At 44.1% G+C, this 115,343-nt stretch carries 99 protein-coding genes, 2 tRNA genes and 1 riboswitch (2 of these 102 cut by a window edge); of the genes, 62 read left to right on the forward strand and 39 right to left on the reverse strand.

Annotated elements, in window-relative coordinates; genetic code table 11:
• Both pflB and R7P67_RS07150 read right to left on the reverse strand, forming a co-directional pair.
• Positions 1-1,060, reverse strand: partial view of a formate C-acetyltransferase gene (pflB, locus tag R7P67_RS07145; protein ID WP_005378442.1) — the start only. Its footprint begins 1,217 nt before the window's first position; only the first 1,060 of its 2,277 coding nucleotides appear in the window; the start codon lies at positions 1,058-1,060; its stop codon lies off the left edge, out of view.
• A 303-nt stretch (positions 1,061-1,363) separates the two neighbouring features.
• Positions 1,364-2,911, reverse strand: coding sequence for a DUF3360 family protein (locus R7P67_RS07150; RefSeq protein WP_005378441.1), 1,548 nt, complete (start codon positions 2,909-2,911; stop codon positions 1,364-1,366).
• Between the two features lie 453 nt (positions 2,912-3,364).
• Here R7P67_RS07150 and R7P67_RS07155 point away from each other — a divergent pair, with 453 nt between their 5' ends.
• The 6 genes from R7P67_RS07155 to R7P67_RS07180 all read left to right on the forward strand — a co-directional run bounded on the left by R7P67_RS07155 (position 3,365) and on the right by R7P67_RS07180 (position 11,110).
• Positions 3,365-4,840, forward strand: a complete 1,476-nt coding sequence (locus R7P67_RS07155; protein ID WP_213912178.1) for a 54K polar flagellar sheath protein A — start codon at positions 3,365-3,367, stop codon at positions 4,838-4,840.
• Between the two features lie 264 nt (positions 4,841-5,104).
• On the forward strand, positions 5,105-5,875 hold the full coding sequence (locus R7P67_RS07160) for an ABC transporter ATP-binding protein (protein WP_005378438.1): 771 nt from the start codon (positions 5,105-5,107) through the stop codon (positions 5,873-5,875).
• Positions 5,876-5,958: 83 nt separating this feature from the next.
• Positions 5,959-6,729, forward strand: coding sequence for an ABC transporter substrate-binding protein (locus R7P67_RS07165; protein ID WP_005378437.1), 771 nt, complete (start codon positions 5,959-5,961; stop codon positions 6,727-6,729).
• Between the two features lie 81 nt (positions 6,730-6,810).
• Positions 6,811-7,551, forward strand: a complete 741-nt coding sequence (locus R7P67_RS07170; protein WP_005378436.1) for an ABC transporter permease — start codon at positions 6,811-6,813, stop codon at positions 7,549-7,551.
• Between the two features lie 3 nt (positions 7,552-7,554).
• Positions 7,555-8,232 carry an ABC transporter permease gene (locus tag R7P67_RS07175; RefSeq protein ID WP_053303243.1) on the forward strand — a complete coding sequence of 226 codons (678 nt, stop codon included), beginning with the start codon at positions 7,555-7,557 and terminating at the stop codon, positions 8,230-8,232.
• A 154-nt stretch (positions 8,233-8,386) separates the two neighbouring features.
• The gene (locus R7P67_RS07180; protein WP_262652528.1) at positions 8,387-11,110 is read left to right on the forward strand and encodes an ImpA family metalloprotease; all 2,724 of its coding nucleotides are present in this window, start codon (positions 8,387-8,389) and stop codon (positions 11,108-11,110) included.
• Between the two features lie 92 nt (positions 11,111-11,202).
• Here the strand turns inward: R7P67_RS07180 and xthA are convergent, their stop codons facing one another.
• From xthA to dinG, 5 genes are all read right to left on the reverse strand, one after another.
• Positions 11,203-12,009: an exodeoxyribonuclease III gene (xthA, locus tag R7P67_RS07185; RefSeq protein ID WP_005378433.1), complete on the reverse strand. Its 807-nt coding sequence runs from the start codon at positions 12,007-12,009 to the stop codon at positions 11,203-11,205.
• 95 nt (positions 12,010-12,104) lie between these two features.
• A complete protein-coding gene (gene rsmS / locus R7P67_RS07190; protein WP_005378432.1) occupies positions 12,105-12,269 on the reverse strand; it encodes a pleiotropic regulatory protein RsmS in 165 nt (54 codons plus the stop codon).
• Entirely contained in the window at positions 12,269-12,814 is a 546-nt protein-coding gene (locus tag R7P67_RS07195) for a primosomal replication protein (RefSeq protein WP_005378431.1), read from the reverse strand. Before R7P67_RS07195 ends, rsmS begins: the two co-directional genes overlap by 1 nt.
• The gene (locus R7P67_RS07200) at positions 12,811-13,596 is read right to left on the reverse strand and encodes a sulfite exporter TauE/SafE family protein (RefSeq protein ID WP_005387866.1); all 786 of its coding nucleotides are present in this window, start codon (positions 13,594-13,596) and stop codon (positions 12,811-12,813) included. The genes R7P67_RS07195 and R7P67_RS07200 overlap by 4 nt, the downstream gene beginning before the upstream one ends.
• A gap of 14 nt (positions 13,597-13,610) precedes the next feature.
• Positions 13,611-15,686: an ATP-dependent DNA helicase DinG gene (gene dinG / locus R7P67_RS07205; RefSeq protein ID WP_053303240.1), complete on the reverse strand. Its 2,076-nt coding sequence runs from the start codon at positions 15,684-15,686 to the stop codon at positions 13,611-13,613.
• 515 nt (positions 15,687-16,201) lie between these two features.
• Between dinG and R7P67_RS07210 the strand changes: the two genes are divergently transcribed.
• Both R7P67_RS07210 and R7P67_RS07215 read left to right on the forward strand, forming a co-directional pair.
• Positions 16,202-17,281 carry a porin gene (locus tag R7P67_RS07210; protein ID WP_005378424.1) on the forward strand — a complete coding sequence of 360 codons (1,080 nt, stop codon included), beginning with the start codon at positions 16,202-16,204 and terminating at the stop codon, positions 17,279-17,281.
• 76 nt (positions 17,282-17,357) lie between these two features.
• Positions 17,358-18,035 (forward strand): DUF2057 family protein, encoded by a 678-nt coding sequence (locus tag R7P67_RS07215; RefSeq protein WP_017634732.1) that lies wholly within the window; start codon positions 17,358-17,360, stop codon positions 18,033-18,035.
• 85 nt (positions 18,036-18,120) lie between these two features.
• Here the strand turns inward: R7P67_RS07215 and R7P67_RS07220 are convergent, their stop codons facing one another.
• Complete coding sequence (locus R7P67_RS07220) at positions 18,121-18,822, reverse strand: pseudouridine synthase (RefSeq protein ID WP_005387874.1); 702 nt, start codon at positions 18,820-18,822, stop codon at positions 18,121-18,123.
• A 311-nt stretch (positions 18,823-19,133) separates the two neighbouring features.
• On the opposite strand from R7P67_RS07220, the gene R7P67_RS07225 reads away from it, so the two are divergent.
• Entirely contained in the window at positions 19,134-21,359 is a 2,226-nt protein-coding gene (locus tag R7P67_RS07225; RefSeq protein WP_170890547.1) for an NADP-dependent isocitrate dehydrogenase, read from the forward strand.
• Positions 21,360-21,544: 185 nt separating this feature from the next.
• Here the strand turns inward: R7P67_RS07225 and cspD are convergent, their stop codons facing one another.
• Positions 21,545-21,763 carry a cold shock domain-containing protein CspD gene (gene cspD / locus R7P67_RS07230; RefSeq protein WP_005378407.1) on the reverse strand — a complete coding sequence of 73 codons (219 nt, stop codon included), beginning with the start codon at positions 21,761-21,763 and terminating at the stop codon, positions 21,545-21,547.
• A gap of 704 nt (positions 21,764-22,467) precedes the next feature.
• Between cspD and clpS the strand changes: the two genes are divergently transcribed.
• Together clpS and clpA are read left to right on the forward strand one after the other, a co-directional pair.
• Positions 22,468-22,788, forward strand: a complete 321-nt coding sequence (clpS, locus tag R7P67_RS07235) for an ATP-dependent Clp protease adapter ClpS (protein ID WP_005378419.1) — start codon at positions 22,468-22,470, stop codon at positions 22,786-22,788.
• Positions 22,789-22,838: 50 nt separating this feature from the next.
• Positions 22,839-25,106: an ATP-dependent Clp protease ATP-binding subunit ClpA gene (gene clpA / locus R7P67_RS07240; protein ID WP_005387879.1), complete on the forward strand. Its 2,268-nt coding sequence runs from the start codon at positions 22,839-22,841 to the stop codon at positions 25,104-25,106.
• Between the two features lie 127 nt (positions 25,107-25,233).
• Here the strand turns inward: clpA and infA are convergent, their stop codons facing one another.
• From infA to aat, 3 genes are all read right to left on the reverse strand, one after another.
• Positions 25,234-25,452 (reverse strand): translation initiation factor IF-1, encoded by a 219-nt coding sequence (gene infA, locus R7P67_RS07245; protein WP_001040192.1) that lies wholly within the window; start codon positions 25,450-25,452, stop codon positions 25,234-25,236.
• Positions 25,453-25,533: 81 nt separating this feature from the next.
• The gene (locus R7P67_RS07250) at positions 25,534-26,235 is read right to left on the reverse strand and encodes an arginyltransferase (protein ID WP_005378346.1); all 702 of its coding nucleotides are present in this window, start codon (positions 26,233-26,235) and stop codon (positions 25,534-25,536) included.
• Complete coding sequence (aat, locus tag R7P67_RS07255) at positions 26,232-26,939, reverse strand: leucyl/phenylalanyl-tRNA--protein transferase (protein WP_005387881.1); 708 nt, start codon at positions 26,937-26,939, stop codon at positions 26,232-26,234. The genes R7P67_RS07250 and aat overlap by 4 nt, the downstream gene beginning before the upstream one ends.
• A gap of 39 nt (positions 26,940-26,978) precedes the next feature.
• On the opposite strand from aat, the gene R7P67_RS07260 reads away from it, so the two are divergent.
• Together R7P67_RS07260 and aroA are read left to right on the forward strand one after the other, a co-directional pair.
• Entirely contained in the window at positions 26,979-27,455 is a 477-nt protein-coding gene (locus R7P67_RS07260) for a glycine zipper 2TM domain-containing protein (RefSeq protein WP_005378348.1), read from the forward strand.
• 290 nt (positions 27,456-27,745) lie between these two features.
• Positions 27,746-29,026 (forward strand): 3-phosphoshikimate 1-carboxyvinyltransferase, encoded by a 1,281-nt coding sequence (gene aroA, locus R7P67_RS07265; protein ID WP_005387883.1) that lies wholly within the window; start codon positions 27,746-27,748, stop codon positions 29,024-29,026.
• A 63-nt stretch (positions 29,027-29,089) separates the two neighbouring features.
• Here aroA and R7P67_RS07270 read toward each other — a convergent pair whose 3' ends face one another.
• Positions 29,090-29,338: a YciN family protein gene (locus tag R7P67_RS07270; protein WP_005387884.1), complete on the reverse strand. Its 249-nt coding sequence runs from the start codon at positions 29,336-29,338 to the stop codon at positions 29,090-29,092.
• Positions 29,339-29,772: 434 nt separating this feature from the next.
• On the opposite strand from R7P67_RS07270, the gene topA reads away from it, so the two are divergent.
• From topA to R7P67_RS07290, 4 genes are all read left to right on the forward strand, one after another.
• Positions 29,773-32,403, forward strand: coding sequence for a type I DNA topoisomerase (gene topA, locus R7P67_RS07275; protein ID WP_225473790.1), 2,631 nt, complete (start codon positions 29,773-29,775; stop codon positions 32,401-32,403).
• Positions 32,404-33,011: 608 nt separating this feature from the next.
• Complete coding sequence (glgC, locus tag R7P67_RS07280) at positions 33,012-34,229, forward strand: glucose-1-phosphate adenylyltransferase (RefSeq protein WP_017634726.1); 1,218 nt, start codon at positions 33,012-33,014, stop codon at positions 34,227-34,229.
• Positions 34,219-35,676 carry a glycogen synthase GlgA gene (gene glgA, locus R7P67_RS07285; protein WP_017820031.1) on the forward strand — a complete coding sequence of 486 codons (1,458 nt, stop codon included), beginning with the start codon at positions 34,219-34,221 and terminating at the stop codon, positions 35,674-35,676. Before glgC ends, glgA begins: the two co-directional genes overlap by 11 nt.
• A gap of 109 nt (positions 35,677-35,785) precedes the next feature.
• The gene (locus tag R7P67_RS07290; RefSeq protein ID WP_005387891.1) at positions 35,786-36,589 is read left to right on the forward strand and encodes an alpha/beta fold hydrolase; all 804 of its coding nucleotides are present in this window, start codon (positions 35,786-35,788) and stop codon (positions 36,587-36,589) included.
• Between the two features lie 31 nt (positions 36,590-36,620).
• Here R7P67_RS07290 and R7P67_RS07295 read toward each other — a convergent pair whose 3' ends face one another.
• From R7P67_RS07295 to torD, 5 genes are all read right to left on the reverse strand, one after another.
• On the reverse strand, positions 36,621-36,941 hold the full coding sequence (locus R7P67_RS07295; protein WP_017820033.1) for a DUF2007 domain-containing protein: 321 nt from the start codon (positions 36,939-36,941) through the stop codon (positions 36,621-36,623).
• A gap of 20 nt (positions 36,942-36,961) precedes the next feature.
• Positions 36,962-37,648 carry a TVP38/TMEM64 family protein gene (locus R7P67_RS07300; RefSeq protein ID WP_005378366.1) on the reverse strand — a complete coding sequence of 229 codons (687 nt, stop codon included), beginning with the start codon at positions 37,646-37,648 and terminating at the stop codon, positions 36,962-36,964.
• A gap of 114 nt (positions 37,649-37,762) precedes the next feature.
• Positions 37,763-38,353 (reverse strand): TfoX/Sxy family DNA transformation protein, encoded by a 591-nt coding sequence (locus R7P67_RS07305; RefSeq protein WP_005378367.1) that lies wholly within the window; start codon positions 38,351-38,353, stop codon positions 37,763-37,765.
• Positions 38,354-38,469: 116 nt separating this feature from the next.
• Positions 38,470-38,559, reverse strand: a riboswitch (cyclic di-GMP riboswitch).
• A gap of 287 nt (positions 38,560-38,846) precedes the next feature.
• Positions 38,847-39,851 (reverse strand): HTH-type transcriptional repressor PurR, encoded by a 1,005-nt coding sequence (purR, locus tag R7P67_RS07310; protein WP_005378368.1) that lies wholly within the window; start codon positions 39,849-39,851, stop codon positions 38,847-38,849.
• Between the two features lie 468 nt (positions 39,852-40,319).
• A complete protein-coding gene (gene torD, locus R7P67_RS07315) occupies positions 40,320-40,967 on the reverse strand; it encodes a molecular chaperone TorD (protein ID WP_005378369.1) in 648 nt (215 codons plus the stop codon).
• 266 nt (positions 40,968-41,233) lie between these two features.
• Between torD and torR the strand changes: the two genes are divergently transcribed.
• On the forward strand, positions 41,234-41,944 hold the full coding sequence (gene torR / locus R7P67_RS07320) for a two-component system response regulator TorR (RefSeq protein ID WP_005378370.1): 711 nt from the start codon (positions 41,234-41,236) through the stop codon (positions 41,942-41,944).
• 71 nt (positions 41,945-42,015) lie between these two features.
• Here torR and elyC read toward each other — a convergent pair whose 3' ends face one another.
• Positions 42,016-42,801: an envelope biogenesis factor ElyC gene (gene elyC / locus R7P67_RS07325; RefSeq protein ID WP_005387893.1), complete on the reverse strand. Its 786-nt coding sequence runs from the start codon at positions 42,799-42,801 to the stop codon at positions 42,016-42,018.
• Between the two features lie 114 nt (positions 42,802-42,915).
• On the opposite strand from elyC, the gene cmoM reads away from it, so the two are divergent.
• From cmoM to mukB, 4 genes are read left to right on the forward strand one after another with little or no spacing between them, the layout of a single operon-like run.
• Complete coding sequence (cmoM, locus tag R7P67_RS07330; protein WP_025998624.1) at positions 42,916-43,707, forward strand: tRNA uridine 5-oxyacetic acid(34) methyltransferase CmoM; 792 nt, start codon at positions 42,916-42,918, stop codon at positions 43,705-43,707.
• A 2-nt stretch (positions 43,708-43,709) separates the two neighbouring features.
• Positions 43,710-45,047 carry a chromosome partition protein MukF gene (gene mukF, locus R7P67_RS07335; RefSeq protein WP_017634722.1) on the forward strand — a complete coding sequence of 446 codons (1,338 nt, stop codon included), beginning with the start codon at positions 43,710-43,712 and terminating at the stop codon, positions 45,045-45,047.
• A complete protein-coding gene (gene mukE / locus R7P67_RS07340; protein WP_005378379.1) occupies positions 45,028-45,753 on the forward strand; it encodes a chromosome partition protein MukE in 726 nt (241 codons plus the stop codon). Before mukF ends, mukE begins: the two co-directional genes overlap by 20 nt.
• 2 nt (positions 45,754-45,755) lie before the next feature.
• Positions 45,756-50,219 (forward strand): chromosome partition protein MukB, encoded by a 4,464-nt coding sequence (mukB, locus tag R7P67_RS07345; protein WP_042522158.1) that lies wholly within the window; start codon positions 45,756-45,758, stop codon positions 50,217-50,219.
• Between the two features lie 143 nt (positions 50,220-50,362).
• On the opposite strand, the gene R7P67_RS07350 is transcribed toward mukB, so the two are convergent.
• From R7P67_RS07350 to R7P67_RS07380, 7 genes are all read right to left on the reverse strand, one after another.
• Positions 50,363-50,515, reverse strand: coding sequence for a hypothetical protein (locus tag R7P67_RS07350; protein WP_005378381.1), 153 nt, complete (start codon positions 50,513-50,515; stop codon positions 50,363-50,365).
• 227 nt (positions 50,516-50,742) lie between these two features.
• Entirely contained in the window at positions 50,743-51,711 is a 969-nt protein-coding gene (locus tag R7P67_RS07355; RefSeq protein WP_005378387.1) for an alpha-L-glutamate ligase-like protein, read from the reverse strand.
• Positions 51,712-51,714: 3 nt separating this feature from the next.
• Entirely contained in the window at positions 51,715-53,220 is a 1,506-nt protein-coding gene (locus R7P67_RS07360) for an inactive transglutaminase family protein (RefSeq protein WP_005378389.1), read from the reverse strand.
• A gap of 11 nt (positions 53,221-53,231) precedes the next feature.
• Positions 53,232-53,978 carry an ATP-dependent zinc protease gene (locus R7P67_RS07365; RefSeq protein WP_005378391.1) on the reverse strand — a complete coding sequence of 249 codons (747 nt, stop codon included), beginning with the start codon at positions 53,976-53,978 and terminating at the stop codon, positions 53,232-53,234.
• A 276-nt stretch (positions 53,979-54,254) separates the two neighbouring features.
• Positions 54,255-55,226 carry a tRNA 5-methoxyuridine(34)/uridine 5-oxyacetic acid(34) synthase CmoB gene (gene cmoB / locus R7P67_RS07370; protein WP_017820038.1) on the reverse strand — a complete coding sequence of 324 codons (972 nt, stop codon included), beginning with the start codon at positions 55,224-55,226 and terminating at the stop codon, positions 54,255-54,257.
• 81 nt (positions 55,227-55,307) lie between these two features.
• Positions 55,308-56,045, reverse strand: coding sequence for a carboxy-S-adenosyl-L-methionine synthase CmoA (gene cmoA / locus R7P67_RS07375; protein WP_017635063.1), 738 nt, complete (start codon positions 56,043-56,045; stop codon positions 55,308-55,310).
• 93 nt (positions 56,046-56,138) lie between these two features.
• On the reverse strand, positions 56,139-57,005 hold the full coding sequence (locus R7P67_RS07380; RefSeq protein WP_047100838.1) for a DUF72 domain-containing protein: 867 nt from the start codon (positions 57,003-57,005) through the stop codon (positions 56,139-56,141).
• A gap of 273 nt (positions 57,006-57,278) precedes the next feature.
• Between R7P67_RS07380 and aspS the strand changes: the two genes are divergently transcribed.
• From aspS to R7P67_RS07485, 21 genes are all read left to right on the forward strand, one after another.
• Positions 57,279-59,057: an aspartate--tRNA ligase gene (gene aspS, locus R7P67_RS07385; RefSeq protein WP_005378401.1), complete on the forward strand. Its 1,779-nt coding sequence runs from the start codon at positions 57,279-57,281 to the stop codon at positions 59,055-59,057.
• Between the two features lie 143 nt (positions 59,058-59,200).
• The gene (locus tag R7P67_RS07390) at positions 59,201-59,947 is read left to right on the forward strand and encodes a YebC/PmpR family DNA-binding transcriptional regulator (protein WP_005378402.1); all 747 of its coding nucleotides are present in this window, start codon (positions 59,201-59,203) and stop codon (positions 59,945-59,947) included.
• Positions 59,948-60,039: 92 nt separating this feature from the next.
• Positions 60,040-60,561, forward strand: coding sequence for a crossover junction endodeoxyribonuclease RuvC (ruvC, locus tag R7P67_RS07395; RefSeq protein ID WP_005387909.1), 522 nt, complete (start codon positions 60,040-60,042; stop codon positions 60,559-60,561).
• Positions 60,562-60,628: 67 nt separating this feature from the next.
• Positions 60,629-61,240 (forward strand): Holliday junction branch migration protein RuvA, encoded by a 612-nt coding sequence (ruvA, locus tag R7P67_RS07400; RefSeq protein WP_262652525.1) that lies wholly within the window; start codon positions 60,629-60,631, stop codon positions 61,238-61,240.
• Between the two features lie 286 nt (positions 61,241-61,526).
• The gene (gene ruvB, locus R7P67_RS07405; protein WP_005378312.1) at positions 61,527-62,531 is read left to right on the forward strand and encodes a Holliday junction branch migration DNA helicase RuvB; all 1,005 of its coding nucleotides are present in this window, start codon (positions 61,527-61,529) and stop codon (positions 62,529-62,531) included.
• Positions 62,532-62,992: 461 nt separating this feature from the next.
• The gene (gene cydA / locus R7P67_RS07410; RefSeq protein ID WP_005378311.1) at positions 62,993-64,579 is read left to right on the forward strand and encodes a cytochrome ubiquinol oxidase subunit I; all 1,587 of its coding nucleotides are present in this window, start codon (positions 62,993-62,995) and stop codon (positions 64,577-64,579) included.
• 17 nt (positions 64,580-64,596) lie between these two features.
• Positions 64,597-65,733, forward strand: a complete 1,137-nt coding sequence (gene cydB / locus R7P67_RS07415) for a cytochrome d ubiquinol oxidase subunit II (protein WP_005378310.1) — start codon at positions 64,597-64,599, stop codon at positions 65,731-65,733.
• A gap of 12 nt (positions 65,734-65,745) precedes the next feature.
• Entirely contained in the window at positions 65,746-65,853 is a 108-nt protein-coding gene (cydX, locus tag R7P67_RS07420) for a cytochrome bd-I oxidase subunit CydX (RefSeq protein WP_000270284.1), read from the forward strand.
• Positions 65,846-66,148 (forward strand): cyd operon protein YbgE, encoded by a 303-nt coding sequence (gene ybgE / locus R7P67_RS07425; protein WP_005378304.1) that lies wholly within the window; start codon positions 65,846-65,848, stop codon positions 66,146-66,148. The genes cydX and ybgE overlap by 8 nt, the downstream gene beginning before the upstream one ends.
• Positions 66,149-66,320: 172 nt before the next feature.
• Positions 66,321-66,740: a tol-pal system-associated acyl-CoA thioesterase gene (gene ybgC / locus R7P67_RS07430; RefSeq protein WP_017820044.1), complete on the forward strand. Its 420-nt coding sequence runs from the start codon at positions 66,321-66,323 to the stop codon at positions 66,738-66,740.
• Positions 66,730-67,428, forward strand: coding sequence for a protein TolQ (gene tolQ / locus R7P67_RS07435; protein WP_005378301.1), 699 nt, complete (start codon positions 66,730-66,732; stop codon positions 67,426-67,428). Before ybgC ends, tolQ begins: the two co-directional genes overlap by 11 nt.
• Before the next feature lie 3 nt (positions 67,429-67,431).
• Entirely contained in the window at positions 67,432-67,875 is a 444-nt protein-coding gene (locus tag R7P67_RS07440) for an ExbD/TolR family protein (RefSeq protein ID WP_005378298.1), read from the forward strand.
• A gap of 13 nt (positions 67,876-67,888) precedes the next feature.
• On the forward strand, positions 67,889-68,956 hold the full coding sequence (gene tolA, locus R7P67_RS07445; protein WP_042522108.1) for a cell envelope integrity protein TolA: 1,068 nt from the start codon (positions 67,889-67,891) through the stop codon (positions 68,954-68,956).
• Positions 68,957-68,968: 12 nt separating this feature from the next.
• Positions 68,969-70,321: a Tol-Pal system beta propeller repeat protein TolB gene (gene tolB / locus R7P67_RS07450; protein WP_005387925.1), complete on the forward strand. Its 1,353-nt coding sequence runs from the start codon at positions 68,969-68,971 to the stop codon at positions 70,319-70,321.
• 30 nt (positions 70,322-70,351) lie between these two features.
• Positions 70,352-70,876, forward strand: coding sequence for a peptidoglycan-associated lipoprotein Pal (gene pal, locus R7P67_RS07455; protein ID WP_005378293.1), 525 nt, complete (start codon positions 70,352-70,354; stop codon positions 70,874-70,876).
• A gap of 15 nt (positions 70,877-70,891) precedes the next feature.
• Complete coding sequence (gene ybgF / locus R7P67_RS07460) at positions 70,892-71,644, forward strand: tol-pal system protein YbgF (RefSeq protein WP_167415111.1); 753 nt, start codon at positions 70,892-70,894, stop codon at positions 71,642-71,644.
• A gap of 251 nt (positions 71,645-71,895) precedes the next feature.
• Positions 71,896-72,957, forward strand: a complete 1,062-nt coding sequence (gene nadA, locus R7P67_RS07465; protein ID WP_064367997.1) for a quinolinate synthase NadA — start codon at positions 71,896-71,898, stop codon at positions 72,955-72,957.
• 118 nt (positions 72,958-73,075) lie between these two features.
• Positions 73,076-74,119 (forward strand): potassium channel protein, encoded by a 1,044-nt coding sequence (locus R7P67_RS07470; RefSeq protein WP_017635053.1) that lies wholly within the window; start codon positions 73,076-73,078, stop codon positions 74,117-74,119.
• Positions 74,119-74,535 (forward strand): DUF350 domain-containing protein, encoded by a 417-nt coding sequence (locus R7P67_RS07475; RefSeq protein WP_005378281.1) that lies wholly within the window; start codon positions 74,119-74,121, stop codon positions 74,533-74,535. Before R7P67_RS07470 ends, R7P67_RS07475 begins: the two co-directional genes overlap by 1 nt.
• 8 nt (positions 74,536-74,543) lie before the next feature.
• Positions 74,544-75,113: a DUF1190 domain-containing protein gene (locus tag R7P67_RS07480; protein ID WP_025766906.1), complete on the forward strand. Its 570-nt coding sequence runs from the start codon at positions 74,544-74,546 to the stop codon at positions 75,111-75,113.
• Positions 75,114-75,121: 8 nt separating this feature from the next.
• Entirely contained in the window at positions 75,122-76,288 is a 1,167-nt protein-coding gene (locus R7P67_RS07485) for a glutathionylspermidine synthase family protein (RefSeq protein ID WP_005378279.1), read from the forward strand.
• 73 nt (positions 76,289-76,361) lie between these two features.
• Here the strand turns inward: R7P67_RS07485 and R7P67_RS07490 are convergent, their stop codons facing one another.
• On the reverse strand, positions 76,362-76,973 hold the full coding sequence (locus R7P67_RS07490; RefSeq protein WP_005378278.1) for a YecA family protein: 612 nt from the start codon (positions 76,971-76,973) through the stop codon (positions 76,362-76,364).
• Positions 76,974-77,024: 51 nt separating this feature from the next.
• On the opposite strand from R7P67_RS07490, the gene R7P67_RS07495 reads away from it, so the two are divergent.
• From R7P67_RS07495 to R7P67_RS07510, 4 genes are all read left to right on the forward strand, one after another.
• A complete protein-coding gene (locus R7P67_RS07495; protein WP_167415677.1) occupies positions 77,025-79,445 on the forward strand; it encodes a hybrid sensor histidine kinase/response regulator in 2,421 nt (806 codons plus the stop codon).
• Between the two features lie 502 nt (positions 79,446-79,947).
• Complete coding sequence (locus tag R7P67_RS07500; RefSeq protein WP_005378276.1) at positions 79,948-80,397, forward strand: L-alanine exporter AlaE; 450 nt, start codon at positions 79,948-79,950, stop codon at positions 80,395-80,397.
• Between the two features lie 144 nt (positions 80,398-80,541).
• Positions 80,542-80,629: transfer RNA gene (locus tag R7P67_RS07505), tRNA-Ser, on the forward strand.
• Between the two features lie 93 nt (positions 80,630-80,722).
• A complete protein-coding gene (locus R7P67_RS07510; RefSeq protein WP_025789108.1) occupies positions 80,723-82,426 on the forward strand; it encodes a site-specific integrase in 1,704 nt (567 codons plus the stop codon).
• Positions 82,427-82,553: 127 nt separating this feature from the next.
• Here the strand turns inward: R7P67_RS07510 and R7P67_RS07515 are convergent, their stop codons facing one another.
• Positions 82,554-83,492 carry a hypothetical protein gene (locus tag R7P67_RS07515; protein ID WP_224723833.1) on the reverse strand — a complete coding sequence of 313 codons (939 nt, stop codon included), beginning with the start codon at positions 83,490-83,492 and terminating at the stop codon, positions 82,554-82,556.
• A gap of 176 nt (positions 83,493-83,668) precedes the next feature.
• On the reverse strand, positions 83,669-84,229 hold the full coding sequence (locus tag R7P67_RS07520) for a recombinase family protein (RefSeq protein ID WP_025789109.1): 561 nt from the start codon (positions 84,227-84,229) through the stop codon (positions 83,669-83,671).
• Between the two features lie 597 nt (positions 84,230-84,826).
• Between R7P67_RS07520 and R7P67_RS07525 the strand changes: the two genes are divergently transcribed.
• Positions 84,827-84,899: transfer RNA gene (locus R7P67_RS07525), tRNA-OTHER, on the forward strand.
• Positions 84,900-85,172: 273 nt separating this feature from the next.
• Here R7P67_RS07525 and R7P67_RS07530 read toward each other — a convergent pair.
• The 3 genes from R7P67_RS07530 to R7P67_RS07540 all read right to left on the reverse strand — a co-directional run bounded on the left by R7P67_RS07530 (position 85,173) and on the right by R7P67_RS07540 (position 87,980).
• Positions 85,173-85,301 carry a hypothetical protein gene (locus tag R7P67_RS07530; RefSeq protein ID WP_257789285.1) on the reverse strand — a complete coding sequence of 43 codons (129 nt, stop codon included), beginning with the start codon at positions 85,299-85,301 and terminating at the stop codon, positions 85,173-85,175.
• Between the two features lie 352 nt (positions 85,302-85,653).
• Positions 85,654-86,646 (reverse strand): cytochrome d ubiquinol oxidase subunit II, encoded by a 993-nt coding sequence (locus R7P67_RS07535; RefSeq protein ID WP_005388401.1) that lies wholly within the window; start codon positions 86,644-86,646, stop codon positions 85,654-85,656.
• A 2-nt stretch (positions 86,647-86,648) separates the two neighbouring features.
• Entirely contained in the window at positions 86,649-87,980 is a 1,332-nt protein-coding gene (locus R7P67_RS07540; RefSeq protein WP_206969718.1) for a cytochrome ubiquinol oxidase subunit I, read from the reverse strand.
• Positions 87,981-88,796: 816 nt separating this feature from the next.
• On the opposite strand from R7P67_RS07540, the gene R7P67_RS07545 reads away from it, so the two are divergent.
• Positions 88,797-89,045, forward strand: coding sequence for a hypothetical protein (locus tag R7P67_RS07545; RefSeq protein ID WP_262652523.1), 249 nt, complete (start codon positions 88,797-88,799; stop codon positions 89,043-89,045).
• Between the two features lie 5 nt (positions 89,046-89,050).
• On the opposite strand, the gene R7P67_RS07550 is transcribed toward R7P67_RS07545, so the two are convergent.
• Positions 89,051-90,040: a Solitary outer membrane autotransporter beta-barrel domain gene (locus R7P67_RS07550; RefSeq protein WP_172563326.1), complete on the reverse strand. Its 990-nt coding sequence runs from the start codon at positions 90,038-90,040 to the stop codon at positions 89,051-89,053.
• Positions 90,041-90,813: 773 nt separating this feature from the next.
• Between R7P67_RS07550 and R7P67_RS07555 the strand changes: the two genes are divergently transcribed.
• The 4 genes from R7P67_RS07555 (at position 90,814) to R7P67_RS07570 (ending at position 97,864) form a co-directional block, all read left to right on the forward strand.
• Positions 90,814-92,451 (forward strand): methyl-accepting chemotaxis protein, encoded by a 1,638-nt coding sequence (locus R7P67_RS07555; protein WP_213969477.1) that lies wholly within the window; start codon positions 90,814-90,816, stop codon positions 92,449-92,451.
• 466 nt (positions 92,452-92,917) lie between these two features.
• A complete protein-coding gene (locus R7P67_RS07560) occupies positions 92,918-94,057 on the forward strand; it encodes an efflux RND transporter periplasmic adaptor subunit (protein ID WP_017635040.1) in 1,140 nt (379 codons plus the stop codon).
• A gap of 2 nt (positions 94,058-94,059) precedes the next feature.
• Complete coding sequence (locus R7P67_RS07565) at positions 94,060-97,221, forward strand: efflux RND transporter permease subunit (RefSeq protein ID WP_213874681.1); 3,162 nt, start codon at positions 94,060-94,062, stop codon at positions 97,219-97,221.
• Between the two features lie 187 nt (positions 97,222-97,408).
• The gene (locus tag R7P67_RS07570; RefSeq protein WP_017635039.1) at positions 97,409-97,864 is read left to right on the forward strand and encodes a MarR family winged helix-turn-helix transcriptional regulator; all 456 of its coding nucleotides are present in this window, start codon (positions 97,409-97,411) and stop codon (positions 97,862-97,864) included.
• 44 nt (positions 97,865-97,908) lie between these two features.
• Here R7P67_RS07570 and R7P67_RS07575 read toward each other — a convergent pair whose 3' ends face one another.
• Positions 97,909-98,865 carry an AEC family transporter gene (locus R7P67_RS07575; protein ID WP_005388415.1) on the reverse strand — a complete coding sequence of 319 codons (957 nt, stop codon included), beginning with the start codon at positions 98,863-98,865 and terminating at the stop codon, positions 97,909-97,911.
• A 601-nt stretch (positions 98,866-99,466) separates the two neighbouring features.
• Here R7P67_RS07575 and trpS point away from each other — a divergent pair.
• A complete protein-coding gene (trpS, locus tag R7P67_RS07580) occupies positions 99,467-100,489 on the forward strand; it encodes a tryptophan--tRNA ligase (RefSeq protein ID WP_262652521.1) in 1,023 nt (340 codons plus the stop codon).
• 84 nt (positions 100,490-100,573) lie between these two features.
• Here trpS and R7P67_RS07585 read toward each other — a convergent pair whose 3' ends face one another.
• Positions 100,574-101,530: an ATP-dependent dsDNA exonuclease gene (locus tag R7P67_RS07585; protein ID WP_262652519.1), complete on the reverse strand. Its 957-nt coding sequence runs from the start codon at positions 101,528-101,530 to the stop codon at positions 100,574-100,576.
• A complete protein-coding gene (locus tag R7P67_RS07590) occupies positions 101,527-102,855 on the reverse strand; it encodes a sphingomyelin phosphodiesterase (protein ID WP_262652518.1) in 1,329 nt (442 codons plus the stop codon). The genes R7P67_RS07585 and R7P67_RS07590 overlap by 4 nt, the downstream gene beginning before the upstream one ends.
• A gap of 291 nt (positions 102,856-103,146) precedes the next feature.
• Between R7P67_RS07590 and R7P67_RS07595 the strand changes: the two genes are divergently transcribed.
• Together R7P67_RS07595 and R7P67_RS07600 are read left to right on the forward strand one after the other, a co-directional pair.
• On the forward strand, positions 103,147-103,413 hold the full coding sequence (locus tag R7P67_RS07595) for a hypothetical protein (protein ID WP_017634954.1): 267 nt from the start codon (positions 103,147-103,149) through the stop codon (positions 103,411-103,413).
• Positions 103,414-103,568: 155 nt separating this feature from the next.
• Positions 103,569-105,197: a methyl-accepting chemotaxis protein gene (locus R7P67_RS07600; protein ID WP_033905071.1), complete on the forward strand. Its 1,629-nt coding sequence runs from the start codon at positions 103,569-103,571 to the stop codon at positions 105,195-105,197.
• A gap of 125 nt (positions 105,198-105,322) precedes the next feature.
• Here the strand turns inward: R7P67_RS07600 and miaE are convergent, their stop codons facing one another.
• Complete coding sequence (gene miaE, locus R7P67_RS07605) at positions 105,323-106,093, reverse strand: tRNA isopentenyl-2-thiomethyl-A-37 hydroxylase MiaE (RefSeq protein WP_017634952.1); 771 nt, start codon at positions 106,091-106,093, stop codon at positions 105,323-105,325.
• A gap of 97 nt (positions 106,094-106,190) precedes the next feature.
• The gene (locus R7P67_RS07610; RefSeq protein WP_005378247.1) at positions 106,191-106,955 is read right to left on the reverse strand and encodes a hypothetical protein; all 765 of its coding nucleotides are present in this window, start codon (positions 106,953-106,955) and stop codon (positions 106,191-106,193) included.
• A gap of 313 nt (positions 106,956-107,268) precedes the next feature.
• On the opposite strand from R7P67_RS07610, the gene cysB reads away from it, so the two are divergent.
• Both cysB and R7P67_RS07620 read left to right on the forward strand, forming a co-directional pair.
• On the forward strand, positions 107,269-108,243 hold the full coding sequence (gene cysB / locus R7P67_RS07615) for an HTH-type transcriptional regulator CysB (protein WP_005388967.1): 975 nt from the start codon (positions 107,269-107,271) through the stop codon (positions 108,241-108,243).
• Positions 108,244-108,297: 54 nt separating this feature from the next.
• Positions 108,298-109,494, forward strand: a complete 1,197-nt coding sequence (locus R7P67_RS07620) for a methyltransferase (RefSeq protein ID WP_262596507.1) — start codon at positions 108,298-108,300, stop codon at positions 109,492-109,494.
• 93 nt (positions 109,495-109,587) lie between these two features.
• Here the strand turns inward: R7P67_RS07620 and ald are convergent, their stop codons facing one another.
• On the reverse strand, positions 109,588-110,712 hold the full coding sequence (gene ald, locus R7P67_RS07625) for an alanine dehydrogenase (RefSeq protein ID WP_005378241.1): 1,125 nt from the start codon (positions 110,710-110,712) through the stop codon (positions 109,588-109,590).
• Between the two features lie 156 nt (positions 110,713-110,868).
• On the opposite strand from ald, the gene lrp reads away from it, so the two are divergent.
• The 4 genes from lrp to R7P67_RS07645 form a co-directional block, all read left to right on the forward strand.
• On the forward strand, positions 110,869-111,363 hold the full coding sequence (gene lrp / locus R7P67_RS07630; RefSeq protein WP_005378234.1) for a leucine-responsive transcriptional regulator Lrp: 495 nt from the start codon (positions 110,869-110,871) through the stop codon (positions 111,361-111,363).
• A 152-nt stretch (positions 111,364-111,515) separates the two neighbouring features.
• Positions 111,516-114,563 carry a DNA translocase FtsK 4TM domain-containing protein gene (locus R7P67_RS07635; RefSeq protein WP_262665539.1) on the forward strand — a complete coding sequence of 1,016 codons (3,048 nt, stop codon included), beginning with the start codon at positions 111,516-111,518 and terminating at the stop codon, positions 114,561-114,563.
• Between the two features lie 61 nt (positions 114,564-114,624).
• On the forward strand, positions 114,625-115,251 hold the full coding sequence (gene lolA, locus R7P67_RS07640) for an outer membrane lipoprotein chaperone LolA (protein WP_005388103.1): 627 nt from the start codon (positions 114,625-114,627) through the stop codon (positions 115,249-115,251).
• Positions 115,252-115,343: the 5' portion of a replication-associated recombination protein A gene (locus R7P67_RS07645; RefSeq protein ID WP_242542049.1), read on the forward strand. 1,264 nt of this gene lie beyond the right edge of the window; 92 of the gene's 1,356 nt are visible here — the first part of the coding sequence; its start codon is at positions 115,252-115,254; its stop codon lies beyond the right edge, outside the window.

Raw genomic sequence — 115,343 nt, forward strand, 5'->3', positions numbered from 1 at the left:
GGAAGTTTGTACGAGTAACTAGCGTACGACCGTCAAGACCCATACCACCCATAGACTCAGTTGCCCAGATAGGGTCGCCAGAGAATAGATCATCGTACTCAGGAGTACGTAGGAAACGAACCATACGTAGTTTCATTACGAAGTGGTCGATCATTTCCTGAGCTTGTTCTTCAGTTAGCTTACCAGCCGCGATATCACGTTCGATGAAGATGTCTAGGAACGTAGAAGTACGACCTAGAGACATAGCCGCACCGTTTTGAGATTTAACAGCAGCTAGGTAACCGAAGTAAGTCCACTGAATAGCTTCTTGCGCAGTTTCAGCAGGACGAGAAATATCACAACCGTATTTTGCAGCCATTTCTTTGATTTGACCTAGAGCACGGTGTTGCTCTGCGATCTCTTCACGAAGCTGCATTGTCATTTGTAGGTCTTCGCCGTTCTCAAAACGCTCTTGTAGAGAAGAGAACTGCGCGAATTTATCCTTCATTAGGAAGTCAATACCGTATAGAGCAACACGACGGTAGTCACCGATGATACGACCACGACCGTATGCATCTGGAAGACCAGTCAGTACGCCAGATTTACGACACGCCATGATTTGAGGAGTGTAGATATCGAAAACGCCTTGGTTGTGAGTTTTACGGTATTCTGTGTAGATTTTTTTAACTTGTGGGTCTAGCTCGCGGTCGTAGGCTTTGCATGAACCTTCAACCATGCGGATACCACCGTTAGGGATGATCGCACGTTTTAGAGGAGCGTCAGTTTGAAGACCTACGATAGTTTCTAGGTCTTTTTCGATGTAGCCTGCATCGTGAGCAGTGATGGTAGAGATAACTGAAGTATCAAAATCAACAGGAGCGTGAGTCGCGTTCTCTTGTTTGATGCCTTCCATTACCTTAGCCCAAAGCTTGTTAGTCGCTTCAGTACCTTCAGAAACTAGGAAAGATTCGTCGCCTTCGTACGGAGTGTAGTTCTTCTGAATGAAATCACGAACGTTTACTTCGTTTTGCCAGTCGCCTGCAGCAAAACCTTCCCAAGCTTTAGCAAATTGCTCTGCCATGACATACCTACCTTTTTAGTAGAAAAAAATACGTACTGCTTCGCCGTTGAGCCAGCTATCCCCAGATAAAAGAGGGGAACAGTACACTCTTATGAATAACAATATTTATAGTCTTAAATTTACGTATTCGATTTACAAAACTATAAATATTGTCACTAGTTTTAACGTTTCTCTTTTTAAGCAACAGTTAGAGGTTAAACTAAAATTTTTTTGCAAACCTTAAACTAAATCAATAAATCCTCAAAAATCTCGATAAAAATGGGGTAGCGACGAGCGCTACCCACAAATTTCTGGACTGCTAGCTTATAGCCAAGCTTGGATGCCATACTGGCCTTCAAGCATACCAACTGCAAGCATAGCAACTAAACAGATAACAAGTACGCTTACTGGGATCACAATCTTGTCTACAAATGATAGGCGAGACGCGCGCTCTTTATCTCCAATTAAACCGTTGTTATCTAAAAGCATAGTTAGTGCCCAAGCTAGAACTGGGTTAACAACGGCAGAACCAAAGATACAGATACCTGCTGCTTGTGAGTCTTTCGAGTCCTTCACCATCTGCATGCCAGCTTCAAGCAGTGGTAGAGATACACCAACGAGAAGAGCAACGCGCATAACTGGAGGCCATACTGCAACGTCCATAGGAAAACCAAGGATTGCAACAATAATACATAGAGAGCCTAGTAAGATGGCACCAGCAGGAATAGGGCGTTTCGCGATTGCAGCAGGGATCATGTAAGTCCCCCAAGATGATGTGATGTTACCACCACCCACTGCAGTACCGACCATTTGGCGAACGGAACACATTGTCATTGTGTCATCAACGTCCATCAGCACTTTCTCACTCTTACGTGGGTAGTTCATCTCTTGGAAGATACGGTGACCCAAGAAGTCAGGTGACCACATTGCTACCGCAAGAATGGCGAATGGTAGTGAAGCGATGAAGTGTTCCATATTAGGAAGACCAAGCATCCAACCTTCTTCTGTTGAACCCCACCAGTAGATTGGATTTAGGTTTGGAAGGCCTGTCTCGGTTACGAATTTAATATCGAAGCCTGCGCCAAGAGCAAGTGCGATTGCAAGTCCAGTGAAGGCACAAACAGGGATCGCTAGCCAGCGTTTGTTCACTTTAGCAAGGAACGCGTATAAGCCAATGGTAACCGCAAGAACAATTAGACCGATGTAACCCATGCTACCAGCGGCAACCGTATCGGATTGCAAACCAACAGCCCAAGCTTGAATAGAGTTAATTTGGCTCATGGTTCCGGTTAAACCTAAGAAAATAAGAAGGCCACCAGCCGTACCTTCAGAGGTGAGGTTAACCAGTTTTGACCCACCTTTTAAGAGGCTCAAAATCAAACCAAACACACCAATGAGAATTGCTAATGCAAGAGGGTGAGCACCAGCAAGAGCGATGGTACCAATAAGAGGGATCATGGGGCCGTGGTTGCCTGCTAGGTTGGCTTTAGGGTTAATAAAACCAGAGGCAAGTACACAGAAAAGAAGTGCAGGGATGAGCATTTCTACACGCGCAACTTCGATAGCAAAGTCCTTGCCTAAGTTTACGTGGTCCCATGCTGCAGTAAGACCTTCAGCCCAAGACATCATTACCGCAGAGTACATTGCGATAATACCGATAGTACCAGCAAGCGCTGGAACAAGGTCTTCAAGCTCAAAGCGGAAGTCACGACCTGGCAAGTTCAAGCCAAAACGACGTGGCTTCATGATTTGTAGTTCGTGGTCTAGGTAGTCTGAACGGCTTGCGAACTCAGATGCTGGACGATGAAGCTCACGGTAGCTCTTGGTCTCGATATCTGAATCAGAGTGCGTTTTGTTAACTGCGTCTGACATAGATTCCTCATATATTTAAAAGTTATGAATTCTTCATTCAATTGTGTTAATCCGCATCCTGCGGCACGCTTATGCTAGCTATTGTTAGATTTGTTACACGTCGACACTGTGCCTAAGCATAGCTAATAACTTATTGTGTTGAGGCGCAAAAAAAGCCTCATCTTTTGGCAGGAGTCTAGCAAGATAGCCATTTAGGGTGATTGATTTAGATCACTTTAAGAATGGTTGTGAAATAAAACTACAGAAAGTTTCTGGCATGCGAATGAGATGCGGAGATCTTGTGTAATTTCATTACACAAGTTGCATAAAATTAGAACTTTTTGTCCTTTTGCACGAGATGCAGATTAAATGTCAATATTCACGGTGATTATATAAAGCTGGCTTTATTCTTGCTTTGGACAGAGCAAAGACAATTTTTTGGCTAATCATTGCCGCTCAGTTTAGGAAAAAGACATGAAACAGCTTAAAGTACTGCCACTAGTGGCAATCATCTCAGGGTTAATGGTCGGTTGCGGCGGCGGTGGCGGCGGTGGCGGTGGTGCAGCGCCGAAAACTGCCTTTACTTTTGATTTTGCTATACCAGCAACAATGACTGAAAGTGAAGCAACTACGAAAGGTTGTACTGTATATGACCACAAAACTGAGCTGAACGGCGATAAAACGGTTTTAACCTATAGTGCAGCGTCAAAAGAGCAAGTGACCAACTATGTTATCGGTTACTACTCTGATGCCGATGGCAAAAGATCCGGAGACATTATCAAACCTACCACTGATAACTTTAAGTTTTATCTTGAAGATATCCCTGACGGCGGCTTTGTAACGTTTCAAGCAATAGAATTTAACGGCAAAGAAGCTCGCGTAAACACGTTTTCAAAAGAGTTCTTGGAAGATAAGAAACTACGTAATGCTACTTTTGCACTAAACCGAGACTCTTTGAACAAATGCTTTACTGGCGGTAACTTAGCAAGCAATAAGTTTACTAACTTAGATTACCGAAACGCTGAATCAGGTGGCGGAGATTACAACTTTGTCTCGCAAACCGATATTTTCACGTCTCCGAACCCTGATATGTTGCCTACTGATGAACTGATGGGGCTTAAAGGTGAACCAACGGCATTGTTTCAGTATGAATCAGGTTCAAGCGACAAAGCGCTTTACCAGTATGGTATTGGTTCGTGGGGAACTGGTGAGATAGCCTTAGTTAGAGCGGATAATACGTCAAACATTTATTCGTCTTCTGACTATACTTACGACTCGCTCAACATTGGCTTTGTTACTAACGGCTTTGCATATGACGCGTTGAAGCTGGATAAAACGGCCGTTGAATATAATCGCCCTAGTGCAACGAATAAAGAAACTTGGGTATACATGGCGTTCTCAGAGAATCAAGTTAATGGTTGGGAGTCTCTACTTAACGAAACGATCTCTGACGGATGGGATATTGACGTTGATCCGAGTGCTTACTTAAATATTGATAACCTGCCGAACACAAAACCAAGTGTATCAACGCAAGGAAGTGCAGAGTCCGTGATTGATCTGGACATGGGCTTAACATCGTCTACTGAAGGCTTTACTCGTGTCGCTTACTTTGCAACTTCAGGCGACTACAGAGTCACACATCGCATTTTCACAACAAGTGATAGTGATTCTGTTGTTGTTCCAGAATTGCATTACTACAACTTCCCAACATCGGCCGTTAACGGTTTGAAAGTTTCAGCTTCGGACGATTTTAATCGCACTGCTTTGGTAGTGAATGAAGATAGTAATATTGATTCTAAAGTTTTCATGAGCTTCTTTTCCAATGGTGAAGCGTCAGAGCCTGAACTAGATGAAGACCTAGATGGCATCATTACTTCTGAAAAAGAAGGCTTAGAAAATGAGGTAACATTACGTACTTCAAACTCGTTGGTAGTCAGTCGTTTTAATTAATTCATTGCGACCTCGAATAGGTTTCAATTAACACTTTTGTAAATTTATTAAGCCCCTTTGAAAGGGGCTTTTTTATATTTAATATTCAACTTTTGAAGAATATGTTGCTATATATTGCATATTAATTTGCCTATCGTATCTTTCTATTCGAATTATTTAGGTTAATAATTTGTTGCAAGTTTCAAGGGGCGGTGCTAATTTGTTCCGAATTAGAGAGGGCGGAGTCCCTTAATTGCAGTGACAAAAACACAGGGAGTAGGGCGCATGAATGATGTACCAGCGCTAGATATAAAAGACCTGCACAAAACATTTGGACAAAATGAAGTTTTAAAAGGCATTTCACTTGCCGCGCACAAAGGAGATGTTATCTCCATCATTGGCTCTTCCGGCTCAGGTAAGAGTACCTTTCTCAGATGTATCAACTTGCTAGAAACGCCTACCGCGGGCGAAATTTGGGTAAATGGTGAATTAATCCAAATGAAGAACAACAGAGCAGGTGAATCTGTTCCTGCTAATGAAAAGCAAGTCCAACGTATTCGCTCGCGCCTGGCAATGGTTTTCCAAGGTTTCAACCTCTGGTCTCACCTAACCGTACTAGAAAACGTGATTGAGGCGCCTGTTCATGTCTTAGGCGTGCCAAAAGCTCAAGCGATTGAAAATGCAGAAGTCTTGCTTAAGAAAGTAGGCTTGTATGAGCGTAAAGATTATTACCCTGGGCACTTATCTGGCGGCCAGCAGCAACGTGCAGCTATTGCCCGTGCGCTAGCAGTTGACCCAGAGGTGATGTTGTTTGACGAGCCAACTTCTGCGCTTGACCCAGAACTTGTAGGAGAAGTTTTGGGGGTAATGAGAGATTTGGCAGATGAAGGGCGAACTATGCTGGTGGTCACGCACGAAATGGCGTTTGCACGTGACGTATCAAACCATGTGATGTTTTTACATCAAGGCTTAGTGGAAGAACAGGGAAATCCAGCTAAGCTATTTACAAACCCGGATTCAGAACGATTACAGCAGTTTATCTCATCCATTTACTAATATTTGTTAGGCGGCAGACTATTGCCTCCTAAGCCAACACAACAAACAAAACGAAATAAAATAGCAATCACAGGAGTATGGAAATGAAAAAGTGGTTATTAGCAGCAACGATTGCTGCAACGGCAGTATCAGGTGTTGCTCAAGCGAAAGAATGGAAAACAGTTCGCTTTGGTATCGAAGGTGCTTACCCTCCGTTTAGCTGGACAGAAACTGATGGCTCAATAAAAGGCTTTGACGTAGACATGGCAAATGCACTCTGTGAAGAGATGCAAGTGAAGTGCAAAATCGTCGCTCAAGATTGGGATGGTATTATTCCTTCTCTGCTTGCACGTAAGTACGATGCCATCATCGCAGCAATGTCTATCACTGAAGAGCGCAAGAAAAAAGTCGATTTCACTGGCAAGTACGCACAAATTCCAAATAAATTTATCGCTAAGAAAGGTGCTGGTCTAGATTTTGATAATCTTAAAGATGTCAAAATTGGCGTGCAACGTGCGACGACACATGACAAGTACTTAACTGACAACTACGGCGATGATGTTGAAATTGTGCGTTATGGCTCTTTTGATGAAGCGTATCTTGATCTAGAAAATGGTCGAATTGCTGCCGTTTTAGGTGATGCGTCGGCTCTAGAAGAGGGTGTGATCAACAAAGCAGGTGGAGAAGCTTATGAGTTTGTTGGACCGTCGTTAACCGATCCAAAATGGTTTGGTGAAGGTATGGGGATCGCTGTTCGTAAACAAGACAAAGATCTGACGAAGAAACTCGACGCAGCAATTATTTCACTACGTGAGAAAGGTGTTTACCAAGAAATTGCTGGTAAATACTTTAACTACGATGTGTACGGTGAATAAACCGTAATTAAGCGACCGTTGGCTTGTTCCTAGAAGTAGTCAACGGTCGATTTTTTGAGTTTAGGGATTAGGAACTCACCTATGCTAGATTTACAAGGATACGAAGCTTCGATTTTGAAAGGAGCTTTAGTAACAATAGAAGTTGCAGTGCTTTCACTCATTCTCGCCATGGTCTTAGGCATGCTTGGCGCATTAGCTAAGTTAGCGCCTTACAAATGGGCAAGGGCGATTGCCACTCTTTACACCACCGTCATTCGCGGCATTCCAGATTTGGTTCTGATGATGCTAATTTTCTTTGGTGGACAAATACTTTTAAATAACAGCCTTTACTCCATCAACGAAACGCTCAACGAGTGGTTTGCCTCGAGTGATCCAAACCATGAATGGACGTCTTACTTACCTGATTATATTGATGTCAGCCCATTTATTGCTGGTGTACTCACGATTGGTTTTATCTTTGGCGCCTACATGGCGGAGACTTTTCGTGGAGCGATCATGGCGGTGGACAAAGGTGAGCTAGAAGCGGCGAAAGCTTATGGGATGAGTTCTGCTTTATCGTTTAGAAGAATCTTACTGCCTCAGATGATTCGTCATGCATTACCTGGATTTGGTAATAACTGGTTAGTGTTACTTAAGACCACTGCGTTAGTTTCCATTATTGGTCTGGATGACATGGTGAGAATGAGCTCATTGGCAGCAGGTACAACCAAAATGCCGTTCACCTTTTACATGGCTGTCGCGCTCATCTTTCTATTTTTTACCAGCGTTTCGACCGGGCTACTCAAGCTTGTTGAGCGTAAGTTCAGTATTCATGCGAGGTAAGTTATGGACTTTTCTTTGATTATTGAAAGCTTTCCAACTTATCTTCAGGGACTTTGGACAACAGTTTGGTTAGTGGGATTAGCGTTGGTTATTGGCTTGTGTGTCTCTATCCCATTAGCCGTGGCACGCAATAGTACCAATTACGCTCTAAGCTTACCTTCTTGGGGATTCATTTACTTTTTCCGTGGAACGCCGCTATTGGTTCAGCTGTATTTGATTTACTACGGCATGGATCAGTTTTTCCCTGTGAAAGATACCTTATGGGAGAACGCTTGGTTCTGTGCTTTGGTCGCTTTTATTCTTAATACATCGGCTTACACCGCAGAAATTATTCGTGGTGCGATTAATGGTTTGCCGAAAGGTGAGGTGGAAGCTGCGAAAGCGTATGGCATGAGTAAGTTTATGACATACAGACGTATTATCTTGCCGAGTGCATTGCGTCGAGCATTACCAGCTTATTCAAACGAGGTCATATTTATGCTGCACGGAAGTGCAGTCGCGGGCATCGTTACCATCATGGATTTAACTGGTGCTGCGCGTCTAGTTAACTCGCGCTACTATGCACCATTTGAGTCTTTCCTGACGGCGGGGCTGTTCTACATGGCACTGACGTTTATGATTTTGTGGTGTTTCAAAGTGGCAGAGAGGCGTTTCTTAGCTTATCTACGTCCTTTAAGCTAATTATCAATAGAGGCAATAGCACCGGAATGGGTGCTATTGCTTTTGATAATTTTGTTATCTTCATTCCTATTTTTCCAGCCGATATAAAAGACTCTTTCTTATTATTCATTAACTTACATTAACATTCAGTAAACTCATTGTTTAGTAAGTAAAAATGAAAAAAACAATTCTATCGTTGGGCATTGCCGCCTTAGCCACAGGATGTGGTGGGGGAGAGGGAGAATCACAACCTAATGCTCAAGTAAAACCAACGCCAGCTCCAGTTCAACAAGCTCTGGAAACTGGTAATGCACTGCTCGTTTCTGACCCGAGCGATTTCATTCGTAAAAGTCATCAGGTTGTGGAAGCTCACAAGATGCAGTCGAATACGATCAAATCTGCAATTGCGAAAAGCCTTTCAGGTCTTTATTGGGATCCAACCCATGATGCCGCGATCTTGGCACCTCAGTATGGCTTCAACGACACCATCTTGATGACCAATAAGGCCATGGCAAGCGGTTACAAAGATCAAGCTCTGTCAATTGGCGTTGCCGGGGAAAAGTCTAATGGTCAACGTTACGCACTATTAGGTAGTAACCCATTTAGAACGGCACAACGTTTTCCCGACTCTTCCAACGCAGCGATGACGAAATGGTTAAGTAACCTGGTCACTCGGTTGTCGGGCGGAGTTACTTCAAACGTCGTCATCGCGCAAATGGATCAGTCTTATTACTTTCCGGATGAGCAAGCGACTCGGAATTGGCTGAAAGACAATGTTTCACAAGAGCTGGCGTTTAACGAGGCCAACCTATGCGATGGTTCGAAGCTACTTAGCTGCTTGCAAACCAATACTCCAAACTTATTGATCTTGTCACAGCATCTGCAATCTGGAGATACCAACAAACCAGTACTCGAAGCTTTGGAATACGCTGAGCAAGCCCAAATTCCTGTTCTATACCTGCATTGGGATGGAGGACTAACTGATCTTGGCCAAGACATTTTGGAAAAATTCCATGTTGATTATGTGGGAGATAACTATTGGCGTAAGTTAGGCTTGGTCGACTGGGAACCTTCATCGTTGATGAACGTTGTGCCGGACTCTGTCATCACACAACAAGCGCTGTTGTCTCGTTTTGAATCTCAAAATTTCAACGTTGACTTGTCACAGTGTGATGACAAAACCTGCCCTGACACTGCGAATATGGACAGTCAATTTTATGCAGGGGCAAACAGCATTCGCCATTGGTTGCAAAAGCTTGATGAACAAAAAGTAGATTTGTTTAATCAAAACGGCTACCAATACGAAAAACTCATGGTATTGCTGGCTGATCATTATCGTCAAACGGTTGTCTTCCCGATGGACAAACAATCAACCCAAACGACCGAATTCCTAAAGTCGTACTTTGCCGATTACGTGCAATACAACAGCCGAAGCGTAAACCCAAAACAACCAAATATGGGGAACTTCAGCCGTAGTGAGTTTAGCCCTGACATAAAGAGAATCAGTGCAACGATTAATATGGAATCAAAGCGTAACTTCCGTTCGGCTGGTGTGTATGCGCTTCCTGGGGAAACCTTTACGGTTAAACGTAATGACAGCAATGATGTGGCGACTAAGATTGTCATCAACACTTTAAGAAGTGGTGCAACTCATGAGTTCAGCAAAGATGGATACACGCGACCAAAACTGCTGACTTCATTCGGCTATGAAGTGAAGCCGGGTGAAACCATCACGCTGACTTCTCCTTATGGTGGTCCAGTACAGGTTCACTTTGACAAAAATGATGTTCCGGTTGAACTGAAATTTAATCATGTGGCACAGCATCCAGTTTGGAGAAGTGAGAAGGACAACGACGCTTTTATTCAACAGTTAGAAGCCAATTTATTCGATTGGGCTGAGCTGATCACTCCTGGGTTTGAAGTACACTCAAAGCGCGACAAAATGTTGGAGTCGGTCAACGATGAAATGTGGTCTACCCCTTCGGAAATGGCGCTTGCAACAGAAGAATATGTTCACAACTACCCACATGTGCTGGCAGGTTTCCAAGGGCCGGGCATAGATGAAGTGCCTGAAATTATTCAATACGCCCAAAACCAAGGTTGGGAAATCGCCAATATTGATATAGTGAAGCACATGAACGCTGACCAAGCGACGTGTGGTTATGGTTGTTCGGGTAACCCTTACGATGCTTACTGGTCATTCAGCCCACTCGGTCACGGTGATTTACATGAGCTTGGTCATGGTTTAGAAAAAGGTCGATTCCGATTTTCAGGCTGGGAAGGGCATTCAACGACCAATTACTACTCGTATTACAGTAAGTCTCGTTTCTTCCAGAATACGGGAAAAGTTTCAACTTGCCAAAGCTTGGATTTCAAAGGCCAGTTTGAATTATTGCAAGCTAGCCGAACTCAAGCGGATCCAAACGCATACATGGCTGCGCAAAATCAAACCAGTTGGAGTTGGGGCGCTCGTATTTACATTCAAATGATGATGGCGGCGCAGCATGAAGGTGTGCTTAAAAATGGTTGGCATTTATTGGCGCGCTTGCACCTGATTGAACGTGAGTTTAACCGCTTAAAATCGGACGACGCGCTTTGGGATGAGAGACGATTGAGCATTGGTTTTGCCAACTACTCTCGGGAAGAAGCAAATAGCATCTCGAACAACGACTGGTTGCTTATTGCTCTGAGCTACATCTCTCAGCGAGATATGACTAACTATCTCGATATGTGGGGGTTCTCGTTCACAGAAAAAGCGAAACAGCAGGTTGTGGCGCTGAATCTACCGCCGATGCCGCTCACTTACTTTGCAAGTAGTAATACAGGCTACTGTCTGAACGAATTTGCTCAAACACCGATAACTATTGATGGTCAAACGGTTTGGCCGCTGAATCAGTGATTAACTGGTAATTTGTATGAAAAGGGAGACAGAGTCTCCCTTTTTATTGGACTAAGCTTAGCGTTGAGTCTCGCTTATAGCTTTGCAATATATTACTTAAATGTTGACCAGATTGGTGCGTGATCTGAAGGCTTCTCGATACCACGAAGCTCATAGTCGATACCAGATTCAATACACTTTTCCGCTAGAGAAGGGGTTGCCAAAATGACATCAATTCGTAGGCCACGGTTATCATCAAAACCGCGAGAACGGTAGTCAAACCACGAAAATTGATCGTTCACCTCTGGGTATAGCTTACGGAAGGTGTCCACAAAGCCCCAGTCTAGTAAGGTTTTCAACCATTCGCGCTCTTCAGGTTGGAATGAACATTTACCTGTTTTTAGCCAACGTTTACGGTTTGGTTCGCCGATACCGATATCTGCATCAATAGGGCTGATGTTGATGTCACCCATAACAATCAATTGCTCGTCGTTATTGTGATGATCGTTTAGGTAGGTCATCAGATCTTTATAGAATTGGCGCTTGTATGGGAATTTGGTTTCGTGGCTGATGTTATCCCCTTGAGGGAAATAGCCGTTTAGCACAGTGACCTTTTCGCCGTTTTCATTTAAAAACGTTGCCATGATCATGCGCTTTTGATGTTCCTCGTTATCCGTCGGGAACCCTTTTTGTACGTGTAGAGGCTCTTGCTTACAAAGCATTGCTACGCCGTAATGTGCTTTTTGACCATGGAAATACACTTTGTAGCCCATGGCTTCGACAGCTTCAATCGGGAATGCTTCATCGTGAACTTTAATTTCCTGAAGACCAATCACATCAGGTTGGTGTTTGTCGATTAGCGCTTGGAGTTGGTGCAGTCGCGCACGTAGTCCATTGATGTTAAAGCTGATTACTTTCATTATTTATCCTTTTGGGGGCGTACTTTTTTATGAATAGTATCATTGTGTAAGAGCACTGAAAATGAGTCTCGGTGAAAGGATTGAAACGCTCTGAGCTACTTTGCTTTTAATTTGTTTTCTAAGTCGTTTTGCACGATCTTTAAAGCGTTAAGCGCAACTTCTGGATCTATCTCATTGCTCTCAAGCAAATAGATTAAATCGACAGCCAGTTTGATCTCTTCAGGTGCGTCATCTAAAGGCGAGGTTGGTTGATCAGCCATTATTGATGTTTTTCCCTATGTGTAATTTGGTTCTCTAGCTTAAGAAGTGCTGCTTCACAACGCGCTAAACGTTGCTCGGTTGCTAGTAATACTTTTTGAGCGTCGGCACGCATAAAACTCGGAGCGCTTTCGACAGCACGTTCTTTTTCTAACACCATCTCGCGCAAGCGTCTTGCCCACTCTTGATGTTGAGCGAGCTCCTGATAAAGCACGTTGATAGGCTTACGGAAATGGCTGCTATGTTTGATTTCATTCTTACGAATTTTAGTGGTAGAAATCTCGCGTTGAATCGCACCGATTTGCGCCACTAACCGTTCAGTGAGGTACTCAGCACGCAAAGCGGTGAGCTTACCTTCATTTTGCTCACGCACAATCGCATCCAGCGTGGCTTTTGCTTCTTTTACGCAAGGAGTAAGTAAGCGAGAGCGGCAACCAAATAAACGCTCATCAAAAAGCGGAACATGATGTTCGCCTCTTTGACGGTCAAGAACAGCGGCTTGCTTCGCCATTTGTTCTAGATTTTCCTGGAGTTGAGAAATGTTCATGACAAACCTACAAACCATGCGTCATAAGCCAATTTAATAGCTAGTATGCTGACGACAGTAACAAATACAGGACGAATGAATTTAGAACCAAATCTAATAGCGGAGTGCGCGCCAACAAAAGCACCAGCCATTAAACATACTCCCATTGTTAAGCCTAGCACCCAGTTGATGTGTCCGAGGAATGCAAAAGTGATCAAAGAGGTAAAGTTACTGGTAAAGTTCATTGCTTTTGCTAAGCCAGAGGCGAGCAAGATATTCAGCCGGTACAGCGCCATTGAACTTACTGTCCAAAAAGCCCCAGTTCCAGGCCCTGCGAGTCCGTCGTAGAATCCTATGGATAAGCCTTGCATGTACTGTTTTTTATGAAGTTTTGGGCAAGGCTCGGGTATTGGACTTTGATGAGCAGAGTGGGGTGTTTTATGAAAAACGGTATACAACGCTGCCGCCAAAATAACAAGCGGCAATCCTTTTTCCAGCCAATCCGTACTAATCGCATCTACAAATAGCGTACCTAATGTCGCTCCGACGAGTGTTGCCACGAATGCACGCCTCCAGCATTGAGGTTTGAATAGACGTTTTTTGTAGTACGTAAATGCTGCAGTAGAAGAAGCAAAGGTAGCGGCAAGTTTATTGGTGCCTAGTGCAATATGAGGCGGCAAGCCTAGCGAAAGTAGAGCAGGTACGGTAAGCATGCCACCACCACCGGCAACTGCATCAATAAATCCAGCGACAAAAGCGACAAGCGCCAACACCAACAGCATGGTTGGCTCAATCATTTCCATAAATGGTGATTCTTCTAATATTCTATTTTACGTTTAAATGGAGGTAGTGAGTCGATTAAGGCTTGTCCGTATCGCTTAGTGACTAGGCGTCGATCAAGAATCGTTACTCTACCAGAATCTCTCTCTTTACGCAGTAAGCGACCTACGCTCTGGATCAGCTTTTTGCTTGCGTCTGGTACAGTTATTTGCATAAACGGGTTTCCTCCTTTTTTCTCAATGTATTCGGAATGAGCCTGCTCAACAGGGGAGGTTGGAACGCCAAATGGAATTTTTGTAATCACCAAGTTTTCAAGTAATTCGCCAGGTAAATCTAGCCCCTCAGAGAAACTGCCAGTACCAAATAAGATGCTGGTTTTATTTGATTCTATTAGCTTTTTATGTTTTTTTAGAATTTCTTGACGTGAGCTTTCACCTTGAACTTGCAACGCCCAGCCTTTTTTTATGAACTCCGAAGAGAGTGCCTTCGCGACTTGGTTCATCTGCCAATAGGATGAGAATAATACTAAGTTGGCTTTCTTGTCTTCCAAGTACTTAGGCAAGATCTCAATAAGATATTCAGTAAATTGAGGCGCTGGTGGTTCATATTTCATCGCAGGGATGAGTAATTCTGCCTGGTTTTGGTAATCGAATGGTGACGCAAGCGCTAAAAACTGAGTGCCTGATTCTGGTTTTCCATCAATACCAACCTGATGGCAAAAGTAATGGAAAGAGTTTAATGCACGCATCGTTGCGGAAACCAAAATGGCGCCAATACATCTGCTCCAAATCTGTTGGTCGAGTTGCCATCCAATTTCAAGTGGCGAAACACTCACAATGAAATCACCCTCGCGATCGGGGTGGGTTTCTAACCAGCGAGCTAAAGGCGCACCTTTTTCACGAGTTGGTTCAGCCATTAAATGCCATACTTGCGCTAGGTTTTCTAACCTTTGAATGTAGAAACCGAGCTCTGCAAGCGCTGGTTCAGCCAACCTTGTCGCAAGCTCCCCGTCTTTTACTCTTTCCGCAATAAGGTCGGCAATTTTTGCCACACTCTGATTTGCTTTTTTACTGAACTGTTTTAGTTCTTTGGATTGGTTCTCTAGCCACTCAGGTAGTTCACCGTGTTCGAAGCGGTAGATACCCTCTTCAAATTGAGCTGGGTCGAACTGTTTGGGCAATTGAGTCAGTGCCGGTATCAAGTTCTGAACCGCGTCTTGAAGGTCATTGCGAAATCGAGCTACGCGTTTCTCGTCTGCGAGTGATGAAAACTTACTAATCGACTGATTTAACTTCTCAAGCCATGCTGCCGCACCTTTTAAACTCGCAGATGCTGAAGCATGGTCACGAGCGACGTGAGGTAAGTGATGTGCCTCGTCGAAGACGTATATCGTGTTTTCTGGCTCAGGTAAAATCACGCCGCCACCTAAATCTGCGTCTGCCATGACGAGAGAGTGGTTAGCAATGATGACATCGTTTTTATCCAACTCTGAGCGCGCTTTTTGGAATGGGCAGCCGCGGTGGCCTGGTAAACTGTTATTGCAACTGTGTTTATCACTGACAATCAGTTGCCAAAGCTTATCGTCGATGGGTTTAGGCCAAGAATCACGGTCACCGTCCCATTTACCTTGCGCAAGAGAGCGATGCATTGTTTCTAACAGCTCTATATCTTTTTGCTTAGGTTTGGTTTCAAACATGGCTAACTGGCCACCATCAGCACCGCTAGCAGTGGCGAGCTTTTCTGCACAACAATAGCGTTGACGGCCTTTTGCCAAAATAAAAGAAAACTCTCGGTCGGTAATCCGACGAAAAAGAGGGAGGTCTTTATTTATGAGCTGCTCTTGCAGAGCGACGGTCGCCGTTGAGATAACCACTTTCCTATTGTTATGTACAGCCACGGGAATGGTCGCCATTAGATAAGAGAGCGATTTACCAATTCCAGTCCCTGCTTCTGCAACGAGTATTCGGTTAGATTTGTGATACTGACCGCACAGCGTTTTTGCAATCTCTGCAACAAGGTAGTTTTGTGCTCTTCTAGGCACAAAGTTATCAAGTTGATCTTGAAGGTTTTGATAGCTATTACGAATCGATTTTTGAATGTTACTGGTCAGCATACGGGCCTCAAATGCGTTGGAGGCGAATAGTAGCACACATCACTAGTTGTACAGTAGTTCACAAAACGGAATGCTTTTATAAGGAATGTAGATCTCCTTCACAAAAAAATATTGAACCTTATCTTAATGAAATTAATTTCATTATATGAAAAATATAAAACTCCAACTTGGTCTTATTTGTAGGTTTTTATTCTTTTTTTGTTTTTTTTAAATTTACTTATTGGATTAAAAAACCATTTGTTAATAATTTTGTAAATTACAAATAATAATGGAGATTGGTTAGATGTTCGTCGAATAAATAAAGGTAAGCTTATCAAGTTGTTGTTTTGTAATGGTATTTTGTTTTTTTTACATTGGTATTTAGAAAATTTGACAGCCAGAATAATCTTTTGCACTCTTAGCTCCAGATTTTGAGGAGGTGCTGTATAACGTTTTGTTAACGCTCTACCTCAAACATATAAAAAAAGGGAACCGGACAAGGATATCCCGAACTAAGAAAAGGCAGTGGATTAATTATGAAAAAAACTCTATTAGCACTAGCTGTAGTTGCGTCTGCAACTTCAGTGAACGCAGCTGAAGTATTCAAATCTGAAGAAGGTTCTGTAGATTTCTACGGTCAGCTACGTCCAACTCTTCTATTCACAGAAAAAACTGATCACACAGCAGAGCTAAACACTAGCTCTTCTCGTACTGGTGTGAACGCGGTTTACGTTGTTGACGAAAGCCTAAAAGTTCTGGGTGAAGTTGAAATCGGTGTTGCTCTAGGTGACAACTACGACGCAGGTGCTGATTCAAGCGAGCGTACAGATGACTCTGTATACGTACGTCGCCACATCATCGGTTTTGATATGGGTGATATGGGTACTCTTCGCTTCGGTAAAGAAGGTACTTGGGCTGATGACGTATACTTCGCAGATTACTCTTACTTCTTCGGTGGTAACGCAGCGGAAACTGCATACGGTCACGCTTGGAACAACGATTCTCAAATCAAATACGCTTACGAAAATGACGCATTCTGGCTAAAAGCTGGTTACGCGCTAGGCGAAAAAGATTCTAACGAAGAAGTACTAGAAGTATTCGTTGGTAAATCTTTCAACGACCTATCTCTACACGCTGGTGTACTTACTGCGAACAACGACATCAACGTAACTAAAGAGAAAAAACTAGTTCTTAATGGTGTAGAGCAAACAGTTTCTCACACAGAGCGTACTGATAACGAAAACCTATCTTTTGAAGTAACTGCTGAGTACGCACTAAACGAGCACACTCTAGGTGCTACGTACTACTACAACGAAAACGAAGATAAGCTAGGTAAATCAACAGTTGATTCACACTACATCGTTGTAGCTGGTATGTTCGCTGTTGCTCCTAAAACAACTCTATACTCTGGTTACGAGTACCTAGCTCAGTCTACTGACGAAGCAGGTAAAGTAGACGCAGACTCCTCTTGGTTCTACGCTGGTGTTGAATACAAGTTCTCTAAATGGGCACGTGTATTCGCAGAAGCGGGTTACACTTTCGAAGGTACTGACTTCGACAACAAAGACACAGACGACGCAACTAACTTCGGTGTTGGTGCTCGTTTCTACTGGTAATCAATACCCAGTTTGATATTGTAAGACCCAGCTATATGCTGGGTCTTTTACTATGAAGATAAGGATGAAAAATTCTATGCAGTTATCATTAAAAGTGGCAATGGCACTGTCTATTTTTGCCAGTACAAACCTCTACGCTGCAACGACTTTAGTGGTTCCAGAAGACGTGAAGTTATTGGCCGTCAACATGGAGAAGCCAGATCTAGAAGGTGGTCTTTTTTCTAGTGAGAAGACAATCGAACTACCTGACGGAACGAATCAAATTGTCTTCAAATATCAACCTACATTCGAAATTAACGAAAACCTTAAGACGGTTTACAGTGATGTAATCGTTGCTAAATTTGATGCTGAAAACGAAAAGCTAACGTTTGAACTGCCAGAGTTTAAAACTCTTCGCCAAGCGCAAAACAACATCTCGCCTCTAGATTGGCAATTACTGGATACCAAAGGCCAACCTATTGCTTTGGTCGAAGATGTATTAGAGTCAGATGGTGTTCAAATTGGTCGTAATTACCCTCAAGAATCTCGCAACTACAATATTGCTGGCGGTATCGCGAGTGTTGCCGTTAGTTATGTAACTGTGAATCAGCATCAACAATCAGTAAGTGATATCGAGCCTCGAGTTGAGACTAGTGATACCCGTTCAACAGCCGCATCGAACGACAGCCCAATGGTTGATGTATTAAAGACGATGTACCAGAAAGCGTCTCCGGCGGAAAAAGAGGCATTTAAAAACTGGCTTGCTGAGCAGTAATCCCTTAGTTCATTAGATAGGGCTTAACTGAAAAAGTACGAATCTAAAAAGCAGGCTTTAAGCCTGCTTTTATCTTTTCTGCTTATTAGAGAGAGATTTCTCTCCATTCACCAGGCATTAGGTCGTTAAGGACGATATCACCCATCGAATGACGAATGAGGCGCAAAGTAGGGAAGCCAATGTGCGCAGTCATGCGACGTACCTGACGATTTCTTCCTTCAATAATGGTAATGGCTAACCAAGTTGTAGGGATATTTGCTCGAAAACGGACCGGAGGGGTTCTGTCCCAGACTTGTGGTTCTGGAATTACTTCAACTTCGGCCGGTAGAGTCATACCATCTTTTAGCTCTACTCCCTTTCTCAATTTTTCAAGATCTTGCTCCTGAGGAGCGCCATCAACTTGAACCCAATAAGTCTTCGGCGATTTTGACTTTGGCTGCGTTAACTTCGCCTGCAAGATGCCATCGTTAGTGAGTACCATCAAACCTTCGCTGTCTCGGTCCAATCGGCCAGCCGCATAGACATTTTTGATTGGGATATAGTCCGCTAACGTTTTGCGACCATCGCCATCGGTAAATTGACTGAGCGTATCGTAAGGCTTATTGAAAATAATGACTTTACGATCTTTAGGGGCCACTTTTGGCTTTTGGCTTTTTGTTGGGCGATTAGGGCGGCGGTCTTGCTGAGTACGAGTCTTCGAGCCATTGCGAGCTCCTGAGTGTTTAAAATGGCCCGTTTTAGACTGGTTACGACTGCGACCTTTTTCCTGACCTGTACGAGATGACATGTTAACTACCCTGCAAAAATGTAAATGAACTGTGTTTGAAAGTTTTAAGTTTTCTCATGATCGGATATGATTTGCGCGCCTAAAACTAACAAACGCGCACAGAATGATAGACTAATTCGTGTTATTTGTTTAATTATATCAGTGCACTCATGGATTCAGAGCTTAGAGCTTCAAACTACAACAAAGAGTGCGAACCGCATGTGGCGTTAGTGAGGAGACATGTACTGCTAACGTGCAGCAATGCGTCAATTAAACCAACTCAGACGCTGAGTTGATCAGCCAACAAGTTGATTAAAAAATAGGGAAATTTCATGCCTACAGAAAAACCTACAATTATCTACACCATCACTGATGAAGCGCCGGCGCTAGCAACTTATTCATTACTACCAATCATTCAATCATTCACAGCATCGTCTGGCATCAATGTAGATACTCGTGATATTTCACTAGCAGGTCGAATTATCGCTAACTTCCCAGAGCATCTAAAAGAAGAACAGCGCATTGGCGATGCGTTGACTGAGCTTGGTGAACTAGCTCAAACTCCAGAAGCAAATATCATCAAGCTACCTAACATTTCAGCTTCAGTTCCTCAGCTTAAAGCGGCGATTAAAGAGCTTCAGGCGAAAGGTTACGATTTACCAAACTACCCAGAAGAGCCGAGCACGTACGAAGAGAAAGCGATTAAAGCGGCTTACGACAAAATCAAAGGTAGTGCGGTTAACCCAGTACTTCGTGAAGGTAACTCAGACCGTCGTGCTCCGACTTCGGTTAAGAACTACGCGAAGAAAAACCCACACTCAATGGGTGCATGGTCAGCAGAATCTAAGTCTCATGTTGCGAGCATGTCAGACAATGACTTCTTTGGTAGCGAAAAGTCTACAACTATCTCTGGTGCAACAGAGGTCAAAATCGAGTTTGTCGGTAATGATGGTACAGTTAAAGAGCTTAAGTCTGCGTTCCCATTACTAGATAAAGAAGTCATTGATACTTCAGTAATGAAGAAGAAGGCGTTGGTTGAATTTTTCGAGAAAGAGATTGCTGAAGCGAAAGCACAAGACGTGCTGCTGTCTCTTCATATGAAAGCGACGATGATGAAAGTTTCTGACCCTGTCATTTTCGGTCATGCAGTAAAAGTTTATTACAAAGACGTTTTCGATAAGTACGGTAAGCTGTTTGAAGAGCTAGGCGTTGATGTAAACAATGGCATCGGTGATGTTTACTCAAAAATTGAGTCTCTACCTGAAGCGCAAAAAGCAGAAATTGAAGCGGCCATTCAAGCGGTTTACCAAACTCAACCAGAACTTGCGATGGTTGACTCTGATCGTGGTATCACAAACTTACATGTACCAAGTGACATTATTGTAGATGCTTCTATGCCAGCAATGCTTCGCTCTTCGGGTCAAATGTGGGGACCAGATGGTAAACAAAAAGACACCAAAGCGATGATTCCAGATCGTAGCTACGCAGGTATTTACCAAGCGGTTATTGATTTCTGTAAAGAGCACGGCGCATTTGATCCAACCACTATGGGTAGCGTACCTAACGTTGGTCTAATGGCTCAGAAAGCTGAAGAGTATGGTTCTCACGACAAGACATTCATTCTAGACGCTGCGGGTACTGTTCGCGTTGTTGATGCTTCAGATAACGTACTGTTAGAGCAAGCGGTTGAAGAAGGTGATATCTTCCGTATGTGTCAGGTTAAAGACGCACCAATCCAAGATTGGGTTAAACTAGCAGTGACTCGCGCACGTGCAACAGGTGTTCCAGCTGTATTCTGGCTAGATGAAAACCGTGCGCACGATGCTGAGCTCATCAAGAAAGTAAACGCCTACCTACCAGATCACGATACTGACGGTCTAGAGATTAAGATCCTATCTCCTGTTGAAGCTTGTAAGTACTCACTAGAGCGTATGAAAGCGGGCCTAGATACTATCTCTGTTACAGGTAATGTTCTTCGTGACTACCTAACAGACTTGTTCCCAATTCTAGAGTTAGGTACGTCTGCTAAGATGCTATCTATTGTTCCATTGATGAATGGTGGTGGTCTATTTGAAACAGGCGCTGGTGGTTCTGCTCCTAAGCATGTTCAACAAGTAGAAAAAGAGAATCACCTTCGTTGGGATTCTTTGGGCGAGTTCCTAGCGCTTGCAGCGTCGTTAGAGCATTTAAGTGTAGCGACAAACAATCCTAAGGCTCAGGTTCTAGCAGATACACTAGATAAAGCGACCGGTGAGTTTTTAGACACCAACAAATCTCCGTCACGCAAAGTGGGTGAGCTAGATAACCGTGGAAGCCACTTCTATCTTGCACTTTACTGGGCGAAAGCGCTTTCAGAGCAAACGGATGATGCGGATCTTGCTGCTGAATTTGCACCAATTGCAAAAGCGCTGTCTGAGCAGGAAGAAACGATCGTTGCTGAGCTAAATAATGCGCAAGGCGTGAAAGGTGAGCTAGGAGGTTACTACTTACTAGACGATGCATTGGTTTCTAAATTGATGCGTCCAAGCGAAACCTTTAACGCAATCATTAACAAGTAAGTTAGTGTTAAAAAACACGTCGTTTTCGGCGTGTTTCCTATCCTGTAAGTGCGTTGTAAGTGTTCCTTTTGTAACACGTGCTCTAAATAGTAAGAAACCCGCTATCTTGGCGGGTTTATTTTTCTCTTCAAAACATCAACGTGGCGTTTCGAGAGCAATATTTTTATATTTCGACAGCGCTCTAATTATTTGGCTTGGCCTTCAAGAGGCACGACGCTACTCGCGTGACAGCCTTTGGGACCTTTTTCAATCTCGTAAGAGACTTGTTGGCCTGCTTTCAGTGTACGATAACCGTCCATCTGGATAGTTGAGTAGTGGGCAAAGATATCTCCCTCTTCTTCATCTGAACAAATAAACCCAAATCCTTTGGCATTGTTAAACCACTTTACTGTACCTGTAGCCATGCTTTACATCCCTCATGCATTTTTTACTGATGTTGTTACTGCAACCAAGTTATACCTTTAACTTGGTACTACCATTGTCAGCGAATGCCAACAAACGTCAAATCAATGATAAGTCACATTCATCAAACCACTTAAAGAAGAGAAGTTTCAAAATGATGATTTATGCATCGACACTTTCCACTGTAGTCAATGAATTTCGACAGTCAATAGCAGTGAGCAACAAACAGAAACATAATTGAAAACAAATCACTTTTGAGATTAACAAATTTGCAAACAGTTTTTCGTATATACGCAGAAGTTTAGTCAATTTGCCTATGAAGTGGCTCATACTGAAAAAGCCATACTGTCCGTGTTGCTTATGGGAGAAGAATCCTCTGACTGAATAAAAAATGAAGTTTTCGTGATAATTACCGTATTCTCAATGAGGAAGTGTGATCCAGATAGAAGATGATGGGGTGGTTTGCAATAGTCCGAGAGCAATAAATAGAAAGTTCTTTTATAAGAAAAAATGTGTAACTTATCGACAAGCATCTTTTATTTGCGCCGTATCAAGACGTGCATTAGTCTCTATATTAGGTAGCAACTTTTATCGATCAAAGATCGAATTCGGTGCCATAACTCACTACACCGCGCTGCATGCTTGTGGTAGATTGTTTTTATAGGTCGAAAACATCAACCCTTTGATACGATATCTTTAGATTGCCATGAGTAAAAATTTTGAATGGGTCACTCCGGACTCTGATCTTCTGGAGCGAGAAAGTACGAAAGTCCAGCCACCTAAGCTGTACAATGTCGTACTCAATAATGATGACTATACACCTATGGATTTCGTCATAGAGGTGCTTGAGCGATTTTTCTCACATGATATTGATAAAGCAACTCAAATCATGCTTCAGGTCCACTATGAAGGAAAGGCAATCTGCGGCACATACAGCGCAGAAATTGCCGAGACAAAAGTAGCGCAAGTTACGATGTACGCAAGGGAAAATGAACATCCGCTACTTTGCACTATGGAGCAAGCGTAAACAAAGAAGACTTGCTCGAACAACCCCAGTTGTTTTTTCGGGAGGTACTTATGCTAAATAAAGAACTAGAGTCAAGCCTTAACGGTGCATTTGCTCGGGCGCGAGATAAACGCCACGAGTTTATGACTGTCGAACACCTCCTACTTGCATTGTTGGAAAATGATGCAGCTAAGGAAGCCCTTCTAGCTTGTAAGGCGGATCTTGACGCTTTACGCAACGAACTCGATATTTTCATCGATCAAACTACGCCTCTTATCCCAGATAGTGATGAGACGCGTGAAACGCAGCCGACTTTGAGTTTTCAACGTGTACTACAACGCGCCGTCTTTCATGTACAGTCGTCTGGTCGTAATGAAGTAACAGGCGCCAACGTGCTTGTTGCTATCTTCAGTGAGCAAGAGTCGCATGCCGCTTACCTTCTGAAGAAAAATGACATCTCCCGATTAGATATTGTTAACTTCATCTCCCACGGTATTACTAAAGCATCAGGTGCAGGTGAGGATTCATCATCAGACTCGTTTAGCTCAGAAAGTGTTGAAGAGCCTAATTCTGAAGAACGCCTAGAAAGCTTTGCGACGAATCTTAATCAAGTCGCTAAAGATGGAAACATCGACCCACTCATTGGACGTGATAAAGAGTTAGAGCGCACTATTCAGGTACTTTGTCGACGCCGCAAGAATAATCCACTACTAGTGGGTGAGGCAGGGGTTGGTAAAACAGCTATTGCGGAAGGTCTTGCATGGAGAATTGTCGAAGGGCAGGTCCCTGAGGTCATTCAAAACAGCGTGATTTATTCACTAGATATTGGCTCTTTGCTCGCTGGTACCAAATATCGCGGTGATTTTGAAAAGCGCTTCAAGGCGATTTTGAAACAACTTGAAAAAGAAGAAGATGCCATTTTATTCATCGATGAAATACATACCATCATCGGTGCAGGCGCGGCATCTGGTGGTCAAGTCGATGCAGCAAATCTTATTAAGCCTCTTTTAAGTAGCGGTAAGTTGCGTTGTATTGGTTCGACGACATACCAAGAGTACAGCAACATTTTCGAGAAAGAGCGTGCGTTGTCTCGCCGTTTCCAAAAGATAGACGTTGTAGAGCCTTCATTGGATGATACAACTAAAATCTTGATGGGCTTGAAGCCGAAGTACGAAGCTCACCATGAAGTACGTTATACCAATAAAGCACTGCGTGCCGCGGTAGAACTGTCGGCTAAATACATTAATGAACGCCATCTACCAGATAAGGCCATTGATGTCATTGATGAAGCTGGTGCGCGTAGTCGTCTTGCTCCTGCAAGCCGTCGTAAAAAAACGGTCGGAGTGGCTGATATCGAATCAATGGTTGCCAAAATGGCGCGAATTCCAGAGAAGTCGGTTTCTTCTTCAGATAAAGACATTTTGAAAAACTTAGATAGCAAAATGAAGATGTTGGTATTTGGTCAAGATAATGCGATTGATGCATTGTCCGAGGCGATCAAGCTGACACGTGCAGGTTTAGGTGTAGACAACAAACCTGTTGGTTCATTCTTGTTTGCAGGCCCAACAGGGGTTGGTAAAACAGAGGTGACGGTGCAGTTATCTAAGCTTCTAGGTATCGAACTACTTCGTTTTGATATGTCTGAGTATGGTGAGCGTCACTCCGTAAGTCGCTTAATTGGTGCGCCTCCTGGTTATGTCGGTTATGACCAAGGTGGTTTGCTAACCGATGCTGTTATTAAGCACCCACACTCAGTCGTATTACTTGATGAGATTGAAAAAGCGCACCCTGATATCTTTAACCTGTTGTTGCAAGTCATGGATAACGGTACGCTAACGGACAACAATGGTCGCAAAGCAGACTTCCGTAATGTCATTCTTGTTATGACAACTAACGCAGGTGTGGCGGAAACCGAGAAGAAATCAATTGGTTTGATTCAACAAGACAACAGTCACGATGCAATGGCGGAAATTAAGAAGGTGTTTACTCCTGAGTTCCGTAACCGTCTTGATAACATCATCTGGTTTAACAGCCTTGATGAAAGCGTTATCCATCAAGTGGTTGATAAGTTCATTGTCGAACTGCAAGTGCAACTTGATGCGAGAGGCGTTTCAATGGAAGTATCGCAAGACGCTCGCCATTGGTTAGCACATAAAGGTTATGACAAAGCTATGGGGGCTCGCCCAATGGGGCGTGTTATCCAAGAACAGCTTAAGAAGCCTTTGGCTAACGAACTGTTGTTCGGATCTTTAGTTGACGGCGGTACAGTGAAAGTAACGCTGGTCAACGATACGCTTGAGTTTGAATACTTAAGTGAGAAAGAGACAGCGATGCATTAATCGTTAGTCGGTAACAAACGCGCACGAGAAGATCGTGCGCTTTTTTATCTGAACTAAATCGGAAAAAATTGTGCAATAAAAAACGGAGCAGCTTGCTCCGTTTTTTATTGCATCCGAAAATCAGAGATTAACGAGCGCGGAAGACGATGCGGCCTTTTGACAGGTCGTATGGAGTCATCTCTACAGTTACTTTGTCACCCGTTAGGATACGGATGTAGTTCTTACGCATCTTGCCAGAGATGTGAGCAGTCACAACGTGACCGTTTTCAAGTTCAACACGGAACATAGTGTTTGGTAGAGTGTCAAGGACTGTGCCTTGCATCTCGATTACGTCTTCTTTAGCCATTTAATCCTCTTTAGAAATTAGGCAATATTAGCGGGCTATATTCTGCCGCTAAATAGTAATTATGTAAAGTTGAGGCGTATTCTACCCTCGCCAACGCTGATTTACTAGCCTTTGGTGGCGTTGAAAGCGTGTTTTGTAGCTCATTGCTGGGCACTCATCAATCTGATATCCCAAATATAGCCACTGTTGTTTGTTTTCTTGGCAGTATTTAATTTGATAAAGCACTGCTAACGTGCCAAGAGATAACTCGTAGTCAGGGTCAAAGAAAGTATAAAAAGCACTCGAGCATTGTGGCATCAAATCTGTCACCGCAATGGCGAGCAATTGATCTGATTCATCGTAAATGTGTAAAAACGACGTTGTCAGCCAGCTAGTTTGAGCAAATCGAGCAAACTCATCACGCTTTGGTGGGTACATAGTGCCGTTTTTATGCCGTTTGCAGATGTACCGACTGTAAAGCTCAAACCATTCCTCATCCATTTCAGGTTTCATTTCCCAGCGTAAAGACTGTGCTTTATTAAGCAGCCTCTTCTGACTTTTTGATAATCTAACGTCTGGAATCGAGACTCGAATTGGCTGGCAAGCGGTGCAATGCTCGCAATGCGGTTTATATATGGTATCTCCGCTACGACGAAAACCGTTAGCCATGAGCAACTGGTAATTTTCTTCAGTATGCAGCCTTTCATCAAGCGCCACCGCAACCCGCTCTTGCCGTTCAGGCAAATAACTACAAGGGTGATTATTCGTCAACCCTATTCGAATATGTTGTATATCCGTACTCATACTGAATCCTGCAAAACTTGGGGCTGATAGGCATCAAATAGTGTTTGCTTTTCTCTTAAAGATAGTAGTTTTTGCATAAATTCGTCACGCTCAAGTTCAAATGCGCCAAGTGATGCCAAGTGAGAATTCATAACTTGGCAATCGATTAATTGACCTTGCTTTGACGCCAAATGGTTGCATAAGTACCACAATGCAATTTTGGATGCGTTATCTTTTAGACTAAACATCGACTCTCCGCAAAAAAGTTGGCCCACGCAAATGCCATATAGTCCGCCAATCAGGTTGTTGTCATGCCATACTTCTACAGAGTGACAGTGACCAAGTTTGGCTAACTCAATGTAGGAAGCTTGCATTTCCTCGTTGAGCCATGTTTCCTCTGCAGGGCGTGTTGAAGAACATAGTCTAATCACTTCTTCTGTCGCGAAATTGAGTGTTACTTTATAGTTATGTTTACGCTGAAATTTTTTGAGACTTTTAGATGGCTTAAACTGCAATGGGTCAAACACAGCGCGCGGAGAAGGGCTCCACCATAAAATAGGTTCACCAGGACCATACCAAGGGAAAATGCCTTGATAGTAACCATTGAGGATTCTCATGGGGTTTAAGTCACCACCAAAAGCCAGCAAACCATTGGGGTCGCTGAGTGCTTTATAGGGTGAGGGAAAGTTGAACGTTTCATCGAGTTCAGTTAAATAAATAGCCATAAGAAGTCGTTACCAACATTGGAGTCAGAGGAGTTTATGATGACCTGGTTAAGAAATATCGTAAAAGTATGGCTTGGGATCATACTGTTTTTACCACTTGTCGCCAACGCAGCCTATGAAAGAAATGTTGCCAAGCCAGTTAATGAAGTAGTTTACGGGAAGATTGACTCTGTCCGTTATATTACTCAACAAGAGGTTGTTCAATCGAAAAGTAACGGTTGGAAGACACTACTTGGTGCCACTATCGGTGGTTTAGTCGGTAATCAATTTGGTGGCGGTACGGGAAGAGAAGTCGCGACGGCAGTGGGTGCGCTTGCAGGTGCCGCAGTTGCTCAAAACCAAAGTAATTACCAATACACGGTTGAATATAAGTTAGTTGAGCTACTCATCAAAGTGAAGGGTGATAAGCTAATTAATGTCATCCAAGATGTTGATAAAAATATGTTATTTAGTCGAGGGGATGAAGTTCGTATTTTATATTTTGATGATGGAGTCAGGGTTGATATCACTTATTAACCCTAGGTTGTTTTAGCCTAACTAAGCCTAATCAGGCATGTACAGTCGGGCTGGCTTATTGTCAAATCAAGTCGAAATAGTTTGCTGTTTCGCCGTGCTTCTTTCGCTCTTATTTACATCGCTGGCAATGCCTTTAATTCTGTATCTTTAGGCTGCTTGAGGATATTCATAAATTAGCGCCGATTTACTCTGGTTTTGTCGTGTTTTTTTGGGTAGTCTGAATTCACGAAGAATTGTTTAGCCCTCATAAAAAATCGTATGTTGAGGGCACAAAGGATTATCAACTTTTAATGGAAAGCCTAACGTTACAACCTATCAATAAAATTCAAGGGGAAGTGAACCTTCCTGGCTCTAAAAGCGTTTCTAATCGAGCTCTTTTACTTGCTGCTCTTGCTAAAGGCAGAACTCGCCTTACTAATCTCCTCGACAGTGATGATATCCGTCATATGCTGAATGCGCTGACTAAACTAGGCGTTCAATACCAACTTTCCGAAGATAAAACAGAATGTCTCGTTGAAGGCCTTGGGCGTCCGTTTTCTGTCTCAGAGCCGGTAGAGTTATTTCTCGGCAATGCTGGCACTGCGATGCGACCATTAGCTGCGGCTCTTTGTCTTGGAGAAGGGGAGTATGTACTGACGGGCGAACCTCGTATGAAAGAGCGTCCAATTGGTCACCTTGTCACGGCACTGAAAGATGCTGGTGCGAACGTTGAGTACATGGAAAACGAGAACTTTCCGCCTCTCAAAATAATTGGTACTGGCCTAAAAGCAGGTACAGTTTCTATCGATGGGTCCATTTCAAGTCAGTTCTTGACCGCTTTCTTAATGTCTGCGCCATTGGCTGAAGGTGAAATTCGCATCAACATCGAAGGCGATTTGGTTTCTAAGCCTTATATCGATATCACCCTGCATATCATGAAGCAGTTTGGAGTCGATGTGATCAACAATGACTATCAAGAGTTTGTGATCCCAGCCGGTCAGCAATACATCGCTCCAGGTGATTTCTTGGTTGAAGGTGACGCGTCTTCTGCTTCTTACTTCTTGGCGGCGGCAGCCATCAAAGGCGGAGAAGTTAAAGTCACGGGTATCGGTAAAAACAGCATTCAAGGTGATATTCAATTTGCTGATGCGCTTGAAAAAATGGGTGCAGAAATTGAATGGGGTGATGACTACGTAATTTCACGTGTTGGTCAATTAAAAGGCATTGATATGGATTACAACCATATCCCTGATGCTGCAATGACCATCGCGACAACAGCGTTATTTGCCGAAGGCACTACCGCTATTCGTAACGTTTATAACTGGCGTGTAAAAGAAACAGACCGTTTGTCAGCTATGGCGACTGAGTTACGTAAAGTTGGTGCGGAAGTGGAAGAAGGGGAAGACTACATCATCGTCAAACCTGTCTCTCAGTTAAAGCATGCAGCGATTGATACTTACGATGATCATCGTATGGCGATGTGTTTTTCGCTGGTGGCACTTAGTGATACGCCTGTGACGATTAACGATCCAAAGTGTACGTCGAAAACGTTCCCTGACTACTTCGACAAACTTAAGGCTTTAAGTTGCTAAATATTCTGACCTAAAACAAAAAAGCCAGAGTGAATAACACTCTGGCTTTTTTGTTTCCCAATACTATTTAACCAGCGTAAATTCCTTAGAAAGGTGATGCGCTAAGTATTTGAACATATTGAATACTGCAGTCGTATTTGAAGTTGGTAAACCTTTGTCATCAAGGAAGTATTCACCTTTAAAAACTAAAACACCTTCTTTTTCTTCTACGCTTGTTGCTCGCATCCCCTCGATGTAATCATCGTGCTCTTGGATGATTTGGTTAGCGATCAAAAGAAGGTCGAACTCTTCGATAAACGTTCTATCAGACATATTCTTTCTACCATCCTATTCAGTTAAGAACGCTGAGTATACCTACAACTAAAATGGGTTTGCATGATTAATTCAGTCAATCGTTCAGTAAGACTAAACAGATCAATTTTTAGAGTATAAGCATGATGCGGAGGAAGATGGCAGAGCATTGAACCAAACTATTTTGTGATGGGTAACAAAATTTATTGCATTGGATTAGCGGATGCTAAGTTTGCCTGTTTAGATATGCCGCTCAATACCTTTCAGAACCCTGTCTCTTTGAAGTATAAAGACGATGAATTGTCAACCAATCGGATCTGAATTTCAAAAAAGCAGTTGATCTTCTTTTCATCTCGCACAATAGTAAAAAAAGAAGCAATGAAATAGAACATTATGCGGGTGACCTTTAAACAAGGTTTCTACCCGCATTATTATGAAGGACGTTAGAGTCAGTTATGGGTAAATCACTCGTTATAGTGGAGTCACCAGCCAAGGCAAAGACGATAAATAAGTACCTTGGTAAAGACTTTATTGTTAAGTCTAGTGTTGGTCATGTGCGTGATCTGCCTACGGCCGGTCAAAGCACTGGTGAGAAAAAAGCCGCAGCCATCTCAACTAAAGGGATGAGTCCGGAAGAGAAAGCGCGCGTTAAAAAAGAGAAAGACCGCAAAGCGTTGATCAAAAAGATGGGGATTAACCCATATCATGACTGGGAAGCGAATTACCAAATCCTTCCAGGCAAAGAAAAAGTTGTCAACGAACTACAAAAACTCGCCAAAGACGCAGATTGCGTTTATCTCGCAACCGATTTGGACCGCGAAGGGGAAGCAATCGCATGGCACCTTCGTGAGATCATCGGTGGCGATGAAGAGCGATACAAACGTGTAGTTTTTAACGAAATTACGAAAAACGCGATCCAACAAGCTTTCCAGACACCTGGCGAGCTGAACATGGATGGTGTAAATGCCCAACAAGCACGTCGCTTCATGGACCGTGTCGTTGGTTTTATGGTTTCACCTCTACTTTGGAAAAAAGTGGCTCGTGGCTTATCTGCTGGTCGAGTGCAGTCTGTTGCGGTGAAATTGTTAGTTGAGCGTGAGCGTGAGATTAACGCGTTTGTACCAGAAGAATTCTGGGACATTCATGCGAATACGAAAACGAAAGACAAAGTGGACTTTAAACTGCTTGTTGCTCAGAAAGACGGTTCTGCGTTTAAGCCAGTTAATGAGGCAGAAACCAAAGCAGCGATGTCTGTACTTGAGAATGCAAGTTACGAAGTATGTAAGCGTGAAGACCGCCCTACAAAGAGCAAGCCTTCAGCACCTTACATCACCTCTACGCTTCAACAGGCAGCAAGTACACGTCTGGGCTACGGCGTGAAAAAGACCATGATGCTAGCTCAGCGCCTCTATGAGGCCGGTTACATCACTTATATGCGTACGGACTCGACTAACCTAAGTGCCGAGGCTGTGGACGCTGTACGTGACTTTATTGGTTCTGAGTTTGGTGATAAGTACCTGCCAGCGAAACCATTGACGTACGGTAGCAAAGAAGGGGCACAGGAAGCGCACGAAGCGATCCGTCCTTCAAATGTGGGTGTTAAGGCGGAAGACCTGCAAGGTGTCGATGCTGATGCGCACAAACTTTATGCTTTGATTTGGAATCAGTTTGTAGCGTGTCAAATGACGCCAGCAGAATACGATTCAACAACCATCAGTGTAAAAGCGGCAGAATACACGCTTAAAGCGAAAGGCCGTATCCTTAAATTTGACGGCTGGACTCGTGTACAGCGTCCAATGGGCAAAAACGAGGATACAATCCTTCCTGCGGTACAACTTGGCGATAAGCTAAGCTTAGAGTCACTTGACCCTAAACAGCACTTTACAAAGCCACCTGCGCGCTACACTGAAGCAGCACTGGTTAAAGAGCTAGAGAAACGAGGTATTGGTCGTCCGTCGACTTACGCATCGATCATTTCTACGATTCAAGATCGTGGCTACGTGAAAGTTGATCAGCGCCGTTTCTACGCTGAAAAAATGGGTGAAATTGTTACTGACCGCCTTGATGACAGCTTTAACGATTTGATGAACTACGACTTTACTGCGCGTATGGAACAGAAATTGGACCAAATCGCTGAAGGTGAAGTGAACTGGAAAGCTGTGTTAGACAACTTCTTTGCTGATTTTACTGGCGATCTTGAAAAAGCGGAGCTGGATGAGTCAGAAGGCGGTATGAAGTTAAACCACATCGTCATGACAGATATCGAGTGTCCGACGTGTAGCCGTCCAATGGGCATCCGTACTGCTTCAACAGGTGTGTTCTTAGGCTGTTCAGGTTACGCGTTACCACCAAAAGAGCGTTGTAAGACAACCATCAACTTGGGTGACGAAGAAGGTATTATTAACGTTCTAGAAGAAGACGTTGAAACCGCAGCTCTTCGTGCTAAAAAGCGTTGTCCGATCTGTGAAACAGCGATGGACGCATACCTGATTGATGACAAGCGTAAGATGCATGTTTGTGGTAATAACCCGAACTGTGAAGGCTACCTTGTTGAATACGGCGAGTTCAAAGTAAAAGGCTACGATGGTCCAGTTGTTGAATGTGACAAATGTGGCTCTGATATGGTGCTTAAGAACGGTCGCTTTGGTAAATACATGGATTGTACGAGCGAAACGTGCAAGAACACTCGAAAGATCTTGAAGAATGGCGAAGTCGCGCCCCCGAAAGAAGATCCTGTTCATTTCCCCGAGTTGCCATGTGAAAACTCAGATGCGTATTTCGTACTTCGTGATGGTGCTTCAGGTCTATTTATGGCGGCAAGCAACTTCCCTAAATCGCGCGAGACACGTGCTCCTTTGGTTGCTGAACTGGCACGTTTTGAAGAGCGTTTACCTGAGAAGTTCAAATACCTAGCAACTGCGCCGCAAGAAGATCCTGATGGTCGTCCTGCAGTCGTACGCTTTAGTCGCAAAACAAAAGAGAACTACGTTCGTTCGGAAGAGAATGGCAAACCATCTGGTTGGACAGCGCTCTTTGTTGACGGTAAGTGGGAAGTCACTGATAAGCGTAAAAAAGCGAAAGCATAAAAACGTACGATCTAAGTAATGTAAAAAGGCAGCGATATCGCTGCCTTTTTTGCGTTTTGTTTTTGCGTAAAGGCCACTGTGTTGTTCGTATAGATCTTTGCTGCTTTGACTGAGTTTTGCTGACGCGAGAAGATCCCAGCATCAATATTTCGTAGTCGCTGATGTATTTTTTATGTAAAAAATATTCGTTGTAACTTTCATTTTGCATTCACATATTTGTTATACATTGGGCTAAAAAATCGGCGGTGTAGTGAATCCGTTCGTAAATTGTTTTCACAATGTAATCGTTTGCTTTTCCATGTGTGATCTAGATATCGTCTTGAGTACGCAAGAGCTGTATGGTACACAGAATGGCGTATTAAAAATTGTAATTTAGAACCCGCTTAGATAATTTATTACAAAAATTAGTGCAACTGTGTGCATTGTTTGCGTCAAAAAATAAGGAAAGAGTGGACGTTGCATACTGGAAGTGCCGTAGCTTTTTTATCCGTGTTGTAAGAGTTCACAGAAACTCAGAGACGGTTGCTAAATGTATTCGCTTGACTCCCCGAGTATGACTCATTCAAGCGAGTACCAAATCCAAGCTATAACGATATGGAGAACAACAAATGGCTGGTGTTTTGGGAATGATTCTTGCTGGCGGTGAAGGCTCTCGTTTGAGACCTTTAACGGAATCTCGCAGTAAACCTTCGGTACCGTTTGGTGGTAGTTATCGATTGATCGATTTTGCTCTAAACAATTTTGTTAATGCGGATCTGATGCGCATTTACGTCCTAACCCAATTTAAATCTCAATCTTTATTCCATCACTTAAAAAAGGGGTGGAACATCAACGGCATTACAGACCGCTTTATCGATCCTATTCCCGCTCAAATGCGTACTGGTAAACGTTGGTACGAAGGGACGGCGGACGCGATCTATCAAAACCTGCGTTTTATGGAATTAGAGGAACCAGAGCAAGTTTGTATTTTTGGCTCTGACCATATCTATAAGATGGATATCAAACAAATGCTGAACTTTCACTCAGAAAAGCAGGCTTCTCTGACGGTATCTGCATTGCGCATGCCACTAAAAGAGGCGTCGCAATTTGGGGTTATCGAAGTGGATAGTGAAGGTCGTATGATTGGCTTTGAAGAAAAACCAGCAAATCCGAAGTCGATTCCTGGTGACCCTGATTACGCTTTAGTTTCAATGGGTAACTATGTTTTTGAAGCTCAGGTACTGTTCTCAGAGTTGGTCGAAGATGCGGATAATGAAGCTTCATCACATGATTTTGGAAAGGACATCATTCCAAAGATGTTCCCTAGAGGTGATGTGTTCGTGTATGACTTCAGTACCAACAAAATCAGTGGCGAAAAAGAAGAGGTGTACTGGCGTGATGTCGGAACTATTGATGCGTACTGGCAAGCGCATATGGATCTGCTAGAAAAAGATGCTCCATTTTCGCTGTACAACCGTAAATGGCCATTGCACACCTACTACCCACCATTGCCACCTGCGACATTTACCGACTCTGATAATGGTCGTGTGCAGATAATCGATAGTTTAGTGTGTAATGGCAGCTATGTTAGAGGCTCAAGAATCGAAAAGTCGGTGCTTGGTTTTCGCAGTAATATTGCTTCTGCTTGCGATATCAGCGAATGTATACTTCTTGGTGACGTAAAAATTGGCGAAGGCTGTGTTTTACGTCGTGTGATTGTCGACAAGGATGCCGATATTGCTCCTGGTACTCAGATTGGTGTGAATCTTCAAGAAGATAAAAAACACTTCCACGTGTCTGAGGAGGGCATTGTTGTTATTCCGAAAGGAGCTCGAGTTGGCTACTAACAACTTATCTATTCTGTTTGTAGCTTCTGAGGTTGAAGGCCTCATTAAAAGTGGTGGCTTGGCAGATGTTGCCAAGGCACTACCGGAAGCCCTTCAAAACCTACAGCAAGACGTAAGAATTACCATCCCTGCGTACAGCAGTATTGATAAACTCGCAGACGCAGAAGTTGTATTAGAAACAGAATTAACATCATGGCCGCATACGGAGTATCGAGTTTTGCGGCTCATGTTAGGTCAAAATCCTGTTTACCTGATTGATTGTCCGCCGTATTTCAATCGACCATCAATGTATGCGGAGAACAACCAAGCGTATACTGATAACGGCGAGCGCTTTGCGTTTTTTAGTGCAGCATGTCTCGATATGTTACCCAAGCTCGCCTTTCAACCTAATATCATACACGCGAACGATTGGCACACAGGTCTTGTTCCATTTTTGCTCAAGCACAGGTATGGCAATGATCCGTTTTTTGCTCATACTAAAAGCGTCATTTCAATTCACAATGCGGTCTTTAAAGGCGTATTTAGTTATGAAGACGTGCAGTGTTTGCCAGAGTTTCATTGTAGAAACGTTCCCGATGCTGCGGTGAGTGCAACGCATATTACGATGCTTAAAGCTGGTGTAATGAATGCAGATAAGATAAACGCGGTTAGCCCTACGTACGCAGAGGAACTAAAAACAGAGCTTGGCAGTCACGGCATGGCTTGGGAGTTTCAGCAACGTGCGCAGGACTTAGTCGGCATCTTGAATGGTTGTGATTACAGCGCTTGGAATCCGGAAACTGATACCTACTTGCCGGTTAATTACTGCGCCGACCAGCAAAGTATGTCGCAAGGGAAGAAAGCTTGTAAAAAAGCATTACAACAACGACTAAATTTGCCCGAAAAAAATGTAGCTATGTTCGGTATGGTTTGTCGGTTGACCCAGCAGAAAGGCGTTCATTACTTGTTGCCTGCTTTGGCCGATTTTTTGAAGCACGATGTTCAGCTAGTTGTCGTTGGGACCGGAGACCCTGTTCTTGCCGCTCAGTTACGAGAGGTTGCCGCGCAGTTTTCTAGCAAATTTGCCTTTGTAGAAGCGTATGACAATGAACTTGCGCATATCGTTGAAGCTGGTTCTGACTTCTTCTTGATGCCTTCTGAGTTTGAACCATGTGGCTTAAACCAAATCTATAGTATGGCTTATGGGACATTACCGATAGTACGCGGTGTTGGTGGCTTAAAGGACAGCGTTAGCGATTATGATGTAAACCCATCTGAAGCAACGGGGTTTGTTTTTTTCGAACCGACACCGCAGGCATTGTTGTTAACGATGCTAAGGGCACTGTTGCTCTACGCTCAAAACGAGCCTGAAGTGAATAAAGTACAGTTGCACGCGATGCAACAAGACTTTTGTTGGCAAAAGGCCGCAGAATCTTATTTGCAGCTTTACCACTCAGCGTTAGTTTGACTTAAAATTGTAACGAAAGGCACCGAATGAGGTGCCTTTATTATCTTGAGTAAGGGGAGTGTGGTAGGATGGCTTTTTACTTAATAGCACGATCTTTTTGATACTGAATATGACCCAGCCGCTACTTTTTCATAAAACTTATTTGCACCCTACTAGTCATGAGTGGGTTGTATTTGTGCACGGTGCTGGTGGTAGCTCTTCTATTTGGTTCAAGCAAATTAAAGCTTACAAGCAACACTTTAACTTATTGCTGATCGATTTAAGAGGTCATGGAAAGTCAAATCAGTTACTTAAAGAGCTCATTGCTAGCCGTTATACCTTTACGGAAGTTACCCAAGATATTTTGAAAGTGTTGGACCATTTAAAGATCCAATCCGCTCATTTTGTCGGTATGTCGCTTGGTACAATTATTGTTCGAAACCTTGCTGAATTGTCATCGGAGCGCGTACGTTCGATGGTGCTCGGCGGTGCTGTCACAAGGCTTAACACTCGTTCTCAGATATTGGTGAAATTAGGTAATTTTTGTAAGCATATCCTGCCGTACATGTGGCTCTACAAACTGTTCGCTTATATTGTTATGCCTCAAAGAAGCCAACGAGAATCTCGCCACCTTTTTATTCGCGAAGCCAAGAAGCTTTGCCAAAAAGAATTTAAACGTTGGTTTATTCTTGCCGCTGATGTAAATCCGTTAATGAAATATTTTAAAGATCGAGAGTTACCCATTCCGACTCTTTACTTAATGGGCGACAGGGATTACATGTTTATTAAACCTGTCAAAGAAATGGTTGCAGCACATAAGCTCAGCATTCTACGAGAAATCCCGAATTGTGGTCATGTATGCAATGTAGAGCGTCCAGAAGACTTCAATCAACACTCCATCGAGTTTATTAAACAGCAAGCTGTATGTGCTTAAAACTGAGTGCATCCACTGAATAGGAGAGCCGCTATAGCTCTCCTAGTTGATATCCACATTGCCAACATGCACCAAATTGCCCTTCGTTTATTTCATGACATTTTGGGCATTGCCAATCTTGATACTCATGCCTATCGGATTGTTTTCGATATGCTTTTACTATTTCTTCAGCTTTCATCTTTTGTGCCGTGTCAAAAAGCCACACATAAGGATCGGTATCATCACCAAACGGCAGTTCTCCTTTTAAGCCGAAAATACCTTCTCCGCGAACTTCACAGTAAATTTGTTCCACTTTAAGCAGCTCACATACAATGTGTGCTTCTGCTGGGTTTTTAGCGATAAATATTTTCATCAAAATACCCACTTCACCAATTACGAGTTTTGCTGACTTGGTGTCGGCCTTACTTTATTCATAACCCATTTAGTGATGATTGGAAATAGTCCCAATAGCGCAAAAGACGCTAATACTGCGGGTGAAACAATGCCCGATAGGCTTTCAATTGTTGCTAATTGAGTACCTGCATTCAGATATACGGCTGTGCCTGGCAGCATACCTATTTGGCTAGTGAGATAAAATCGACCTACAGACATCGGTGTTAAGCCCATCAGTAAGTTGATTAGAAAGAAAGGGAATACAGGGATTAGACGCAAGGAAAATAGATAAAAAGCTCCGTCTTTTTCGACACCTTGATTAATTGCGTTGAGTTTATTTCCGAATTTGTTTTGTACCCAGTCACGCAATAAGTATCGGCTGCTCAAGAAGGCCAGTGTTGCCCCCATAGTGCTAGCGAAAGAAACCAGTAGCAAGCTTGTCCAAAAACCAAATAAGGCTGCACCAAGTAAGGTGACTACTGCCGCTCCTGGGATAGAAAAAGCGGTAATTGCAATGTAGGTAAAAAAGTAAATCGCAGCCGAGAATACAAAATTCTGATCGATGTATGTAGTTAGTGCTTCTTGTTGGGCTTTTGCATTCTCTAAGGTTAAATACTGGCCAAAGTTAATACCTAAAAAGACGATAGCCGCTAGTAGGATGAGACCTAATATCAGTTTCTTATTCATAATTTTGATTCCAATTTGGGATATATGTAATAAGACAGTAGGAAAACCGAAAAAATTTCACAAAAAAACCGCAGATTAGACTGCGGTTTTACAAGATAGTTTTTAGGCCGACTTTTATTGGAGGCCGTTCATCAACTCATCTCGGCGAGCTTGAGGTACCACACTCCAATGAGTGCCGTTGATAGCACCTTCTAGTGCCCATAGCAACTCAATGTTGACGGTTGCAGAGTGCGTATCTCTTATCGCTTTATAGGCGTTAAGCGCACCTTCCTCTTCAAGCTTCTCTACGGATTCGATGCCGGCTTTTTTTAGCATGCGCTCGGTAGCCAGTCGTAAGTTAGGCAAATCTTTCAAACGGTTAGGCTTTGTACTTGCTTGCTGTTCTTTCTCAAGCTTTGCCTTTTTCAATGATTGATTCGCTACTTCGATTAAGCGTTCGCTTGATTCCCATAAATCGCTGGAAATAGCGTAGTACTTTGTAACGACTGGAAAGCCACGTTTTTTATAAACGTAAGGCTTTAGCCCTTGTTTCTCGAAGTCAGATGAAGTTTTTTGGTCTGCTCTGATATGAAGCTGATTGTTTACCACTAGTGCAAACATTGTTTCATCAGCGAATAGTCCGAAGCCACCAAACATTGAGCGCGACTTGATATTACCAAGTGCCTCAAATAGCTTCATAGAGTCTTTGAGTATCGGTTTATCCATGTTTTGTTATCTCGGTGTAATTAATATTACGCCACCAAAAGTCAGGTCCGAGAGAGTAGCAAACATGCGTAAAAACAATGTCATTACAGAGTAAAGTCATTGCTTACACACTTGCCATCGGTAACCCCGCTACCTTCCATATCGTAATATGGTTCAGGCCGGAGGCTTTGCGTCCCACTCTTTCGAATGGTTTGCCCTGTGCGTGACACAATGAGCATACTTCTTATATTGAATTAACATCACGGTTTAGCGTTAAAAGTGTGATTTCGGTTCAATAAAAATGATAGATTGAATGCTCTATTTTGCATATGGAAAGGTGCAAATTGGCCTTTGAAAAGGAGTTCTTAATATATATTACATTTATATAAAACAGGGAGTTAACGTTAGTCAATTGTTATTAGAGTGGTGTGAAGTATTAGAGAATGCTTAATTTTTCCAAAAAAATAAGCGCCCCTGTAGAGCGCTTATTTAACACGGTTAAATACAGTGAAATTTAGTTCATTTTTTTCACAGTATTTCGAATTACAAGCTCAGGTTGCATTTCGAAAATTCGTTTTTCGTGTTCTTTATCTTTGATACGCTCAAGTAGAATTTCGAATGCATTTTTACCAACACGACGTTTAGGTTGGTGGATAGTCGTTAGCGGTGGAGAGAAGTATTCCGCAAGCTCTATGTTGTCGTAGCCGATCACTGAAATATCTTCAGGAATTTTGATCCCGTTTTGTTGCAAGCGGCTCATTAGGCCTAGAGCCATTGTGTCGTTAAAACAGAATACCGCCGTCGGGCGCTTGTCCATTGCGGTAATTTTATCTGCAACTAATACGGCCGTATCACATTCAAAGTTACCTTCAAGGATCCAGTCTTCATTTACAGCTAGGTTCGCTTCGCTCATTGCGCGACGGAAACCTGCAATGCGCTCTTGGCAAGCAAGCTTTTCAAAATGACCGCTTAGACAAGCGATATCCGTATGACCATTGTCAATCAGATGTTTGGTCGCAATGTAGCCACCTTCTTCTGAGTTATCCATGATTTTGTCTGCTTGCGAGCTCTCTGGGCCCCAATCCATGACCACTTTAGGAATGTCCGCATGACGGTCAAGCATCTCTTTTAGTTCTTCGGTTAAGTCAGAACACATCACTAGGATGCCATCAACGCGCTTTTCAGCCAGCATACGAATGTAATCGCGTTGTTTTTCGTAAATCCCGCCTGTGTTACATAAAATCAGAGTATAGCCTTGGCGGTAACAGTAGCTCTCAACGCCATCAATCACTTCTGAGAAAAATAGGTTAGTTGATTGAGTTACTAACATGCCAATCGTACGAGTTGAGTTGCATTTTAGGCTGCGTGCAACGGCACTTGGCGCGTAATTCAGCTCGTCAACGGCTTTCATTACTTTTTCTTGCGTTGCTTCTGCAACGAAACGCGTTTTATTGATAACGTGCGAAACTGTCGTAGTGGAAACGCCGGCTAAGCGAGCAACGTCTTTTATCGTGGCCATAAATGGTGTCCTGTATCGAGCTACTGAAATATGTCGTATTGGATGTACCTGATGCTCTAATGGTTTCACACCTAGCAATATAAAATTGGCGCTAAGTGTCTCGGCAGCGGTTGATCCAAGTGCGACAAAAGGGTACGTAGCAGCATCGGTCGATGAATTTTATCTTTTTTCTATCTGATGAGAAATTGCCATCAACCTGTTAAGAAAACACAAAAACCGCTATATTTCAGCGGTTTACATATAAATCATATTTAATCGTTTGCGCTCACATTTTAGCCCTATGTGGACTGACTAGCAATGTTTTCAGCAAGAGATTTGTGTATTTGAAGTCACATTTTGACTGCTAAATAACCAAGCGTCTTTGCGCTAAGTTAAGGCAAACGAATATTATACCCAAGTTACTTACAATTGGTCACTTTCAGGCATACAGGAAGCCCGATAGGCAGGCTCCCTAAAAATAGGCGGCAATTATTCACCAAGAAGGTAGGCGCTGTCTAGTTTACAAAATGCAACTAATAGTTTCGCGACACTCGAGTAAAATCCAAATTCGTCGAATTTTTTACATTTGTCTGAAAACTGAGGTAACCAAGACATCAATTGTTGCTGGATAAAGTCGTTTTGTTTAACGAAGGCTTCTTCCATGTGTTTTTCTTGTTCAAGCTCGTTTGAGCGGATAATCATGTTCCCGAGAAAGTCGAGCTCAACGGCTAAGTGATCCGCAGGTTCCTTTAGGTTTTCGTCTACTTGAACGCCAAATTCAGCCATCAACTTTTCCATTTCCTCAGCTGGCTTGTCATTCAGTAAACCTGATTCACCAATGTACATGGATGCGTAAGGAAGAGCGCCGTATTTTTCTGTCTTCAAAAACAGTTCACAAAAGTCAGCTGCAAGCTCTAGTTGTGCATCTTCACGATCTTGTAACCGATTCAATGCATCAACTAGGCTATCAACGGCTGGTTTTAGCGACTCATTTTCACCTAAACCTGCGAGAAAACTGCGAATTTCAACACTGTGATAGGCTTCCAATTCTTTCTCTGTTAGTTCTTTTGCGAACAAGCTCGAAAACCACCAGTAAATTTCAGCGCGTTTTTCATTAAAAGCTTTCACTTCTTGCATTTTGGGCTCCTGAATGATGCTTCAAGTCATGCATCACAAAGTCAATTAGGGATATCCCCTAAGTGTAATCAATTAAAATGAATAGCAGTAACTATAATTGTTATGTTTTATGGTCAAAAATGACCGTTTATTAATAGCAATGGGTAAGCTTGTTTTGAATCAATAAAAACGCTAAATCTTGCGTTTTAATGTATCTATGACTAGAAATGTTACTAGTTATGAATAGAATACGTCTTGGATAATAAGAAGACAGAAAAGTGGTGTAAATGAGCTATCACGTATTAGTCGTAGAAGATGATGTTGTAACTCGTAGTAAGCTTGCGGGATATTTCCAAAATGAGGGCTACCAAGTCAGCGAAGCAGAGAGTGGCGCGGAAATGCGTGAAGTTTTGCAAGCGGGCGATGTAGACCTGATCATGCTGGATATTAACCTGCCTGGTGAAGACGGCCTGATGCTTACTCGTGAGTTACGTAGCCAATCGGATATTGGTATCATATTAGTAACAGGACGCACGGATAGCATTGATAAAATCGTAGGCCTAGAAATGGGTGCTGACGATTATGTGACAAAACCTTTTGAACTGAGAGAGCTGTTAGTTCGCGTTAAAAACTTGCTGTGGCGTATTTCAGCAGCGCGCAGTGGCAGCTCGAAAGCGAATGAAACCAGTGAAGAGCACATTGTGCGCTTTGGGGAGTGGACATTCGACATTCAACGTCGCGCACTTAGCCGCAACGGTGAGCCAGTAAAACTAACTAAAGCAGAGTATGAACTTTTGGTGGCATTATCGTCTTACCCTAACCAGGTGTTAAGTCGTGAGCGTATTTTGAACATGATCAGCCATCGAGTGGATGCGCCGAATGACCGCACCATTGATGTTCTTATTCGACGTATGCGCGCAAAAATGGAGTTCGATCCTAAGAACCCACAGATTTTTGTAACGGTGCACGGCGAAGGCTATATGTTTGCTGGTGACTAGTTTGAACATAACTCAATCGTAAAAAGAAAAGGAGAGCTTCGGCTCTCCTTTTTTGTGGCTTCAAGATAATACTAGTTTGCTTCAACCATTGGTGTTTGCCCGACAGTATCACGCAACCTTTGCCAAATACTGCCCAAGTACTCATGCCAATAAAGCTCTGTTTGTTCTAAGTAACGCGCTTTAGGTGAGTATTTATCCCAAGGTTGACTTATCTCGCTAATAGCTAAGAAGTTGGTCGGGGCTGGGATTGGTTTAATGCCTGCTGCGTTGAACTCATACAATGCACGGCTCATGTGACTCGCAGAAGTGACTAACACAATCTCCTTTTGTTGAACGAATGCAGCCGCTTGACGCGCCTCTTCCCACGTATCTTTCGCATCTTCTAATAAAATGATATCGGATTTCGCGACTCCCAACGCAAGGGCAACGTTCGCCATCATTCGCGCGTGGCTAATTTCAGATCCGCCAGCATAGCCGGATAAGATTAATTTCGCGCCTGGATACATTCTTAAAATACGAATGCCCTCAGTTAAGCGCATTAATGCTGCACGGCTTAACTGCGAGGTGGGTGGAATCTCGTCATCGATAACATGACCATTCCCTAAAACCATCACGTAGTCGATGGTGCCAGAAACTGGCAAAAAGGCTTTATGCTCTCGCTCTAACGGCATAAGAAGCTTGGTTGAAACAGGTTGGAAGGCAACAAGAAAAATGCCAACAAAAGAGAATAGAACAACGAAGCAGCCAGTTTTACGTTTTGTAGTAAAACTAATGAGAGCAAGACCCAACAAGCCTATCAGCAGCAATGCCGGAAGGGGCATAAGCATGGCTGACACTACTTTTTTCAGCTCAAACATACATAAATAGTCCGAAAAAACATCAATTGATAATAAAAATGAGGGTATCCCTCTTTATTCCTGCTTTCCTTGTGCCAGAATAGCGGCACAATCCGTTATGATAACTCAGCAGAAGTGACAGAAGACCGCAATTTCGACGATATCGCCCACAAATTTGCAAAAAATATTTACGGCTCCGATAAAGGGGAGATCCGCCAAATCATTGTGTGGGAAGATTTTCTACAGATTCTAAGTGAATTAGATGCTGACCAGCAACCCCTAGAAGTGTTAGACGCTGGTGGTGGTTTGGCACAAATGTCGCAAAAGCTTGCTAAGCTCGGACATCGAATCGCTTTATGTGATCTATCTTCGGAAATGCTGCAGTTGGCTAAGCAGGATATTGAAAAAAACGGTTTGCTTGAGCAGTATCGCCTGATTCATTCGCCTGTCCAATCCATCGGTGAACATATGGATGTACAGGTCGATCTGGTTATGTTCCACGCTGTGATGGAGTGGCTGGTTGATCCTAAGGCCGCACTTGAAACAGTTCTAGAACAAGTAAAACCGGGAGGCATCGCATCAGTCATGTTCTACAACCACCACGGTTTAGTCTATAAAAACGTGGTTTGTGGCAACATTCCTCATATATTAGACGGCATGCCTCACCGAAAAAGATTTAAACTACAGCCGCAAAAAGGCTTAAAACCTGAAGAAGTCTACCAGTGGATAGAAAATTCAGGTTTTAATATTTGTGGCAAATCTGGTATTCGCTCATTTAGTGATTACATAGGCAATATGGAATACATGGGTGATTACGAGTTTGAAGATGTGTTGGCGCTAGAAAAACAACTTTGTCGACAAGAGCCATACCTCTCATTAGGCCGCTACATTCATGTGTGGGCTAAAAAGAACGATAAACAGGAATAACAATGAGTGAGATGACTCTCAATGCTGCAGAGCAACCAATCGATGAGCTGGTTGGCTGGGTTAAGCAGCACGATTTCTCGTTGAACCTGACCACAGAGCGATTGGCATTTTTGATAGCCATTGCCGTACTGAGTAATGAAAGGTTCGATGAAGAACTGGGTGAAGGTGAACTGCATGATGCATTTGCCATCGTCACTCGACTATTTGATGAGACTGGCGAAGCCTCCGCTTTTCGTGCGAACAATGCGATCAACGAGATGGTTAAGCAGCGTCTTATGAGCCGTTTTGTCAGTGAAATTACTGACGGAGCGAGCATTTACCGCTTGTCGCCATTAGCGATAGGAATAACCGACTACTACGTGCGTCATCGTGAGTTCTCAAAACTGCGTCTATCTATCCAGCTATCCATGGTAGCGGATGAAATGGCGAAAGCGATTGAGGCAGCACAAAAAGGTGGCACACCGGGTCACTGGAAGAAAAACGTATACGGTGTTTTAAAATATTCTGTAGGCGAAATTTTCGATCAAATTGACCTCAACCAACGTGTTATGGATGAGCAGCAACAGTCAGTGAAACAACAGATTGCTGACCTGCTTAACAAAGACTGGCGCGAAGCGATCAACAACTGTGAAGCACTTCTGTCAGAAACATCAAGCACGTTGCGTGAACTTCAAGATACGCTGCAAGCCGCCAGTGATGAACTGCAAACTCAGATCCTCGATATTCAAGAAATTGTTTACGGTGACCCTGAGCTGGAGTTTATCGAAGAAGCCTTGTTTGGTCTGCAAATGAAGCTGGACCGAATCACAAGCTGGGGCCAGCAAGCGATCGACCTTTGGATTGGTTACGACCGACACGTGCACAAGTTTATTCGTACTGCAATCGATATGGATAAGAACCGTGCGTTTAGCTCGCGTCTGCGTCAATCCGTCAAAGATTACTTCGATGCGCCTTGGTATCTGACTTATGCAGATGCGGAGAGGCTTTCTGACCTTCGTGATGAGGCCCTAGTACTGCGTGATGACGAGGTCACGGGTCAAGTTCCGATGGAAGTAGAATACGAAGAGTTTCAACAAGTCAATGATGAGCTGTCTGAACGAATTGGTGACATGCTAAAAGCGCATAAAGATCAAGGCACACCAATCGATTTGAGTGTGGTACTGCGGGATTACCTTGCACAGCACCCTTACACTCATCATTTTGATTTAGCTCGCATTATCGTCGATCAAGCTGTACGTCTAGGGTATTCAGAATCGGATTACCAAGCGATTCAACCAGACTGGAAAGCAATCAACGAATTTGGGGCAAAGGTACAAGCGAATGTCATCGACCGATACTAATGAATACATGTCAGAGAATCTGGCAAAAGCAATTTCTAACCCTCTGTTCCCAGCGCTAGACAGCATGCTTCGAGCAGGGCGTCATATCTCAAGTGAAGATCTAGACAACCACGCGTTGTTGTCGGATTTCGAACTTGAGCTTTCTTCTTTCTACCAACGCTACAACACCGAATTGGTGAAAGCGCCAGAAGGTTTCTTCTACCTTCGTCCACGTTCAACATCTCTGATTGGCCGTAGTGTTCTTTCTGAACTGGATATGCTGGTGGGTAAGGTACTGTGTTTCCTTTACCTAAGCCCAGAGCGTCTTGCGCACGAAGGCATCTTCACTAACCAAGAGCTGTACGACGAACTGCTTGCTCTAGCAGATGAAAATAAGCTGATGAAGCTAGTGACGAACCGTGCTACCGGTTCTGACCTTGATAAAGAAAAGCTGTTTGAAAAAGTACGTACGTCACTTCGTCGTCTGCGTCGCCTAGGCATGATCATCAACATCGGTGAAACCGGTAAATTCAGCATCAGTGAAGCGGTATTCCGCTTTGGTGCCGATGTACGTATTGGCGATGACATGCGTGAAGCGCAGCTGCGTCTGATCCGTGATGGTGAAGCAGTAGTGCACACCAAAGAGCCAAGCCAAGGCAGCTTATTGTCTGAAGAAGATCAAGACGACCAAGCCCAAGAAGAAACAACAGAAGAGGGTGAAGCATGAGCATGATTGAACGCGGTAAATACCAATCGCTGACCATGGTCAACTGGAACGGCTTCTTTGCCCGTACGTTTGACATCGATGGTCTGGTCACCACGCTATCAGGTGGTAACGGTGCAGGTAAATCAACCACAATGGCGGCGTTCATCACCGCATTGATTCCTGACCAAACGCTGCTGCACTTCCGTAACACGACAGAAGCAGGCAGCAGCCAATCGTCTCGCGACAAAGGTTTGTACGGTAAGCTACAGCCGGGCGCATGTTATGCGGCGCTAGACGTGGTGAACTCACGTAACCAACGCCTATTGTTTGCAGTAAAACTGCAGCAAGTTGCGGGTCGTGATAAGAAAGTAGACATCAAACCGTTTGTGATCCAAGGTCTTCCAAGCCATGTGAAACCAACGGATATTTTGGTTGAAAGCGTATCTGCGACTCAAGCTCGTGTACGTCAAATCAACGAAGTAAAAGAATCGATCGCGGAATTTGAAGGCGTTCAGTTCAAAGCGTTCTCTTCTATCGTGGATTACCACGCACAAATGTTTGAATTCGGTGTGATTCCGAAGAAACTGCGTAACTCTGGTGACCGTTCTAAATTCTACCGCCTGATCGAAGCATCGCTTTACGGTGGTATCTCAAGTGCGATTACGCGCTCGCTACGTGACTACCTTTTGCCACAAAACGGCGGCGTGAAAAAAGCGTTCCAAGATATGGAATCGGCACTGCGTGAAAACCGCATGACGCTAGAAGCGATCAAAACCACGCAAGCAGATCGTGACTTGTTCAAACACTTGATTACAGAGTCGACCAACTACGTGGCCGCGGACTATATGCGCCATGCCAACGAGCGCCGTAAAAAACTAGAACAGACATTGTCTTTGCGTTCAGAGTTATTTGGTTCTCGCGAGACCTTGATTGAGCAAAACAATCTGCTTAATCGCGTTCAAGAAGAGCTGGAACTGTTGATCGAGTCGGAATCGGCGCTAGAGCAAGATTACCAAGCGGCTTCGGATCACTTGCAACTGGTGCAAAACGCACTGCGCCAGCAAGAGAAGATCGAACGCTACCAAGAAGATCTTGAAGAGCTAAGTGAGCGTCTTGAAGAACAAATGATGGTCGTGGAAGAAGCGCAAGAACGCGTGATGATGGTAGAAGAGCAAGCGACCGTTGCAGAAGAAGAGGTGGATAGCCTTAAGACGCAACTTGCTGATTACCAGCAAGCTCTTGACGTTCAGCAAACTCGCGCCCTTCAATATCAACAAGCAGTTCAAGCGCTGGAGAAAGCGAAGCAGCTACTTGGCGATGACAGCCTAACGGCGGAATCGGCTCAAGCGCTTGTCTCTGAGCTTAAGAGCAAAGAATCAGAAAGCACCAATGCGTTGCTATCGGTTAAGCACAAACTGGACATGTCTTCTGCAGCGGCAGAGCAGTTTGAAACCGCGCTTAAACTGGTACAAAGCATCGTTGGTCAAGTTGAGCGCAAAGACGCGTCTGAGCATGCGAAAACTGCAATTGCGAAAGCGCGTGAGTCACAACAAATTGCACAAAACGAACAACAATGGCGAGCACAACACCGTGATCTCGAACGCAGCCTTAACCAGCAGCGTCAAGCACGTGAACTGGTTGCTGAATACAAAAAGCAATATCACGTTGAACTAACCGATGAGGTTACGTTTGAACAAGAACGTGAACGTCATGCGACGCAAATCGAATCACTAGAGATAGCTCAAGAAGAAGTTCGTGATCAGCGTGGTGAACAGCGCCGTCTAGAGCAAAACGCGGTGGCAGAAATCAGTAAGCTTGAAGCAATAGCACCAGCTTGGATTGCGGCGAACGATGCGCTAGAGAAACTGAGAGAGCAGAGCGGTGAAGAGCTTGATGATCGCCATGCGGTAATGAACCACATGCAAGTTGTCCTTGAACAAGAAAGGGAGTTGTCTTTAGCTAAAGATAAGCTTGCTGAGCGCCGTAGCCAGCTAGACTCTGAGATTGAGCGTCTTGCTTCTCCTGGTGGTTCAAATGACCCTCGCCTGAAAGGTTTGGCAGATACGCTGGGCGGTGTATTGCTGTCTGAGATCTACGATGACATCACGATTGATGACGCGCCTTACTTCAGTGCGATGTACGGTCCGGCTCGTCACGCTATCGTTGTTTCTGACTTGTCAGGCATCGAAGAGAAACTGGTAGAGCTAGACGACTGTCCAGAAGACTTGTACATCATTGAAGGTGACATCGATGCCTTTGATGACAGCTCGTTCGATGCAGAAGAGTTAGAGGGCGCGGTTTGCGTTCGTATGAACGATCGCCAAATGCGTTACTCTCGCTTGCCTGAGATCCCATTGTTTGGCCGTGCGGCACGTGAGCAGCGTCTAGAGTTGCTGCGTAACGAACGAGAAGAAGTGGTAGAGAAACACGCAAAAGCGGCGTTTGATTCTCAGAAAATGCAGCGCTTGTACCAAGCGTTTAACCTATTTGTGTCTAACCACATTCAGGTTGCTTTTGACGCCGATCCAGAACAAGCACTGGCAACTATTCGTGATAAGCGTAACCAAATTGCTCGCGTGCTGGCGGATCTGGATGCGAAAGAGCAACAACAACGTTCTCAGCTTCAAACCAGCAAGCAAGCGTTGTCTTCTCTGGACAAGCTAGCGTCACACATGGTGCTTGTTGAAGATGAGTCATTGCAAGCGCGTTTTGATGAGCTAGAAGAGAAAATCGCTCAGCTTGCAGAGGCGAAGAACTTCTTAAGCAACCATGCAAAAGCCGTCGCGCAATTAGAGAATATTGCGTCTGCGCTTGATGCTGACCCAGAGCAATTCGATGCACTAGAAGCAGAATACAAAGCGGCAGACGAGCGGCTACAAGATCTTAAGAAGCAAATCTTTGCACTCTCGGATCTCGTTGAACGTCGTCACTACTTCGCTTACTCAGATTCAGTAGACCTACTGAACAAGAGCAGCGAACTGAGCGAGCAGCTAAAAGCTAAACTGGTTCAAGCTGAACAAATGCGTACACGCTCTCGTGAAGAGTTGAAGCAATCGCAAGGTCAAATGAACCAATACAACCAAGTATTAGCTTCATTGAAGAGTTCACACCAAGCGAAACTGGAAACGGTTCAAGAGTTCAAACAAGAGCTTCAAGAGTTTGGCGTGAACGCTGACGAAGGTGCAGAAGAGCGCGCAATGCGTCGTCGTGACGAATTGCACGAGCGTCTACACACGTCTCGCAGCCGTAAGAGCGAATACGAGCGCACGATCACCTCTACTGAACTCGAGATGAAAGGCTTGGCGAAACGTCTGAAGAAAGTTCAGAAAGAATACGTTGAGCTGCGTACCTTTGTTGTTGCAGCGAAAGCCGGCTGGTGTTCAGTACTTCGTTTGGCGCGTGAGAACGATGTTGAGCGTCGTCTACACAAGCGTGAACTGGCTTACATGTCAGCGGATGAACTGCGTTCGATGTCGGATAAATCACTGGGTGCGCTGCGTCTAGCGGTTGCGAACAATGACGACCTGCGTGATGCGCTGCGTCTATCAGAAGACAACGCTCGCCCAGAGCGTAAAGTTCTGTTCTACATTGCGGTTTACCAACATCTTCGTGAACGTATTCGTCAGGATATCATCCGTACTGATGATCCAGTAGAAGCGATCGAAGAGATGGAAGTCGAGCTGGCGCGTCTAACGGAAGAGCTAACGCAACGTGAAAACCGCTTAGCGATCAGCTCTGAGTCAGTAGCGAGCATCATTAAGAAGACGATTCAGCGTGAGCAAAACCGTATTCGTATGCTGAACCAAGGTTTGTCGAACATCTCGTTTGGTCAGGTGAAGGGCGTACGTCTAAACGTGAAGATTCGTGAAAGTCACGAAGTGCTACTGAACGGACTAGCGACACAGCAAGAGCAGCATAAAGATCTGTTTGAATCGACTCGCTTTACCTTCTCTGAAGCAATGGCGAAACTGTTCCAACGCGTGAACCCACATATCGATATGGGTCAACGTTCTCCTCAGGTTCTGGGTGAAGAGCTACTGGATTACCGTAACTACCTAGAGCTAAGTGTAGAAGTGAACCGTGGTACAGACGGTTGGCTACAAGCAGAGTCTGGCGCGCTATCAACAGGTGAAGCGATCGGTACCGGTCAGTCAATCCTTCTGATGGTTGTTCAAAGCTGGGAAGAAGAGTCTCGTCGTCTACGCAGCAAAGACATTGTGCCTTGTCGTTTGCTTTTCTTGGATGAAGCAGCGCGTCTGGATGCGAAATCGATCGCGACATTGTTCGAATTGTGTGACCGTCTGGATATGCAGCTTCTTATCGCGGCGCCTGAAAACATCAGCCCAGAGAAAGGTACGACCTACAAACTGGTGCGTAAGGTGTTTAAAGATCACGAACACGTACACGTGGTTGGTCTGCGTGGTTTTGGTCAAACGGATAAGCCTAAGACTGAAGCACAAGAGATGATTGAAGAGTTTGAATCGTAAACTTCGAATCTAACAAAACGCTCGCAATGAACGCGGGCGTTTTTGTATCTGTTTGCGAGGCAGGCTTCGAACAACATAAGACAAGCCGAGACTGTAGGACGGCAGTCTCGGCTTATTAGCGGAACTTAATGAGGAAGCGACGTTTATTCCTCTGGAATATCGTCCCTGACTTCGATCATTTCAGCAAGCTCTTCAAGTGCTTGGACAGAAAGCTCAGACAAGCGTTGTAGGTGTTGGTCTAAGCTCTCTTGTTCTTCAAGCTCTGGTTCATCATTATTTGTTTCTTTTATTAGCATTTCCCAACCTCTCAAGTTGAGTAAGGGGAGCTCTCATCATACTCAAAAGGCAAAGTAGAAAAGAAACGATCTATGTTGATTTTGTTAGCTCGATCATTGATTCAACTTATATATGAGAAGGATGTGTTTAATAAGGAGAGCAAGTGCAAGGTTTTTGGATGCGGGAACAAAAACGCCAGTAATCATGACAATTACTGGCGAGTAATAACGAACATTATGTCGAAGGGTTAGAACAACGGCTTCACACCGAACTGCTCTGCCGCGTAAGCGACGCGTTCAATCGGTTTTGGATACTCAGCAGGTGTGCCAAGGCTCTCTATGTGTTTCAAACGAGGAAGCAAGCCTGCACCATTAGCGATTTGGATTGCCAGACCAGGGCGAGCGTTAAGCTCTAAAACCATAGGCCCTTCATCTTTATCCAGCACCATATCCGTACCCATGTATCCCAAACCTGTCATTTCCCAGGCACTTGACGCAAGCTCCAGCAAGCGCTCCCAATGCGGTACTTGAAGGGTCGAAAGGTCTTTACCTGTATCAGGGTGATGAGTCACTGGATGATCGAACTGCACCGCTCTGACGGCTTTACCTGTCGCGATGTCAATGCCTACTCCTACCGCACCTTGGTGAAGGTTTGCTTTGCCGTCGGAAGCCGCTGTAGAACAGCGCATCATCGCCATAACTGGATAACCTTTAAATACGATGATCCGAACATCTGGTACGCCTTCATAACTGAAGCCATCAAAACAGTCATCAAACTTGATTAAGTTTTCAACCACAGCAACGTCATTTTTACCACCAAGAGAGAAAAGGCCAGCAAGCGCATTACTAATGTGACGCTCGACCTCATCCCTACCAATTGTAGAGCCGGAGGGTTTGGTATATACCCCGTTTTTGTGAGACGTAACAACCAGAATGCCTTTACCGCCACTACCTTGTGCAGGTTTGATTACAAAACCAGGCCAGTTCTCAACCATTTTGTGGATAGTCTTAACTTCAGCTTGGTTATGAATGACACCGATCAGGGCAGGAACTGTTGCTCCTGCTGCCTGTGCAATAATTTTGGTCTTTAGCTTGTCATCGACAAGTGGGTATTTAGAACGATCATTGTAACGGCCAATATAGCTGTGGTTACGCTTGTTCATCCCCATAATGCCTTTATGGCGAAGCTTAGACGGCGAAGTAAAACTTTCGAACATCGTTTAGTCCTCCGCTAGTGGTTTGAAGCGTCGTAGCTCAGTGAGGCGGTAACCGGTGTAAGTACCTAGTAATAGAATACCGGCCAGAACAATCAACTGTAGACCAATGAAGTTAAAGGTTAAGTGTTGAATGTATGAGTTCGTCATTGCAAGGTAAACTAATACCGCTGTCAGCAATGAACCACCACCTTGCAGAGCAACTTCCTTCGCACCTTCTTCTTCCCATAGGATTGACATACGTTCAATCGTCCAAGACAAGATGATCATAGGGAAGAAGGTAATTGTTAGGCCTTCTGTTAAGCCCATTTTAAACGCAACAACGGTGAACACCGAGATGATCATAATAACGGTAATAATGACCGCAGATATCCTTGCTACCAGCAATAAGTTCAACCTAGACAAATAGCTTCGAATAATCAGGCCTGTACCTACAATTAGCAAGAAACCGACAATACCCGTTAATAGTTGAGTTTGAACAAAAGCAACGGCAATCAACACAGGCATAAAGGTACCGGATGTTTTCAGGCCGATAATCACACGCAAGAACACAACGATCAGAGCACCAATAGGGATGAGCATGATGGTTTTGAACATCGCTTGCTCTTCCAAAGGTAGGCTATGAATTGAAATATTCAGTAATCCATCTGCTTCTATTTTGTTGTTTGTAGCTTGTTGTGGTGTCATTTCTTGCTTAATCATCGAGAAATGCACTTGGCTATTTTTACCACCAACAAGGTCAAGTAAGGATACGTTTGATTCATCCCACACTAACAAGTTGGGTTTCACTGCTTTTTGTTCGGATTTTGGCGAAAACAGTACCCAATCTTTACCTGACCAAACCTGAACCATTGGTTGAATTGTTTGGCGTCGACGACCATCTTCTAGTTCGATAACACCGACGGTTTTGCTCTGTATACCTGCGGTAAGCAAAATGTTATGCAGTGCATCAGTACGGCTGAAATCGTTCAGTAGTAGCGACGAGTTTTGGCTATCAGGGTCATTAAGCGCTTTGATAAGCTCACGAGTAAACGTCACATTATCGGCTGAGCGACTCATCGCACGTTCGATAAGGGCATTTGCCGCTGCTGCTTGTGGTGCTGATAGCGTTGGTGGCGTAATGTCTTCCGTTGGCGGTAACGGAGTGACTTTAGCCTGAGGGTCTACTAAGAACTGGGCTTTGTAGTATATGGTTTGTGGCCCTTGAGCTTGGCGAATTGACCATTCTGCACGACGGCCTGAATCGTCATTGATGTAGGAAACGCCATAACCTGATGAAGAAGCAGATTCACCGATAAGTGTGTAACCACTTTGCGTATGAGGTGCTGCAAGTGACGCTTTTACTTCGTTGCCGTTAGCATTGAACTCAATACGAGCTTCTACATCCCACACCTGGCGAGTTTCGCCTGGCGTCCAAGGCACGCCGTAGTTTTCATGTCTGAAAACACTCAGAGCAATGCCCGCAATCACCAATAAGATGATAGAAAGGTAAAACGGTATTTTTGACGTCATAATCTACCTTATTATTTTTTATCTTCGTCCGTTTGGATATAGGTACGACTTACATCGACAAGTGCTATGTCGCGCATAAATTCTCTACCCAGTAAAATAGGATGGTTCATATGTGAGCGATCTGCCAACGTAAATTGCGCTTTTTCATGAATTTTTCCAACGCGCACCCAAAGTTCTACCACAGCGCGGCGTTCTAACTCTTCACTGGTAACCTGGCGGATTTTGACGTAGCGAATGACAGGAGCTTCGATCCAAGTACTTTTCTCTTCTTCGGATTTACTGGTGTCTGCTAAGTGGAATCGGACCCATTTTTTGCCATTTCTTTCGAACTCTTCAATATCAACGGCATTTAAAGACGACGTCGCAGCACCAGTGTCGATACGTGCATCAAAAGTTTGCTTAATCGACTCTACCGTGACCTTTTCGATAGAGCCAAGGACAATATCGTGAGTTGGGGTTGGTTCCACAGGAGCGGGAGATTGGACAATAATCGGCTCTTTCGGTTTTTTTACTTCTGCCATTGCTTCATCGCGAAATGTAAGAAGTTCAACCTGTAGTTTATCGACTTGTTCTTCAAGGCTGTCGATATAGTCCGATTGGTTGCTGAGCTGTAGCTCTAGGTTGGTAATGCGATTATTGACATTCGCTTCTGAATTTTGAATCGCCGCTAACGTTTCTTGGTGGTACTGTTCGCCTTTGGTTAGTGAGCATCCAGATAGTAAGGCGATGGCAACAATCGGGGTCAATCGTAATAACATTGAAAACCTTGGGATTGGATTAAGTTGTTTATTTTTTAGGAGTTTAGCTTATATCGATAAAGCCTCACAAGTAAGAATGTTTCTCTATTACTTATTGTTTGAGGAATAGTGATGAAAAGCCAAAAATCAAGGACATAAAAGCGCATCCTTATTTAGAGCGTGCTTATATTTTGACGTGACAAATGGATTCAAAAAACAAACTCGCTCATTACGAGGAAAGAGGGTAATGTCTTAACTCGTAAAATGAGTTAAGACAATGTCAGGAATCTCAGCGAATTATGATTTGCGAGCGACAAGAACCGCGCGGCGAGGGGCAGGGTAGCCTTCTACAGTCTTGCTTGGGTCGTTCGGATCTAAGTAGTCAGGTAGAGAGTTATGCGTCATCCAATCTGTGGTACGTTGTTCATCTACGGATGTGATGTTTTCATCAACGATACGAACATCTTCAAAACCGACCAATTCTAACCACACTTTTAGGGCTTTTGCTGAAGGGAAGAAATAGACATTACGCATTTGCGCGTAACGAGAAGTCGGGACCAGTACTGCATTCTCATCACCTTCAATAACGAGTGTTTCCAATACGAGTTCACCACCAGATACCAATTGATCTTTTAGTTGCACTAAATGATCGAGAGGCGAGCGGCGATGGTAAAGAACGCCCATGCTGAATACCGTATCGAACGCTTCTAACTTAGGTAGCTGTTCAATGCCCAATGGCAATAGGTGCGCACGTTGGTCATCGCCCATTAGTTTACGAATTGCTTCGAACTGAATTAGAAACAGGTGAGATGGATCGATACCGACAGTTAAGCGTGCACCTTCGCCTAGCATGCGCCACATGTGGTAGCCGTTACCACAACCAACATCGAGTACGCTGCGATTCTTTAATGGTGAAATATGCGGAAGCACGCGGTCCCATTTCCAATCACTGCGCCACTCAGTATCAATATGGATGCCGTGTACGTTGTATGGGCCTTTGCGCCAAGGATGGAATGTACGAAGTAAGCTTTCTAGCTTTTTAAGTTCCCCTTGAGGCATGGGCTCATTGTTTGAAATCGTGACAGAATCAACAATGTCGATGTTGTCCGGTCTACCCGCTGGGATTTTGTTCAGGGCTTTCAACCAGCGACCAAAGTCACCGTGCTCTGCATTTTGCCAATCCGTTAGCTGTTGCGGAAGCACATTAAGCCAAGGTTGAAGACGAGTGTCTTGGGCAATCAATTGGTAGAAATTTGCAAAGTTAAACATAGTTAGTTAATCGCTGAGTTGATGGGTATAAATTATTAACAAAAGCCGAAATCGGTATAGTTCAGGCTTTGTATGCATGGTCTATTTAATCGCGAACATGGAGCCGAAGTTAAAGCATTGGAACCAAACATCGTAGCTAGAAAAGCCAATTTTAGCGAAACGCTCTTTATGTTCTTTCTTTGAATCTGGGCGCATTACGTTTTCTATCGCGCTGCGCTTTTGGCTGATTTCTAGTTCGCTATAACCATTCGCACGTTTAAAGTCGTGGTGAAGGTCAATTAACAGTTCGTTCGACACTTCATCTTCGAAGACGAATTTCTCAGATAGAATCAAAATGCCGCCCGGACGAAGGCCTGCGTAAATTTTTTCGAGCAAGGAGTAACGATCTTCTGGAGAGAGGAATTGCAAAGTGAAGTTCAACACCACCACTGACGCGTTTTCAATTTCGATATTGCGAATGTCTGCTTCTACTACATCCACAGGAGTGTCACTGCGGTAAGCGTTGACGTGAAGTTTACAACGCTCAACCATCGCAGGAGAGTTGTCCACTGCGATGATTTGGCAGCCTTCTTGTTTGATATGGCGACGCATAGACAATGTTGCAGCACCCAAAGAACAGCCAAGGTCATAGATGTTTGAGTGAGGTTTTACAAAACGCTCTGCCAGCATACCGATTGCAGAAATGATATTGCTGTAACCCGGTACCGATCGTTGAATCATGTCAGGAAATACTTCCGCTACGCGTTCATCGAACGTGAAATCCCCAATTTTATCGATTGGAGCCGAAAAAATAGTATCTGGATTGCTCTTAGGGTTCATAACTAAGTCTCTGCATACAAGCCGCCTGAAAATGTCAGGCACCAAAAAAGGCGCGTATTTTATGGGAATTTCGCGCCTCTGTCATGTGTTGCGTTAGAACATCTGTAACTGCGAGTTGCCATCGTCAGCTGGGAAAGGTGCTAACTCAGGGAGCGTGATACGCTTTTGTATATCTTTATATAGGTTTGCGGCCAACTCTGGCGCAATTATATTGTCTGCAGTATGGATCATGACATATGGCTGCTTACCTTCGGCAATCCATTGTGGCAACTTGCTGAGCCATGGTTTAAAAAACTCGTAGTTTTGCTGTTCTTCTGGATGACCAATAAAGCGAATCAAAGGGTGTGAAGCGGTAGCAATGGCGTGAACAGGGACTCGTGGTTTTTTCATTTGTGCATCAATAATCGCCTCATTGTCGGGCTTAGCGGCAAAGACTGGGCGGCTATCCATAATAATGCGGTCAATATTATTCTCTACTAACCATTGGTTAAGTGCTCGCTCTTCTTCGCCTTTGGAGAAAAATGCCATATGGCGAACCTCAACACCGAGAGGGAAGCTAGGTGGAAAGCTCGCACAGAACTTTTTCAGTCGATCAAGGTGCTCAGGACCAAATGCGGCTGGTAATTGAATTGTCCATTGGCCCACACGGTCATGCAAAGGCTCCATGACCTTCATGAAGTCTCTCAGTTGTTCGCTGCAACCTCTTAGCATTTGCTCATGAGTGATGGCTTTAGGAAGTTTGAAAGTAAAGCGAAAATCATCGTGGGTTGCGGCTCTCCAGTTTTGCACTGTATTGAGCGTCGGTGTGGCATAAAATGTCGTGTTGCCTTCCACGGTATGAAACACTTGCGCATACCTTTCTAAACGTTCAGCGGGCTTTGTCCCGCTGCCGTAAAAACTTTGTTGCCATTGATTGTGCGACCACATCGTCAATCCAAGTCGAAGAGGTAAGTTATCCATTATTCTTTACTGCTTGCTACTCGTGTGAATACTTTACGAGAGTTTTGCTGAAATAGGTAATTTCACGCTATAATCCTCCCCAATTTTTTCGCTTTGGTGCGCTTTTGAACATTTGTTGTACTAAAAAGCACCAGTGAATGATAAAACACACGTAATTGTATGTTGAGTAGTCGATTTTCGTGGACATTCAGCGTATAACTGAATCTTTACTCTGCTTAGCAATGAGGCTGACAGAGCGTAGTTAACAACATTTGAGAGATTGGGAATTTCATTATGCGTACCCATTACTGTGGTCACCTGAACAAGTCCCTTGCAGGACAAACTGTAGAACTTTGCGGCTGGGTTAACCGTCGTCGTGATTTAGGCGGTCTTATTTTTATTGATATGCGAGATCGCGAAGGTATCGTTCAGGTAGTTGTTGATCCAGATATGGCGGATGCGTATGAAGTGGCGAACACACTTCGTAATGAATTCTGTATCAAACTAACGGGTGAAGTGCGCGTTCGCCCAGAGAGCCAAGCAAACAAAGACATGGCAACAGGTGAAGTCGAGATCCTTGCGAAAGGTCTTGAAATCATCAACCGTTCTGATGTTCTGCCTCTAGATTTCAACCAAAAGAACTCTGAAGAGCAACGCCTGAAGTACCGTTACCTAGATCTACGTCGTCCTGAAATGAGCGACCGCATCAAGCTACGTGCTAAAGCGTCTAGCTTTGTTCGTCGTTTCCTAGATGACAACGGCTTCCTAGACATCGAAACGCCAGTACTAACAAAAGCGACTCCAGAAGGCGCTCGTGACTACCTAGTACCTAGCCGTGTTCACAAAGGCAGCTTCTACGCGCTTCCTCAGTCTCCACAGCTATTCAAACAACTTCTAATGATGTCTGGTTTTGACCGTTACTACCAAATCGTTAAGTGTTTCCGTGATGAAGACTTGCGTGCTGACCGTCAACCAGAATTCACTCAGATCGATATCGAAACGTCATTCATGACGGCTGACCAAGTTCGTGCAACGACTGAGAAAATGGTTCGTGAAATGTGGCAAGAGCTACTAAACGTTGACCTAGGTGAATTCCCAGTAATGCCGTTCAGCGAAGCGATTCGTCGTTTCGGTTCGGACAAGCCAGACCTACGTAACCCACTGGAACTAGTAGACGTTGCTGACCTAGTAAAAGACGTTGAGTTCAAAGTATTCTCAGGTCCAGCAAACGACGAAAAAGGCCGCGTTGCCGTTATTCGCGTTCCAGGTGGCGCTTCTCTGACTCGTAAGCAAATTGATGGCTACGGTGAATTCGTTGGCATCTACGGTGCGAAAGGTCTAGCTTGGATGAAGGTTAATGACCGTGCAGCGGGCATGGAAGGTATCCAATCTCCAGTCGCTAAGTTCCTAAATGAAGACGTGATCAACGGCATTCTAGATCGTACTCAAGCGGAATCTGGTGACATTATCCTATTTGGCGCTGATAAAGCGGGCATCGTTGCAGAAGCAATGGGTGCGCTACGTTTGAAACTAGGTAAAGACCTAGAGCTAACGGATGAGTCTGCATGGGCTCCACTATGGGTTGTTGACTTCCCAATGTTCGAAGAAGATGACGAAGGCAACCTACACGCGATGCACCACCCATTCACATCGCCTCTAGGTGTGACTGCAGAAGAGCTAAAAGCAAACCCTGCTGCGGCAAATTCTAACGCTTACGATATGGTTCTAAATGGCTACGAAGTGGGCGGCGGCTCCGTTCGTATCCACAACGCAGATATGCAAGAAGCCGTATTTGATATTCTAGGCATCACACCTGAAGAGCAACAGCTTAAGTTCGGCTTCCTGCTTGATGCGCTGAAATTCGGTACGCCTCCACATGCTGGTCTTGCATTTGGTCTAGACCGTCTAGTAATGCTGCTATGTGGCACAGAGAACATCCGTGATGTTATCGCGTTCCCTAAAACAACAGCAGCGGCGTGTCTACTAACAGACGCACCAAGTATTGCGAACCCAGCAGCGCTAGAAGAGCTAGCAATCGCAGTAACTGCAGCGAAAGAAAAAGACGCAGAATAAGCGCACAACATTTTAAGAAAACTCCCGCAACTGCGGGAGTTTTTGTTTAAATAAACCCAAGAAACTTCCAAAGCAATTTCCCAAGCAACGCTTTTTAGAACATGTTTTGTTATTAAGCGTCAAAATACATTAAAAGGTGAATTATGGCTGGTCATAGTAAATGGGCGAATATTCGTCACCGTAAAGCAGCGCAAGATGCGAAGCGCGGCAAAATCTTTACTAAATTAATCCGTGAAATCGTTGTTGCGGCAAAAGAGGGGGGCGGTGAGCCAGAAAATAACCCACGTTTGCGAGCAGCAATTGATAAAGCACTGTCTAACAACATGACACGTGACACTGTCAACCGCGCTGTCAGCCGAGGTGCTGGTGGTGAAGGCGACGACAACATGGAAACCGTGATCTATGAAGGTTATGGTCCAGGTGGTACGGCGGTCATGGTCGAATGTATGACGGATAACCGAAATCGTACGGTATCTGGCGTACGCCATGCATTCTCAAAGTCAGGCGGCAATCTGGGGACGGATGGTAGCGTCAACTATCTTTTCGACAAGAAAGGCGTGATTTCATATGGCCCAGGTTTAGATGAGGATGCGGTAATGGAAGTAGCATTAGAAAGTGGTGCTGATGACATTGAAACGGCAGAAGATGGCTCGATTGATGTCTACACGGCCCCAGGCGATTTTGGACTCGTAAAAGATGCTCTTGATGCCGCAGGGTTTGAGGCAGAGAACGCTGAGGTGTCGCTGATCCCATCTACGAAAGCAGATTTGGACGCGGATACTGCGCCAAAACTACTTCGTTTGATTGACGCTTTGGAAGATCTGGACGACGTTCAAGAGGTTTATCACAATGGTGATATCTCTGACGACGTTGCGGCTACGCTAGATTAAACTCAAGGTGTCGGGAGCGGTATTTGCTCCGAAGTTAGCAAGTAATAATAAAAAGACTGAGGCCGAATTAGGCCTCATTTTTAGGAACATTCATGTCAATTATTTTGGGCATTGACCCAGGTTCGCGCATTACCGGCTATGGGGTCATTCGTCAAAATGGGCGCCACTTGCAATACCTTGGTAGTGGCTGCATTCGTACTTCAGAAAAAGAACTTCCGGGTCGGCTTAAACAGATTTATGCAGGCGTCACGGAAATCATTACCCAGTTTCAACCGGACGTTTTCGCGATCGAGCAAGTGTTTATGGCCAAAAACGCGGATTCAGCGCTAAAACTTGGCCAAGCTCGTGGCAGTGCAATTGTTGCTGCGGTGAATGCGGAGTTGCCGGTATTTGAATACGCGGCTCGTCTTATTAAGCAAGCTGTCGTCGGCACTGGTGGCGCGGACAAAGCGCAAGTTCAGCATATGGTTCAGCAGATGCTTAAATTGCCCGCCAAGCCTCAAGCGGATGCGGCCGATGCTTTAGGTGTGGCGATTTGTCATGCCAATACTAACAAGACTCTCGTTGCGTTAGCGGGCAAAGCAACCAGTGCCAGAAAAGGGCGCTACCGTTAAAATTGACTGGATGTCTATCCAGTTCTTTATTATCCTGTCGCAAATTCATTTCCAAAGAGTATTTATAGTGATTGGACGTCTTCGTGGCATACTGATTGAAAAGCAACCACCTGAAGTATTAATTGAAGTTAATGGCATTGGCTATGAAGTCCAGATGCCAATGAGCTGTTTTTACGAACTGCCAAATGTTGGCGAAGAAGCCATTATTTATACTCACTTTGTTGTCCGTGAAGATGCGCAATTGCTATACGGTTTCAACACAGTAAAAGAACGAGCACTTTTCCGTGAAGTGATCAAAGCCAATGGCGTTGGTCCTAAACTCGGTCTTGGTATTCTCTCTGGTATGACAGCAACGCAATTTGTTACTTGTGTGGAACATGAAGACGTTTCTACGCTGGTTAAGCTTCCAGGCGTTGGCAAGAAAACCGCAGAGCGATTGGTTGTTGAAATGAAAGACCGCTTGAAAGGGTGGGGCGCTGGCGATTTATTTACACCATTTACGGATGCTGCTCCTGCGGATCCTAGTGCGACATCCAACAACGCGGAAGAAGAAGCAATCAGTGCGCTTCTAGCTCTAGGTTACAAGCCGACTCAAGCGTCGAAAGTGGTATCTCAGATCGCTAAACCGGACATGAGCAGTGAGCAAATGATCCGTGAAGCTCTAAAATCAATGGTGTAACGCTGGTTGCACAGTGAACATTTGTTCAAGATAACTCATTCTCTAAGGTTAATACCAATCGCTTAACGATGTTTTTTATGTCATTCCAGCGAGCCTGGCGAGACTGGGAATCTAATAGCAGCACGCTGAGCGGTTAATGAAACAATTTGACCATAAATCGCTCGGATAGAAGATCCTGTATCACGCTTCTTCGTCGCTGTACAGGATGACGAGATATAGAAATATGCCACTTGCTGTTAAACGAGCGGCATTATTCTCTCAGGTAACCATTTTTCAAGGTAAAAAGATGATTGAAGCCGATCGTTTAATCGCGCCAGAAAACCCTGCCTTTCGTGATGAAGATGTCATTGATCGTGCTATTCGGCCAAAAAAATTAGCGGATTACCAAGGTCAGGACCATGTCCGTGACCAAATGGAGATCTTCATTAAAGCTGCTCAGTTACGTAGCGAAGCACTTGATCACCTTTTGATTTTTGGTCCCCCAGGTTTGGGTAAAACCACACTTGCGAATATCGTTGCCAATGAAATGGAAGTGAACATTCGCACTACTTCAGGCCCTGTACTTGAGAAAGCAGGCGATTTGGCCGCGCTGTTAACCAACCTTGAAGAAAACGATGTGTTGTTCATCGATGAGATTCACCGCTTGAGTCCGATGGTTGAAGAGGTGCTATATCCGGCGATGGAAGATTATCAACTGGATATTATGATCGGTGAAGGTCCGGCCGCTCGTTCTATTAAGATCGATTTACCACCGTTTACGTTAATTGGTGCGACGACCCGAGCGGGCTCTTTAACGTCACCATTGCGCGACCGCTTTGGTATTACTCAGCGCCTTGAGTTTTATAAGATAAAAGACCTCCAAGATATCGTGCAGCGAAGCGCGGATTGTTTAGGTTTATCAATGGAACCTGAAGGTGCATTGGAAGTGGCAAGACGTGCGCGTGGCACACCACGTATTGCTAACCGTTTGCTACGCCGTGTTCGTGATTATGCGGAAGTAAAAGGCAATGGTCACATTTGTGCCGATGTTGCCGATAAGGCGTTGAATATGCTTGATGTGGACGCCGAAGGCTTCGATTACATGGACCGTAAGCTACTACTCGCGATTATGGAAAAATTTGGTGGTGGTCCGGTCGGGCTCGACAACATGGCAGCGGCGATAGGTGAAGAAAAGGACACTATTGAAGACGTTCTTGAGCCTTATCTTATTCAGCAAGGTTATTTACAACGCACTCCGCGTGGAAGAATCGCGACAGATCGTGCGTATTTGCATTTCGGAATTGAAAAATAAGATTCCCTCGCTGGGCCTTTGTTGCCCAGCGCTTCATTAAAGTTGACCAAACTCACATTTTTTGAATTTTTTCTCATACTGGTTTAGTAAGTAAAAAGCATTGATTGTTAACTCGATGTTTGCTTGCAACTGGTTAATTTCTCTCCTGATTACTCTCTCTTAACATCCGTATCCAATACTAGTTGATCTAGATCAATGTGATGGATTTTTGTGCAAATTCCGCGCATAAACATTGATGTATATCAAAGCGCGTTACGGCTATAAACCTTTTGAAACAATCTGTTTTTACAAGTAATATTAGCCCCAGCTATATTAGCTGATGCTTAACAATTAACTAACCAATGAAGCACATTTTTGCAACAATGAGTTGTGATAATTCAACATTTTTCAAGTGTAAATAACACCTGAATATGGATTGCAATATGTAGAGAGTGTCATTCAGCCGACACATAGGAGTTACCATGATTGACGTAGTTGATCTATCGCGGTTGCAGTTTGCACTGACAGCGATGTATCACTTCCTATTCGTACCATTGACCCTTGGTATGGCCTTCCTTCTGGCCATTATGGAATCGATGTACGTAATGACGAACAAGCAAATCTATAAGGACATGACCAAGTTCTGGGGTAAGCTATTCGGTATTAACTTTGCACTTGGTGTGGCGACAGGCCTTACCATGGAGTTCCAGTTTGGTACGAACTGGTCTTACTACTCCCACTATGTAGGTGATATCTTCGGTGCACCGCTAGCGATCGAAGCACTTGTCGCATTCTTCCTGGAGTCAACTTTTGTTGGTCTATTCTTCTTCGGGTGGGATCGTCTATCTAAACGCCAACACTTAGCGGTTACCTGGCTTGTGGCACTAGGCTCTAACTTCTCTGCTCTTTGGATTCTTATCGCAAACGGCTGGATGCAAAACCCAGTAGGCGCAGATTTCAACTTCGAAACCATGCGAATGGAAATGGTGAGCTTCTCTGAGGTTGTACTAAACCCAGTAGCTCAGGTTAAGTTCGTGCATACGGTTGCTTCTGGTTACACTTGTGGCGCAATGTTTATTCTAGGCATCAGTTCATACTACCTATTAAAAGGTCGTGACATTGCGTTTGCTCGTCGTTCATTTGCTATCGCTGCATCTTTCGGTATTGCTGCTATCTTATCTACCATCGTTCTTGGTGACGAATCTGGCTACGAGCTTGGTGAAGTTCAAAAAGTGAAACTCGCTGCAATTGAAGCAGAGTGGCACACTGAACCTGCACCTGCCGCATTTACATTATTTGGTGTTCCTAACCAGGAAACGATGCATACCGATTACGCAATTAAGATCCCTTACGTAATGGGTATTATCGCGACACGTTCTTTTGATGAGCAAGTAACAGGTCTTCGTGATTTACGTGATGAACACGTCGATCGTATTCGTGACGGCATGTACGCTTATGAACTTCTAGAGAAGCTTCGTGCGGGCGATAAGTCAGAAGAAAACATGACTGCGTTTGATGAAGTGAAAGGTGACCTAGGTTACGGTCTACTTCTAAAACGCTACACAGACAATGTTGTTGATGCAACAGAAGAGCAAATCCAAGCTGCTGCGGACGACTCAATCCCAACAGTATGGCCGCTATTCTGGTCATTCCGTATCATGGTTGCTTGTGGCTTCATCATGTTGTTTGTCTTTGGTGCGGCGTTTATCCAAACGTGTCGTCAGAAGATTGAGCAGAAACAATGGATTCTAAAAGCTGCACTATTTAGCATTCCACTACCTTGGATTGCAATTGAAGCGGGTTGGTTCGTCGCTGAGTACGGCCGTCAACCTTGGGCTGTAGGTGAAATTTTACCAGTGCATGTTGCAGCTTCTGCACTAACTGCAGGTGAAATCTGGACTTCACTCTTCGCAATTCTGGCGCTATACACGGTATTCCTGATTGCAGAAGTTTACCTAATGTTGAAATTCGCTCGTAAAGGTCCAAGTAGCCTGAAAACGGGTCGCTACCACTTCGAGCAAAATGCTGACTCTGTTGAAGACAAAGTTAGTCGCCAAGTAGAAGCGTAAGGTAAGGAGATAACAAGATGTTTGATTACGAAATCTTGCGACTCATCTGGTGGGTACTAATCGGTGTTCTACTAGTTGGTTTTGCAGTAACAGACGGCTTCGATATGGGTGTAGGCGCGCTTGTACCTATTATCGGTAAAAACGACACGCAACGCCGTGTCATGATTAACTCAATTGCTCCTCACTGGGATGGTAACCAAGTTTGGCTTATCACTGCTGGTGGTGCACTGTTCGCAGCTTGGCCTTTGGTTTACGCAACGTCATTTTCAGGCTTTTACTTAGCGATGATTTTGACACTAGCAGCGCTATGGCTTCGTCCTCTGGGCCTAGACTACCGCTCTAAAATCGAAGATCCAAAATGGCGCAATACCTGGGATATCTGTATCTCAATCAGTGGTTTTGTTCCGCCAATCATCTTTGGTGTAGCGTTTGGCAACCTTCTACAAGGTGTACCATTCCAATTGAGTGAGTTCTTGATGCCAACATACCATGGCTCATTCTTTGGTCTACTAAACCCATTTGCACTGTTGTGTGGTCTAGTAAGCTTGTTCATGATTTTGATGCAAGGTTCTACTTGGCTACAAATGAAAACAACAGGCGAAGTGCATGTGCGTGCGCGCAACGTTGCTCAGTTGGCTGGTTTACTGACGGTTGCTGCGTTTGTAGCGGCTGGTTTCTGGATCCAAAATATCGATGGCTACGTCATTGTTGGCGGTATCGACACTAACGCTGCTTCTAACCCTCTAAACAAAGAGGTTATCCGTGAAGCTGGTGCGTGGATGAAGAACTTTGAAAACTACCCACTACTATGGGCTGCTCCTGTATTAGGTGTTGCAATGCCGTTTCTCGCTGTATTGGCATCTCGTCTTGAAAAATGTGCGATTTCGTTCATTACTTCAAGCTTGGGTGTTGCTGGTGTTATCTTTACTGCAGGTTTTGCGATGTTCCCATTCATTATGCCTTCAGACTTAATGCCAAGCCACAGCTTAACAATGTGGGATGCAACGTCATCTGAGCTGACTCTGAACCTAATGACAGGCGTTGCGTTTGTTATGGTGCCAATCATCCTTGGTTACACATCTTGGACTTACTACAAGATGTTTGGTCGCCTTGATGACCAGTACATTGAAGACAACAAAAACTCACTTTACTAAGGAGCATTTACTATGTGGTATTTCGCATGGATTCTAGGTGTACTACTTGCTTGTGCATTCGGTATCATCAACGCTCTTTGGCTAGAGCACTCAGAAATGATGGATAAAGACAGTGAGTAACCTCGCTGATAAGGTAGCGAAACTTCACGCACCAATGGATAAGACTCTGCTACGAGTCTTATCTCTCATCCTTGGCTTTATGCACGTAGGATTGGTGATGTGGGACCCTGAAGCTTACCATCAAGCAATTGGTGGTTTTAACTCAATCATCGCACCAGCACTGATTTGGTCTGTATGTTCAAGCATGGTGTATGGGGTGGGCTTCAAGCCAAGAAACTGGTACTGGCAAGTTTTGTTTAGTCCTTATTTCTCGTTAGCTATCTTAATTTATCTAACGGCACTTTATTTCATTTAGGCTGAAATATGCTGTAATAAAGTCGGTTACTAAATCATCGAATAAAAGCTAGGTATCTCGCCTAGCTTTTATTTTTTCTACAAATTTCAAAAATATTTCCTTAGCTCGGTACCAATTGCTGTCGCTTCAGTTATAGTAATTACTTTAAAGAATTGAATATATTGGTACTCCCTTGCAAGGCACATCAAATCTCTTTCACTGGCCGATCACCGTGTACTATGAAGACACTGATGCGGGCGGTGTTGTATATCATTCTAATTATCTAAAATTCTTTGAGCGCGCACGGACAGAGATGTTACGTGCTAAAGGCATTTCTCAACATGTGTTACTGGAACAAAATATCGGCTTTGTTGTCCGACACATGGATATCGATTTCAACCAAGGCGCTAGGCTGGACGAGCATCTGACAGTCGTAACCCGAGTGTCAGAAATAAAACGTGCTTCTCTGCAATTCTGTCAAGAGTTGGTCAATGATCAAGGCAAGATATTGTGCAAGGCCTCGGTTAAGGTAGCATGTATCGATAATAAGAAAATGAAACCAATAGCTATTCCAACCTTTATAAATTCGGAGCTAACAAATAGTGACTGCTGATATTTCCATTTTAGATCTCTTTCTTCAGGCCAGTCTGTTGGTAAAGCTTGTGATGCTGACGTTGCTTGGCATGTCAATTGTGTCATGGGCAATGATCATCAAGCGCAGCAAAGTGCTTTCTCAAGCATCAAAAAATGCAGAGCAGTTTGAAGACAAATTTTGGTCGGGTACTGATCTTTCTCAGCTTTACCAAAAAGTAAAAGCGCGTAAAGACGAAATTGAAGGCACAGAAGAAATCTTCTACGCAGGTTTTACAGAGTTTGCTCGCCTACGTAAGAGCAACGCAAATTCACCAGCTTACATCATGGAAGGCACTGGCCGCGCAATGCGCGTTGCTGTTTCTCGTGAAGTAGATGAGCTAGAAACAAGCTTACCGTTTTTGGCAACAGTCGGCTCTATAAGCCCTTATATCGGCCTATTTGGTACCGTTTGGGGCATCATGCACGCCTTTATTGCGCTGGGTGAAGTAAAGCAAGCTACGCTGTCTATGGTTGCACCGGGTATCGCCGAGGCACTTATCGCGACAGCGATGGGTCTATTTGCGGCTATTCCGGCGGTAATGGCGTACAACCGCCTAAGCAATAAAGTGAGTAAACTAGAGCACACTTACGCAACATTTTCTGAAGAATTCCACAGCATCCTTCATCGTCAAGCGATGGCTGGCCGAGACAGCGCGGATAAGGAATAAAGCATGGCGGGTTATCAACCTAAAAAGCGAAAAATGACAGCGGAGATCAACGTTGTTCCGTATATCGACGTAATGCTCGTACTGTTGATCATTTTTATGGCGACCGCTCCATTTGTGACTCAAGGCGTCGACGTTGATCTTCCGAAAACATCGACCGCAGAATCTATGCAAGACCTTGCTGGCGAGACTGACAGTAGCTTTATTATCATCGAAATTGATAGCGAGGGTAATTTAGGCCTAAGCGTAAATGATGAAGAAGTTCAGCGAGGTTTGTCGTTGCAAGATGTTATTGTGCGAGTGAAAGCGGAGCGAGAGGTTAAGCCGGATTCACCAGTTGCGGTAGGTGGCGACGCGGCAACACCATATGCCGATGTTGTTCTATTGCTAGATGAACTAAGTCGAGCTGGTATCCCTAAGGTAGGTCTAATGACCGATATCAGGGAATAGACATCAATTATCTATGAAAGATCACAAGAAGAAACCCAACCAATACGCCAAACCGATAGCAATATCGGTTGGTTTGCATGCAATTCTAGTTGCAGCCCTGCTTTGGGGGACGGACTTCAACATGTCTAAACCAGAGCCTACAGGGCAAATGGTTCAAGCTGTTGTCATCGATCCAAAACTTGTGCAGCAACAAGCGAAAGAAATTCGCCAGCAACGCGAAAAGGCAGCGAAAAAAGAACAAGAGCGTCTTGATAAACTGAGACGCGAAGCAGAGCAGCTAGAAAAAAACCGCAAAGCTGAAGAAGAGCAAATTCGCAAGTTGAAAGAGCAGCAAGCGAAAGATGCTCAAGCGGCGCGAGAAGCAGAAGCTGCACGTAAGAAAAAAGAGCAAGAGCGCAAGCAGGAAGAAGAACGTGTTCGCAAAGAAAAAGAGCGAGCTGCTAAGCTAGAAAAAGAGCGCAAGGAAAAAGAAGAAGCCGTGCGTAAAGCTGAGCAGGAGCGTTTAGCAAAAGAAGCGGCTATAGCAAAAGCTGAGCAAGAACGTTTGGCTCGTGAAAAAGCAGCAAAAGAAGCGGAAGAAAAAGCACGTCGTGAGCGTGAAGCTGCTGAAAAAGCTGAACAAGAGCGCATTGCAAAAGAGAAAGCGGCAAAAGAGGCAGCGGAGCGAGAGCGTAAAGCGAGAGAAGCAGCTGAGCGTGCCGAGCGTGAGCGTAAAGCTCAAGAAGCCGCGTTAGATGATATTTTTGCGGGTCTCGAGGATGAGGTCAGTAAAAACAGTGCTGCGCGCAATCAATTTATTGACGACGAACTTTCTCGTATGTCATCCATCTATACTCAAAATATTCAGCAAAAGCTGATTAAGGATGACTACTTGCTGGGAAAGGAGTGTAGGGTAAACATCAAATTGATTCCGACAGGAACTGATATGATGGTCTCTGGTGTTACCGTTTTGAGTGGCGATACTCGAGTATGTGCTGCGGCGAAGCGAGCAATAGCTCAGGTAGGGACGTTCCCTAAATCTTCAGAATCAGCGGTCAATGAAAGACTAAAAGACATCAACATAACTGTTGCTTTGGACTAAAAGGAATAAGACGTGATTAGACGCCTTTTACTAGGAATGTTTGTACTGTTTAGCAGTATGACAAATGTGGCGAATGCCGCATTAGAGTTGGTCATTACCGATGGTATTGATTCAGCACGACCAATTGCTGTTGTTCCGTTTAAGTGGGAGGGCACACAAGCGCTTCCAACGGATGTTTCTGCTGTTATCGCCTCGGATTTACAACGTAGTGGTAAATTCAGCCCAGTTCCAACGAGCAAAATGCCACAAACACCGTTCAGTGAATCAGAAGTTAATTTTGATGCTTGGACCAATTTAGGTGTGGATGCGCTATTGACTGGTTCAATCAAGCAAAACGACCAAGGTGACTACGTTATCAACTATCAACTTGTTGATATTGTGCGTGGTCAGTTAACAGGTGGGAAGAGTAAGGCGCTTGGTAGTGACGGTGAATTAGTTCTGTCAAAAGATCATGTGCTGTTCAATAAAGTAGCCACTGTTCAAGGGCCTCGTATGCGTGAGTACGCTCACCGTATCTCTGATTTGGTGTATGAACAGTTAACTGGCGACCGTGGCGCTTTCATGACTCGTATCGCATATGTGGTAGTGAACGATAAAGACCGTTTCCCTTACCAACTTCGAGTCGCTGATTACGATGGCTACAATGAGCGTCTGGTTTTACGTTCTAAGCAACCATTAATGTCACCAGCGTGGTCACCAGATGGTAAAAAGCTTGCGTATGTTAGCTTCCAAAATGGCCAAGCAGAAATCTTCATCATGAACATCTACACCGGTGAACGTGAGAAAATTACTTCATACCCACGTCACAATGGTGCGCCAAGATTTTCGCCAGATGGCAATAAGTTAGCGATTGTTCTTTCTAAAACAGGCTCGCTTCATGTTTATACGTTTGACCTTAACACTCGTAAGCTGACGCAAATTACGCGTGGCAGATCAAATAATACGGAACCGTTCTGGCATCCGGATGGAAAATCGTTGATTTTCACATCGGATAGGGGTGGTAAACCACAGATTTATCAAGTAAATTTGGGCAGCGGTTCTATTGACCGTTTGACTTGGCAAGGCAGCCAAAATTTGGGTGGTCAGATTACTCCTGATGGGCGATTCCTAGTTATGGTGAACCGCAGCAACGCAGGATTTAATTTGGCGAAACAAGATTTGGAAACTGGTGCTCTTCAAGTCTTAACTAAGACCTTGCTTGATGAGTCTCCTAGTATTGCCCCAAACGGTGGCATGGTTGTGTATAGCTCGATTTACAACAAGAAAAACGTACTATCGATGGTGTCAATTGATGGTCGATTCAAAGCTAGATTACCGGCAACAAATGGGCGTGTTCGAGCGCCTGCATGGTCACCGTTTTTGTAGTAATAAGTTTGATTAATAAAGGAAAATAAGATGCAACTGAACAAGGTTCTAAAAGGGCTACTAATCGCGCTTCCTGTAATGGCTGTTACAGCGTGTAGTTCAAGCGACGACGCTGCTTCTAACACTGGTGCAGCAACAAACAACAATGGCGCAGTGGAAACAACAGTAGCTACGCCAATTGATCAAAGCGGTCAGTTGACAGAGCAAGAGCTAAAAGAGCAAGCGCTACGTGAAACTCAAACAATCTACTTTGCTTTTGACAACTCAACAATTGCAGCAGATTACGAAGAGATGCTAGCGGCTCACGCTTCTTACCTAAGCAAGAACCCAGCACTTAACGTAACTATCGAAGGTCACGCTGATGAGCGTGGTACTCCTGAGTACAACATTGCTCTAGGTGAGCGTCGTGCGCAAGCAGTAGCGAACTACCTACAAGCACTAGGTGTTCAAGCTGACCAAATCTCAATCGTTAGCTACGGTGAAGAGAAGCCACTTCTTCTAGGTCAATCAGATGAAGTTTACGCTAAGAACCGTCGCGCGGTTCTAGTATACTAATTCGAGGTAATCCTCATGTTCAGTAACACTAAGCGCGCTGTTGCGCTTACGTTACTGGCAAGTGCAGCGAACTTTGCGTTCGCTGCACCAGCTCCAGTATCCGATCTCAACAGCACATCATCCGTCTCTAAGAGCCGTTCATCTGAAACGGAAGTAGAGCGTCTAGAACGTTTGCTACAAAATCGCAATCGCGTTCAGCTCCAAATGCAACAGCAAATTGACCAAATGTCACAAGAGATCAGTGAATTGCGTGGTCAATTAGAGCGAAATAGCTACGAAATGAAACAAATGTTGCAACGTCAACGTGAGTTGTTTGTCGAGCTGGATCGTGTTCGTGGAGAGATAAAATCCGCACCTGCACAAGAAGCACAACCTGTGAAAACAGGTGGTCAGTACACTCCAAATGTTGATGAGCAAACGGCATATCAGAATGCAGTTGACCTCATTCTCAAAAAGCGTGATTACACTGGCGCAATTGCAGCGTTCCAGCAGTTCCAGAAAGATTATCCTGATTCTACATATTCAGCGAATTCTCACTACTGGTTAGGTCAGTTGTACTTCGCTAAAAAGCAGGATGAGGATGCAGTGAAAAGTTTTGCCGCTGTGGTGTCTTATAAAGACTCCAATAAGCGAGCCGATGCGTTGCTTAAGTTAGGCGAAATCGCTGAGCGTAATAACAATGCAGCTCAAGCGAAAAAGTACTACCAACAAGTGGTTGATGAATACCCAGGTAGTGCATCTGCAAAACTTGCCAGCTCTAAGCTGTAAGACGTTATGTTTTGAAAAGGAAGCTTCGGCTTCCTTTTTCTTTTCCATTTTCTGTTGGTGCAGAACGGCTAAGTCGATAGCAATGATGCAGAGCCTCTGACCTTATGTTGCACCGAATTTCGCTACTCGGAAATGCTACCTGTAACAAAGATATACGGCTAGACCGCTAGAAATCCCCGCGACAAGTTGGTTTTTGAAAATTAACGAGGTTACAATACTCGGATTAAAGGAAGTTGCGTAGAGCAAGAGCAATGAGCCATATATTAGATAAAATCGACACTGTTTACCCATTCCCACCGAAACCAGTTCCATTAAGCGAAGAAGAAAAAGCATCTTACATTGAGCGTATTAAAAAGTTACTCAAAGAAAAAGATGCGGTACTTATCGCGCACTACTATACCGACCCTGAGATTCAAGCCCTAGCTGAAGACACTGGCGGGTTTGTTGGTGACTCGTTGGAAATGGCGAAGTTTGGTAATCGTCACCCTGCAAGTACATTGATTATTGGTGGTGTTCGCTTTATGGGCGAGTCGGCCAAAATTCTGACACCAGAAAAGCGCATTCTAATGCCAACGTTGGAAGCGGAATGTTCGCTTGACCTTGGCTGTCCTGCGGATAAGTTCAGCGAGTTTTGTGATGCTCACCCTGATCATACGGTTGTAGTTTACGCAAATACTTCAGCAGCGGTTAAAGCCCGTGCCGACTGGGTCGTTACATCGAGCATTGCGCTTGAAATCGTGGAACACTTAGACGCTGAAGATAAGCCAATTATTTGGGGACCAGACCGTCACCTAGGATCGTACATCGCTAACAAAACTGGCGCAGATATGCTGCTTTGGCAGGGTGAGTGTGTGGTTCATGATGAGTTCTCTGCTGATGCGCTACGAAAAATGAAGAGCGTGTATCCAGATGCGGCTATTTTGGTTCACCCTGAGTCACCAGCAAGCGTCGTAGAACTTGCCGATGCCGTTGGATCAACGAGTCAGCTGATCAAAGCAGCGAAAGAGCTTCCTCACAAACAAATGATCGTTGCGACAGACAAAGGCATTTTCTTTAAAATGCAGCAACTTGTGCCAGAGAAAGAACTTATCGAAGCGCCAACCGCAGGTGCAGGCGCAACATGTCGCAGCTGTGCACACTGTCCTTGGATGGCAATGAACGGTTTGAAAGCAATTGAGAAAGCGCTTAGTGAAGGTGGTGAAGAGCACGAGATTTTTGTTGACGAAGAACTGCGTGTTAAATCCCTTATACCGCTTAACCGCATGCTAGATTTTGCTGAGCAGCTAAATATGCAAGTGAAAGGTAATGCTTAAAAAGTAGGCGTAACTGAAAGTAAATCTCAAAAACCAGCCGAATATGGCTGGTTTTTTTGTGTCTTACTATCAATGAGTTACTATTGATGCAATCAATGAATATCGAGGTCATAAATTTATGGCGGTGTGGTTAGTAGTTAAAAAGTGGCTTAGTTCACACCTTTTTAAATTGAGCAACCGAAGCCTTCTCATCTTTAGTGGCTTATATGTGAGCCTTTCATGGTGGCTGCTGGTTCTCGCTGGTGAAACAGCATTAACAGACAGTTTCGCTAACTTTATCTATTACCTCATGGTTACGGCGAGTACGGTGGGTTATGGCGACCATTCTCCAGTAACAGATTTGGGTAAATGGGTTGTCGTACTATTTGTAATCCCCGGCGGTTTGAGCTTATTCGCCGCATTATTGGGGCGTGTCGCTGGAGCAGCGATGGACTATTGGCGAGCGGGTATTTTAGGAAAACGGAGAGTAAGAGTGGAAAACCATATTGTATTGTTGGGCTGGAATGGATCGAGAACGATGCACCTTATTCGCATGTTACAACATGAAGAAGAGGGAAAGCGTCCGATTGTTTTATGCAGCCGTTCAGAAATAGAGAACCCGTTACCTGGCGAAATCAGTTTTATCAAAGTGACCAGTTATACCGATTCGCAAGAAATGAAAAACGCCAATATTGCCGAAGCCGCTTGCATTATTGTGGATAATCTCTCGGACGACATTACCTTGTCAGCCGCTCTATACTGCGCATCTGTAAACCCTTCCGCTCATTTGGTCGCTTACTTTAAAGATGAAGCGCTAGGCCGACTTCTAAGTCAGCATTGCCCGAAAGCGGAATGCATACCTGCTGTTGGCGCAGAAATGTTGGCAAAAGCGGCGGTTGACCCGGGCTCAAGTGCGCTTCATCAGGAGCTTTTGGCTTCAACACGAGGTATGACGCAATACTCAGTTATTTATCCCGAGGGTCAGTCTGCCACCACTATTGAGAATCTCTTCGTTTTTCTCAAAAGACGCCATCATGCCACGCTGATTGCTTTTGATATTGGCGATGGTATTCAACTCAACCCAGATTTAGATGCTGAAGTACCCGCGAGTACCAAGCTGTTTTACATTGCAGATGAACGTATTGAAGATTTTGCCTGGAAAGAAATGAACAAGGAACAATAATGCACATGATTGCCGGCCTGTTAGCAGGCTTCCCAAACTTTTTACTCTATTTCTCTGTTTCTATTATTTTTGTATTGGCGTTTAAGTTCATCTACGTCAAGTTGACGCCATACGATGAGTGGCATCTGATCAAAGAAAAACAAAATACAGCAGCAGCGATTGCGCTAAGTGGGGCCTTCCTTGGTTATTGTCTCGCGATTTCGGGGGCGGCAAAAAACTCGGTCAATATCGTCGATTTTATGGTGTGGGGCGTTGTTGCAATGCTTGCTCAAATTATCGCATTTGCAATTGTACGCTTTATTTTACTTCCGAAAGTGGCAGAGCGTATCGAAAAAGATGAACTGCCAGCCGGTATTGTATTAGCCGCAGTTTCTGTTTCGGTCGGCGTATTGAATGCCGCTTGCATGACTTACTAGGAGGAACGATGAAGCGGAGTTCTAACGTTAAACGTTCTTCCATGGACAAAAGCTTAAAGCTTGGGAAAATTCTTCCCTTTGCTGCCTTTGGTGGTATTTTCTTCTTTGCTACGTACGAGTCAAAAACAGAAGGGTACATTTTTTCTGATGCTGATGAGTGTAAATCTAACTCGCCTGAGTTTAGTGAACAGTGTGACATTGCATACCAAGAAGCTTTAGCTCGTGCCGAACAAAATGCCCCTCGCTACCGCAGCGAGTTCGAATGCGAGAATGATTTCTACGAGGATGATTGTTACTACAGTTCCAGTTCCCGAGCTTATGTACCTAACTTTGGCGGTTTTTTTTACAGTCGCTCATTAAGCGGGTTGAAAGGTTATAACAAGAGCTATTACTCAGAGCCGATGTACCGTTATAAATCCAAATTCTATAATGGAGCAGGACAATTCTTTGGCTCCTACCGAAATCAGCCGACCAAAGTTGCGACGAATAGCCTTAATAAACGTGGTGGCGGCACCATTGGCAGGGCGATGTCTCGAGGCGGGTTTGGTAAAGCGGTGTCGGTCAGTCGAGGCGGTTAAAAAGCACTATGTTTCGACGAGAAATACAAGAGCGCGAAAACTGGCGTGAATTAGCACGCCAGTTTGGTTTTGGTTTCCATACCATGTATGACCAACCGTATTGGGATGAGAGTGCTTACTATCAATTCACGCTGGAGCAAATTGAGCGCGATATAGAAGCGCCCACTGAAGAGCTGCATCAGATGTGCCTGGCTATTGTGGATGAAGTCGTTCGGAGTGAGCGGTTGCTGACGCAATGTGCGATCCCTGAATCTATGTGGGAGCAGGTCGCTTCTTCATGGAGACGAAGCGAACCTTCGCTTTATTCGCGGCTGGATTTCGCGTACAACGGGACCTCGCCAGCAAAATTACTGGAAAACAATGCGGATACGCCAACCAGCTTGTTTGAAACTGGCTTTTGGCAGTGGGTGTGGCTAGAAGATGTTGTAAATAAAGGTCGAGTTCACCAGAGCGCGGATCAATTCAATATTCTTCAAGACTTTTTGATCGAGCGCTTTGCCGAAATAGCAAAATACCAACCAGGACAAACACTTCACTTTAGCTGCTGCAAGTACACTGAAGAAGATAAAGGGACTGTCCAGTATTTAGAGGATTGCGCGCGAGAGGCAGGGTTAGCAACGGCATTCGTGCATGTCGAAGATATTGGAGTGACGGAAGATGGTCTGTTTGTGGATGCTGACGACAGAGCGATTCGTTGGATGTTTAAGCTTTACCCTTGGGAGTTTATGTTTGAAGAGGAATATGCGAAGTACTTAGCGACTGCGAACGTAAACTGGTTAGAACCGATGTGGAAGTCGATTCTATCCAATAAAGCACTTTTACCGTTATTGTGGGAGCGCTTTCCTAACCACCCGAACCTTTTGCCCGCTTATTTTGCTAACGATTCAAAAGCGAACACTATGAGAGATTATGTCATCAAGCCACTATTTTCTCGAGAGGGCGCGAACATCGAGATCGTCATCGATGGAAAACGTTTTGTTAAAACGTCAGGGCCTTATGAATCTAAATTTAATATCGTCCAGCAATACCATCCACTACCTAAGTTTGGGCAAAACCATACGTTAATTGGCAGTTGGTTGGTCAATGATAGAGCTGCCGGTATTTCGATTAGGGAAGACAGTAGCTTAGTGACTCAAGATATGGCGCGGTATATTCCACATGTAATTTTAACATGATCAAAAAAGCTCTCCATTTGGAGAGCTTTTTGTCTATTCAGCCGTTCAATCTTGATGGTCGACAGCGTTGCGTCTATTGTTCTTCAGCTAATGCAACACCGCGCTGGGTAAGACCACATAACATCACTGGCATTGCATTGAAGATTTCCTCAAACTGCTCTAAGCCTTCCATACCTTGTTCGGCCAATGTTTCAATGGTCGTTTCTGGGTCGTAAAGCATAGTAAGAGAAAGTAAAACACCACCGAGTAGGGCATTATCTTCGCTATCCTCAGGCATCAACGTTTCCCAGTCATCACGCGCAAGTTGCCAGCCTTGTAATACACCTTCACAGAAATCGCGAGCCTGACTTGTTACAATGTCTTGCTCATCTAGCGCGCACCCTGCAGGCCACTGCCAAGTGCCTTCTAGGAGAGCGGGACGAGTTTGGTTCCACATTTGTACAATCTCGTCAATGTATTGCTCTAGTTGCTCACCGTCAGTAAATGGCGCTGTTTCTTCTCCACCCCATAAGAATGGCAACCACTCTTGAGGCATTAATACGTTTGGCGCTGCAGCCATCGCTGTTACAAAGCCTTGAGTTTTTGCTAGGTTTAGTAGTTTACCGTCAAGTTCTGGGAGAGAAAGGATGTCTTGTAGTTTCAAAATAGAATACCATTTGTTAATGGGCTGGTTGATTGCGCTCATCTTACCAATCAATTAGTGATAAATCGATATTAGGGAATGATTCACACATCTATGGAAATTCGCTCATCACTTAGAAAAAAAAGCATTCTCGCCCTAACACTTTACCTGTGCTTCTTTATCGCCACTATCGGTTCTGTCGCCTATTTGGTTGTTGAGCCACCGGTTAGACAAAAGCTAGAGCAAAACCTAGAGTTACGTACCCAACTCCTGGCTCTTGAGATAAAAGAGCCCCTCCTCAGTTCTACAGGTGTATTGAGCAGCTTAGTAGGGCTAGCCCAAGGGACTGAAAATATTCAATCTCTCAACACAATAATTCCACATATTCTTCAATTGAGTGACAAGATGCTTGTTAGTGGTGGCGTATGGCCTAAACCCGAGCTCAAAGCAGAACAATGGAGATATAGAAGTCTATTCTTCAATAAAAACAGTGATAGTGGTATTGACCAAATTCACTCCTACAATAACCCCGAATCTGGCGGTTATGATAATGAACCCTGGTATGTCGCTGCCGCCGATGCTCCGGTAGGTTCTGTTAGTTGGTCTACGGTTTACATCGATACCTTTACTCAGGTCCAGATGATTACCGCGTCTTCTCCGTACTACCAAAACGGTCGATTCGCTGGAGTTGTAACGGTAGACCTATCACTTGATGCACTTTTTCAGTTTATTCGAGAGCACACGAACCAGCATTCTTTGGGGGTAGTGGTTCGCGATGCTGACTCAAACGTGATTATTGAACACAACTTTCAACTGACGGACGAAATTTATGTCAGCGAGCTTGATTTCGGAGAGTTCGATTGGCGCATGGAAGTTGTCAACGCAAAAGCTAAAGTCGCTGATCAAGTGTTTGAACAAGTGATGAGCGTTGAGGGGAGGATCATTCCATTTTTGCTCTTGTGTGTCTTGGTCGGTTACTACTTACTGAATCGCTATATTGTTGAACCAATTGTTCGCATTGCCGCTAAGATTGATGACTCGAAAACTGGTGGGATCATAGATATTGACTATGATAGCGATGACGAAATCGGACAGCTTATCGAGAAGTTCAATGAAAAGACGATCTATTTAGAGCAGGAGAGAATAAAAGCTCAGGCTTCGACAAACGCTAAAACGGCATTCTTAGCCACATTGTCCCACGAGATTCGCACACCAATGAACGGTGTACTAGGAACTGCCCAGATACTGTTAAAAACACCACTTACCGATGAGCAGCGTAAGCACCTGAGAACACTTTATGATTCAGGTGATCACATGATGACATTACTCAATGAGATTTTAGATTACTCAAAAATTGAACAAGGGCATGTTGAGTTTGAAAATAAGCCTTTCCCAATTGAGTCGATTATCGGCAGTATCAAGAGTGTTTATCAAACGCTGTGTGCAGAAAAAGGTCTTCGCTTTAGAGTCGTCTCGCATTTACCAACGGGTCGTTGGTACAACAATGACAAAGCCCGTTTACGTCAAGTACTGTTCAATCTACTCAATAACGCTGTTAAGTTCACCGATCGTGGCATAGTAGAGGTAGAGCTAGCCGAGAAATCGAGTAAGGCTGGCACCAAGCTGATACTAAAGGTAAAAGATACAGGGATTGGTATTTCAAAAGAGGCACAAAAACGCATTTTTCGTCCTTTTGAGCAAGCGGAGTCATCAACGACTAGACGGTTTGGTGGTACAGGGCTTGGTTTAGCAATAGTCAAAGAAATCGCGGAACATATGGGTGGGCAAGTGGTTGTAGAGAGTCAGGAGGACGCTGGAACGACTTTTACTGTCGAGATTGCCCTTACACCTTGCAAGCCAGGTAAAGTAGAGTCAATCAATACACATAAATTGAACTGTAAAGGGTTGAAAGCACTCATTGTTGAAGACAACCGAACAAATGCGATCATTATGGAAACTTTCCTCCGAGCCAAGGGCTTTGAGTGCACAAGTGTCGAAAATGGTCAGCTTGCAGTCGATGAGGTTGCGATCAAACCATTTGATTTGATACTGATGGATAATCATATGCCTGTTCTAGATGGCGTTGGGGCCATATCAGCCATTCGAGCAATGAGTTCACCTGCTAAGTCGGTACTGATTTTTGGCTGTACAGCGGATGTGTTCAAAGAAACACAAGAGCGTATGATTAATGTAGGAGCAGATCACATAATAGCGAAACCAATAGTGGAGTCTGAATTAAATGATGCACTGTATCTTCATGCGACACAGTTATATCAGTACCAATCGGACTTTGATGGAAATGCAGCAGATAGCTTTAATGCTGAAAAGTGGTTACTCAACTTCTATGTCGCTCTAGATAATGGACATCTTAATGAAGCACTTGAGGCTATTTCAGCGATCATTGCGGAGGCTCCCCTTGAACTCAGTGACGACGTTTCTTCAGTCGCTGAACGGATAAGAAGTAACTTAAAGCGTCAGCAATCCCCAGACCAAGATGATATCGATACATTAACGATTTTGCTGGCCTCACCATAACTGAATCAATATGGCGCAACTGTGAATTGTTCTTACTATTCATACGTCATCCAGCTTCGTGACAAACTCTTCTAACCTGCAATGAACAGGCTTGCAGTTTTACTTTTACGAGTAAAGCAGCAAGACCTTCTACTGTGATTATATCGGTAATACTCTGAATTTTCGCAGCTTGGTAGCATAAGCTATAGGAGTGACTGTTTACAGTCCGAGTTTTGTTCTAACTTTACGCCAAAATAATTATCGTAACCCCTTTTTATGTAAGTGAAATCCGTGTTTTTGTACCATTTTTACGTAATTTTAGGCGTTTTTACTCGCCATTGGTGAAAAAAACTACTTTTACTTTAAAAGTTGGTTATAAATTTACAACTTAATTTTAAATACAGAACCATAAGCTAGTTTTTGTGTGCTCTAATTGCATCATTAACTGGCTTGGTGTCTTTTTAGTGGTTAATAGTTTTATTATTTTTATTAATTGCAGTGTTTGATTTTAAGGGTTTTGTAAATGAAGTCTCGTGGACCATTTTGTATTCGTCACGCCGCAGCGGATACCTTTGCTATGGTTGTTTTTTGCTTTATCACAGGGATGATTGTCGAGATTTTGATTTCAGGGATGACATTTGAGCAATCTCTAGCATCGCGTACGCTATCGATTCCAGTGAATATCGCCATTGCTTGGCCGTATGGGGTTTTTCGTGATTGGGTGCTGCATCAAGGTAGTAAGGTGTCGCCGTCTTCCTTTATGAAGAACATCTCTGATCTGGTCGCTTATGTACTATTTCAATCTCCAGTTTATGCGGGTATTTTATTCGCAGTTGGCGCGTCTACAGATCAAATTGTGACCGCAGTGGCAAGTAACGCTGTTATTTCTTGTGGCATGGGTGTGTTGTATGGGTACTTCTTGGACATGTGCCGCCGTTGGTTCCGTGTTCCCGGTTATTCTCAAAGCATGTAAATGCCCCAGTTTTGCTCAATTTAGTTACTTAGTGAGCAATCGATTCGAAAAGGGCGCTTTTTTTTATGTTTAGCCTTGACCATCAGGCACATAATCATTAAATTAGCGCCTCGTTAGCCAATGATGCTAACCAAAATTTGATTCGGTGAGTTGTCCGAGTGGCTGAAGGAGCACGCCTGGAAAGTGTGTATACGGCAACGTATCGAGAGTTCGAATCTCTCACTCACCGCCACATTCTATAAGCCCTTGTAGTGTAAGAACTTCTTATAATACAGGGGTTTGGTGTTTTAATGTAAGCTGCCTACTGGTACAAAGAGTAGGTACAATGTCGAACATCATGGCAAGTCCTTATAAGCATCCTCAGACTGGTGTTTACTACTTTAGAATGGCTGTCCCAAAAAAGCTGGTTCCTATAATCGGTAAGACAGTCTTCAAGAAATCTCTTCAAACGAAAAACCTTTCTGAAGCAAAGCAGCGATTTCCTCAGCATCTTGATGATGCGCTCAAGCAAATCGACTTCGCTAATTTAAAGCTATCTAATTCATCTGATATTGAGCTTAATGTCCGTGATTGCGCGATCATTGCCGAGCGTTGGTATCTGCGTGTCAAAGATGAGGTTGATGGTAATGGTAACTATGATTGCTATCTTCGATATGAATGGTATGGCGTTGAGGGCGATAAGCGTCTCCACGTATTCGGCTTATCTGACACATTTGAGTTTAGTGGTCTAGATGCGTCAAAAGCTACTGAAGAGGAATATCAAGAGCTTTTGGAAGGCTTGAAAGATTTCATTGAAGAACAGCTAAACATAGAAGGTTTAGTTGTATGTGAGACAAGCGCTTCATATAGACGTTTGGTTTACGCTTTTTACGATTACGCCCGTCGAGTTGAGTCTCTCTGTTTGGCTCGTCACAAGCGAGACTTTGGGTATGAGCCAGTGACCACTCCAATCGCTAGTGAGTCCCTTTCAGTGTCTAAGCCTGATAAGATACCATCTAGGGCTTTGAAACCATCTCAGAACTCCATTTCGAGCCTATTGAAGCGTTACCTTGAGTCTGCATCTATTAATGGCAAAGCTTCTCAATCCTTGGCAGAGGTTGAGTCTCAGATAGAGCGTCTTATAGAGATAATAGGGGATCTAGATGTTGCTGATGTAACGAGAGGTCATATCTCAAAATACAAAGATACCCTGTTACAATTGCCTAAGTCTAAAGCTAAAGAGATTAGAAACAAATCAGTACCTGAGCAGCTTGAGCTTGTTAAAACAAAAGGGCTTGAGACAATATCTCCTTCAACCGTTAAGACTATTCTCAGAAAGACTTCTCCTGTATTTGGCTATGCTGTTGAGCTTGGTCTGATAGACGTCAACCCGTACAAAGGCGTAACACTTCCTAAAGTACAGAATAAGTCTGCGGTAGCGGAAGCTAAAGGTTTTACTCCTAGTGAGATCAATCAGTTATTTAAGCTAGATATATTCACTGATGTCACTGCTAGTAAGCCTTATGGCATGGCTTGTTATTGGGTGCCTCTTCTATGCAGGTATACGGGTTCTCGGATTGAAGAAATGGTTCAACTCAGAAGTTCAGATATACAACGATCAGACGAAGATATTCACTTTATTTATGTTCGTGAGGGTGAAGAGCAGAACGTAAAAAACGTTAAGTCTGTTCGACAAGTACCGATTCATGAGCACCTCATTGATTTAGGCTTTTTGGATTATGTGGCGTCCTGTGGAGAGTTTCTATTCCCTGAGCACAAGCCAAACAAACACGGTAAAAGGTCTGGTGCTATTGGTAAGTGGTGGAGTAAACAGGTCAAGACGGTAGGCATAACCAAGCAGCCATCACACTCGTTTAGGCACTCTTTGAGAACAGTTTTGCGTGGTCTAGGAGTGGTTGATTCTGTTAGTGATGCTATCACTGGTCACGCTCCGGCTAATATCGGTGCAGCATACGGTACGGTTGATATGAAGGCTAAGAAGAAAGCAATAGACTGTTTGCCTAGGTTGGCTGTCCCACGTCTTTGGTAGCTTTTAGTTAATGTGTTTACACTGTTGTGTACACCTAAAGTCTCCCCACTGTTCACACGTGTACACTTTGGTCTTAAATAGCCCGTAGGCCTTGTTGTATAAGGCTTACGAGCTCGCAATGTTATTTCTAAAAGTCGTAGTTTTCGGTTACGTTAGGGGCTTTATTTCCACTATTTTTATCTTGAATACTCCCTTCGATAGTCCCAGCTTGTTCCAGCCACTTACTCCGTTGAGATATCGAGATACCTAATTGAGATCCCCTAGTGACCTTTCTTAAACCTTCCCTGAAGATATCCTCTCCAAAGAACTCAATGAGGCGGCTGATGCTATTTGAGACGTCTTTAATTTGCTTTTGCTCCCACTGCTCATCATCTTTGTCAGATATATTATCTTTGCCCTTAAAAGCATCTGAGAGGCGTCTAATCTTCGGAAACCCCTTAGAGTCCCAGCAGCTTTGGGGTAGGTAATAACGTGACTCCAAGCCAAACTGGAGGCCTTCAACAAAGCTCTCTAAGTCGTTCATCTCGATGTCAGTCCCTAATGCTTCTTTACAAGCTTTTAAGCCGTTAGCAATGTGTGCAGCCTGACCACGACTACATCCAACAAGCTCACATACTTGAGAGACGCTTAGGTCAAACTCTCGGTTAACAATTAGCTTGCGAAACTGAGCTTGCATTACTTCATCTTTAGTAACTCCAACCCCATGCGCTTGATTGACATCTTGGGCTGCTGAGAATGCCTCAGCGTAAGTACGGTTTTCTATGATCAACGAGTTAATCATCAATTCAGCATCGGGGTTTTCTTCAAGGTACTTCAAACAAGCTCCAGTGCGGTGGAAACCATCCACTACGTAATACTTATCATCAACCACAAAAACAGTGATAGGCTGCCTTATAGGCTGTCCATTACGAAGGTCTTCAAGAATCTCCTTGCTTTGACTCTCTTGCTTAATCTCTTGCGCTGAACGTACTCGTTTGTCTTTTATGAGTTCAACGTCACGGGCTTGCATCGCGGGATCGAGTATGAGAGTTCGAGGGTCTAAATACGCAAATCTGCTATCTGCCATGAATTGATTCATAGTGTGTTATGTACCTGTAGGTCTATGACTGATTATTAATGTTTCTCTTTTTGGTTTGATTGGAACCCTAGGAGGGGGGAGGGTTCGGGGTAATGCGAATCCATCACGATTGCACTGCCCAGCTATTTTTACACAATATGTGCGCTTGGTTTTTTGATTTTTACTTACTTGAGGTTTGTTGATAGAGCTCTTTGTACTGTTGAAAGAGAGACTCCTACTTGAGCTGCTATTTTCCTTAAAGACATTCCTTGTGAACGTAGCTCAGCGATACGCTGGTGGTTAGTTGTGTTAGTTGGTCTACCTTTATATTTCCCTGCTGCTTTAGCTTTCTCAATGCCTTCCTGACGTCTTTCCTGAATCATTGCTAACTCGAATTGAGCTACAGCTCCTAGCATGTTCAGCATGAGCTCAGACATATGATCGCTTCCACCAGCATTAAAGCTTAGGTTTTCCTTGTGGAATCTCACGCTAACACCTTGGTTAGTCCAGTCGTTTATTAGCTGCTTTAAATCAACCAAATTACGCGCTAGGCGGTCGATGCTATGAACGTGGATTGTATCTCCTTCTCGAACGTAGTCTTTAAGAGCTTCTAATGCTGGTCGTTTAGTTGAGCCACCACTGCATTTATCTGTAAAGCTCTTATCAAAGGTGATACCAGAATCTGTAAGTTGACGGTCTGTATTTTGGTTTGTGGTCGAAACACGTAGATAAGCTATGTGTGCCATTAGGTGTACCCGTTTAACTCTAAGATGTTAGAAATTTTATTGTGGTCACAATTCAAATTCAACCCTATTGGGTACTGTTTGATCAAGGTTTGACCGTAGTCGTTTGGGTATACCTAATGGGTACGTGCAATGCTGACGGCTTGCACCATGTTATTGTTTTTCTTTATCTAGTATTGTTTATATATAACTCCAGTAAATAATATTTATTGCATTAGCCAATAGATAAAAGCGATAAACACAAATGGCATAACTAACTCTATATTGCACAAGAGAAATATTACTAAAATAAAGTAGTCATATGGCGTTGGGAGAATGAAATAGAGTGCTATAGCAATCAACAGAAATACACCGTTTACTGTATTTTTTTGACCAATGAAGAAGGCTGTATTGCGCAATATTTGCATCATTTTTGTATACCTAAATCTAAGTGACGTTGTACTTTCTGTAATATCTTAAGTGCGTAGCAAGTTTTTTCAAGCTGGTTTTGAAGAGAAGGCTGAAAGGTGTCTTGCTATAGCAAAAGGCCTTTTTATTGCAAACCGTTGAACTGAATCCGTTGTACAAAATACTGGTACAAACCTTCAAAGTGGTATATTGTTAAGTGGTTGATTTTAATTGCTTTAAACTTGGTAGCTTGCAATCGAGAGTTCGAATCTCTCACTCACCGCCACATTCTAAAAGGTCTGATTTATCAGGCCTTTTTTCATATCTGCACTAAAGTAATGCATCATTGAAAGTACATAAGAGTACTCAGAGTGCAAACGCAACTCTATCTACAAGCCAACTGTTCATATCTCACCTCGATACAACGCCAAAATTGAAGAAGCTATACAGAGGCAGCCATAATCTGATTGGTGCGGGTTAGCCCATCCGCTTTAATCTAGAATTTAGCACCCATATCACATGAGGTATGAATACGGCCACAAGAATGAACGTATTGCTACTAGATGCTAAGCAAAACAGCCATGAACACGAATACAACAGCAATCATAACAAAGAGATCTGTGTTTGGATTGAGGTCATCTGGGTTAAATTTTTCAATGCTTTGCGTCGTTTCGCATCGTATCTTCATGTTCTTGTCCTTATTTCATGTACTATTTCAACAGCAACATAACATGCAATTGAGTGTTCACAAGTCATAAAAAGCATAAGTATACTTGCACCTCATTGAGCGCAAAAAAAATACTCAAAGCGTTTTAAAGTGGCGGTCTACCTTTTGTAACATCAAATGTTCTTTCTGTTTTTGTGCCTGTATCGCTATAGTTGAGAAACGGTTATCTCGTTCTAGTTAGGAACAAACTACTGGCTGCCGCTACATTCTCTCAGCGTTCCCACTCAGTCGCCTTGGGTAGATACTTTAGTCGTTGAGTACTGCAAAAAAAACGCCGCATGAGCAGCGGCGCTTTGTTGAGGAATTCCCTTTCCTACTTGTAGCTAAGTTCTGTCGCTTTGCCTTTGAAGATCCGGTATACCACAAAGGTGTAAAGCAATATCACCGGCATAACAATCATCACACCGTAGCCCACGATTATTAATGTCGCAGGTGAGGAGGCCGCTTGTTGTGCGGTCATCAACCCCGGCACAACTTCTGGGAAGAAGCTGTACGCAAGACCGAGAAAGCTCAACGCGAAAATGACGGTGACACCAAAGAAAGGCCAACGCACACCCAGATCATTCACCATTGGAACCTGACGCAAATAGCGATCAACTAGGAAGATGGTTGCCAATACAATTAACGGAACTGGGGCAAGCAACAAGATTTCTGGGAAGCTGAACCAACGCAAGGCAACTTGTTGATTTACAATTGGGTTTACAACGCTAACCACCAAGATTCCTAAGGCCGCTAACCAACCAGCACGGCGAGACCAACGGGCCGAGCGTATTTGCAAATCACCTTCCGTTTTTAGTACTAACCATGCGCCACCGATGTAAACGTACGCCGCTGCTACACAAAGTGCGCTTAACCAAGCAAAGCCAAATGCTTCGGTTGATTGTTCAAATCCCATGATGTAACGACCCACCATGTAACCCTGAGTTAGTGCGGTGATTAGCGAGCCAATTCTGAAGCACCAATCCCAATGAGGTTTATGATCCGAGTTCGCTTTGGCTCGGAAATCGAACGCCACGCCACGCATTATCAGTGCGATAAGCATTATGGCGGTCGGCATATAGAGCTCCGTTAAAATCAAACTGTGAGCGGTAGGAAAGGCAATCAACAAAATACCAACGGCTAACACCAACCACGTTTCGTTCGCGTCCCAGAAAGGGCCGATAGAGGCTATCATTCGGTCACGTTGCGCTTCATTATCACTTGGTAAAAGGATACCGACGCCAAGGTCGTAGCCGTCGAGCACAGCATACATAAAGACCGAGAAGCCAAGCAGCAGAAGATAAATTTCTGGTAGATAGTCGAGCATGATTAGGCCTCTTGTTGTGTCAGTGGGACTTCATGGGCTGCAATGTCTTTGCGCGCCAAATAGAATAGGGTATGGATGTACGCAACCAGCAATGCAGCATAAATGGCTAAGTACATAATGAGCGAAGTCATCACGCTACTGCTCGCAACCGTGGTGACGGCTTCTGATGTACGCAATACACCGCTGACCAACCAAGGCTGTCGGCCAATCTCAGTAACATACCAACCCGCCAATGTGGCTATCCAACCGGAGAACGTCATGGCTAATACCGTGTACAGGTAAGGTTTAGGTAACGCTTTTTTGCGTGCTAGCGTCACCGCGCCATACCAGCTAACCAGCAGCATAAGGACACCTACACCAACCATCACGCGGAAACCAAAGAACAGGGGCTTCACTGGTGGGTGGTCAGGCGCAAACTCGTTAAGTCCCTGGATTTCCCCGTCTAAGTCATGCGTAAGAATCAAACTCGCCAACTTAGGGATGCCCACTTCAAAATCATTGCTGCGAGTTTCTTCATTTGGCATCGCAAATAGTAGAAGAGGCGCGCCTTGCTCGGTCTCCCACACACCTTCCATCGCTGCAATTTTTGCAGGTTGATGTTCAAGCGTGTTTAACCCGTGAAGGTCACCGACAAAGATTTGTACCGGGATGAACCCAGCCGCCGCGAACAGCGCGACTTTTAGGCCAAGTTTGGCTGAGCGGTGATCTGACTTTTTCATTATTTGATAAGCCGAGATACCTGCAATCAAGAAGCTGGCAGTCAGCGCCGATGCTAATAGCGTGTGTAGAAGACGGTACGGTAAAGAAGGATTGAAAATGACTTCTTTCCAACTGGTCACATGAACAATGCCGTCAATCACTTCATAGCCACTTGGTGTGTGCATCCAGCTGTTAAGCACCAGAATCCAAAATGCGGACATACTTGTCCCAACAGCAACCAGAACGGTGGCGAGAGTATGAACCCATTCCGGTACTCGTCCTCGTCCAAAAAGCATTACACCCAGGAAGGTGGCTTCCATAAAGAAGGCGGTCATCACTTCGTATCCGAGCAATGGTCCAGCTACGTTTCCGACTCGTTCCATAAAGCCTGGCCAGTTGGTACCAAACTGGAAACTCATCGTAATGCCGGATACCACACCCAAGGCGAAAGTGAGAGCGAATATCTTGACCCAGAAGTAATAAACATCGAGCCATACGGGGGCCTGTGTGCGGTTATATCGCCACTTGAAAAACACCAACATCCATGCCAACGCGATGGTGATGGTCGGGAAGAGAATGTGAAAGCTGATATTGGCCGCGAACTGGATCCGCGACAGCATGAGGGTATCTAACATCTTGGTTCCTCAAAAACGTGCCATACTAAAAATCGTGTCTATCTGTAATTTAGTTACGAAAAGTCGGGCAGTTTGGATTCATGTATCGAGAAATACAGGTGATTCTGTTTTCTTCTAACCATGATTTATATCAACTAAGGGAAAGAAAGGAGTGTAGGAAATTGTCTCAAAATGCCACTAATAGTCGCGAGAAGTGAGTAAAAGAAAGCAAATGTAACTGAAGGAGCATGGATTAAGATTAGTTCGAATTATCCTTATGATGGTTTCGATAATCCTGAAATAAAATTACAAAAACAATATTTTTAGTAAGGAAAATTGCCTTGCCTTCACTTTGAACCTCCATACTATTTATACACTAGTCATGTCGAGATCATCTCAAACACAGCAAACTTACTGGCAGTTAAGGTGGGAAACTTTAGCTAATTGATAAACTTAAAATTGCACTGCTAATGACATGTGCATCATAAGTTCGTTAGCACTCGACCAGAAGTGCGATAGGCTACATTTTTATACTAGCGAACGATTTGGCTCTAGGTAATTCGGCTTTCACTAGATCAACAAGTCGACTGCGGACCATTTTCGATTCCTGATGAGTTTCAATCCAAACTGACACTTACTTTTCAGCAAGTGTGCTAGTGTCTTTCTTGTTATTTATTAAATAATTAATAAATGCCTATATGGTAAAGAGAGTTGTGGGCAGCTATCTCGAGCAGTAGACTGGCGCTAGCCAGAGAGTCTGACTTTGAGGGGGGCATTCTACATGAACCTTGGATTCTGCCACCGCAAAGCTGATATTGAATTTGATGGAGATGGATAATGAACGACAGTTGGGCTAATTTCTTTCCTTACTTTGCTGGAGCTTTTAAGCTTATTGTATTAGGGATAGGAGCCTACTTAGCCATTAAATGGCATTTTGACGAAGAGCGAAGGGTAAGAGAAGCGAAAGGTGTGGTGTTTGATAACCCAAGTCTCATGAAAAAGTTTGCGAAGACGCTAACTCTGCCATTCCTTTTGTGTCTTCTCGTTCTTCTTGTTATATATGCTACCAACTGGTTCCTGTACTGACAGCGTTATTGTTTGTTGTAGTAAAGTTGAATGCTGCCACCTCTGAGAGTCGAGCCGTAGTTGAAGTTAACGCCTATGCCGAAATTGTCCAACCAATCAAAGGGCTTTGGTGCATAAAATAGCCATCCTATAGAAGCTTCGTAGTAATGCGGACTTCCCAGTTCATCGCTTAAATCATGCGAAAGGTCGACTCTTTTAATCCCGGTAAATAAAGCTTGCTCACCGTGATAAATATTGTAGTAACCGGTGATTTCATTAGATAGGTACCAACCTTTAGGGTTGCCTATATTGCCGTTATTTGCGCTTCCCCAGCTGTGCCCAATGAACGAATTCAATGTCGAACTGGCATGCCATTTCCCCCAACTTGTGGGAGACGTGTATTTGGCTTTAATGGATGGTTGAACTATTGCCGCCCATGCTGAAACGTTAACGGCACGGCCGTCTAGGATTCTTCCAATGATGGATGAAAGTTTATTATCGGTAGAGAATGAGTTTTTATAACGCATAAGGTGAGTCGTCGTTCTGGTGCTAAGGGTGACGTTTTCACTTGCTTTGTATAGATACCCATAACCAATCGATGCACCGTATGTCCTTTCCTTGAGAAGATCCTTACTTGTGCCGAATAGTTTGAGATCATTCTCTGTTTGTATCGTAAATGCCTTAAACGACAGCTCATGTAAGTCCTCGCTGCCCTCTATGTCAAAGTTAGTCGTGTAAGGGAGAACATATACGGATTTGCTTCGACGTTCATTGATTGACTCGTCAGTCCCGAACTCTGGGTTGGCGGTATCAAATAATGCATTCGGATCAAAGTCGCCAATACCAAACGCAATTGCGTCAGTGTCGGACAGCAAAACCGCGATAGAAAAACGTTGTTGGAGAAGGTTGCTAATTTCCTTATCTAGTGGATCCGCTTGAGCAGTGTGAGGAAGTGAGAGTAGGAGAGTGAGCGAAACGACTCGCCACTCCACTGAGGCGAAGTTGGGTTGGAACATTTTGGCTCTTTCAAATGGTTCATGCATGGAGTTTTTGGACGTACCGGTACGCTAACATTAGTTTAATCGTTGAATGGTCGGTGTAACTTTGAGAAATCTATGTTTTCTCATATTGATATGAAAAAGTTCCTTAAACGAGTTTAGCTTCAATGTGTATGCTGCACCAGATTTGTTTAGCAACATCATTCTTTTCTGAAGATGTAGCAAAACTTTGTGACTAGGTTGCATTATTTTCTTGAATGCGTCTCTTGAGAGGAAAATAGCAAACTTTTTTATTGCCTTGGCGCTCAAGAAAATCTGAATCGTTCACTGTGCTACAGGTTACTTCGAAAACTTGTAAGCACCCTGTCTGCCAACATCACGACTAACATCATCAAGGATTACCCTTAAATACGTCAGATAAACAATGGTTTTTTTGAGCTTTAGAAGAAATGTTCGGACTTTTGCATATTCCGCGGTGGTGCTCAATCCAAGAACTGTGTTTTGTATGTGTTCTCAGTAAATCATTGAGTCGATCTATTCTTCAAAATGTGGTCCCTTTTAATTCACTTTCTGTTACATATTTTTCGTTTTGAAAGAGCATTTTAATTTGCATCTTTTGAAAAGATCTCTTTGTTAAATTTTGTATAAAATCAACTAATTGTTGAAATTAGAACCCTTGTCAAAAAGTCATTAGATTTCATGTTGAATAGCCTCTTTTACCTAATAGTATACTCTATTTGTTTGATATAATTTCCGGCAGTTTGTATACCATAAATAAAGAGAGTCTATTCATGTTCCAGAACTTAACGATCAAGCAGAAGATAGTGATTCCGCTGTCATTGATTATTGGATTGTTTATTGTGAGCTCTGTATTAAACGTTATGACAAGTTGGAAGCAATCTGAATTGAGTGAGACACTCAACGAACAGATCGTGCCGAACTTATTAACGATTGAGGATGCTTACCGCGATCTTTACCAAGCTACATCTGCAATCCAAGGTGTTGCTCTTTCTGATACTCAAACCGATATTGATCACCACATCGGTGAATACAAAGACAACGCATACAAAGCGCTGCCGCGTATGGAACAAATGATTGAGCTATCGCAAGCCGGTGTGACGCCTTCTACACATGGTAATGAAGTTCGAACGCTTGTCTCTTTGGGTGAAAAATGGTTAGCAAGTTATGAGGTGATGCTACGTTTACCTCAATCTCAATGGCGTGGTTACTACAATGAGCACAAACATACCTTTGAAGACCAATTTATCGAGGTTAGAGCGCAGCTTAACGTTGTAAAAGATGCAATAGAAGAAAAGCAAAGCCAATTGAAGGACGAAATATCAGCGGCTGCAACAAGAGCAGAACTCATTCTTGAGGCTGGCATTGTGATTGTTATTTTTGCCGCTATCGCGATGGCTTTTTTGTTGTTACAAACGGTTGTGAAGCCTATCAATGATATTAAAAATGCGATGACAGAAATTGCGTCCGGTGAAGGTGATCTAAGTCAGCGAATCGATGTAAAAACACAAGACGAAATTGGCAATTTAGCAGACGCATTTAACCAGTTTGTGTCCAAAATTCAAATGACAGTCGCTCAGGTAATTGAAAGCTCAAATACCTTACGTAACGAAATGGCAAATCTTAGCTCGTTGACCACGACCATCGCGAACTCGACCGTTTCTCAGCAAAAAGATAGCGAGGCGGTAGCGGCGGCAGTGCATGAAATGCAAGTCACCAGCAGAAATGTAAGCGATAGCGCTAACGAAGCTGCGGTTGCGAGCCAAACAGCGAATGATGAACTTACCAATACCAATGTTATTTTGGATCAAACGGTTAGCTCAATTCGTAGCCTCGCAAGTGAAATCGAAAGCGCAAGCCACGTCATTAACACATTGGATCATGATGTGAGTAACATTGCGTCCGTACTGGATGTAATTCGTGGTATTGCCGAGCAAACAAACTTATTAGCGCTTAACGCAGCCATTGAAGCGGCTCGCGCTGGAGAGCAAGGGCGAGGCTTTGCTGTGGTAGCGGACGAGGTTCGTTCTTTAGCCAGTCGTACGCAACAGAGTACGGGAGAAATCCAAACCATGATTGAAAAGCTACAATCTGGTGCAGGACAAGCTGTAGAAGTGATGCGCGGTAGCCAAAATAGCAGTGATGAAACGATCAAGTCCGCTGGCCGAGCGAGTGAATCCCTTTCTGAAATCTTGAACGCGATTTCACGTATGAACGAGATGAATACACACATTGCAACGGCTGCGAGCCAGCAAAGTACAGTAAGTGACGAAGTAAATAGCAACGTACAAGGCATTGCAGACAGTAGCACTTCAATTGTGGAAATCGTAAACCAAGCGCAAGCTTCTTTAGCCATGTTGTCAGAGCAAACTCAACGTTTAGATCATCAGGTCAGTCAGTTCAAAGTATAAGCTTGAGAACAGCAATCTCACTGACGAAATAACCCGCTTCTTAGCGGGTTATTTTTTAGATAAGTGGCGAACCTGACTTGTGAAATTTCGACTATATTTACATTCCTTTCTCACTTTAGTTCGTATACCAGAGTGGGCAAATAACCCTAGACAGCGGTAACAAACTCTGTACAGCGTGATGATGCTTTTATCATCACTTTTGCTGCTTTTTAACCATTGCAATTGCACACAGGAAAATGTGATTTCCAACCCAAAATCTTCAAATTTGAGAACTTCATAACACCTTTACCATAAACGTTTTTCGTAAGCGTATAGAACTGTAAATTTTGTTGTATGTACAACACTGGGTATTTATCATCCTAATTAATTTGTTCTGGATATACATCCATTAGTCATTATTAAGTCATTCTAGAAGCTTTTAATAAGGAATCTTGAAGGCTTGTCGGTAGATAAGAGAGAAAAATTCATGAGACGTAAAACCACGCTATCTCTGCTGATTGCGTCGAGCCTTTTTGTGGTTGGATGTCAACCTAGCGAAGAAGGATCGAGCCAAGGTGGGGGGCCTGCGCCCGTAACCGAAGTAGAAGTGTTAACAGTGCAGCCAACGCGCCAAGCATTGACAGTAGAGTTGCCGGGTCGTAGCAGAGCATTCAAAGAAGCAGAAGTTCGTCCGCAAGTCACTGGCATTATTTCGGAGCGAAATTTTGTTGAAGGTGGCCTTGTTGAACAAGGACAGTCGCTATATCAAATTGATGATTCATCATTTCAGGCGGATTTGCTGAGCGCTGAAGCGGAATTAATTCGTGCGCAAGCTGCGGCAGAGTCGACCTATGCCACGGTGAAGCGTTACAGAACCTTGATCACCAAAAAATCCATCAGCCAACAAGACTTGGATGAAGCAGAAGCGGCATACAAAGAAGCGAAAGCGCAGGTCCTAGTCGCAAAAGCCAAGATCAACACAGCAAAAATCAACTTAGATTATACGCAAGTCAAAGCTCCGATTAGCGGGGTGATCGGTAAATCGAGTGTGACAGCGGGTGCGTTGGTTACGGCTAACCAAGCTGCCAAATTAGCGACCATTCAGCAGCTTGACCCTATCAATGTTGATATTGTGCAATCATCCGCGCAACTGCTGCGTTTGAAAGCATCACTCTCCCAAGGCCATATGCAAGAAGATGACTCTGCGCAAGTTACATTGATGCTTGAAGATGGCAGCACTTACGAACACAAAGGCACAATGAAATTTACTGAGGTCAATGTGAACGAAAGTACGGGCAGCGTGACGCTTCGTGCCGAATTCCCAAACCCTGACGGTTTGTTGCTACCTGGAATGTTTGTTCGTGCGACGGTCATTACTGGTGTCGACCCTGATGCGATTCTAATACCACAAAATACGGTATCTCGTGATGCGACAGGTAAAGCGACAGTGATGACGGTTAATGGCGAGAACAAAGTGGAAGCGAAACCAGTGAAGACTGCCGAAGCGATCAATAGCCAATGGCGCATTATTGATGGTTTGAACGCGGGTGATAAAGTCATTACCGCCGGTTTACAAAAGGTAGGGCCAGGCAGTTCGGTAACTATCCAAAACGGTGAACAGGAGTAATCATGGCACGATTTTTTATCGATCGTCCGGTATTTGCTTGGGTTCTCGCGATTCTAACGATGTTGGCGGGGGTAATGTCATTATTCAATTTACCCGTCTCGCAATACCCAACGATTTCACCGACGACGATCACCATCAGTGCTCGCTATCCAGGTGCATCAGCAAAAACCGTTGAAGACTCGGTAACGCAGGTTATCGAGCAAAACATGACAGGATTAGATTACCTTCGCTACCTATCATCGAGCAGTGATGCATTTGGTAATGCGACAATTACCCTGACGTTTGATAGCGAAGCTGATCCTGATATCGCGCAAGTACAGGTGCAGAACAAACTGCAATTGGCATTGACTTCATTGCCGATGGAGGTACAAAACCAAGGTATTGTCGTCAATAAATCCAATACGGCATTTCTCATGGTTGTCGCAGTTTATTCTGAAGATCCTGACTTTACAGAAAACGATATCGGCGACTTTGTTGTAACGAATATTCAAGACCCGATAAGTCGTGTAACTGGCGTAGGACAAGTGCAGGCGTTTGGTGCGCAGTATGCGATGCGAGTTTGGCTGGATCCATTTAAGCTAACGCAATTCAACTTGACCGCGATCGACGTAGCAAATGCAATCAGTGAACAGAACGCGCAAGTTTCTTCAGGTCAACTTGGTGCGGCACCTGCGCAGGAGGGTCAGTTGTTGAATGCTACGATTTCTTCTGCAAGTCGTTTGAGCAGTGTAGAAGAGTTCCAAGACATCATTCTTAAGTCCGACGCCAGTGGTTCGAATGTTTATTTGAAAGATGTAGCTCGCGTTGAGCGTGGTGCAGAAAGTTATGATATTCGAGGCCAATATAATGGCTTCCCAGCATCGGGGTTAGGTATTTCATTAGGTACTGGCGCAAACGCGCTTGAGACAGCCAATGCGGTAAAAGAGCGCTTAGAACAACTGAGTGCAACGTTCCCAGAAGGGTTGCAGATTGCTTACCCATTTGAAACAACACCATTCGTCAAAGCCTCGATTCAAGAAGTGGTTAAAACGCTATTAGAAGCTATTCTTCTTGTGTTCTTAATCATGTACCTGTTCTTGCAGAACTTCCGTGCGACGATCATTCCAACGATCGCAGTGCCTGTCGTATTGCTCGGAACCTTCGCTATTTTGTACGCGACTGGATTTAGCGTAAACACGTTAACCATGTTCGCGATGGTTCTGGCTATCGGTTTGCTGGTGGATGATGCCATCGTTGTGGTGGAAAACGTCGAGCGTGTGATGCATGAAGATGGTTTAGAGCCCAAAGAAGCGACCAAAAAATCGATGGGGCAGATCACTGGTGCCCTGATTGGTGTGGGGTTGACGCTTTCAGCGGTATTCGTCCCTATGGCGTTTATGTCTGGTTCTACCGGGGTTATTTACCGTCAGTTCTCGATAACTATTGTGGCGGCTATGACGCTTTCCGTTTTGGTTGCGATAATTCTGACTCCGGCATTGTGCGCTACGTTGCTGAAAAAAGGCGATGCTGAGCTTCTAGAGAAGAAAGGCTTCTTTGGCTGGTTTAACCGCAAGTTTGATGCGATGACAGCAGGCTATGAAACCGGCGTTGCCAAACTTCTAAAACGCACAGGTCGCATGTTGGTTGTATTTTTGGCAATGAGTGCAGGTGCTGGCTGGTTATTTATGAACCTTCCAACGTCATTTTTGCCAGATGAAGACCAAGGCACAGTATTCTCAATGGCTATTTTGCCGCCTAACTCAACACAAGAACAGACGGAAAAAACACTTGAGAAAATGCGCGACTTTTACCTTGTGGATGAGAAAGACAACGTGAAATCCGTTTTCTCCGTTGCGGGCTTTAGTTTTGCAGGCCAAGGCCAAAACATGGGGATGGCATTTATCGGCCTGAAAGATTGGTCTGAGCGTGAAGCGCCTGGCGCTGATGCGGCTTCCATTACGGGCCGAGCGATGGGGCACTTCTCTACCATTAAAGAAGCTTTGGTATTTGCGTTCGCCCCTCCAGCGATTCAAGAGCTAGGTAACTCGACAGGTTTCGATTTCTATCTCCAAGACTCGTTGAATAAAGGGCACGATGCATTAGTTGCGGCTCAAGGGCAACTTCTGGGCATGGCAGCACAAAACCCGAAACTTGTCGGTGTTCGTCCAAACGGTCAGGCAGATGCGCCAATGTACAAAGTGAACATTGACCACGTCAAACTTCGTGCTTTGGATGTCAGTATCAATGACGTAAACCAAATCCTGTCAGCTGCATGGGGCGGGGCTTACATTAACGATTATATTGACCGCGGTCGTGTGAAGAAAGTGATGGTGCAAAGTGATGCGGAATACCGCATGCAGCCAAAAGACTTCGATTCATGGTACGTACGCAACGCTAAAGGAGAGATGGTGCCTTTCTCTGCTTTTGCGAGTGGCGAGTGGACCTATGGTTCTCCTCTTTTGCAGCGCTTTGATGGTTTGCCAGCAATGAATATTCAAGGCGGTGCAGCTCCTGGTGTAAGTACTGGTGAAGCCATGGAAGAAATTGAAGCAATGGTAGAAAAGCTACCGGAAGGCTTCACGGTGAACTGGAATGGTATTTCGTATGAAGAGCGCCTTTCCGGAAACCAAGCGCCGATGCTATATGCGCTATCTATCCTCGTCGTATTCTTAGTTCTTGCCGCTTTGTATGAAAGTTGGTCAGTACCTTTCGCCGTGGTGTTAGTTGTTCCTCTTGGTGTGCTTGGTGCTGTGCTTGCGGTAATGACGCGCAGTATGGATAACGATGTGTTCTTCCAGGTGAGCTTATTAACGACGGTCGGCTTGGCAACCAAAAACGCCATTCTGATTGTTGAGTTTGCAAAGGACTACTATGAGAAAGGCGCTGGGCTTATCGAAGCAACCTTACATGCTGTTCGCGTTCGTCTGCGCCCAATTATCATGACATCGCTTGCTTTTGGTTTGGGTGTGGTACCACTTGCTATCAGTTCAGGTGTGGGATCGGCAGGTCAAAACGCAGTGGGTACCGGCGTACTTGGTGGCATGATCAGTGCCACGATATTGGGTATATTCTTCGTCCCAATCTTCTTTGTAGTGGTTGAGCGATTGTTTGATCGACGTGCGAGAAAAGAGTCCGAGGCAGAGTTGTCTGAGACCAGCACTAAACCCACTCAGCAAAGCGAGTAGGACTTGGTTGTTTTAACTGAGTTATACTAGTGATAATAAACACGATTAAAGGGCGCTTCGGCGCTCTTTATTTTATGTTTTCACTTGGTGGTTACCGTCTATGACGCGAGCCTGAAAGACGGCGTGTTGTGTGCAGTATCAGCACAGCCTTTTCGGCCGAATGAAAGCCTAAAGAAGAAAAACGACGATGAAAGATCAGAAAATTTCCCCAATTTCCGTTTTGGATCAAAGTCCTATGTTTGTTTGTGGTGTGATGCAGCGCATGTACCGCAATCGTGCCCAAGCCGAGCTCTCTCGGCAAAATTTGATGACACTAGAAATGGCAAGTGCACTGGCCGCTTTAGAAGAATTTCAGCCTATGAGCCAGCAAGCGTTAGCTGATGCGGTTCGAACTGAGCGAAGTGTAGCAAAGCGGATGGTGGACAATCTGGAAAAGAGAGGGTTTGTTCAAGTTTCTAAAAGTAAATCGAATCAGCGCCTTAAAATGCTAAGCATGACAAAAGAGGGGGCAAATGCTTTAAAGCAAGTTCATCAAATCATGACGAATTTACAGAAAGAGTTTTTTTCTTGTTTGTCGGAATCTGAAGCGAGTGAATTTTTTCGTCTGGTAAGAAAGCTCACTTTTGCGAATCACGACCAGTAACTTACATCAATGCCGTCTAGCGTCTTTATTTTATCGCTGGCCAATTATATTAAGTTGTAGAACTTAAGAAATAGGATGCCCAACGTACAGGTCACGGTAGAAAGCACCGTAGTGAGTGCGATGATATTTGCAGCTAACGTGGCATTGCCTCCCATGGAACGCGCCATGACATAGCTGGCAGCAGCGACTGGAGAGGCGTTCATAAAGAAAAGAATACCTAGCTCAATTCCTCGAAATCCTACTAAGTAAGCTCCCATGGTGATGATGACTGGCGCTACGATGAGCTTGTAACTGCTCGCAAACCAAGATGGACCTTTCTCTTTTCTCATCAAGCTAAAGTCAAGTGAGCCACCCGTACACAACAGCGCCAAAGGCAATGTCATTTTGGACAAGTAGTCTCCTGCATCAATAACCACATTCGGTACTGGAATAGCGAGTAAATAAAAAGCCATTCCTAGAACAATGGAGATTATGAGCGGATTCCTAGTCAGTGTTCGGCCCATCATCTTTGCTGCTTGCGAGGCAGACGTTGCCCCCTTGGGCGATAAGCAAATTACCGCTTGGACGTTATAAATAAATGTGGTGACCGCGACATAGAGCGCTGCTAGCGCCACACCTTGAGAACCATACGCATTGGCAACGTAAGCGATACCAATAATACCTGTATTTGCTCGGAACCCACCTTGGATGAGAACGCCTTGGTCAGGCGACGCTTTGAACAGAAGTTTGACGGAAAGGTAGGTGAAAATGAAAAACGAAATACTAGCGATGACGCCGAAATTGACGAATCCACTTGCCGCGGAAAAGTCGTGTTCTGAAGCCACAATGCTGACAAATAACATTGCAGGCAAGGTAACTTGAAACACCAGTTTAGAGCCTACTTCGATAAAATTATCGTTGATTAGACCAAAGCGCTTAAAAAGAACGCCAAGTACCAACATCAAACAGATAGGTCCGGTTATCGACAAAGAGAATTGCAACTGATGTAAAACAGCTTCCATGTAAGTATCCGCAGTAAAAGAAAAAAGTGTTCCTGCTGCCTATTAAGCCACAAACCCGGAGGGTAGGACAGTAACGTGATGAAATTTTCTTCTGTTGTAGGTTCCGGAGTCATTTACACTCCAAGTTATGGACGAGGTCCCAATTTAACAAAGCGGTACTGGTCCTACGTGCGATATGTTGGTTAACTCGTTGTCGTGATGCATCCACATGCGTATTAGATGTGAGGGCTGGTCATCGTAGTTATGGATAGGAGTTCATCAATGAAAAGGAAACACAACAAAACTGTACTGTGTGCGTTTGTCTCTGGTTCGGTATTTGGTGCGGTTTTGGTCATTGCGATGTCTTTACCAATGTAATCCTCTTAATTGGCTGTTGGAACACTCACACTAATTCAGTACAAAACAGATTGAGTTCTGCGGTGTGTGCTGTTAGTTTAAAAAACATGAAAATACACGTTCGCCCTTCATTAACAACCTTCTCTTGGTGGCGCTCTAAATAGAGCGGCGCGGAATACTTACATTCTTAAGCTGCTGGATGGTAGCTAAGAGTGTTTGATCTTTTTATCTCCAGTAGCGATCTATTAAATACTTGGAGACAAATATGAATAGCCATAAAAATACATCTCAGCGTGAAATTATACTTACCGGAGATCGAGCAACAGGTCCATTACACCTAGGGCACTATATTGGTTCATTGCAACAACGAGTCAAATTGCAAACGGAGCACGAGCAAACGATCTTGGTCGCGGACATGCAAGGGTTGACGGATAACGCGCATAATCCATCAAAGGTATCCTCTAATATTCTCAATGTCGTTGCAGATTATTTGGCTGTTGGTATCAACCCCGCTCAAACTACGATCACGTTGCAGTCTCAAATTCCAGCGTTAGCCGAGTTGACAATGTATTACAGTAATCTTGTTTCTATCGCACGATTAGAGCGAAACCCTACGGTTAAAAATGAGATTCAGAGTAAAGGTTTTGAACGCTCTATTCCCGCAGGCTTTTTAACGTATCCAATTTCTCAAGCTGCTGATATTACGGGGTTTCATGCGACGCTAGTACCAGTGGGTGATGACCAACTGCCGATGTTAGAGCAAACTAATGAAATCGTGAGAAAAATAAACCATCTGGGTGGAAAAGAGGTTCTTAGAGAATGCCGTCCATTACTTAGCGATGCACCTCGTTTGCCGAGTACTGACGGTAAAAATAAGATGTCTAAAAGCATGGGGAACGCAATCAACTTAGGCGCCTCCGAAAAGGAGATTTCCGCGGCAGTGAAATCTATGTATACCGATCCCAATCATCTGAAAATTGAGGACCCTGGCCAAGTCGAAGGGAATATTGTATTCATCTACCTCGATGCTTTTCATCCTGATAAAAATTATGTCGAACAGCTAAAAGACCATTATCGACGAGGTGGATTAGGTGATGGTTTGACCAAGAAAGTGTTAGAAGAATGCTTACAAAAAATGCTTCGCCCTATTCGAGAAAAGCGCGCTATGTATTTGAATGATAAAGCGCAGCTGATTGATATTTTAAAACAAGGTAGTGAGCGTTCTCGCGAGAAAACCGAAAAAGTGCTATTTGATGTGAAAGATGTATTTGGTTTAAATTTGTTCTGAATTAAAAGTAGAGAGTTGAACATAAGGCACGACGGCTGGTTAGCAACGTGCCTTTTTAAGTTCCCAGTCAGTCAAAGCGCATTATTAAGAAGAAAAAAATTCACGACGAAAATCCGCGACTTCTTGTTGGTAATAGCTTTGCCATTCCGGTTCTGACAAATTTGAATGGCTTGTGGCTCTCTCTTTTCTGAGCCTGGACTCAAGTTGTTGCAATGCTTGTTGGTAACCTCTGACTTGCTCTTTTTGCTCAGCAATTTGTTGCTCACGAGCGTGAATGTTTTTAGTTTCTTCTTTCGTTAAGTAAGTTCGTTCTAGCTCTGCGATGATCGCCAAGCGATCTGGTAGGCTCATACTATTAGGAATCAGGGTGACCGCACGCTCATATTTTTCCTGGTCGCTTGTTAGCCCGATAGCACCTGCATGTTCTTGCCAGTCAATGGTGAGTTGCTCGAAAGCTCGCAAAAAGTTATCTGGGCTTTGAGTGTCCAGCTTTTGGGCTTCTAAGTTGAAATCGTACAGCGCGAACTCATCCGCAAAAACAACATCAGCCAATTCCCCCCAGATGCTTCTTGCTTCGTTCTTCAGCTGTGCAACACGCGACGCCAGTGATTGTTGCTCATCAAATAACAAATTTCCTACACTCTCTTGCCATTGGCTGCTGAGCTGAGGGTAGTTCGCCAAAAGCTGGAATCGAGCTGAAGATAAATGCGCCTCAAACAAGGCGACCTGCTCTTCACAACTACGGTTCAACATACACTCTTGCCAAAACGTCTCAAGTTCAGCGACAAGTTTCCTGCCTTTGAGTTGAGTTAATCGCTCAGTCGTTATTTGAACTGTGGAAGGGAGCTTAGCTGTTTGTGGTGAAGTATCTGTATCGGGCACGATGCTGCTTGTTTGTGGTGATGTACTGGAGACACTCTGATTTTTTGTCTTAGGGGAAGGAGAGGAAGCGAGCTCTTCTTTTTGAACATCGTGATTGAAAGTTAAAAATATCATGCCCGCCATAATGGCGGACATGATTATCAAAGCGATTTTCTTCATGGCTTGATTGTTGCGCTTACTGGGAAATGGTCAGAAAGGTTGTAGTGTTTCCATAAACTCTCTGCGGTTGTGCGCGGCACGTCTACACGGTTGTCATTGAATGATTTCACCCCGTATTCACTACTCACCATAACATAGTCAAGGTATTCCACGTTTTCGCCACCTGATAACGCTTCACCTGCGAAGTTATTGATACGGGGATCAAAGGTTGACTCCGTGTAACCAGAGTACTGAGGCTCTATGGCGCTTAAGTTAGCGATCATTTGTTGGTAGTCACCAGGGAACTTTCTTTTGTTGACGTTAAAGTCGCCGCTGTATACCACAGTTTCGCTTGAAGGAATGTTAAGAGATTGGGCGAGTGCGCGGATTTGTTTGAACTGGCGCTGACGATACTCACGGGCGGTGTCTGTATCGAAAGATGCGGTATGGGTAGCAAACACATGGTAAGCCTGACCACCTTTAATTATTTCCGCATAATTTACGCCTTTATCGGCAAAGCAGTCTGTACCAGAGCAATCGGGAAAGACATATTGCGCTTCATTCACGATAGGGTAGCGACTAACTATGATTATGCCACCATCATGAATATTAACGCCTTCTTTATCTAACATCTTTGTTTGGTAAGGATATTCCTTGGCTAACTCACGTAAGAATGCTTCACGACCGCTGGCAAACACCTCTTGCAGCGCCAAAACATCGTAACCTTTTACATGTTGAGGAATCAGTTCGTAACGATCTCCAATGTGCGATGCAATAGCCGTCAACGCCCAGATGTTATAAGTCATCAACTTAAGGTTTTGTTCTTCGTTGTCGACAGACTCCGCTACCTTGCTTGGCGTGATGGTGTAGTAAAGATCATCATATCGAGCGGTACTGTCTGACTTAAATGCCAGTTCGGTTTCTCTCGCACCAAAAGCGTTAGTGTTGGTACGATGAATATTACCATCATCTTTGAGAGATAACTCGACATCGGCAGCGGACAAGCCGTATTCAATGGTCGAATTGTACCAATGGCCTTCCATTATTTGATTGAGTGTTATGCTTTCACCTTCGGGGCTAGAAACCACAGTTTCAAAACGGTAAGTTTGATTTGATTTCACGCCCTCCCAGCGGTTGAAGCTTAATACAGATTTAGTTTCCCACGGACCAAGTACCTGCACATGTTGTTGCCATTCTTCTCCGTATTGAAGCAAATCGCTGCCTTCATGTTTTACTTGAATAGTTAACGGTTGAGCAGAGTTATTCGTTAGGTAAACGTCGGTATCTGCAATGCTGGGTAACGCTATCAAGCTACTTAATAAAAGGCTCCACTGCGAAAATTTCATCTTATTTTTCCATCATTTGAACTAGAGCAATCATTCTTGTTTATAAATGTTACTTGCACGTTAAATATGGATGACATCTAAGCCAGTGCTGAAAATTGTTATCAGAATGTGATCTTTATTCAATGGTGAGGGTGGAGGTATTGAGTGTCTGGCCGTTGAAGCGGTGGAAAATAATACCAACAGTCAACGAATTGCATTCACTGCAATCAAGCTGTCATCTTTGCTCTATAAGTTGTGCGGCGTCATTCATCTAGCCATATGGCTAGAACTCAAATTGATAGATGGAGCACCATGGCTAGAGCAGTAAATCCAACCGATGAAACCATCATTAAATTGTTACAAGAGCAAGGTCTGATTAGAAGTGAAGCAGAAGCGCGTTTAAAGAAAGAGGTGTACCGCTTGCAACCTAATGAGATAGCAAAAGTAAAAAATTATGCCCAGCATTTTGGGATAAATGCGAAAGAAAAGCTCATCGATGAGATCTTGGATCTGCGCCGAGAAGCGCTCATGAAAAGATGTAGACACAATACGGAGCATGCGAGCCTATCTCTAAAATAGCATGTGATAAAACTATCAATTACTGGTCAAGATTTGATCTCTCAAGCCGATGTATATAAGAGCGTTCAATGATATCGAGCGCAAAAAACAGTGTGTTTTAGAGGTTAAGCTTTCACTTAAGTGAGAGGTTTGGAAAGGCTGCGGGGAGAAAGTGCATGCGTATTAAAGACTTAAGTGTCGTAAAGAAAATATCGGTTAGTTATTTAACCGTTTTTGCCGTGTTTGGTTTAGTGTCAGTAATGTTGGTGCAAGGTTTGTTAACACTGAATAAAGACATCTCAGTGCTAACAGATAAAAGTTTACCTTCTGTTGCGATTTTGAAAGGTATCCAAGTTGATATTACTAAAGTGCGTAAAGATGAGTTCTCTTTATTGCCAAACGCAAATCACCCCAAAATTGGTGAGTGGTTAAAAGGCCTCGACCAATGGCGTTCTGATGTGCAGGCTGGTATTGCAGAATACGAAAAGCTCGACCTTAATAAGCGTGAAACGCAGTCCTTTAGCGTTTTTAAAGAAACTTGGAATCAATACATCAAAGAAACGAAGACTTACAACGTATTGCTAAGCCAAGGCGATGCTGAAAGTGCAAATGATGTAATTTTATCAAGTTTCGATACCTACTCAAAAGCGTTGAGCAGCTTGGATGATACCCTCGCGTTGAACGATGAGTTGGTGAATTTGATTGGCGAAGAAGTACAAAGTGAAGCGGCATTTACACAATACAGCGCTGCTGTTGGTGCGCTTGTCGTCGCATTGGTCATGGTAATGTCTGCCATGTTGCTTTCTCGAGTCATCTGCGGGCCTGTTGATCGAGCACTGGAATTCGCTTCCAAAATCGCCAAAGGTCAATTGAATAATCAAATCGACGAAAGCGAATTGAGCAAAGACGAGTTAGGAACGCTGCTCAAAGAGCTTGTCGGTATGCAAACAAACTTACATTCGTTGGTTTCTGAGATTAATGACTCAACGATTCAGCTAACGGCAGCAGTAGAGGAAGTGAGTGCTATTTCTTCTCAGACCGCTTCTGGTATGCAAAATCAACAAATTGAACTTAGCTCGGTGGCTTCTGCGATGACAGAAATGCAAGCTGCTGTAAGTGAAGTGGCACAAAATACCGAAGTTGGCGCAACCTCTGCTTATTCGGCTGCGGAAGTGGCAAAGCAAGGAACGGCGACGTTACAACAAACTATCGCAGTAATTGAGCGTGTATCACATACGATCCAAGAATCAGATGAACTGGCACGTGAGCTTGAATCGAGCTCAAACAATATCAATGTGGTCGTCGATGTGATCCGCGGGATTGCGGAGCAAACAAACTTGTTAGCACTGAACGCCGCAATTGAAGCCGCTCGGGCAGGTGAACAAGGACGTGGGTTTGCTGTTGTGGCAGATGAGGTTCGTTCTCTGGCGCAACGCACTCAAGACTCCACTTCACAAATTGTGGAAATTGTTAATCAACTACAAGAGAGCAGCAGTAAAATAGGGCATTCAAGCCGTGATTGTCAGGAGGGTATTTCTCAGTGTGTTGAGCAAGTTAATGATGCTGATAGCCAGATAAAAGAAATTGAACATTCTGTCGATAACATAGCGCAAATGAGCACACAAATCGCAACGGCGTGCAGTGAGCAGAATTCTGTATCCGAAGAGCTGAATCGCAGTGTGGAGCATATTAATAGTGCTTCAACAGAGATGGCTGAGGGAGCTTCACAAACGGCTGTGGCTTGTCAGCAGATTAGTAGCCTAGCGCACAACTTGAAAACTCGAATGGGTTCATTCCAGCTCTAGCTGTTGTGTTTCAGCTTTATTCCTAACCTCATTGCTACAATAAATAAGCCGGACGAAATGTCCGGCTTATTTATTCTCTGTCTATATAAGTTCAGAGTATGCTCAACCTTGGGAGAATATGCTCGCTAGGCTGGAATACCACTGTGAAACTTAAAATCTGTATCTGGCGTAGAAATTAAATCTGCCTCTATACGTCCAAAGTAGGCGATGCGCTCGCTGATATCTTTGCCTGCGATTTGCTCCGCTAATACAAGATAATCCTGGTAATGGCGTGCTTCTGAACGTAATAAAGAAATGTAGAACTTTGCGATATCGTCATCCATATGTGGTGCTAGTTTGGCAAAACGCTCACAAGATCGGGCTTCGATGTACGCACCAATGATGAGTTTATCGATCAGCGTTTCCGGCTCATGAGTCTTCATATGCGAAATCAGTCCTTTAGCATAGCGACTTGCTGGAATATTTTTATACTCAATTCCACGACTTTCCATGATCTCTAAAACTTGATAAAAGTGGTGTAACTCCTCTTTTATCAAAAGCACCATCTTATCGATCAAATCTTGGCTGTATGGTGAGTCGGACTTAGCCATGATTGACTTAGAAATATTGCTCTTGCCTTTTAAAGTTTCCAATGAGCCTACGTTACGGTAAGCAAAATCTTCGTAGGGCTTAAACCAGTCAAGTAGAGCATGTGAACTGGATTGGTCAACGGCATACTTACGAATTAAAAACATGGCAGATTGGCCAGCTTTTAGTTCGCACAGTAGGTGGTCTAACAAAATGGTTTGAAGGTTCTCTGGTTTCTTTGCTTCCTCTACCCATTCATCAGGTGTACTGCATCGCAGAAATTGGTTAATGGGAGCAAGAAGATCTTGATAGGCGTCTAGATTCATCATTTTAGTTTTAGTACTTCACATTTTTATTGGGCATATCCGTTGTCTTGCGGATAGAAAAAAGGCTGCAATTGCAGCCTTTTTTGACCTGAAGTGAATGTTACCACTTTTTCTTCTCGCCGAAGAGAGCTTCCATGTCATTGTCACGCTCTTTGTCAGCAATCTGCTGCATTTCGGCATCGCTTTTATCTTGGCGCTTTTTATCTAAGTCACCTAACATCTCTTCAAGCTTTTGTTTCGCTTGAATAGAATAAGGATCGCTCTTAGTGCTCAAAGCATCGATACCTTTACGCAGCAGTTGAAGCGCGGTGCCTGGTTGGCCACGAGCGATAGAGTCGTTTGCTCTTTTGATGACATTTTCAATGTTGATGCGAATTTGCATCGTTTCCAAGCGCGCATTTTCGGTGACGTAAGTCTGGGTATCCAATCGGCCTTTGTTGTGCTCGTTACGGATAGTGTCGCGAAGTCGTTTAACCAGCTTAAGCATGACGATAGCTTGTTTGTCACTACTCGGCATCTTGAAAGTGGTACTCTCGCCAGTAGGGCCATTCTCTTTTAGCTGCGTAATCTGCTGCTTCATATTTTCGATACGTTGAGCAAGTTGCTTGTTCTTCGGGTCCAGCTCATGCATGCTCTCTAGCGCGTCAAGAATACGATTGTTTAGACACAGCAACAGCTCTTTACTAAAAGGGATATGGTGCGCATGACCAATCAACTCTTCAGTACCATCTATCAAGGCTACATATCGCGCTGATTCCTGCCTTTTTGCGGTTTCAACTTTAACCTTATATTGCAACATAATGTTATAGCCTAGGATTAACACCAGTAGGATGGCTACCAAAGCGATTATTAAACCAATATTCATATCTTTGCGTCTGCTTTACTTTTCTGCGGCTAGCGTTAAAGAATACATGAATCTTATCTTACTCGGCACCTTATTTGTTTGATTATTTTGTCTCTCCCACGTTTTAGTTACTGATAGAAGTCACATCATAGAACTTCGGTCATTTATTGGCTCAACTTTGTGCATATTGTTTCTTGCTTGAAGATTATTAGTATGTGATTGAGGTATAAGTTAGAAATTGCTGTTCATTTCGATTTGAACGCGTTATAACTAATTATTATATCGCTCGCTTGAGTGGCCAATAAACTCTCTCATGAATAAGTAAGGGATTACGATGAAACTGCAGCAGCTGAAGTATATTGTTGAGGTTGTAAACCATAATCTGAATGTATCTGCAACGGCGGAAAGCTTATATACCTCTCAGCCAGGTATCAGTAAACAGGTTCGGTTGCTGGAAGACGAGTTAGGCATTCAGATTTTTGAACGTAGCGGTAAGCACTTAACGCAAGTGACGCCAGCTGGAGAAGAAATTGTACGTATCTCTCAAGAAATTCTCGCTCGTGTAGAAAGTATCAAAGCGGTGGCTGGAGAGCACACCCATCCAGAAATGGGGACGCTGAATATCACCACGACACATACGCAGGCTCGTTATGCACTGCCAGATGTCATCAAAGGTTTTACTTCTCGTTATCCAAAAGTGTCGTTACACATGCACCAAGGTACACCGTCACAAATGTCTGAGGCGATAGCTAAAGGCACAGCGAATTTTGCGATTGCGACAGAAGCTCTTCACTTATATCAAGATGCCATCATGCTGCCTTGTTATCACTGGAATCGTTCAATAGTTGTGCCTAAAGACCACCCACTAGCGAAGAAAGACAAAGTAACGATCAGTGATCTTGCCGCTTACCCATTAGTCACTTACGTGTTCGGTTTTACTGGCCGTTCAGAGCTGGATACAGCATTCAACCGCGAAGGTTTAACCCCGCGAGTGGTGTTCACGGCAACTGATGCAGACGTCATTAAAACTTACGTTCGTATGGGTATTGGTGTGGGTGTGATTGCAAGCATGGCTGTGGATGAAGAGCAGGACGGTGACTTGGTTGCAATAGATGCGAGCCATTTGTTTGGCGCGAGCACCACGAGCATCGGCTTCCGCCGTGGTACATTCTTACGCTCTTACATGTTCGATTTTATGGAGCGTTTTGCACCGCACTTAACGCGTCCAGTGGTTGAGCAGGCGATTTCGTTGAAGTCTAATGCAGAAATCGAAGAGATGTTTAAAGACATCGAGCTTCCGGTGAGATAACACTTCATTGATGTTTCGATTCCCTCTACAATGCGCTCGTTGTAGGGGGTAGCTATGAAAACGCAATTTCAATTTATTAATGACTGCTTAATCGAAAACCAATCTTTGTGGCGATTCGAGCCTTTTAAAAGCAGCATTCACACATCATTACCTTGGCAGGAGCAACATCCTCGACTGTGCCAATGGCTAGCGTCTCTTACTCCCTCTCAAATCGAAGAATACAAAGCAGCACCAGAACTCGCGTTAAAAGCACTTAGTCCGTTTTTTCCTGAGCTTGAACAACTCGCAGAACTGACTCATTTAGAGCTTTTGTCGTTAAACGGCTTGGAACTCGCTCGTGGTTTAGATAACGGTATTCCGGGACGTAAGTTGGAGCAAATTAGCTCGATGGGTGAAGCTGCAATTCAACAACGCTGTGGCGAAGAATGGCTAGAATGGTGCTCAGGTAAAGGTTACTTGGGGCGAATCCTGACAACGCAAACCGATCAGCCTGTAACCAGCTTTGAATACCAACAAGCACTGTGCGATTCGGGGCAACAAGCAGCCAATGAACATCATTGGAAGATGACGTTTATTCAAGGCGACGCGTTTGATAGCAAAGCGAAAGCCGTGTTTAAGCCAACGCAACACGCAGTAGCACTGCATGCATGCGGTGACCTTCACGTTCGTCTAATGCAGTACGGCAGTGAAAATGGGGTTGCTGCGATGACCATATCACCTTGTTGTTACCACTTGATTCAGTCGGAACAATACCAGCCGATGTCGGAATCGGGCAGGGCTTCTTCTCTCTCATTGTCTAAGCAAGAACTGCGTATCCCATTACAACAAACGGTGACGGGAGGAGAGCGCGTGCGTCGTCATCGTCAGCAGGAAATGATGTTTCGTCTTGGGTTTGATTTGATCACGCGACAAGCTTTGGGAATGGCAGAGTATCAGCCTGTGCCGAGTATCCGTAAGTCGCAATTAAGTGATGGTTTTGAAGCCTTATGTCGCTGGGCAGCGGAGCAAAAAGGCATTGTTCTTCCTCAAGAAATCGATTTCTCTCATTTTGAAAAGTTAAGCGAACAACGCTTCTGGCAAATGGAGAGAATGAGCTTAGTGCAACTTGTTTTTCAACGTCCGTTGGAGATCTGGCTCGCATTAGACAAAGTGCTTTATCTTGAAGAACGTGGTTACCGTGTTAGATTGTCAGAGTTTTGCCCTAAATCGGTCACGCCTAGAAATATTTTAATTTGCGCATATAAGATTTAGTTATTCTTTATAGCCAAACGCTCTATATGAAAAAGCCCACTTATGAGTGGGCTTTTGTAAACAAAACGTGACAAGTTATGTTTTATTTTGTCATTAATTAAACATAGCGATAGCTTGAGTTGGTTCAACGTATTCCAAGTCAAAGCTTTCTGCTACTTCTTTACACGTTACTTTTCCGTGAATAACGTTTAGACCTTCAAGGAAGCCTTTATCTTCTAGAAGTGCTTCGCGGTAGCCTTTATTTGCTAACTTCACGATGTATGGAAGTGTAGCGTTGTTGAGTGCAAATGTTGAAGTGCGAGCAACTGCGCCAGGCATATTTGCTACACAGTAGTGAACCACTTCATCAACGATGTAAGTTGGATCTGCGTGAGTTGTTGCGTGCGAAGTTTCGAAACAACCGCCTTGGTCAATTGCCACGTCAACCACTGCTGCACCAGGCTTCATCTTAGCAATGTGCTCTTTAGTGACCAGTTTAGGTGCTGCTGCGCCAGGAATTAGAACGGCACCGATAACAAGGTCCGCTTCTAGAACATGCTTCTCGATAGCGTCTTCAGTAGAATAAACCACTTTTGCGCGACCTTGGAATTCTTCGTCAAGCTTACGAAGTGTGTCTACGTTACGGTCTAGAATGGTGACGTCAGCGCGAAGGCCAACCGCCATACGAGCAGCGTTTGCACCAACAACGCCACCACCAACGATAACGACTTTTGCAGGTTCAACACCAGGTACGCCGCCTAGGAGCAGACCACGACCGCCGTGCGATTTTTCCAACGTTTGCGCGCCAGCTTGGATAGACATCCGACCTGCCACTTCTGACATTGGTGCTAACAGTGGCAAACGACCCATATTATCTGTTACAGTCTCATAGGCTATACAGACAGCTTTGCTCTTGATTAGCTCATCAGTTTGTGGAAAATCTGGTGCTAGGTGTAAATAAGTAAATAAAATTTGCCCTTCGCGGAGCATTGCTCTCTCTACTGCTTGGGGTTCTTTTACTTTTACAATCATGTCTGCTTGCGCAAATACGTCAGCAGCATGAGGGAGAATGGATGCGCCGACAGCGATGTAATCATCGTCTGAAAAACCAATGCCGGCACCTGCATTGGTCTCAACTAAAACTTGGTGACCATGTGAGATGAGTTCTCTCACGCTAGCTGGGATCATACCAACACGATATTCGTGATTCTTGATTTCCTTAGGTACGCCAATGATCATCCTGTATCCTCTTTCTATAATGGTTGTATTAACTGTTAGTAGGGTGTTATTGTCGAATTAATAACTAGTATAGTTATAGGTTTGTAAAATTTGGCACCAAATATTAAAAAGTTGTAGTATATTTTTTTGCAAGGAAGTAATAAGGTGGAATAAAAAATGGCAGACAACTATAAAAAGCCGTCCAAGGAACTAGACCGTATCGACCGCAACATTCTTAATGAGCTGCAGAAAGACGGTCGTATTTCAAACGTTGAGCTTTCAAAACGTGTGGGACTTTCTCCAACGCCATGTTTGGAGCGTGTACGTCGCTTAGAGCGTCAGGGTTATATCACAGGGTATACTGCATTATTGAATCCGCAGTTCCTGGATGCATCACTATTAGTATTCGTTGAGATTACGCTAAACCGTGGTGCGCCGGATGTGTTTGAGCAGTTTAACTCAGCTGTTCAAAAGCTAGACGACATACAAGAGTGTCATCTTGTTTCAGGTGACTTTGACTATCTTCTTAAAACCCGTGTATCAGATATGGGTGCTTACCGCCGACTATTGGGCGATACGTTACTACGTCTACCTGGCGTAAATGACACTCGCACATACGTTGTTATGGAAGAAGTGAAACAATCTAACCAGCTTGTGATCAAAACTCGTTAATTTCTTGCAAAGAAAGCGGTATATGCTTCCGCTTTCGCCAGAGAGTAATTGGGTTTTTCTCCTTGATATGGTTAAATCAATTTACCGAGCGGCTTGATGCCGCTCGGAATGTTTTGCAATTTCCTATTTCATTTCCATATTCAAGTTGATTTATGTTCAAAGAGAACGCAAAGAAAGTCGAAACCATTATCAAAACCAGTGAAGAGCCCCAGTCTTCACGCTTAAATGGCTTCCAACGCTTAAAAGAGTGCTGCTTTATCGTTGGCGTTCTTAGCTCGGTATTGCTTGCGGTTGCACTATTTACCTTCAGTCCGGCCGATCCTTCTTGGTCCCAAACCGCATGGGGAGGGGATATCGATAATGCTGGTGGCCTTTTCGGCGCTTGGCTAGCCGATACTCTATTCTTCACATTTGGCTCTCTCGCTTACCCAATCCCTTTCTTGCTAGCGGCGGCTGCATGGGTGATTTGCCGTAAACGAGGAGAAGATGAGCCCATTGATTTCATGCTATGGGGTACAAGGCTGCTCGGTCTTGTCGTCCTTATTATGACCAGTTGCGGTCTTGCAGATATTAATTTTGATGACATTTGGTATTTTTCATCCGGAGGTGTGGTCGGGGATGTGTTGTCTAGCCTCGCTTTACCTACATTAAATGTACTCGGTACCACATTGGTACTGCTGTTCTTGTGGGGAGCGGGCTTTACGCTCTTCACTGGCATCTCATGGCTTAACATCGTGGAATGGCTTGGTGATCGTGCGTTAGCACTAATTGCCGCGCTTGCAAATAAGGCAAGAGGTTCAGAGCAGGAAGTTTTAGAACCTCAGCTTGATGAGTTTGTAGAAGATAAAGTCTCTACGCCTAAACATAATGTAGACCATGAAATTGATGATGAGCCGCTTCCTCATTTAACGGCATACGACGTCGATGAACCGAAAGAATCGGCGCCAACGCATGAGTATCCTATTTATATGCCGCAAGCTAAACCTGATAAGCCTGCGGAACAGGCGATGGTAGAACCGACGCCACCACAACGCAAGGCTACGGTTAATGCTGCGCCAGTTTATGCTGAACCTGAGCCTCAAACACAACCTATCCATACGGTTAACACGGATAACGTTGATCCGCTCTTGGAACGCACCAAGCAACTGAATGTTACGATAGAAGAGCTTGAAGCAGCGGCGCAACAAGCAGATGACTGGGGAACTGAAGAACAGGCAGCCCCATCATTTGCAGATACTTACTCTTCCTATGTAGGGCAACATACAGCAACAGAAGAACCGATCAGCGTTGAACCAGATTATGCGGAGTACGAACAATTTGAAGCAGAGCAAGTACAGCAGCCAAGTATTGAGCATCCTGTACATGAAGAGCCTGCGATTGATTCTGCTGTATTAGATAGCATCACGGCGCAAACGGAATCGAGCCAACATATTGAGCCTACGATCTCTGACTTTGATGTGTTAGATGATGAAGACGAAGTGGAGTCTCAGCCTGCACAGCAAGTACAGCCAACAACGCCTCATCAGCAAGTTGCAACACCTTCAACAACATTTGAACCTGCACCTCAAAAAGTGGAGGTAGAAGAGGTCCAAGACAACGACCAAGACGTTACCGCATTCCAAGATATGGTTTCCAATGCGCAAGCCAAAGTCGCTGCAACACAGAACCCATTTTTGGTACAGAAAGAAGAAAACTTGCCAGTTCCGGAAGAGCCACTCCCAACGCTCGAGTTGCTTTATCATCCAGAAAAACGTGAAAACTTTATCGACCGTGATGCGTTAGAGCAGGTCGCTCGATTGGTAGAGAGCAAACTCGCTGACTACAAAATCAAAGCCGATGTGGTTGGTATTTATCCTGGTCCAGTGATCACTCGTTTTGAGCTTGATTTGGCGCCGGGGGTGAAAGTAAGTCGTATTTCTGGTCTTTCAACTGACTTAGCGCGTGCATTGTCTGCGATGGCGGTACGTGTCGTGGAAGTAATCCCTGGCAAGCCTTACATCGGTTTGGAACTGCCAAACATGAGTCGTCAGACGGTCTATTTATCTGATGTCATCAGTAGCCCTCAGTTTGAGCAAGCAACGTCACCAACAACGGTTGTGTTAGGTCAAGACATTGCGGGTGAAGCTGTGGTGGCCGATCTTGCGAAGATGCCTCACGTGCTAGTAGCAGGTACAACAGGTTCTGGTAAGTCGGTGGGTGTGAACGTGATGATTTTGAGCATGCTGTATAAAGCAGGCCCAGAAGATGTACGCTTCATCATGATTGACCCGAAAATGCTAGAGCTTTCTATTTATGAAGGTATCCCTCATCTTCTTTCTGAAGTTGTGACTGATATGAAAGACGCATCAAACGCTCTACGTTGGTGTGTGGGCGAGATGGAACGTCGTTACAAATTGATGTCGGCATTAGGTGTACGTAATGTGAAGGGCTTCAACGAAAAATTGAAGATGGCAGCAGAAGCGGGCCACCCAATCCATGACCCGTTCTGGCAGGAAGGCGACAGCATGGATACTGAACCGCCATTGCTAGAAAAGCTGCCTTACATCGTCGTTGTTGTTGACGAATTTGCTGACCTGATGATGGTGGTAGGTAAGAAAGTTGAAGAACTGATTGCTCGCTTGGCGCAAAAAGCGCGTGCGGCAGGTATTCACTTAATTCTTGCGACTCAGCGTCCATCGGTTGATGTTATTACCGGTCTAATTAAAGCGAACATTCCAACTCGTGTTGCGTTTACGGTATCGACTAAAACGGACTCTCGTACAATCCTAGATCAAGGCGGCGCAGAATCACTACTTGGTATGGGTGATATGTTGTATCTACCGCCGGGATCAAGTCATACAACTCGTGTTCACGGTGCATTTGCATCAGATGATGATGTTCATGCTGTTGTAAACAACTGGAAAGCGCGTGGTAAACCGAACTACATTGAAGAGATCATCAGTGGAGATCAAACTCCAGAAAGTCTACTGCCAGGTGAGCAAATGGAAGCGGATGAAGATGTAGACCCGCTCTTCGATCAAGTTGTTGAGCACGTGGTTCAATCACGTCGAGGTTCGGTTTCCGGAGTTCAGCGCCGATTTAAGATAGGTTACAACCGTGCCGCCCGTATTGTAGAGCAGCTTGAAGCTCAGGGCATCGTAAGTGCTCCGGGTCATAACGGTAACCGTGAAGTACTGGCACCTGCGCCACCAAAAGATTAATGAACTTGTGTTACTCACCTCAGTCCAACTGAGGTGAGTGGTTCTAATAATAGGTATCTGAATGAAAAAACTATTTTCAGCGAAACTTTTCTCTGCGCTTGTTTTAAGCTTTTCCCTCTTCTCTACTGCGCACGCAGCGTCTCCTAAAGATGAATTAAACAAACGCCTTTCTATGAATGATGGCTTTAGTGCGGATTTCTCTCAGCAGGTTATCAGCCCTGAAGGCGAAACGGTGATGGAAGGAGAAGGTACGGTTGAAATCGCTCGCCCAAGCCTGTTCCGTTGGAGTACAACATTCCCTGATGAGAACCTATTGGTCTCTGACGGTAAGACATTGTGGTACTACAGCCCATTCATCGAGCAAGTGAGCATCTACTGGCAAGAGCAAGCAACAGAGCAAACGCCATTTGTTTTGCTAACGCGTAACCGAGCAAGTGATTGGAATAACTACAAAATATCTCAAAAAGGTGACCAGTTCACTCTCATTCCTACCGCAGTAGACTCCACACAAGGTCAATTCCAGATTAATATTGATGCCAAAGGTGTCGTGAAAGGCTTCAACGTGGTTGAGCAAGACGGTCAAAAAGGTTTGTTCACCTTTAACAACGTGAAGCTGGGTAAACCAAAAGCAGACAGATTCACATTCACAATTCCAAAAGGTGTGGAAGTGGATGACCAAAGGAATTAATTGGTAGTGAGTAATTACACATTAGATTTCTCGGGGGACGAAGATTTTCGTCCCCTTGCTGCTCGTATGAGACCGGAAACAATCGAGCAATA

The sequence above is a fragment of the Vibrio sp. Vb0937 genome (assembly GCF_033338855.1).

Excerpts from the sequence above, each read along its gene's own strand:
- R7P67_RS07150 (WP_005378441.1), bottom strand. The coding sequence starts at position 2,911 with ATGTCAGACGCAGTTAACAAAACGCACTCTGATTCAGATATCGAGACC.
- R7P67_RS07155 (WP_213912178.1), top strand. The coding sequence starts at position 3,365 with ATGAAACAGCTTAAAGTACTGCCACTAGTGGCAATCATCTCAGGGTTA.
- R7P67_RS07160 (WP_005378438.1), top strand. The coding sequence starts at position 5,105 with ATGAATGATGTACCAGCGCTAGATATAAAAGACCTGCACAAAACATTT.
- R7P67_RS07165 (WP_005378437.1), top strand. The coding sequence starts at position 5,959 with ATGAAAAAGTGGTTATTAGCAGCAACGATTGCTGCAACGGCAGTATCA.
- R7P67_RS07170 (WP_005378436.1), top strand. The coding sequence starts at position 6,811 with ATGCTAGATTTACAAGGATACGAAGCTTCGATTTTGAAAGGAGCTTTA.
- R7P67_RS07175 (WP_053303243.1), top strand. The coding sequence starts at position 7,555 with ATGGACTTTTCTTTGATTATTGAAAGCTTTCCAACTTATCTTCAGGGA.
- R7P67_RS07180 (WP_262652528.1), top strand. The coding sequence starts at position 8,387 with ATGAAAAAAACAATTCTATCGTTGGGCATTGCCGCCTTAGCCACAGGA.
- xthA (WP_005378433.1), bottom strand. The coding sequence starts at position 12,009 with ATGAAAGTAATCAGCTTTAACATCAATGGACTACGTGCGCGACTGCAC.
- rsmS (WP_005378432.1), bottom strand. The coding sequence starts at position 12,269 with ATGGCTGATCAACCAACCTCGCCTTTAGATGACGCACCTGAAGAGATC.
- R7P67_RS07195 (WP_005378431.1), bottom strand. The coding sequence starts at position 12,814 with ATGAACATTTCTCAACTCCAGGAAAATCTAGAACAAATGGCGAAGCAA.
- R7P67_RS07200 (WP_005387866.1), bottom strand. The coding sequence starts at position 13,596 with ATGGAAATGATTGAGCCAACCATGCTGTTGGTGTTGGCGCTTGTCGCT.
- dinG (WP_053303240.1), bottom strand. The coding sequence starts at position 15,686 with ATGCTGACCAGTAACATTCAAAAATCGATTCGTAATAGCTATCAAAAC.
- R7P67_RS07210 (WP_005378424.1), top strand. The coding sequence starts at position 16,202 with ATGAAAAAAACTCTATTAGCACTAGCTGTAGTTGCGTCTGCAACTTCA.
- R7P67_RS07215 (WP_017634732.1), top strand. The coding sequence starts at position 17,358 with ATGCAGTTATCATTAAAAGTGGCAATGGCACTGTCTATTTTTGCCAGT.
- R7P67_RS07220 (WP_005387874.1), bottom strand. The coding sequence starts at position 18,822 with ATGTCATCTCGTACAGGTCAGGAAAAAGGTCGCAGTCGTAACCAGTCT.
- R7P67_RS07225 (WP_170890547.1), top strand. The coding sequence starts at position 19,134 with ATGCCTACAGAAAAACCTACAATTATCTACACCATCACTGATGAAGCG.
- cspD (WP_005378407.1), bottom strand. The coding sequence starts at position 21,763 with ATGGCTACAGGTACAGTAAAGTGGTTTAACAATGCCAAAGGATTTGGG.
- clpS (WP_005378419.1), top strand. The coding sequence starts at position 22,468 with ATGAGTAAAAATTTTGAATGGGTCACTCCGGACTCTGATCTTCTGGAG.
- clpA (WP_005387879.1), top strand. The coding sequence starts at position 22,839 with ATGCTAAATAAAGAACTAGAGTCAAGCCTTAACGGTGCATTTGCTCGG.
- infA (WP_001040192.1), bottom strand. The coding sequence starts at position 25,452 with ATGGCTAAAGAAGACGTAATCGAGATGCAAGGCACAGTCCTTGACACT.
- R7P67_RS07250 (WP_005378346.1), bottom strand. The coding sequence starts at position 26,235 with ATGAGTACGGATATACAACATATTCGAATAGGGTTGACGAATAATCAC.
- aat (WP_005387881.1), bottom strand. The coding sequence starts at position 26,939 with ATGGCTATTTATTTAACTGAACTCGATGAAACGTTCAACTTTCCCTCA.
- R7P67_RS07260 (WP_005378348.1), top strand. The coding sequence starts at position 26,979 with ATGACCTGGTTAAGAAATATCGTAAAAGTATGGCTTGGGATCATACTG.
- aroA (WP_005387883.1), top strand. The coding sequence starts at position 27,746 with ATGGAAAGCCTAACGTTACAACCTATCAATAAAATTCAAGGGGAAGTG.
- R7P67_RS07270 (WP_005387884.1), bottom strand. The coding sequence starts at position 29,338 with ATGTCTGATAGAACGTTTATCGAAGAGTTCGACCTTCTTTTGATCGCT.
- topA (WP_225473790.1), top strand. The coding sequence starts at position 29,773 with ATGGGTAAATCACTCGTTATAGTGGAGTCACCAGCCAAGGCAAAGACG.
- glgC (WP_017634726.1), top strand. The coding sequence starts at position 33,012 with ATGGCTGGTGTTTTGGGAATGATTCTTGCTGGCGGTGAAGGCTCTCGT.
- R7P67_RS07290 (WP_005387891.1), top strand. The coding sequence starts at position 35,786 with ATGACCCAGCCGCTACTTTTTCATAAAACTTATTTGCACCCTACTAGT.
- R7P67_RS07295 (WP_017820033.1), bottom strand. The coding sequence starts at position 36,941 with ATGAAAATATTTATCGCTAAAAACCCAGCAGAAGCACACATTGTATGT.
- R7P67_RS07300 (WP_005378366.1), bottom strand. The coding sequence starts at position 37,648 with ATGAATAAGAAACTGATATTAGGTCTCATCCTACTAGCGGCTATCGTC.
- R7P67_RS07305 (WP_005378367.1), bottom strand. The coding sequence starts at position 38,353 with ATGGATAAACCGATACTCAAAGACTCTATGAAGCTATTTGAGGCACTT.
- purR (WP_005378368.1), bottom strand. The coding sequence starts at position 39,851 with ATGGCCACGATAAAAGACGTTGCTCGCTTAGCCGGCGTTTCCACTACG.
- torD (WP_005378369.1), bottom strand. The coding sequence starts at position 40,967 with ATGCAAGAAGTGAAAGCTTTTAATGAAAAACGCGCTGAAATTTACTGG.
- torR (WP_005378370.1), top strand. The coding sequence starts at position 41,234 with ATGAGCTATCACGTATTAGTCGTAGAAGATGATGTTGTAACTCGTAGT.
- elyC (WP_005387893.1), bottom strand. The coding sequence starts at position 42,801 with ATGTTTGAGCTGAAAAAAGTAGTGTCAGCCATGCTTATGCCCCTTCCG.
- mukF (WP_017634722.1), top strand. The coding sequence starts at position 43,710 with ATGAGTGAGATGACTCTCAATGCTGCAGAGCAACCAATCGATGAGCTG.
- mukE (WP_005378379.1), top strand. The coding sequence starts at position 45,028 with ATGTCATCGACCGATACTAATGAATACATGTCAGAGAATCTGGCAAAA.
- mukB (WP_042522158.1), top strand. The coding sequence starts at position 45,756 with ATGATTGAACGCGGTAAATACCAATCGCTGACCATGGTCAACTGGAAC.
- R7P67_RS07350 (WP_005378381.1), bottom strand. The coding sequence starts at position 50,515 with ATGCTAATAAAAGAAACAAATAATGATGAACCAGAGCTTGAAGAACAA.
- R7P67_RS07355 (WP_005378387.1), bottom strand. The coding sequence starts at position 51,711 with ATGTTCGAAAGTTTTACTTCGCCGTCTAAGCTTCGCCATAAAGGCATT.
- R7P67_RS07360 (WP_005378389.1), bottom strand. The coding sequence starts at position 53,220 with ATGACGTCAAAAATACCGTTTTACCTTTCTATCATCTTATTGGTGATT.
- R7P67_RS07365 (WP_005378391.1), bottom strand. The coding sequence starts at position 53,978 with ATGTTATTACGATTGACCCCGATTGTTGCCATCGCCTTACTATCTGGA.
- cmoB (WP_017820038.1), bottom strand. The coding sequence starts at position 55,226 with ATGTTTAACTTTGCAAATTTCTACCAATTGATTGCCCAAGACACTCGT.
- cmoA (WP_017635063.1), bottom strand. The coding sequence starts at position 56,045 with ATGAACCCTAAGAGCAATCCAGATACTATTTTTTCGGCTCCAATCGAT.
- R7P67_RS07380 (WP_047100838.1), bottom strand. The coding sequence starts at position 57,005 with ATGGATAACTTACCTCTTCGACTTGGATTGACGATGTGGTCGCACAAT.
- aspS (WP_005378401.1), top strand. The coding sequence starts at position 57,279 with ATGCGTACCCATTACTGTGGTCACCTGAACAAGTCCCTTGCAGGACAA.
- R7P67_RS07390 (WP_005378402.1), top strand. The coding sequence starts at position 59,201 with ATGGCTGGTCATAGTAAATGGGCGAATATTCGTCACCGTAAAGCAGCG.
- ruvC (WP_005387909.1), top strand. The coding sequence starts at position 60,040 with ATGTCAATTATTTTGGGCATTGACCCAGGTTCGCGCATTACCGGCTAT.
- ruvB (WP_005378312.1), top strand. The coding sequence starts at position 61,527 with ATGATTGAAGCCGATCGTTTAATCGCGCCAGAAAACCCTGCCTTTCGT.
- cydA (WP_005378311.1), top strand. The coding sequence starts at position 62,993 with ATGATTGACGTAGTTGATCTATCGCGGTTGCAGTTTGCACTGACAGCG.
- cydB (WP_005378310.1), top strand. The coding sequence starts at position 64,597 with ATGTTTGATTACGAAATCTTGCGACTCATCTGGTGGGTACTAATCGGT.
- cydX (WP_000270284.1), top strand. The coding sequence starts at position 65,746 with ATGTGGTATTTCGCATGGATTCTAGGTGTACTACTTGCTTGTGCATTC.
- R7P67_RS07440 (WP_005378298.1), top strand. The coding sequence starts at position 67,432 with ATGGCGGGTTATCAACCTAAAAAGCGAAAAATGACAGCGGAGATCAAC.
- tolA (WP_042522108.1), top strand. The coding sequence starts at position 67,889 with ATGAAAGATCACAAGAAGAAACCCAACCAATACGCCAAACCGATAGCA.
- pal (WP_005378293.1), top strand. The coding sequence starts at position 70,352 with ATGCAACTGAACAAGGTTCTAAAAGGGCTACTAATCGCGCTTCCTGTA.
- ybgF (WP_167415111.1), top strand. The coding sequence starts at position 70,892 with ATGTTCAGTAACACTAAGCGCGCTGTTGCGCTTACGTTACTGGCAAGT.
- nadA (WP_064367997.1), top strand. The coding sequence starts at position 71,896 with ATGAGCCATATATTAGATAAAATCGACACTGTTTACCCATTCCCACCG.
- R7P67_RS07470 (WP_017635053.1), top strand. The coding sequence starts at position 73,076 with ATGGCGGTGTGGTTAGTAGTTAAAAAGTGGCTTAGTTCACACCTTTTT.
- R7P67_RS07475 (WP_005378281.1), top strand. The coding sequence starts at position 74,119 with ATGCACATGATTGCCGGCCTGTTAGCAGGCTTCCCAAACTTTTTACTC.
- R7P67_RS07480 (WP_025766906.1), top strand. The coding sequence starts at position 74,544 with ATGAAGCGGAGTTCTAACGTTAAACGTTCTTCCATGGACAAAAGCTTA.
- R7P67_RS07485 (WP_005378279.1), top strand. The coding sequence starts at position 75,122 with ATGTTTCGACGAGAAATACAAGAGCGCGAAAACTGGCGTGAATTAGCA.
- R7P67_RS07490 (WP_005378278.1), bottom strand. The coding sequence starts at position 76,973 with ATGAGCGCAATCAACCAGCCCATTAACAAATGGTATTCTATTTTGAAA.
- R7P67_RS07495 (WP_167415677.1), top strand. The coding sequence starts at position 77,025 with ATGGAAATTCGCTCATCACTTAGAAAAAAAAGCATTCTCGCCCTAACA.
- R7P67_RS07500 (WP_005378276.1), top strand. The coding sequence starts at position 79,948 with ATGAAGTCTCGTGGACCATTTTGTATTCGTCACGCCGCAGCGGATACC.
- R7P67_RS07510 (WP_025789108.1), top strand. The coding sequence starts at position 80,723 with ATGTCGAACATCATGGCAAGTCCTTATAAGCATCCTCAGACTGGTGTT.
- R7P67_RS07515 (WP_224723833.1), bottom strand. The coding sequence starts at position 83,492 with ATGGCAGATAGCAGATTTGCGTATTTAGACCCTCGAACTCTCATACTC.
- R7P67_RS07520 (WP_025789109.1), bottom strand. The coding sequence starts at position 84,229 with ATGGCACACATAGCTTATCTACGTGTTTCGACCACAAACCAAAATACA.
- R7P67_RS07530 (WP_257789285.1), bottom strand. The coding sequence starts at position 85,301 with ATGAAGATACGATGCGAAACGACGCAAAGCATTGAAAAATTTAACCCA.
- R7P67_RS07535 (WP_005388401.1), bottom strand. The coding sequence starts at position 86,646 with ATGCTCGACTATCTACCAGAAATTTATCTTCTGCTGCTTGGCTTCTCG.
- R7P67_RS07540 (WP_206969718.1), bottom strand. The coding sequence starts at position 87,980 with ATGTTAGATACCCTCATGCTGTCGCGGATCCAGTTCGCGGCCAATATC.
- R7P67_RS07545 (WP_262652523.1), top strand. The coding sequence starts at position 88,797 with ATGAACGACAGTTGGGCTAATTTCTTTCCTTACTTTGCTGGAGCTTTT.
- R7P67_RS07550 (WP_172563326.1), bottom strand. The coding sequence starts at position 90,040 with ATGTTCCAACCCAACTTCGCCTCAGTGGAGTGGCGAGTCGTTTCGCTC.
- R7P67_RS07555 (WP_213969477.1), top strand. The coding sequence starts at position 90,814 with ATGTTCCAGAACTTAACGATCAAGCAGAAGATAGTGATTCCGCTGTCA.
- R7P67_RS07560 (WP_017635040.1), top strand. The coding sequence starts at position 92,918 with ATGAGACGTAAAACCACGCTATCTCTGCTGATTGCGTCGAGCCTTTTT.
- R7P67_RS07565 (WP_213874681.1), top strand. The coding sequence starts at position 94,060 with ATGGCACGATTTTTTATCGATCGTCCGGTATTTGCTTGGGTTCTCGCG.
- R7P67_RS07570 (WP_017635039.1), top strand. The coding sequence starts at position 97,409 with ATGAAAGATCAGAAAATTTCCCCAATTTCCGTTTTGGATCAAAGTCCT.
- R7P67_RS07575 (WP_005388415.1), bottom strand. The coding sequence starts at position 98,865 with ATGGAAGCTGTTTTACATCAGTTGCAATTCTCTTTGTCGATAACCGGA.
- trpS (WP_262652521.1), top strand. The coding sequence starts at position 99,467 with ATGAATAGCCATAAAAATACATCTCAGCGTGAAATTATACTTACCGGA.
- R7P67_RS07585 (WP_262652519.1), bottom strand. The coding sequence starts at position 101,530 with ATGAAGAAAATCGCTTTGATAATCATGTCCGCCATTATGGCGGGCATG.
- R7P67_RS07590 (WP_262652518.1), bottom strand. The coding sequence starts at position 102,855 with ATGAAATTTTCGCAGTGGAGCCTTTTATTAAGTAGCTTGATAGCGTTA.
- R7P67_RS07595 (WP_017634954.1), top strand. The coding sequence starts at position 103,147 with ATGGCTAGAGCAGTAAATCCAACCGATGAAACCATCATTAAATTGTTA.
- R7P67_RS07600 (WP_033905071.1), top strand. The coding sequence starts at position 103,569 with ATGCGTATTAAAGACTTAAGTGTCGTAAAGAAAATATCGGTTAGTTAT.
- miaE (WP_017634952.1), bottom strand. The coding sequence starts at position 106,093 with ATGATGAATCTAGACGCCTATCAAGATCTTCTTGCTCCCATTAACCAA.
- R7P67_RS07610 (WP_005378247.1), bottom strand. The coding sequence starts at position 106,955 with ATGAATATTGGTTTAATAATCGCTTTGGTAGCCATCCTACTGGTGTTA.
- cysB (WP_005388967.1), top strand. The coding sequence starts at position 107,269 with ATGAAACTGCAGCAGCTGAAGTATATTGTTGAGGTTGTAAACCATAAT.
- R7P67_RS07620 (WP_262596507.1), top strand. The coding sequence starts at position 108,298 with ATGAAAACGCAATTTCAATTTATTAATGACTGCTTAATCGAAAACCAA.
- ald (WP_005378241.1), bottom strand. The coding sequence starts at position 110,712 with ATGATCATTGGCGTACCTAAGGAAATCAAGAATCACGAATATCGTGTT.
- lrp (WP_005378234.1), top strand. The coding sequence starts at position 110,869 with ATGGCAGACAACTATAAAAAGCCGTCCAAGGAACTAGACCGTATCGAC.
- R7P67_RS07635 (WP_262665539.1), top strand. The coding sequence starts at position 111,516 with ATGTTCAAAGAGAACGCAAAGAAAGTCGAAACCATTATCAAAACCAGT.
- lolA (WP_005388103.1), top strand. The coding sequence starts at position 114,625 with ATGAAAAAACTATTTTCAGCGAAACTTTTCTCTGCGCTTGTTTTAAGC.